Raw genomic sequence first — 114740 nt, forward strand, 5'->3', positions numbered from 1 at the left:
CTGTGGCGGTCTTAGCCCGGAACAGTTTGAAAACCAAAACCTCGCTTAGGGCCGTGTCCACATTACGTGGGTAGGATCAAACTTTTCTGATGACTCTAAAGATTTTCGATAGCACTGGTGAATTTATCCATGTCTTGCGGGTTATGGCGTAGCTTGCGTCCAAGTATGATGTTAGGGCTTCAAACAGAAAATACAGCATATCGTCGTCGCGTACTGACAAGCGCCGCCATAATGCCGGTTTTTCATGTTGTAAGCGACGAGAGGCAGAGCTGAGTATACCAAGGTGTATTGGATAACACAGACTTTTGAAAAGTGTCCTTGTAACAGACCTGCCTCTCAGGCTATATGCACACTTGCTGGCATCGCAGATTACTACCCCCGGCGCGTTGCCGCTTTCATGCTCATCACAAACGCCTTTAGCTCATTGAGCATCGCATCATCATTATCTCCATGCTTCTCAATGATTTTAACGATTGCAGAGCCGGAAATGGCTCCTGCCGCGCCAGCTTTAATCGCGTCCGCCACCTGATCGGGCGTCGAAATACCAAATCCCTGGATCGCCGGTGGGGCCTGCAGCCTCGCCAGCGTTTCTACCAGATGGTGTAGCGGCTTGGCCGCTCCCTGTTCGGTACCCGTGACTCCAGCGCGGGACAGCAGGTAGGTATAGCCATGACCATGCTGGGCTATCTCCCGCAGCAGTTGCTCCTCGGCGTTCGGGGGGCAAATAAAAATGGGCGCAATACGGTGGCGCATCGCGGCCTGACGGAACGGCTCCGACTCTTCGAACGGCACATCCGCCACCAGCACTGAATCTACTCCGACGCGGGCGCATGTGGCATAAAACGTATCAATACCTCGGTTAAAGACCAGATTGGCATACACCAGCAGGCCAATCGGAATAGCGGGGTATTTTTGTCGAACGGCGGCCAGCATCTCAAAGCACAGCGTCGGCGTGACATCTGCGGCAAAGGCTCGCAGCGCGGCGTTCTGAATTGTTGGGCCATCCGCCAGCGGATCCGAAAACGGCATGCCCAGCTCCAGCGCGTCTGCGCCCGCCTCAATCAGAGTATCGATAATCCGCAGCGACTGCGCCGGGTCCGGATCGCCCGTCATCACGAAGGGGATAAAAGCGCCTTCTCCATGGGGTTTCAGTTTGGCAAACATATCATTATAACGTTCCATCAGATTTCTCCTCGCGCGTGCAGAATGTCGTGTACGGTAAAGATATCTTTGTCTCCCCGACCGGAGAGGTTAACCACCAGCAGCTGCTCTTTTTCGGGATGTTCACGCATCATTCTTAGGGCGTGTGCCAGCGCGTGAGAGGATTCCAGGGCCGGAATAATGCCTTCTTCGCGGCTCAGGGTTTTAAAGGCGTCCAGCGCTTCATCATCGGTTACCGAGACATAGTCGGCACGCCCGATGCTGTTCAGGTGCGCATGCTGTGGCCCGACGGAGGGAAAATCCAGACCGGCAGAAATAGAGCAAGACTCTATGATTTGCCCCTCATCGGTCTGCATCATCGGCGATTTCATACCAAAATAGATGCCCGTGCGACCGTGCTTCAGCGGTGCGCCATGTTCGCCGGTTTCAATACCGTGACCTGCGGGTTCCACGCCGATAAGCCCGACGCGCGGTTCGTCAATAAAGTCGGCAAACATGCCAATCGCGTTGGATCCGCCGCCCACACAGGCGATAACCGCATCTGGCAGACGGCCCTCTTTTTGCAGAATCTGTACTCGGGTTTCCTCCCCAATCATGCGCTGGAACTCACGTACGATGGTTGGGAAGGGGTGAGGGCCAGCAGCGGTGCCGAGCATGAAATGCGCCGTTTGGTAACTCCCGGACCAGTCGCGAAGCGCCTCGTTGGAGGCATCTTTCAGGGTCGCGGAACCGCTATGCACCGGGATCACCTCCGCCCCCATCAGCCGCATGCGGAAGACGTTCGGCGACTGGCGCTCAATATCTTTTGCGCCCATGTAAATGCGGCATTTCAGGCCAAGCAGCGCGCTGGCAAGGGCGGATGCCACGCCGTGCTGCCCGGCTCCGGTTTCGGCAATGATTTCGCTCTTACCCATTCGTTTTGCCAGCAGTGCCTGGCCGAGCACCTGATTGGTTTTATGCGCTCCGCCATGCAGCAAGTCTTCACGCTTGAGGTACAGTGTGGTGCGGGTGCCGCGAGTGAGGTTGCGGCAGAGGGTCAGCGCCGTGGGACGTCCGGCATAGTTTTTCAGCAGGTCGGTAAATTCGGCCTGAAATACCGGATCCTGCTGCGCGCTGACGAAAGCCTCTTCAAGCTGAAGCAGGGCGGGTATCAGGATTTGCGGGACGTACATACCGCCGTATTCGCCGAAGCGTGGGTTGAGTAGGGTGCTCATTATTGCTCCTTAATGTCTGCGCAGTGCCTGACAACCGGGGCCCCGGCCTAGACTCTGCACGTGAAGTGAATTCAGTGACTGCGCGGCGCTTGCTGGCCGCGTTTATGCGGTAAGTCTTTCCGCGTATGACAAAAATTTGGGCAAAAAAAAGCCCGCTCATGGCGGGCCGGGTATCGGTGTGCAAATTGCAGACGTGACGATACTGCCCGTTAACGGGAAGTGCGCCACCAGCCATGCAGAGTCATCATTGAGGATGTCATTGTCAGATACCTGTAAAATTAAATTCTTGTACCAGTAAACTAGTTTGGAAGTACCACGTCAAGGCTTCAAGTGAACAAAAGATATTCATCATTGAATACAACTACCCACTCCCCGGAATTTCGTCTGCTGGTGTCGTTGTAGAAGTCTGCCTTATAAATGTTTATTAATCATATGGATACGACGTAGTGACCATGAAAATGGCAAATCAGGAGGCTGCACCAGGAACAAGGGAACGTGCGGCCACAACGCATTTCCAGTCGTACTGTTGTTCAGCCCTTGCCGGCGTAATACACAAACGCTACCTTATTTCCGTCAGGATCGCGTACATAAGCACTATGGAATCCTTGTCCGTATTGCGGTCTGTGATCCGGTACGCCTTCATCCGTGCCTCCCAGGTTAAGCGCGAGCGCATGGAGCTGCTGGATATGTTCAAACGAGCGGGCATTCAGCGCCACCATCGTGCCATTTCCGATTCCGGCACGCTGTCTGTTAAAGGGCCTGCCAATGCACAATCCGGTAGTATGATTATCGCAGAATGTCCCCCAGGACGCGCCCTCTTCATTACGCCCTGCCTGTGGATGCCCAAGTAATTCCATCAATGGATCGTAGAACTTAATGGCTCGCTGTAGATCGTTAGTACCCAGCATGACGTAAGAAAACATACACCCTCCTCATTTTAAGATAACAGGGTTGTGCTTAGGGGTTCTCCGCTTTATGCGCCCAGGCGGGCATCGCCGTCAGGTAGCGTTTTGCCCGCTTGCGCGCCTCTACTTCGCCGACCTTTTGCCAGGAATCAAGGAAACCCGCCAGACCGGAAACGGCCTCATCCCAGGATTTCAGATTGCCGTTGCCATCGCTGCAGTAAGCGCAATATTTATCGCTGGCTCCTTGCGCATCAGGTGCGGACATCGGCATCCCGCAGGCCTGACAAAACCGTTCGTGCTGTGTCATAAAACGCTCCTTCTGTCGTTTGATTGTCTACCAAATATACAGAATGAATGCGTGACGTTTAGCGTGTCAGATCAATAGATTCTGCTGGAACTATCATGAATATTGATCGAACTCATATACCCGATAATTGCCGCTTTGCTAGTCTCGGCGTATCTCTTTGGTCGTCGACAGGATTGTAGCGTTGGAAATCTTTTTTTAACCCACTGAAAAATATCCCTTAAATATTTTCATACATAAACATCCATGGTCCGCTCAGTACGGATCCGGTTTGGTATGGGTTAAAAAAGGTAAGTTATGAAAGTTACATGGACTGTTACGCCCGTGGGGTATCAGCGCATTGCGAAACGCTGTCCTTCATGCAGCGTAAAACGGGAGTTCACGCCTTCGGGGGCATTTCGGGTGAATTCGCAAAAAAAACGGCTGGATGTGTGGAGTATCTATAAATGCACACACTGCGATCACACCTGGAACATCTCGCTGTTTTCGCGCCTGCCGGTCAGTAAAATTGACCGTGAACTTTATCGCCGGCTGATGGCCAATGATGCCGCCACGGTTCAACATTTTGCCTATGACAAAGTGACGCTGAAGCGAAACAACGCCGAGCTGGCGGGGCGGCCTGATTTTCAGGTTCAGGAGCGCTGGCTGGTCAGCATTACCAGCCGCCGGCGGGTCAGCGTAAGCGTCAGGGTTTCCCGTTCTTTTCAGGTCAGCCTGCTGTCGATTTTGAAGAAGCAGCTCATGCTGAGCGCTAGCGAAATCAAAAAACGGATGGAGTCAGGGCAAATACAAGGTCTCACCATCAACATGCTTAAATCACGAAAGTTACAGGCCGCGGAATATAAGTTTCAGCTGTCTATGGAAACGTTGTATACCCGGCGCAGGATCGTGCTGACGCGTCGGTAAAAATCAGCAGCTCACCCCGAGGTAATAAACGCCAGTATGGCAGCCGTTCAACAGCATAACGGATATACCAGGGAAGGGGGAGCTTCTACTGCTCCGGTGCTGAGTTGTGAACCATCACAGAGAGGGCGATAAAACTATCGTGTGACTGGTATTGGCTGCTCGCTGCCAGAATACATATCGACCCAACCCAACCCCAGCGGTAAACCAACCCCCAACCAAATTTCAAATTTGCTAAGCGCCCCACAGGCTTGCTGTTGTACTTGCGATTGTCAGGGCTTTACGACAGGTTAAATATGTGTGAAATTAGTTGCGATATGTAACTAAAGTGATCCACGTAAGTTAACTCTCACGCTAGACGGCGCATATAGGCAGTAGCCCGGAGTCAGGCAGGTCCACTGCGCACTGATCAGGGCATCAACGAAGGGGTTGGATTGCATGAATGAATTTGTCAATGCCGTCAACGGCGTGATTTGGAGCCAGGCGCTCATCTACCTGTGTTTGGGAACCGGCCTGTACTTTTCTCTGCGCAGCCGCTTTTTGCAGCTACGACACCTGAAGGAGATGGTAAGCCTGATATTTCAGGGTAAGGGTAACGACGCCGGGGTGTCGTCCTTCCAGGCGTTGTCCATGACGCTGGCTGGGCGGGTCGGGACTGGCAACATCGCCGGGGTCGCCACCGCGATCACCTTCGGTGGTCCGGGGGCGTTGTTCTGGATGTGGATGGTGGCCTTCCTCGGCGCCAGCTCGGCGTTTGTGGAATCGACATTGGGTCAGGTTTATAAAGAAAAGCTTGATGGCGAATACCGCGGCGGTCCGGCGTTCTATATCGAGAAAGGTCTCGGCATGAAGTGGTACGCCTGGATTTTTGCCATCGTCACCATCTTCTCCTGTGGGGTGCTGCTGCCGGGCGTGCAGGCCAACTCGATCGGTGCCAGTCTGGACATTGCGTTTGGCATCAGCCCGAACGTGACGGCCGCGCTGCTGGCGATGCTGCTGGGGTTCATCATCTTCGGCGGGGTTAAGCGCATTGCCAACTTTGCCGGTACCGTGGTGCCGTTTATGGCGCTGGGTTATATCATCGTCGCCTGCGTGATTGTGGCACTCAATATCGATCAACTGCCGGGCGTTATCCTGCTGGTGTGGAAAAGCGCGTTTGGTCTCGACGCCGGGTTTGGCGCGATCCTCGGGCTGGCGATTATGTGGGGGGTCAAGCGCGGCGTTTACTCCAACGAAGCGGCTCAGGGTACCGGCCCGCATGCGTCTTCTGCCGCGGCGGTCAGTCACCCGGCCAAGCAGGGGCTGGTGCAGGCGTTCTCGGTGTATATCGACACGCTGTTCGTCTGTTCTGCTACCGGCTTCATGTTGCTGATTACCGGGTTGTATAACGTGCAGGGGCCGGACGGTGCCGCACTGTACACCGGGATAGCCGGCATTGCCGCCGGTCCTGGCTATGTGCAAACCGCGATGGAAAGCATGATGCCTGGCTTCGGCAGTTACTTTGTCGCCATTGCGCTGTTCTTCTTCGCCTTCACCACCATCGTTGCCTACTACTACATTGCCGAAACCAATATCGCCTACCTCAACCGCAAGATCCACCGCCCATGGCTGACCTTCGTACTGAAGATCGGTCTGATGGCTTCTGCGGTGTACGGCACGGTGAAGACCGCCGATCTGGCGTGGGGTCTGGGGGATATTGGCGTGGGGCTGATGGCCTGGCTGAACATCGTTGCCATCTTGCTGCTGCGCAATACCGCCTTCAGCTGTCTGAAGGACTACGAAAAGCAGTTGGCCGAAGGGGTTGACCCGGTGTTTCACCCAGAAAAACTCGGTATCAAGCGGGCCGACTATTGGGTAGAAAATCGCGCCGAGGTAAACCGGATCCAAGAGGCCACTGGCAAGATTGACGGCAAAGCGGGGCTTGGCTGACAGCGGCTCCTCGCCGGCGTTGGGCGCTGATGAGGTCGCGTACAAGGTATTCAAACCGGCTGCGGCCGGTTTTTTGTTGACGTAGCCCCCGGCAGGAGGCTACTGGTTTTCTCCGTCAATATAAATCAATCTGATTCAAACGGCAGCGCGGCGACGGAGCACCACGCTTGCCGATTAGCGCGCCATCAGTGCAAATACGCCCCATCCTACATATTCACGGGTATACATCACGTGGCGTTTTGGCCAGGCGGTCAGATGTGCCCGGATTTCATCCACTTCCCGATCGTCAGGATGTTGCTGCAACCAGCGGCGCATGGTCAGCCACTTGGCCGCCTCGTACCTGTCCCAGCCTTCCTGATCCGCCAGTACCATTTCCACAACGTCATAACCAAGTTGGTCAAAGTAGCCGACCAGCTCTGGCAGCGAAAGAAAATCGGCCAGCGAAGTGGCGCCGCACTGTTGGGCCACGTTTTCAGACGGGGGTAACTGGCGCCAGTAGGGTTCCCCGAGAAGCAGTATCCCGCCTGGTTTCAGGCTGCGGTTCAGCAGTTCCAGCGTGCCGGCGACGCCGCCAGCGATCCAGCTGGCACCGACGCAGGCCGCCACGTCGCATTTTTCTTCGGCGACGTAGCCTGCGGCATCGTTATGGATAAAGTTAACCCGATCGCTGACGCCGAGCTGCTGCGCGCGCATTTTTGCCTGTTGGCTGAATAACTGGCTCATGTCGATACCGACACCGGTGATGCCATAATCGCGTGCCCAGGTGCAGAGCATTTCGCCCGAGCCGCTGCCGAGATCGAGAATGCGCCAGCCCGGCTCCATGCGTAACACGCGTCCAAGGGTGGCGTACTTCTCGGGCGTGAACGGATTATGGATGCGGTGTTCGCTTTCGCTAATGGTAAAAATACGTGGGATATCCATAGGTTAATTCCTTTTGTTGCGTTGTTTAATCAGGGTGCTGCTCACGCCAGGGCGAGCCATTTTGTTCCGCCCGGCTGCCGCCAGGGTTGCCACGGCCCTCCGGTATGACGGCGCCGGTTCACTCACGGCTCGGCAGCGGCTGGCCCGGCGATACGGCAGCGCTAGCGCGTCCCTGGCGGGGATGCCGGCGGCTGGCCGGGGATGGGCAGCAGAAAGACGGGGGCTGATAGTCATCATCCTCTCCTTAACGGTTATCCAACTGGGCGCGAACGTTGCTCAGCCCAATGGCGTTGATGCGGTAAGGTTGTCCCTTGACGGACTTGATCAGTTTTTTGGTTTTGAGTTTTTTGAAGACGGCGAGCGTGCAGTCGCTGAGCAGCAGCCCTTCGCGGCTGTAGCATTCAACGGCGGTGACGCGGCCTGAAGCATCGCGGACGTGCGCAATACGTCCACCTTTGGCGAGAACGTGTAAGGTACGTTGTTCCTGACGGGATATGTTCATACTGGAAAACCTGTTAATCATCATGTGCAAAACGTGCAAACACACAGCGGTGTCCGCATTCGATTTCAGCGCATTGATAATCAGTCCGGCCTGATAAGGTCGGTAAGCTGATTATCGGATGATTACATTCTCCAGCATCAAAGCCTCGGTATGAGTTGATAGGTATTTACGGGGTGAATGATAACACCTGATATTGATATGGGTATAGGTTAATCGGAAAAATGTGATCGCGATTGGAGTTCCGCCCGCCTTAGCGCGGTCAGCGGTGCTCGCATTGCGTAGGCGTTGAGGTGGCGGATCGGACGCAGGCCAGCATCTCCAGTGGCCCTCAACAGCGATGCGGGGTAGCGTAACATCGCGCTCCGCTGAGTGGAGCGCGATGGCCGGGCTTATGGCAGGGGTTTCAGCTGTGCCACAAAGTGGCGCAATACCGGTGGTTCATAGGTGAAGGTCAGTCCTTTAAGGCTGGAGGCGCGCGCTTTGACCGCAATCAGCGCATCGGCGATATAGTCCATATGATCGTTGGTGTATACGCGGCGCGGGATGGTCAGACGCAGCAGTTCCATCTGCGACGGCTTTTGCTTGCCGGTTTGTGGATCGCGGCCAAGTAACAGCGAGCCGATTTCCACGCTGCGGATCCCCGCCTCCAGATACAGCTCATTGTTCAGCGCCTGCGCAGGGAACGCTTCCGGCGCAATATGCGGCAGCAGCAATTTTGCGTCGACAAACACCGCGTGGCCGCCGGTCGGATACTGAATCGGGATGCCGCCGGCACGCAGGCGTTCACCGAGGTATTCCACCTGGTTAATGCGGTAGGCGAGGAACTCTTCGTTGGTGCCCTCTTCCAGGCCGATAGCCAGCGCTGCCATATCGCGTCCCGCCAGGCCACCGTAGGTGACAAACCCTTCCATCGGCACGCAGCGGATACGCACCTCGTTAAACAGCTGTTCGTCAGCGCGGAAGCAGCACAAGCCGCCAATGTTGACCATCGCATCTTTCTTTGCCGACATGGTAAGCATATCGCCATACTGGTACATCTCGCGGACGATCTGTTTAACCGATTTATCGGCGTAACCTGGTTCGCGCTGCTTGATAAACCAGGCGTTCTCGCAGAAGCGGGCGGAGTCGATCACCACCGGAATGTTGTTGCGCTGGGCAATCTGATACACCTCGCGCATATTGGCGATGGAAACGGGCTGGCCGCCGGTGCTGTTGCAGGTCACGGTGGTGACGATGGCCACCACGTTTTCCGCGCCGTATTCGGCGATGGTGGCGTTCAACTGGTCGATATCAAAGTTGCCTTTCCAGTCGTCCCAGGAGGTGGTGTCAAAGGCTTTTGGCGTCACCACATTAATGGCCTTGGCACCGTTCATTTCGACGTGGGCCGCGGTGGTGTCAAAATGGAAGTTGGAAATAAACACCGGCTGCGCCGCGTTACGGCGGGCAATCAGGCTCGGGAACAGGATCTGCTCCGCACCGCGCCCCTGATGGGTGGGAATGGTATACGGATAGCCAATCAGCTCTTGCACGGCGTCGCACAAATGATAATAGTTGCGTGAGCCGGCATAAGCTTCATCACCGACCATCATCCCGGACCACTGGCGGTCGCTCATCGCGCCGGTACCGGAATCGGTCAGCAGATCGATATACACATCCTCACTTTTCAGCAGAAACGGGTTGTAACCTGCCTCGGCCAAGGCTTTCACGCGATCGTCGTAGGTGGTCATGCGGATATTTTCGACCATTTTAATGCGGAACGGCTCAGGAATACGCTTCATCTTATATTCTCCAATAGCTTCCCACGCAGCGCAGCGGTTATTTGCCCCTTATCGAAGGCGCAGCAAATAACCACCGAACGCAGCGTTCAGTTAATTTTAATCAGATAGGGAACAGCGCGAAGAATTAGCGAGGGAAGTCGTTAGAGAGGCGTGGATCGAGGTTGTACCAGGAGTACAGACCGCCTACAGCAATGAGCCGATAAAACGATTTATGGTTCATTACAAGATTCTCTGCGTGTGAAAGGGAATCTAAAAAATAGCTAATGCTTAAAATTTATCCTAGAGATGGCTCACAATTTTCACGCTGGGTGTTTATATACATCGGGTAACAGGCATAAAAGGCAATTTGTTATTAAGTATCCCATGACCTGCGCCTGCGTTAATTATCGTTGCCAATTCCCAACGCCGATCGCCCGTAAGCCTTGAGCCCGAATTAACGCAGGGGATTATACGGCCAAAACCGCCGCCAGGCTGACCATGATGTTGTTGGAAAAGCGCCGTTTGGGTGCGCGCGGCAATATTTATGACGATTTTGTTACATCCATTGCATAACCACCCTTTCGCCATTGCCAGCGTGCGCGCAGTGGGCATCATGGAGTGATTTCAGGCAAGGGTATCCGCTAATGATTAAAGTGGCTCTGGTAGACGACCACGTGGTTGTACGTTCTGGGTTTGCCCAACTGTTGGGGCTGGAGCACGATATCACGGTGGCAGGTCAATACGGCTCGGCGGCGCAGGCCTGGCCTGCACTGCTCACCGATGACATCGACGTGGTGGTGCTGGACGTGGCGATGCCGGATGAAAACGGCCTGAGCCTGCTCAAGCGTCTGCGCCAACAGCGGCCGGCGTTTCGCGCCATTATCCTCAGTATTTACGATACCCCGGCGTTCGTGCAAAGCGCCCTCGATAGCGGTGCCAGCGGCTACCTGACCAAACGCTGCGGCCCCGAGGAGCTGGTGCAGGCGGTGCGCTCGGTCGGACTGGGGGGCCATTATCTGTGCGCCGACGCGGTCAAGGCGCTGCGTGGCGGTCAGCAGGATGCCAACGTGCTGGCGGCGCTGACCCCGCGTGAGCGAGAAGTGTTTTATCTGCTGGTCAAGGGCGAAAGCGTCAAGGGAATTGCCTATCAGCTCGAACTTAGCCACAAAACGGTCCACGTCCACCGCGCTAACGTGCTTGGCAAACTGCAGTGCAGCAGCACCATCGAACTGGTGCATTTTGCGTTGCAACACCAGTTGCTGGCGGGGCATTAATGACGCGTCGTTTGCGGCATATGCTGCTGTCGCTGTTCATTCTGTTCGCCTGGGGCACCGGCTGGCTGATGCTGTGGACGCTCAGCTTTTATCTGACCGACAACGGGCAGCAGGCGGCGCTGTTTCTGCCGCAGGGCGTGTATCTGGCGATGCTGATTTTGCTGTCGCGTCGCTTCTGGCCGGCGCTGCTGCTGCCGCCGTTGGGCATGATGATCTGGCTGTATCATGAACAGTTGCTGAGCGCCAGCGTCATGCTGCTCTCGCCGCCGCTGGCTCTGCTGCCGGCGTTTGCGGCGCAGCGTTATTGGCACCGTTTCCCGCTGTATTGGCAACGGCTGTCGCTGCTGCTGATGGCGGTGACGGCAAATGCCCTGTTGCAGACCGCGCTGCTGGCGCCGTGGCTGTCCAGTTCTCTGACGCTATTGGCCTTGGCGTCGTTTACCGGCGGCGTACTGCTGACGCCCTTTGTCTACCTGATGTTTGAGTTTTTACGCCAACAGCACCGCTACCATTTACTCGGTCTGGACACCAGTAACCCGCCGCTGCGCGCGTCGCTGCTGATCTGGTGCAGCCTGTTCTTTATCATCGGCATTGCCACCCAGATGGCGCTGTCGCCGGCGCTGGAACGCCTGTTGTTAATCGTGGTGTTTTTACCCAATGTGATCATGGCGTGGAAGTTCGGCTGGCAGGGCGGGGTGCTCTCCGGCCTGTTGGGCAGTATCACCATCACCGTTGCCCGGCAAATCGGCGTCGGGTTCAGCGATCTGCTGGAGTTGGAGATCTTCCTGGCCACCCAGTCGCTGTTGGGTATCGGCCTGGGGATCGCCATCAGCCGTCAGCAACATCTGGCGCTGAATCTGGATCATTATCGCCACCGGCTGGAAGGGGAGTTGCAGGCGCGCCGGGCGCTGACGGAACAGCTGATCCACACCGAAGAAGACACCCGCAAGCAGCTGGCTCGCGAACTGCATGACGAGATCGGCCAGAACATCACCGCCATTCAGATTCAGTCGCAGCTGATTAAGCGCACCGCCAGCAGCCCGCAATCCATCGACGCCGCCGGCCAAATCAACGAACTGGCACGGCGCATTCATCATTCCACCCGCCAACTGCTGCGCCAACTGCGCCCGCCGGTGCTGGATCAACTCTCCTTTGAGGATGCGCTGCGCCATCTGGTGGGCGAGTTTGCCTTCGCCGAACGCGGCATTCGCTGCCATTTTGACTACCGGCTGCCAGCACCGCCACAAAACGACACGCTGGTGCTTACCCTTTATCGGCTGCTGCAAGAGCTGCTGAATAACGTCAGCAAGCACGCCAACGCCAGTGCGGTGAACATCGTGCTGTGCCAGCAGGAGGCGTTTTTGCATCTGGAGGTGAACGACGACGGCGTTGGCATCAGCACGCAGAACATGCCCGGTTTCGGTATTCAGGGGATGCGTGAACGCGTCCATGCCCTCGGCGGCGAGCTGACGCTGGCGTCGCAGCGCGGCACGCGCGTAATTGTTAACTTGCCCACAGTTTTGCAACAAACCCCGCGTTAACCAGGAAAAAGTCTTAGTCGCGCCAGACTTTGTCTCATCCCTTTTTACCCGCAGTTTCATAGAGTCGTTTTAAACGGAGAGCGCCATGCACGCATTGTCTGCTGAACAGGTTACCCAACGCTATCGGGCGCAGCGACCGCGCTTGCTGCTGTACATGGTGATCGGCTATGCGGCGTTTTATCTGACGCGCAAAAGCGTCAATTACGTGCTGCCGGCGCTGCAACTGGATTTAGGGCTGAGCAAAAGCGACATCGGGCTGCTCGGTTCGCTGTTCTACCTCAGTTACGGCTTGTCAAAGTTCGTCGCCGGGCTCTGGCATGACAGCCACGGGCAGCGGGCGTTTATGGGTATTGGCCTGTTGGCGACCGGGATGCTGAATCTGCTGTTTGCCTTTGGCGATTCACTGCTGATGCTGTTGACCATCTGGACGCTGAACGGTTTCTTCCAGGGATGGGGGTGGCCACCCTGTGCTCGCTTGCTGACTCATTGGTATTCGCGCAATGAGCGCGGCTTCTGGTGGGGGTGCTGGAATACCTCGATCAACATTGGCGGGGCGATCGTCCCGCTGATTTGCGCCTTTGCCGCCCAGTGGTGGGGTTGGCAGGCGGCGATGTTGACGCCGGGGATTGTCAGCGTGCTGTTGGGGCTGTGGCTGATCACCCGGCTGAGCGGTACGCCGCAGGAGGAGGGGCTGCCGCCGGTCGGCGAGTGGCGCAACGATCCGCTTGAACTGCGGCAGGTGGCGGCCAGCCCGCCGATGGCGCTATGGCAGATGCTGCGTAGCACCATGTTACAGAACCCGCTGATCTGGCTGCTCGGCGCGTCCTATGTGCTGGTGTATCTGATCCGCATTGCGCTCAACGACTGGGGCAACATCTGGCTTAGTGAAACCCATGGCGTCAATCTGCTGAGCGCCAACGCCACCGTGATGCTGTTTGAAGTTGGCGGCCTGCTCGGAGCGCTGTTTGCCGGTTGGGGAGCCGATTTGCTGTTCAGCGGCCAGCGCGCGCCGATGATATTGCTGTTCACCTTCGGCCTGATTATTTCCGTGGCCGCGCTGTGGCTGGCGCCGGTGCATCACTATGCGTTGCTGACGATGTGCTTCTTCAGCGTCGGTTTTTTTGTCTTCGGCCCGCAGATGCTGATTGGTCTGGCTGCCGTCGAGTGCGGCCACAAACAGGCGGCGGGCTCGATTACCGGTTTTCTCGGCCTGTTTGCCTACCTGGGGGCGGCGCTGGCCGGGTGGCCACTGTCACTGGTTATCGAACATTACGGTTGGTCGGGCATGTTCAGTCTGCTGTCCGTGGCTGCCGTATTGATGGGGTTGTTATTAATGCCATTGCTGATGGCGGGCGTTACCGCTTCTCGCAGTTATCTAACACACCAAGGATAGAATAATGAAAACTACGCTCCTCTCTACCCTGATTGCCTCCGGTATCGCGCTGGCGGCGTTGACCGGCAGCGCACAGGCCAAAGGCCGACTGGTGGTCTATTGCAGCGCCACCAACGAAATGTGCGAAGTCGAAACCAAAGCGTTCAGCGAAAAGTATCAGGTGAAAACCGCCTTTATCCGTAACGGCTCCGGCAGCACGCTGGCCAAGGTCGACGCCGAAAAGAAAAACCCGCAGGCGGATGTCTGGTACGGCGGTACGCTGGATCCGCAGTCCCAGGCCGGGGAAATGGGGTTGTTGCAACCGTATCAATCACCGCTGCTGCCCCAGATCATGGAGCAGTTCCGCGATCCGGCCAAGGTTAAAGGCAACTACACCTCTGCGGTGTACGTCGGCATTCTCGGCTTTGGCGTCAACACGCAACGCCTGAAGGAAAAGAACCTGCCGGTGCCGCAGTGCTGGCAGGATCTGACCAAGGCCGAATATAAGGGCGAAATCCAGATTGCCGACCCGCAAAGCTCCGGCACCGCCTATACCGCGTTGGCCACCTTTGTGCAGCTGTGGGGCGAAGAGCGGGCGTTTGATTACCTGAAACAGCTCAATGCCAACGTATCGCAATACACCAAGTCCGGCATTGCCCCGGCGCGCAACGCTGCGCGCGGTGAAACGGCAATTGGCATCGGCTTCCTGCATGACTATTCGCTGGAAAAAGAGCAGGGCGCGCCGCTGGAGCTGATCTCGCCGTGCGAAGGCACCGGCTATGAGATTGGCGGCGTAAGCATTCTCAAGGGCGCGCGCAACAGCGAAAACGCCAAACTGTTTGTCGACTGGGTGCTGTCAAAACAGGCGCAGGAGCTGTCCTGGCAAAAAGGCAAGTCTTACCAGATCCTCACCAACACCACGGCAACGACCTCACCCAACTCGCTGAAGCTCGACGGGCTGAAGCTGATCGATTACGACATGGATAAATACGGTTCGACGGACATGCGTAAAGCGTTGATCAACAAATGGGTAAACGACGTGAAGATGGGTAAATAAGCCCACGATCCGGCGTTAGTCGCGCCACCTTTTGCCCGGCTGCGGCCGGGCCTACTCAGAATCGGTACGCTTATGTCACAGACACTTACTCTCCATCCCGCACCACAGCGGGATGCGGTCTTCCTTTGGCTGTTACTCGGCTGGGCGGCGTTTGTTCTGCTGCCGAGCTGGAGCCTGGACTATGGCCTGATGGAGTCCACCGCTGACGAACTGCTGGCTTCGTATGGCTGGTCGCAGCTGAACGTCAGCATCTTATGGTACCTGTTGCCGAGCCTGCTGCTGATCCGCCCGTTCCAGCCGGCGCAACGCGAACGGCGAGCCCGGCATTACCTTGACGCCGGCTGGGCGCTGCTGTGCATGGCGTTTATCGTCATCAGCGCCACCGTTGTCGAGCGTGGCCTCGGCTATGCCGCCATCGTACTGCTGGTGGTTTTGGCCGCCATCATGACGCTGGCGCTGACCCGTCTTGAATGGCTGGGCGGCGACCGCTTTGTTATCGCTTCGCTGATCGCCATCATCGCACTGATCGGCATCTTTATCGTTTGGCCCAGCGTGGCGATTTTCATCCCGATGTTCACCAGTGAAAGCGGCGAGTTTGCACCGTTGGCGTTTCTCAACGTGCTGTCGCAGGCGCATATCGTCCAGGTGATCCTCAACTCGATCATGCTGTCGATTGCGGTTGGCATCGGTTGCACCTTTTTTGGCCTGGTGCTGGCGATTTACACCACCCGCATCGCCAAGCGCAGCGCGATTATCGGCCGTATTTTTTCCATTCTGCCGATTGTCACCCCGCCGTTTGTCGTCGGGCTCGGCGTCACGCTGATGATGGGGCGTTCCGGTTACGTTACCGAGCTGATGGTGAGCTGGTTCGGCCTTGACAACACCAACTGGCTGTATGGCTTTACCGGCATCTGGTTGGCGCAGGTACTGGCGTTTACGCCGATGGCGTTCATGATCCTCGACGGCGCAATAAAGACCATTCATCCGTCGCTGGAGGAGGCGTCGTATACCCTGCGCGCCAGTCGCTGGCAGACCTTTAACGGCGTGTTTGTACAACTGCTGAAACCGGCTCTGGCCAACGCCTTCCTGATCGTGGTGGTGCAATCGCTGGCCGACTTCAGTAATCCGCTGGTGCTGGGCGGCAACTATGACGTACTGGCAACGCAAATCTACTTCTACATCACCGGCTCGCAGCTGGATTATCAGGCAGCCAGCACCCTTGGCGCCTTTCTGCTGCTGTTCTCACTGCTGGTGTTCTGCGTGCAGTACATGTGGATTGGCAAACGATCCTACGTCACCGTGTCTGGCAAATCCTACCGTGGCGACGTGCAGCCGCTGCCGGTAACGCTGGTGTGGAGCGTGATCGCCATTCTTGGCGTCTGGATCGTCTTCAACGCCTTGCTGTACGGCAGTATTTTCTATGGCAGTTTCACGGTGAACTGGGGAGTGGATTACACCCTGACGCTGGATAACTTTATCAAGCTGTTCGGCCAGGGTATGAGCGACGGCGCATGGCCTTCGCTACTCGATACGCTGTTGTATGCCGGCATTGCTGCGCCAATCACCGCGCTGTTCGGACTGCTGATCGCCTGGGTGGTGGTTCGCCAGCAGTTCAGGGGCAAAAAGACCATCGAGTTCAGTACCATGCTGTGCTTCGCCGTTCCGGGCACCGTGGCTGGCGTGTCTTATATCCTGGCGTTCAACAGCGCCCCGGTGTACCTCACCGGCACGGCGGCGATCGTCATTATATCGATGGTAATGCGTAACGTACCGGTTGGCATCCGCGCCGGGATCGCCGGGCTTGGGCAGATCGACAAGTCGCTCGACGAAGCCTCGTTAAGCCTGCGCGCCGGATCGCTGCGCACCATCACGCATATTCTGTTGCCACTGCTGCGCCCGGCCATTTTGTCGGCGCTGATCTACAGCTTTGTCCGCGCCATTACCACCGTTAGCGCCATTGTGTTCCTGGTCACGCCGGACACCCGCGTGGCGACGGCCTATATCCTCAACCGGGTAGAAGACGGCGAATACGGCGTGGCGATTGCCTATGGCTCGATCCTGATTGTGGTGATGCTGGCGATTATTTTCCTCTTTGACTGGCTGATCGGCGAGGCGCGAACCTCCCGTTCAAAAGCCAAACAACAGGCGTAATATTATGACTGAAAAACATTTCGTGGAACTGCGCAACGTCGCCAAGCGCTTTGGCGATAACACGGTTATCGACAATATCAACCTCGCCATCCCGCAAGGGCAAATGGTCACGCTGCTTGGCCCGTCCGGTTGCGGCAAAACTACCGTGCTGCGACTGGTGGCCGGGCTGGAAAAACCCAGCGCCGGGCAAATCATTATCGACGGCGAAGACGTGACGGAGCGTTCTATCCAGCAGCGTGACATCTGCATGGTGTTCCAGTCTTATGCCCTGTTCCCGCATATGTCGCTGGGAGACAACGTCGGCTATGGCCTGAAGATGCTGGGCGTCGCCCGTAGCGAAATCAAAACGCGGGTGAAAGAAGCGCTGGCGATGGTCGATCTGGACGGCTTTGAGGATCGTTACGTGGATCAGATCTCCGGTGGCCAGCAGCAGCGAGTGGCGCTGGCCCGCGCGCTGATCCTGAAACCGAAGGTATTGCTGTTTGACGAACCGCTGAGCAACCTCGACGCCAACCTGCGGCGCAGCATGCGCGAGAAGATCCGGGCGCTGCAAAAGCAGTTCAACATCACCTCGTTGTATGTCACTCACGATCAGAGCGAAGCGTTCGCGGTGTCGGATACCGTGCTGGTGATGAACAAAGGCGAGATTATGCAGATCGGCTCCCCGCAGGCGCTTTATCGCCAGCCGGCATCGCGCTTTATGGCCAGCTTTATGGGCGACGCCAACCTGTTCCCGGCCAATATTAGCCAGGAGTCGGTAGAAATTTATGGTTATCGCCTGCCGCGCCCGGCCCATTTTACGGCACGGGGAGCCGGCAGCGTCGGCGTCAGGCCAGAGGCGATTACCCTCAGCCAGCATGGCGAAGACAGCCAGCGCTGCACCATTCGCCACGTCGCCTATATGGGCCCGCAATATGAGGTGAGCGTTGACTGGCACGGGCAGGAAATTCTGCTGCAGGTTAACGCCACGCGCCTGCAACCGGACGTTGGCGAAAGCTATTACCTCGAAATCCATCCTTATGGCATGTTTATGCTGGTGGATGCCGCGTAGTCTGCGCCCCTTCCTTTGCGGAAGGGGCGTTGGATATCAGCGCTACGCGCCGGATATTCCTATCAGTGCGACGGCAAAACGTCACGGTGACAGCTGCGTCTATCCGCCATCAAAAGAAAAAGAAGTGCCGGACCGGCTGTACATCACCACCGGAGCGGAGGAAAAGCTTGTGGCGGGGGTAAACAAATGCTGTCAGAGGGGATCTGCGTTACCCATGGCGACTACGGTGTTAAAGAAAACCATGCCTATAACATGAGGTTGGATTTTGTGCCTATTGAGGAGCGAAACAGCTCTCATGATGTTTACGGGTGGGCATTTATGGCGTGTTTTAAAGTGACAAATCTCCACGGGGGGGTTATCGCGTTGAAAACTTACCTGAGGAAAAGTCTTTGCCGAATGCAATGTTATTGGTTTTTCTCAGCTAGCTGATGATGTTCTAGAGCCTGGTTACCCAGGCTCTGCATCATAAACAACATGATTAATGCATCTCCCCTCACTGAATCAGCGCCTTATCACCGAGCATGGCCAATGCTGGAATCAGGTGCGCGCTGGCGTTTAAAAATGCGCTTAGCTGCTGCACACTTTCAGGCGGATAAATAACTTCCTGCTCCAATGAGTCACTAATAAATAGCAAGCCATGGCAGAGGCCTTCAATGCCGCCGGCGCTCAGCGCGTTGAGATCGGCGAGATCGATATCGGATAACGCGGACAGCTCGAAGGTGCTAACCAGACGGCAGAATAGGGTGATGGAGGAGGGTAATGTATCTTGATGAGAGTCGTTCATTAAAGAAGTTCCTAAAGGTAAGGTCGACTTCACCACCCCAGGTTCCAAACTCGGGTGGTGGCCCAGACAGGTTTGGAACTCCGGCCCCTTAGCTACCGGCCAACCTTGCGGTTGCCCTGCCTGAGCCACCGAACTGAGTGTGTACGCAGGCACTGAAAAAAGACAAGTATTTTCAGTCATAAAGGGGATCAGGGTTCCAATCCTGAGCGCGGATTTTGCCGCAGCACGGTTACCTTAGCGCACACTATTTCGGTGCCAATAGGCTGCTCGCATTTACAGTAAGTTGTTGTCATTTATGGAATCACGATCCCAACGTTAGTGCATTAATATTAATTTTAAAAATCAATCCATTGCGATATATTCAGACTGTTAACAAAGTCAGGTATTGGGAGAGCATGCCGTTGGATGTAGCGGTGTAAGCTGCAAGAAGGGATATAGGTTGCGCTAGGCTCGGGTATCGCGCTCCAACCGACAACTTTGTCACCAACCTTGGATCGGTCAAACGATCGATCTTTTCCACTGGTATTTTTTGGCGTACCGCATGGATTGTGTCTTTGTAATTTACTGATAAATCATTTGTGCGTAGATAAGTCATAAGGCTTATTTTCCCCTGTGATATGCTTATCTTGTTGAATGTTGTCCTATCTTACCTGTCATGTTAGGGAGCGTTATCGTGAACAAAATGAAAGTATTGGGCGCCGGCTGTGCTTTGCTGGTTTCTGCTTCGGCGCTGGCCGCCGAGCAGGACATTTCCATTCAGGGAAAGCCTTTGCAGGTAGTAACCGCTGATGGGAAAAAACATTCTTTGGCCACGTGTGGTGACTATCTTGCCTTACGAAAAAATAACCAACAGATCACGTCCATTAGTGGTTTGCCCGATCGCGATTATGTTGAAGCCAAGGACTCGTTGGTTCAGTGCAATATTCAGCACTATGTACAACAGCATCAATTCGTGTTGGATCCCCAGGTTGACGTGCCGGGTATTGAGAAAGTGGTCGCGCACTTCCCCGCCAGTGCCGCTTTGGTGGTTTCTGATGACGACGTCAAGGAGTTGAAAGCCAAAGGTGCGGGTAAAACACTGCAGGAATGGACGCCATCTCTGGTGCTGAAGGATGGACGGATGGTGTCGGACAAAGAGCACGTCGTTTACGCTGTCAGCCAATATCAGACATTTAAAAACCCGCAGGGCAAATCGCAGTCATTCATCACATTAGGATCAGCAGTAACTGGTGGAACGCTGGGCACGCTGTCGACCTACCGGATAGATGATGCTAAAGGTAAAATCTGGTCTGTCACACCAGTAACTGAAAATACCACGCTGTGATAATTTAGCCCCCGGCGCCGCGGGCTATGTTAATGATTAGCGAGCACGTAGCAATTGTTCACGGGTGGCATTGTTGCGATCATCACTGATACCGACCCGATGAGATTCAGCGGCTGCTGCTGCCCAGTCACGGCGATTTACCGCATCGTTAAAGCGTGGGAAGCCGTTACGTAATTTCGAGATCCCCATGTTGTACGCCATATCGTGCAACGCCACTTTTGCGCTACGAGGGAAACTGTCAAAGCCGGCATAAAGCCCCTGGAGCGCCGCACGGTCTCGGTTGATGTGCTTTGTGGCCAATGAACCGATCTCATTATCCGTCAACACCATTCCGCTCCCTGACCATTCTACAACCTTTTGACGATGGCTCAGGGACTTATCGTTATACACATCCTTCACCCGCTGAAAATTGCTACGGATTTCCCCTTCTGAGGACCGTACATAGCCAACTATCTCATCACCGTGGCCACGTGTGACACGTCGATTGTGGAACCCCAGTTTGATTGCATCGTCAGCGGTCGACAACAGCGTACCAATCCCGACAGTGACGTTGCCTTCGCTGTCGGCATACATGTTGTGAGACACCCCTTCCCAGCGTGCTGTGTTGTTAAAAATTTCCTCTAGCTCGTCAGAACCGATACCTGGCGCATCGGCAGAGAATGAGCCCACACTGAAACGGCCGGAATACGAGCCGGTACCGGGTTGGTTGCCGCTGTTTCCGCCGCCACCGCCATTACCACCACCGCCTTCACCAGTACTCCCACCGAATTCATTCGGATTATAGTTACGCACGTCACCATACGGAGTATGGCTTACACCCCAACCTGAACCGCTGTTTGGATCACTCATGATATTTCCTTATTTGTTGATGAAAGGGAGTCGTTTTGTCAACCGGAAATCCAGCCTTATCAAAGGACTTGGATACCGAATGGAAATGAGTGTATTCCTATGATGATGATAAAGATTGTCATCACCGCAGTGATACGTACCACACAACAATAGGGTTTGTTTTTTATTGTAATTTATTGATTTATATTTTATTTTTTCATGGAAAGGTACTGCGTATTGTGCACCGGTGAGAGCCAGCGTCCTGATTTTTGTCGCTGGGCTACGGGTTCAAGGCCGTTTCTGAATTTGGCGGTCAAAAAGAGGTGGATCCCGCCACCGATCTGGTACCGGTGTGTGCCAATTGCCATAGCATTATCCACCGTAAAAAGAACAAAACGCTGACCATCGACGAACTAAAGGCAATGATTCAACAGCAAAAATAATCATTATTGCTGCCGATTGCGGGATGTCGCCCTGCGGCGTTGTTTGCCACATCCCCTCTGCGCGGGGTATCGATAGGCAGGCGCTGCCTGGCGGCATAATCGACGGTTTTTCCCCTCCGTTGGGGCGGCGCAGCGTATCGCTCGCTAGCCCAGTTGCCGATCCCACTCATAACTATCCCTTACCGATATTTCCATCACCGCCGGCTTATGTCATTCTTGGCATCCTGTTTAGCAAAAGGACCCTGCGTGATGCCTGATTTTTCTCGTTGCACCTTCACCGAAGGCAGTGTGACGTTGCCGGAAGGTTATAGCGATCGTACCGTCAACGTGCTGTTGGCCGGTGATGATGCTTCCCCCTCGTTGAATATTTCCCGTGATGCGTTGCAGCCGGACGAAACGCTGGCGGACTACATCACGCGCCAGCTCGAGACGTTATCCCACAGCCTGAAGGGCTGGGTGCTGAAGGGGCGTGAGCCGGTGGCTTTGGGTAACTCGCGTCTGCCGGGGGAAAGCGTGCACGCCAGTTATCTGCGCGACGGTAAACGCATTTGGCAGCGTCAGGCGGTGTTTGCGCTGGAGCAGGGGCAGGTACTGGTGTTCACCCTGGCGCAGCCACGCAAGCTGGCACCGCAGGACGAGGCGCTGTTGCAACAGGTATTGGACAGTTATCAGCCGGCTGCCAACGTGCCCGATCGGGCATAAAAGGAATTTGTCATGAGTGAAGCGGCACGCGTCGGTGACGCCATCGGCCATTCCCACGCCTTGGCCGGTATGATTGGCGGCACTATCGTCGGCGGCTTGATTGCGGCGGCGGGAGCGGTGGCTGCCGGTGCGCTGTTTGTCGCCGGGCTGGCCGCGTCCTGCGTTGGCGTTGGCGTGTTGCTGATTGGCGCCAGTCTGGCGGTGGGGTATCTCGCCGGGGAGGCGGCCACTGCGGCCCGCGACGGCATTGCCGATGCCGGGGCCGGCAGTCTGACGCCGAAAGGCACCATACTGACCGGTTCCCCCAATGTGTTCATCAATGGCAAACCGGCGGCGATTGCTACCCTCAGCCAGGTCACCTGTGCGGATGACGGCCCTAGCATGCAGATGGCGCAGGGCTCGGACAAGGTATTCATCAACGACTTCCCGGCCTCGCGCGTTGGCGATAAAACCAACTGCGACGCCACGGTGATGGAAGGTTCGCCCAACGTCACTATTGGCGGTGGCACCGCCACCACTTTACCGATCAAACCCGAAGTGCCTGACTGGTTGTACAAGGTCTCTGACCTGACGCTGCTGTTTGCCGGCCTGGTCGGCGGCGTTGGCGGTGCGGCCAGCAAGCTGGGCGCCATTGGCCGCATGCTCAGCAAAGCGCCGGGCATCAACAAGCTGGGGCGAGTTGCCTGCCGTGCCGGCACGCTGATGACCGCTACCGCGGCTGCCGGTATCATCGCCCGCCCGGTCGACGTGGTCAGCGGCCAGAAGTTTCTCGACGGTGACGATGAGCTGGACTTCGTGCTGCCGTCACGCCTGCCGGTGGCCTGGCAGCGCTACTGGCGCAGCGGCAATCCGGCAGACAGCGTGCTCGGCCGTGGCTGGAGCCTGTTCTGGGAAAGCAGTCTGCAACCCTATCAGGACGGCCTGGTGTGGCGCGCGCCGTCCGGTGATTACGTGTCGTTCCCGATGGTACCGCTTGGCCACAAAACCTATTGCGAAGCCGAAAAATGCTGGTTGATGCACAACTCGGACGGCAGTTGGCAGCTGTTTGACGTCGGTGAACAAAGCTATCACTACCCACGTCTGGACGGCGAACAGCCGAGTCGCCTGAGCATGCTCACCGATGCCATCGGTAACACCACGTCACTGTTTTATAACGACAGCGGCCAACTGAGCGAGCTGGTGGACAGCGCCGGGCAACGCCTGAGCTGCCGCTATCTCACCACCGCCAACGGGCTGGCCCGCCTGAGCGCGGTGTTGTTGCATACGCCAGACGGCGACGTGACGTTGGTCAGCTACGACTACGACCAACAGGGGCAACTGATTGGCGTCACCAATCGCGCCGGCGAAATCACACGGCGCTTTGGCTGGCATGACGGGTTGATGGTCAGCCATCAGGACGCTGCCGGGCTGCTGAACGAATACCGCTGGCAGGAGCTTGATCATTTGCCGCGCGTGGTGGCCTACCGCAACAACGCCGGCGAACAGCTGGACTTCAGTTACGATTTTGCCGGTGGCCGCCGCAGCGCGCTGCGCGACGACGGCAAGCAGGCGGTCTGGCAGTTGGATGACGACGACAACGTGGCGCAGTTCACCGATTTCGACGGGCGTCAGTACGGCTTTATCTACGCGCGCGGCGAGCTGTGCAGCGTGGTGCTGCCGGGCGGCGCGCAACGGCAAAGCGAGTGGGACAGCTACGGCCGCCTACTGAGCGAAACCGATCCGTTGGGGCGCACCACCACCTATCAATATTCACGCAACAGTGGTCGCCTGTTCTCCATCACCTATCCGGATGGCAGCCGCGAATGTCAGCATTGGGACACACAGGGGCGCCTGACCAAAAGCCTCGACGTGCTGGAAAACACCACGTTGTACCACTATCCGGACGATGAGGAGAGCCTGCCGTCGCGCATTACCGATGCGCTGGGCGGCGTGGTGCAACTGGCCTGGAACGGCCAGGGACTGCTGACGCGTTACACCGACTGTTCTGGCAGCGTAACCGCGTATGCCTATGATGCGATGGGGCAACTGACCGCGCGCACCGACGCCGAGGGCAACCTGACGCGATACCGTTGGGACGCCGCCGGTCGCCTGCAAACCCTGCTTCATCCGGACGGCAGCGAAGAGCAGTTTGACTGGAATGCGCAGGGGCAGTTGGCGAGCCACCGGGATCCGCTCGGCAGCGAAACCCGCTGGCGTTATAACTCGCTGGGTCTGCCGGTCAGCATCACCGATCGCATCAACCGTACGCGTCAGTATCACTACAGCCCACGCGGCTGGCTGATGCGGCTGGAAAACGGTAACGGCGGTGACTACCAGTTCAGCTATGACGCTAGCGGGCGCTTGCTGGCAGAACAGCGGCCAGACGGTCTGCATCACAATTACCATTACGACGCCGCCGGACTGCTGCATGAGCGCAGTGAAACCAGCGGGCAAACCCGTTCTGGCGAACTGGCGCAGCGGTATGAGCGCTTTCGTTTCGACGAGGCGGGTCAACTGGTGTGGCGCGGCAACGACAGCGCGGAATGGCAATACCAGTATGACGCTGTCGGCCGCCTGAATGCACTGACGCGCACCCCTACCGCCGCCGGCGTAGCGCTGGGTATCGCCGCCGACAGCGTGCGGCTGCAATACGACGCGGCGGGCAATCTGCTAACCGAACAGGGGATTAACGGCGAACTGCAATATCAGTGGGATGCGCTGGCCAATCTGCAGGCGCTGACGCTGCCGCAGGGCGACCGGTTGCAATGGCTGTATTACGGCTCTGGCCACGCCAGCGCGGTGAAGTACAACCAGCAACTGGTGAGCGAATTTACCCGCGACCGCCTGCACCGGGAAACCGGCCGCACGCAGGGCGCGTTACAGCAACAGCGCCAGTATGACGCATTGGGGCGTCGCCGTTGGCAAAGCAGCGGCTTCCTGCACGGGCAAATCGTCAAGCCGGAAGACGGTGCGCTATGGCGAGTGTTTCACTATACCGGCCGTGGTGAGCTGGAGGGCGTCAGCGATGCCCTGCGTGGCGATATCCATTACGGCTATGACGCCGAAGGGCGGCTGCTGCAACATCGCGAGAAAAATCTCGGCAAGCGGGGTCTGCGGCTGGTGTATGACGCCGCCGACAACCTGCTGGGCGAGAAAAGCCCGCATAGCGAGGTGGAAAGTCATCTGCCGCTGGCGGCGGTCAGCAACAACCGACTGCCGCAGTGGCAGCAATTATTCTACCGTTACGACGCCTGGGGCAACCTTGTCAGCCGCCGCAACGGGCTGTATGAACAACATTACCGCTACGACGCCGATAACCGTCTGATTCATGCCCAGGGGCGCGGGCCGGAAGGCGAATTTGTCGCGCACTACCACTATGATGCGCTCGGTCGCCGTAGTCGCAAACAGGTACAGCTGAAAGGCAAACCGACGGTCAGTACGCGCTTCCTGTGGCAGGGCTACCGGCTGTTGCAAGAACAGCGCGACGACGGCACGCGCCGCACCTGGAGTTACGACCCGGCCAGCCCGTGGACGCCGCTGGCGGCGCTCGAACAGGCCGGCAGTGGCCGCCAGGCGGATATTTACTGGTTGCACACCGATCTCAACAGCGCGCCGCTGGAAGTGACCGACGCCGACGGCCAGTTACGTTGGTCCGGGCAGTACGACACCTTCGGCAAACTAACCGGCCAGACGGTGGCCGGTGCAGCCAAACGCACCGGACCGGTTTACCATCAACCGCTGCGTTATGCCGGGCAGTACCAGGATAACGAAAGCGGATTGCACTATAATTTGTTCCGCTACTATGAGCCGGAAGTGGGGCGTTTCACCACGCAGGATCCGATAGGGCTGGCGGGGGGATTAAACTTATATGCGTATGTACCAAATCCATTAACGTGGATCGATCCGCTTGGGTTGAGTGGTGATAATGTATTTATACATTACACTGATAAAGCTGGCTTCGAAAATATAATGAAGACAGGTGTTCTCGAAGCGAACGCTAAAGGTAAGGTCTATATTACAGATATATTAATGTCTCCGAAGGATGTTATGAGGGATATTCTTATCAATGATCCTAAACACGTAGGGCGAGGAGATTATGCGATTATATTTAAAGCAGACTCTGTTCAAATGGGTAATATAAAATCATCTTCTGCTCTTGAGTATATACACTCGGGTAGAATAAAACTGAATGATGTATTATATTCAGGAACTAACCCATACTCTATAACATCTAAAATGGATTATGAGACGCGTAGGAAATTAACTACAAACCAGATGAATACAAGAGGTAAGTGTGGTGGATGAAGATGAAAAGGTAATAGCTATTTCACAGGGTGAGATCAGTGCGTTAAAGAAACTCATCATGTATGTTAAGTTCTCTTGTGATGATGTCGAATCGTTGCAATATGCAGGAAGCTATGCGATAAATAGCTTTTTTGATAAACTTATTGAAGCTGATTGCTTCGGTGAGCATGAAAAGAAATTTTATAGAAAAAGAAATTTAGATAATGAAAGTGTTATTATGAATAAAATAGAAAAATATCAAGACGAATCTATTAGCAAAATGAGTCAAGACACATTGCAAGAAGTGTTTAGAGAGTGTCTTCATCCATTTAAATCTGAATGAATGATATTATAATATTCGACTTGTAAACAAGAGAGAGTAACTTGAAGGTTACTCCCTCTCATTGTTATCTGATGGTGTTATTAATTTTTATAATCGCCACCTTGCCGGGCATCACGCTGATCGCCAGCGGTTGCCCGGTCAGGCCGCACTGCGTCAACCAGTCCCCCGCCAGATACAGCTCGCCGTTATCCCGTATCCAGTCCACGCCAATATTAGGATCAGCGTCCACTTCAAGTAATAGCCGCTGGATCTCTGCTTCATCAGAGATCAGTGTTATTATCAATCCATCCTGGTATGGTTCTATCTTAAATACAGCCCCCGCCACAAACCCCGCCTTGTTAATATCCCTGCTATCGATAATCAGCTCAGGAATAAACCCGCCCGTGGTTGCCTGAAGAATATGCGTCCCGTTCATACGCTTCCCTCCGCCTGAATAATCAATCTTCCCTGTTCAATATTTACCGTGGCCGGCTGGCCGGTTAAAAACCCCAGTTCTTCCAGCCAATAGCCCTTGATAAGCAGCTGTGGCGCGGGCTTCTTGATACCTCGGTTGGGCGAATAGCCCACGGTGTAGCAGCGTGTTGTCTTGGGTGCTTTATTTACGGTGGTGCCTGACTTAGAATCGCGCTTAGCCATGATAACTACCTCGAATAGTTGTTGTGGTGAGCGGCGTTGGTGTGTTGGTAGCACATCAGCGCCGCGCTACAGATCGCTTATCTCTCTCAGCTCTTCTTCTGGTCAACAGGCCGTATGGCCGACTCAACCCGGTGCTTCACAATCACCGCATCGATCAACTTGATCACGGTTTCCTGTTCTTCCGGTTGGCACTGGGCCAGCGCCTTAAACCGGTTCATTAGCCGCGTGTTGCTAATCGGTGCCTGCTCGTTAGACGAGCCAAGCAACAGATAATCAATCGTGGTGGTGAACAACTCGGCCAGTTGAATGAGCTTGTCCGCCGCAGGGATGTGCATCCCCGCCTCATACTTGTTGTACTGCGAAAGCTGCAACCCAATCAGGGCGGCGACTTCCTTCTGTGTCTTGCGCTGCTGGTTACGTAGCTCTTTAAGCCGTTGACCAAACGCCCGGCGCTGTTCTTCGGTCTGCATAATCTCGTCTATCACGTCAGCCATATACGCAGTGCGCCGCCCGCCACCGGTATCCTGCCTTAACTGCTATGTGTGGCTTACCACGTATAATCCGCATTATGTCGTGCGCCCCCGCAGTGTGCATCGTGGCCCGGCGTGGCGCGCCGCTCGTAAACTCCCGCTGCTGTTGGCACCGGTGCTCACCTGGGCACTGGGGTGTGCCGCCGTCCGTGGCGGGGTGAGGTCGGTGTTGTTGGCCAAGGTCAACGGCCAAGGCGAAGTCGGCCAAAGGCCTCCGCTAAAAGCGTTGATGCCCGCCCAGGCAGGGCACGGTCATGCAAGCCTTGTACACACCTCAACCTCTGGTGCATCAGAGCGCCGCAGAACGTCGCTTGCGGGTTCTATGCCACCTGCGCCCGCAATCCGGCCCCGTCCCCCCGGCGGTGGGGCTGCTGGAGTGCCGTGGCCGGAGCCGGAAGGTCCAGCGTTACGCAGTAACGAAAACAAGAGGTTAACGGGAGTCGGTGGTGCCGTTATATTGCGTGAAGACGAAAAAACGCACGTCGGGGCTGTTGTGTTGCGTGGATGTTAAAAGAGTAACGGGTTATAGCCGGGAAACCAGTAACGGTGCGGGCGGTAGCGTGCCAAAAAGTACGATGACGTCGGGATCGTTCCTATGATCCGATCGGATTGCAGGGCGGGCTGAACCTGTATCAGTACGCGCCGAATCCGTATGGGTGGGTGGATCCGTTGGGGTTAACCCCTGACACATTAATACATTACACTACTGGGGATGGCTTGGCAGGGATATTGGAAAGTGGTGAACTCAGGGCTTTTTCTGGACCTATACATGCTCGTTTCGGGGATGGGCAATATCTGACTGATATTAGACCTGAACAGATCGGTGGCCGAACATTAAAAGATGCAGCTGGCACAGGAAAATTATCATTGGGTCAAGTGGCAAATAACCTCTATGGCGACTCCAGAAAGATTAACAGTATTTCCCATTACGTGGAAATTGATGTGACGGGTCTCGATGTTTCTGAACCAAGGAAAAATCCTTTCAGGATTGCTAATAATGGTAATCTGGATATCTCTAATCGAATAGTTAAGAGCAGGAAAAGTTGTGGAAATTGATAAGAGTTATTACCGAAGTAAATGTGAACTTCCTCAAGGCGAAGGGACGGTTATTACTGAGTTTTATGGTGAAGTAGCGACTCGGCAAATTACCATTTTTAATGGTATTATGTATTCATCTTCTTCGCTAGAGGATTGGGACGAAAATGTTGGTTATCTGTTGTATGATGGTAAAAAAAACGAGCTTGATTTACAGGAATCAGAAGTTATAGATGAGATGCAGTTCGAATATGAATGGGATAAAACTATTTCCGATTCCGTTGTGAATTCTTACATCAGTTATCAAACTGGTGATGCAACCATTCCTATTTCTTCATCTCGTTTGATTATTCATATTGTAAATAACATGGGGAAATGGGGGAAGGGATTTGTTGTTGCTCTATCAAAGCGCTATCCAGTGGTAAAGAAAATGTACCAGGATTGGGTTAATGACGATAAGTCTTTTGCTCTAGGTAATGTTCAGTTCGTTGTTGTAGACGAGGTTGAGAATGTTTTCGTAGCAAATATGCTTGCCCAAAATGGGATTAAAAGAAATTACAAAGACAGTACGCAGTATATTTCCTATGAGCATCTTGAGAAATGTTTGTCACTTGTTGCTGACTTTGCTCTAGAAAAAAGATTAAGTATACAACTGCCTATGATTGGCGCTGGGCTTGGTGGTGGTGATTGGAATGTTATTGAAAAAATTATCAAAAATAAAATAGCAAGAAATAAAATAAAGTGTGATATTTTAAGGTTGTAGTATATGATAATGAATTCAATAGTTATTTTTTAGTATAAGACAGTCACTAACGACTGGCTTATACTTTTATTTTATTCCTATAGGTATTGATAATATCGAGATGTTTATCATTATTCCATGAAGTAATAACCTAATAACACAGATGGAATATATCTATTATTTTACTACAGACGGGGAGTACGCTTCACCTGCCCAAATTTGATAGTATTTCATGAGGTTAGAATTTGTGCGTGCGTGAACTGAATCCGATGCTGTGGATGGCTGTTTTTGGGATTAATAAAGGTAAGTTTTCCGTGATTAATATAAATTATGTTTTTCCAAAAGATATGTCAAGCCCAAGGGTAGATACCATGCTGATAAAGAGTGCGTTAGTCGTGATAATTAATCTGTTTATAATCGGCTGCAGGTAGACCCTGATTTTAAAAGGGAAATGAAAACGAAGTATCCCGGTTTGGTTGAGCATGTGCAACCTAATGCCAAAGGAAAGTTTAGTAAGTATTCTCCACCTGACATGACTTGGCACCATGAAAATAGACCAGGTGGGTTAAGCTTGGTTGACTATAATGACCACCGGTCTTACCACAAAATCTATCACCCTGATGGGTCCGGGGGACGGAAAAAATGGGGTGGTGGTACAGATTGTCGTTAATAGGATGATGATATGAAAACAATTGATGGCTTCAAAGGGTTACTCTCTATTTATAAGGATCTGCCTAAAGCCGGTGGCTTCTTTGTCGATGAAGACTTTACTAATAGATCAGATCACATCGAGACTGCACGTTATTATCTTGCGGAGACGCCTGACGAAGATGATGACATGGAGGATGAGTACAAAACATGGCTCGAATACCCTACATTTAGGGCGATTATTGAGAATAAAATCGACCATAACCCAGCAGTTGGGGAAAAAGAGTTGTTACAAGCGGTCGTTTATTACCTCGAAAACGATGATTTTCAGGACTGAAAATCGAAAAATTTTGTAATCCAATAAAGACTTCTTTGCTGTCTTTCTGACCATGTCGTAGCACCCTGTGTGGATCCTATCCATGCAGGAGAGCACTCCATAAAGATCAGCACGTTAGTGACGTTGTTCCCTCTGCTGATGCCGACATCGGTGCTTGCCGGCACGGTACTCTATACCGATTCCCACCACCCTTCGAGCAACATCGATGCCTCGGTATCTGCGATTTATCTTGACGGCCCGGAACAGCTGCAGAAGCAAATGTTCGGCGAGCTGTCGTCAAACCTGGATGAAGCCGAGCGTCAGGTGTAAGGAAGGCAGTAACTCTAACATCAGCAGCGGCAGTATGACGCACTGAGGCGACGCACGAGCAAACGGTGACCTACAGGGTAAAATACCGGAAACGAAGTGCTTTTTATGGGAAGGGTACCGACTGCTGCAGGAGCAACGGGCGCGTAGGAAGTGACCGACGCCGACGACCAGTTACGTTGGTCCGGGCAGTACGACACCTTCGGCAAACTAACCGGCCAGACGGTGGCCGGTGCAGCCAAACGCACCGGACCGGTTTACCATCAACCGCTGCGTTATGCCGGGCAGTACCAGGATAACGAAAGCGGATTGCACTATAATTTGTTCCGCTACTATGAGCCGGAAGTGGGGCGTTTCACCACGCAAGATCCGATAGGGCTGAAAGGTGGGTTGAATTTATACCAGTACGCTCCTAACCCTCTTATGTGGATAGATCCTTGGGGATGGGCTTTTGGGGGCGTTGACTTTACTGGATCTCCAGATTTATTCCCTGTCAAAGGGAACCAATTAAATATTGTAGAAATAACAATGCAAGGTGCCCGAGGACGAGATTTCACGGAGGAATTTAAACTGGCTGGTATATCAAAAGTAGACGCCACTGGTTATACATGGCACCATTTAAATGATTTCGATCCTGTAAGTGGTAAAACAACCATGCAATTGGTAACAACATCAGCTCACGAAGCTACATTCCCTCATGCGGGTTCAGTTTCTCAATTTGAAAAGCACTTTAATTTACCTTCTCAGTCTTATGGCAGTGCAGATGCTGTTGCTATATCGCATTCGAAAGGTTGGTTAAAGGGCCAAATTCCTAAGGCGCTAAGGTCGGGGTGTTAAAATGAAAAATCCTTGTCAGAATTGTGAGAAGAATATTGATTTGTCAGATATTAAATCTGTAGAGAAAACTTTAGGTTATTCTTTCCCTGAAGCGTTTGTATCACATTACTTATCTTTTAATGGTGGAGTGCCCTCGAGGGCGTGGTGGGCTTGTGATGATGGTTGTGAACCTTTAGAAATAGCCGCTTTTAAACCATTTAAATATCATAAAATGACCAGTGATAATCCTAACTCATTGATCGATGGTTGTTATAATGAAATGATTAGAAAAAATGTAATCCCCTCAAACATAATACCGTTTGGAAATGACTGGGGAGGGAACTTTTTTTGCTTAAATAAAGATGATGATAGTGTTATTTTTTATGCAACAGACTCATTTGACCCGGAAGTATCTATGAGCAAGAATCATGAGGTATTGCAAAAGAAATTAACCTCTTCCTTTGACGAATTTATCAATGGATTAATCGAAGAAGACGATTTAGAGTAAGGTATGTAAGTGTATGGAGGAGGATCCTTGTTGGGTCCTCCTTGGATATATTACAAAAGCATGTCCATTTTATGAAACTGAATAACCACCTGACCAGGCATCACGCTGATCGCCAGCGGTTGCCCGGTAAGGCCGCACTTCGTCAGCCAGTCCCATGAGCCGGAAGTGGGGCGTTTCACCACGCAAGATCCGATCGGATTGCAGGGCGGGCTGAACCTGTATCAGTATGCGCCTAACCCGCTGGGATGGATTGACCCGCTGGGCCTTTCAAGATATCCGGGTGTTGATTTCTCCGGTAGTGACGCCCTATATCCAGATGGCGTCAGCATAGTCAAAATTAAGCTAACAGGGGGACGATATGGAGACTTCAAAGCAGCAAATCAAATCGCTGGTTTTGAGAATGCCTCTTGGAATATTACGGGAAGATCTCACCCAACGGATTATACTTGGCACCATCTTGATGATTATGATCCCAAAACGAATACATCTACGATGCAACTGGTGAAGACGACAGCGCATGAAGAGTCTTTCCCTCACTCAGGGTCTGTTAGTCAGTTTGAGAAGCATCATGGTGTGAAGTACGAAACACCTGAAGCAAAGAAAGTTGCAAAATCATTTACTTGTGAAAAGTAGGAAAAGTGATGAGTAAAGATACACTGAACTTTTATGAAGATGATGAAGGAATGGTGGCACAGGTCGTTCTGGAAGGGTTTGGTTCTAACGAGGTTGACATCATATATCTCGAATCTGATGAGGTAGATCAGCAGTTAGAGGACTCCGTTGATTTTTTACGTGAGCATCAAAATGAGATGAGTAAGTCCGTTACAACGGCAATTAAAGCGTATATCAAGAATATCTATCATTCAGACTCTACAGGTTTGGAATTGATGAAAGTTTATGTATTCCCCGGGGAGCATGAAGAATTTGGATTGCTGTTCAGGTGGGAGGGAGATGTTGAGCATGGCGTGGGTGCTCGCTTGACTGCTCTTAACGTCGTTAAGGTTGGTTCCGCAGAGGTTGCTTTTGTTTAGATAAACTTTTGAGGTTTCCCTACCAGTATATGCGGATTTTTCCGGAGCTTTACGGTTTTGTCATTTTCTCTGAACAGCCTCTGCTGTCCTTTATAAAGGAGAACGGTATAGAGAAGGATTTGCTCGCCTTTATGACAACTAATGATGAGGCTGACAAGTTGACCGAAGCGGGGATCATCGTCCCTATTTTTGACGTGTCTGAAGGCTTGTATGAGGTGTCCTTGCAGTGCTCAACGCTTGCAAAGAACATCTCCAAACTTGGGATGTTCAAGTCAGAGGGGAAATTGAGCATCTGCGGTATGGGATACTTGGCGGATTTTGATGTAGAAGCCTTACGTAACAGAGAGAAAATCCAAGATTTTTCGGTCCCTCAGGGCGTGTTTGAGTTGTTCTGTGCCATTGATGAATCCAATCAGAAAATTTCATTAATTTTGGATTAGCTAAGGTGCTAATGAGCCTGATGAAATTCGAAGCCTTGGTACTGGCATGTTATGAAGAGGACGATGTGCTCACTGTTGCTCTGGGTGATAATGAGCAGTCACCTGAGAGTTATCTAATCATTACTCGGTTGGATGATGAAGATAATGACTCAATTGATGAGGGGATCGGCCTGCAAACATCACAGTCCGCCTATGAAGCATCGGCAGCGATCGAGAAAGTGATTTTGCATTCTGATCGTTTAGATGTGGTTATCACACCTGATTCACACGAGCATTTCGGTTGCTCGAGGCTCGAAGGTGTGTTCTCTGAAACGGTGCGTAATACGCCTGAAAAAATTGCTCTGTTGCGAAAGTATCTTGAAGCAATTTTCAACGGTAGTAAGACGACCCTTGTCTTTTCATGAGATTAAAATTTTCATAATCCAATAAAGACTTCTTTGCTGCCTTTCTGACCATGTCGTAGCACCCTGTGTGGATCCTATCCATGCAGGAGAGCACTCCATAAAGATCAGCACGTTACTGACGTTGTTTCTTCTGCTGATGCCGACATCGGTATTTTCCGGCACGGCACTGCTTACCCTTACGACACGGCTGTCCGTCTGATGCTGCCAGAAGAATGATCACCACCCTCCTTGAGCTACCCACCACTATAAATGAATTGCCTGCTGGCGCAGGCAATCCCAATCTCATTCCCAGACTAGTTCAGCTTCGCCTTGGCGAAGTCGCTGCCGTTGACGTCAACCACGTAGCCACTGAGGTTGTTGCGGGTGGCGTAAAACACCTTGCCGGTGGCCAGCGGTAGCCAGGGCACCTGTTTGGCGAACACCTGTTGTGCCTGCTGGTAGAGTTTGTCGCGTTCGGCAGGCGCCGACACGTTAATTGCCTGCTGGATCAGGCGGTCATAATCCTTATCACACCAACGGGCGACGTTAGCGCCGCTTTCCACGCCGGCACAGCCCAGCAGAGTGGCAAAGTTGTCCGGATCGCCGTTATCAGACATCCAGCCGTACAGCGCGCTTTGCTGCTCACCCTTGCGTAGCCCTGCCAGATACTGACCCCATTCCCAGGTAACGATTTTGGCCTTGACCCCGACCTTTGCCCAGTCGCTCTGGATCATTTCGGCGATGCGGCGCGAGTTCGGGTTGTAAGGGCGCGCGACCGGCATTGACCAGATATCGGTTTCAAAGCCCTTTTCCAGCCCGGCCTGCTTGAGCAGTTCGCGCGCCTTTTGCGGATCGTAGGCGTATTCCGGCAGCTTGCCGTTGTAGCCCAGCATACCCGGCGGCAACAGCGAACTGGCTGGCGTGCCGCTCTCTTTGAACACCGCGGCGACAATCGCCTTTTTGTCCACCGCGTAGCTCAGCGCCTGGCGCACCAGCACGTTGTCGAACGGTTTTTTCTGCGTGTTGAACGCCAGATAGCCGACGTTCAGGCCGTCGATATTGTGCAGTTGCAGGTTCTTGTCGTGCTTGATGGCCTCGAATTGCTCCGGCAGCGGTGCCGGAATAATCTGGCATTCATTGGTTTTCAGCTTGGACAGCCGGGTCTGCGCATCGGGCGTGATGGAAAATATCAGGTGTTTGCTGGCGACTTCGCCCTGCCAATAGTGCGGGTTGGCGATGTAGCGGATCAACGAGTCCTGCTTGTACTGTTGCAGCGCGTAAGGACCGGTGCCGATAGGCCAGTTATCGACGTTCTCCGGCGTGCCTTTCTTCATCATCGCATCGGCATACTCAGCCGACAGGATCGAGGCGAAGTCCATCGCCCAGTCGGCAAGGAAAGCGGCATTAGGCTGGCTGAGGGTAAAGCGCACGTGGTTGTCGTCCAGCGCTTCCACTTTGGTGATCAGCTTGTCCAGTCCCATATCGTTGAAGTAGGCATAATTGCCGCCGGAGACCTGGTGATATGGGTGATTAGCGTCTTTTTGGCGCATCACCGTGAACACCACGTCTTCGGCGTTGAAATCGCGAGTCGGGGTAAAGAATTTATTGCTGTTGAACTTCACCCCCTTGCGCAGGGTGAAGGTATAGGTTTTGCCGTCGGGGCTGATGGTCCAGTCGGTCGCCAGCGAAGGGGCGGGCGTTTTGTCGCTTTCACGCAGCGTCACCAGGCGGTTGTACAAGACCTGCGACGTGGCGATAAACGTCGGGCCGGAGCTGGACAGCTGCGGGTTGAACGATTCCGGTGATGCCACGGTGCAGTACACCAGCGTATCAGAGGCGGCCAGGGCGCTGCCTGCCGACAGGAGGCCGGTTCCGGCCAGCAACAGACTTATGGTTTTATGTTTGAACAGCATATGGATGATAACCCTCTGAATGATGACTGGCGACGCGCCGTCAGCCCAGAGCCGCGAACTCCGCCCGAATTTCCTCCTCCGGCAGATCGATGCCGATGAATACCAGCGTGCTCTGCCGCTGCTCTTCGGGCAGCCATTCACGATCCCAGTCGGCGTTGTACAGCCGCTGAACCCCCTGGAACAGCAACCGGCGCGGGTCGTCTTTGATTGACAATATGCCTTTATAACGTAACAGGTTATCAGCGAATTTTAGCAATAAACCTTCCATCACGTCGGAAATCTGCATCAGTTCCAGCGGCTGCGGGTGGTGGAGCACTATCGAGCGGATATTGTTTTGCGGTTGCGCAATGCGCCGGAACAGCGGCGTCGGCGCGCTGAGGTTCAGTTGGTCGTTCAGCACAAAGCCTTCGATGTCGAACAGCACGTTCAGATCGATATTGCCGTGGGTTACCTTATAAATCGGCGCGCGGGCGTTCATCGACTGCAAGCGCTGGATCAGCGGCTCGTTGTCGCTTGCGAGGTCGGTTTTGGTTAGCAGAATGCGATCGGCGTAGCCCACCTGGGCCTGCGAAATGGTGAACTCACTGAGCTGTCGATCGGCGTGTACCGCGTCCACCAGCGTAATAATGCCGTCCAGCAGAAAGCGCTCGCAAATAATCTCATGTGAGAAGAAGGTCTGGGTTATCGGCCCCGGATCGGCCATGCCGGTGCATTCGATGATCAGGCGGTCGAACGCCAGCTCGCCGTTGTCGACGCCGTCCAGCAGATCGAGCAGCGCATCCGCCAGTTCGTTGGCGCGGCTACAGCAGATGCAGCCATTGCTGAGCGTGGTGATGCGGCTGGCGCGGTCGCCAATCAACGCGTTGTCGATCGGCACTTCGCCGAACTCGTTTTCGATAACGGCAATTTTATGGCCGTGGTTTTCATTGAGGATATGGCGGAGCAGGGTGGTTTTGCCGGCGCCCAAAAAGCCGGTCAGAATGGTGACTGCGATGGGTTTCATTGCGGATCCTTTTAACAACAGCGCATGCCGCCTTTGCCGTCGCCGCCGTAGCGGGCCTGCTGGCGTTCACGGAAGAATTCTTTGTATGTCATCACCGGTTTGTCCGGATGATTGTCCTGCATATGTTGAACATAGGTATCGTAATCCGGCACGCCGACCAGCATCCGCGCCGCTTGCCCAAGATATTTTCCTGCCTGACCAAGATTGCCGAACATTGTTTTTCTCCTGGGAAAGAAAGGTGAAAACGGGCGCCGCATGCAGCGCCCGTGGTTAAGGTTATTATGCAGGCAAATTGCGCTTAATGCTGCGGCGAAACTTTGACCTCGCCCTCAGAGTTGGCGGATGACTGCTCCGGAACCGCTACGTAAGGCGTTTCCTGGTCGCTGCGCTGCGGGTTTTTATGCGCCGCCAGCGCCGTTTTGATGCCATAGAAGATGATGCTGTACACCACCAGCAGGAACATGATGCTCAGCCCGGCATTGGTGTAGTTGTTCACCACGATATGGTTCATGTTGGCAATCTGCTGTGCGCTCAGGTCTGCACCGCCAGCGGCAATCTTCTGCTTATATTCATTGGCGAGGAAGAAGAAGCCTTCCAACTGCGGATTGTCGCTGAACAGTTTCAGGCCGAGCGCATAGGTGGTGCAGATCAGCAGCCACACCGCCGGCAGCACCGTGACCCAAATGTATTGGGTGCGCTTCATCTTGATCAGGACTACGGTACTGAGTACCAGCGCGACGGCGGCCAGCATCTGGTTGGAGATGCCGAACAGCGGCCACAGGCTTTTGACGCCGCCGAGCGGATCGACCACCCCTTGATACAGCAGATAGCCCCACAGCCCGACGCAGCCGGCGGTGCCAATAATGCCGGCCACCAGCGAATCGGTTTTCTTCAGGAACGGCACAAAATTGCCCAGCAGGTCTTGCAGCATAAAGCGGCCGGAACGGGTACCCGCATCCAGTGCGGTCAGAATGAACAGCGCTTCAAAAAGAATGCCGAAGTGATACCAGAAGCCCATATCCGCCGCCGGCATGATCTGGTGGAACACGTGCGCGATACCGACTGCCAGCGTTGGCGCGCCGCCGGCGCGGTTCAGTACCGACGGTTCGCCGATGTCTTTTGCGGTTTGCAGGATCTGTTCCGGGCTGATGACAAAGCCCCAGGAGCTGACGGTGGCGGCAGCGTGAACGGTCACGTCTTTCAGCTGTGCCATGATCATCGGTGCATTATCGCCACCCAACTGGTGCAGGTTTGGCATGGTGATGCCTAACGCCGCCGGAGGGGTATTCATGGCGAAGTACAGGCCAGGTTCGATAATCGACGCCGCGACCAGCGCCATGATTGCCACAAAGGACTCCATCAGCATGGCGCCATAGCCGATGTAGCGCGCATCGGTCTCACAGGCCAGCAGCTTCGGCGTGGTGCCGGAGGCGATCAGCGCGTGGAAGCCGGAAACCGCGCCACAGGCGATGGTGATGAACAGGAACGGGAACAGCGAGCCTTTCCACACCGGCCCGGTGCCGTCGACAAACTGCGTCACCGCCGGCATTTTCAGCTCGGGGTTGAGGATCACGATGCCGATTGCCAGCCCGACGATCACGCCGATTTTCAGGAAGGTCGCCAGATAATCGCGCGGTGCCAGGATCAGCCATACCGGCAGCAGGGCGGATACAAAGGCATAGCCGATCAGCGTATAGGTGATGGTGGTATCTTTAAAGGTCAGAGCCGGTCCCCAGTAAGGGTCATGGGCAATCACGCCGCCAAACCAGATCGACGCCACCAGCAGCACGATGCCGATCACCGAGACTTCACCCACCCGGCCAGGGCGCAGGAAGCGCATATACACGCCCATAAACAGTGCGATTGGCACCGTCGAACAGACGGTAAACACGCCCCACGGGCTTTCCGCCAGCGCTTTCACCACGATCAGCGCCAGCACCGCCAGGATGATGATCATGATCATAAAGCAGCCGAACAACGCGATGGTGCCGGGCACCGGGCCCATTTCCTTTTTGATGATCTCGCCCAGTGACGCGCCGTTGCGGCGTGACGAGATAAACAGCACCATAAAGTCCTGCACCGCGCCGGCCAGCACCACGCCGCCCAGCAGCCACAGGGTGCCCGGCAGGTAGCCGACCTGCGCCGCCAGTACCGGGCCGACCAGCGGGCCGGCGCCGGCGATTGCCGCAAAGTGGTGGCCGAACAGCACGTTTTTGTTGGTGGGCACGTAGTTCAGGCCATCGTTATTGACCACCGCCGGCGTGGCGCGGCTGGCGTCCAGCTTCATCACCTTACTGGCGATGTACAGGCTGTAATAACGATAGGCCACCAGATACACCGCGATAGACGCGACGATGATCCACAGTGCGCTGATGTGTTCGCCGCGGCGCAGCGCCACGACGCCGAGACAGGAGGCACCGAGCACTCCCAGCAGCATCCACGGTAAATGTTTGAGTATTCCCTCTGGTTTCATGAGGTGTCCTTATTCCAATCTGCAAAAAATGTATTAATTAATCCGCTTATTGATTTTCTGGACCGTCAGCGGCCCGTGTGCGGATCTCGACGTGGGTGACCCCAGTGGTAAGGGGCAGGTTTCGGAACAGCTCATCATGGCCTGTGCTGACAAGCGATGGCAGGCGAATTTCAGTAAGCGGTTTGATCGGCAGATTGAGCGGTTGAAAACGTCGGGTGAGCGGTTAGCGCACTGGCCGGGGCACAAGCCCCGGCGAACACGTTAACTGCCGCAGACTTCAAACAGCAGTTGGCGTAACCAGCGATGGCCAGCGGCTCGCCAGGCGTGCTAACACACCCGGCTGGCGTGTACCGCGTCGGGAAAGATGGCAGTGGTAAAGATATGACCGTCGACCTGCAGCTGGTTGTCGGGCAACCGTTCGACCGCATATTCCGTCGCCAGATAGTGGTGGAAATTATTCACGTCGGCGAGACTGCGAAAACCGATCAGATCGTAATAAAACAGCGACGCCATCAATTCGCGGTGTTGCGGAATGGTTTTCAACAGCGGGACGGAAGGAAACGGCAGCGCAAAAAAGAAGCCGCAGGGGTTGAGCAAACCTTGCTGTTTCAGCGCGGCGCCGCATGGCAGCAGTTGGTAATCATCGACGCAAATCAGGTCGCTCGGACAGACGTAATCGCAGGCGATGGCCGCGATATGCTGGCTAATCTGACAATAGGCCTGATAATTTTCGGCCGAAAAGTGCGCGAGTTCGGGCTGCTGGTGAAACACCGGCCATAGCCCATCGTGATAATAGCCTTGATAGTGGTAATGAAACTCGCGGGCGGAAAAAGGAAAGGTAACGAATTGATAACCGTCGCGTTGGTGGTCGTCGATCGGCCGATATTCCGCCTCGGCGAAGGTTTGCACATCGCCATTCCAGCCCAGCCATACCCCTTGGTGCTCGTCGACCCAATCGGTCAGCGAATAGTCATTTGCCGCCGCGACGATATCGTTGGCATCGCAGTGTTTATTCGAAATCAGAACCAGACGAGACATAGTGGTTTCCTTGGTGTGCCTATAACATCCAGGCCATTTCAGTGTCGGTAATCTGCTGTTCAAACTGGCGTAATTCGGCGCTTTTACAGGTGTGCCACAGTGAGCCGAACGCCGGGCCGAACAGCGCCTGCAAATAGGCGTTTTGCCTGAACAGTTCCAGCGCCTGCGGCTGGTTGAGCGGCAGCGGTGCCGCCTGCGGGGTAGCGTGGCCGTCACCGGTGGCGGCCGGCGGTAACGGCGTGGGATTTTCCAGCCCATACAGCATGCCAGCCAGGATGGTGGCAACGGCCAGGTAGGGGTTGGCATCGGCGCCGGCCAGGCGATACTCCACGCGCTGATTGGCGTTGTCGGCGCAGGGCAGGCGCAACGCCACGGTACGATTGTTGTAACCCCACGAGGCGCACAGCGGCACGTGCATGTCGGGGCGAAAACGCCGGAAGGCGTTGATATTGGGGGCGAGGATCGCCATCGACGCCGGCATCAGTGCCAGCATGCCGCCGATAACCTGGCGCATGGAGCTACTGAGCGTATCCGGCTGGCTGGCCAACCAATTGTGTCCCTGGGCATCCTGCAGGCTGATATGGAAGTGCAGGCCGCTGCCGGCGGCCTTCGCGCAGGGTTTGGCCATAAAGCAGGCGTGCTGGTGATGCTTTTCCGCCAGCTGACGCGTCAGGCGTTTCAGCGCCAGGATCTGGTCACAGGCCTCCAGCACTTTACTGCTGTGTTGCAGATTGAGTTCATATTGCCCGGCTGCGGCCTCGGCCACCACGCCGGTCAGCGGTATCGTCTGCAATTTGGCATGATGCGCGATGTCATCGAGCAACGCGCCGTGACACTCTGGCGCATCAACCGAAAAATTCTGCGTCAGGCTGGGTTGCGCCATGCCCGGTAGCTGATGCGGCGCATGCAGATAAAACTCCAGCTCGGCGGCGATCACCGGGTAATAGCCCAACCGATGCAGGCGGTGTAATACACGCTCCAGCACCACCCGCGGTTCAATACGGCAGGGATCGCCGTTGGTTTCGCGCATTGTCAGCTGCAGTTGCGCGATATGCTGCGGATCTCGGGCGCAAGGGCGCAGCGTGCCGGGCACCGGCAGACACAGCCGGTCGGGTTCCCCGGCATGCTGGCCCAAGCCGCTGTCTTCAATCACCTGACCGTTTAAATCCATGGCGTAAATCGACTGTGGGAAATAACAACCATTTTGCAAAGAAAATAATGCGCTGACGGCAATCCGTTTGCCGCGAAATTGGCCATTTAGATCGTTGAGATAAATATCCACCAATTCAGTGTCGGGATAACGTTGCAGATAGTCTTTTATTTCCTGACTGAATTTTTGCTGCGGCGCTGGTGGGGTTGGTGTTAATAATGCATGAAAATCAATGATGTTAGCGTACATAAAACCCCCGGTTATTTAACGCATCAGTCATAGGGGGAATCAGTGGGGAATAATAACCGGCAACGCAAAAGTATAAACGCATGGGTATTTGTCTCATCATGCCATTATGGCGATGAGATAATGTTATCCGGCTATTTTCCTGCCGTCTGTAAAAACGCCATAATGATTGGCAGCGCGGAAATAAAAATAGTGTAAATCTCCCCGCCGTACGGTGCGGGTATATTCGGCAAGGGGAGAGTGTCGCGCCGCCAGGCTTGCTTAATGGCGCAGGCCAAGGCTCGCCAGCGTGGTTTGCCGAATGCCGCTGCGGCTGTTGATGTACAACTGTTCCCGCCCCAGTTCCAGCATCCCCAGCGCCCCGCCGCTGGCGATGGCGAATGCGCAAAAATCGATGTCCAGGCTGTTGCCATGCAGTGCGTCCTGCGGGTCGCCGGGCGTATGGCCGCAGATCAGATAATCGACGCCGGCGATCGGCCGTTGCAGGTTGTTGATATAACGTTCTCGCCCCCAGATGCAGGCCTGCTTCACCGCGTGGTCGCCCGCCTGCAAACGACGGTAGAAGGTGTCGATATCATCGATCTCCGGCGGCACTTCGGCATGCAAAATTGCGTAGCGTCGTCGCCCGGTCTGCAAGGCAATTGTCCACGGCATCGGTTGCATCAACTGCTGACAATAGCGTTGCTGCTGTGGGCTGAGGTGGAAAAACCACTCGCCGCCGTCAATCTGCCACATCAGTTGCAAATCCAGCGCCGGCTGCTGGCGTTGCCTGGCGGCACACCACTCCAGCGCCCGAGCTTCGTGATTGCCGCGTACCGCATAAAACCAGTCCTGCGTCAGTAACTCCAGGCACGACAGACTGTGCTCGCCGCGATCGATCAGATCGCCGACCGCGATCAGGCGGTCATGCTGGCGATCGAATGCCACATGATTGAGCAACGACTGCAACGGCCACAGGCAGCCATGCAGATCGCCAACGGCAAAATCACGGCCGTGGCGATTGACATCAAGGGTGACCATCATGTTTGGCCCTCCTTATGGGAGAACCATAAAGTATAACTCATCGCCGTAAGCACAGAGCGGCTGGCGACGGCAAAGGTCGATTAAAAAGGGGCGCCGCAGCACCCCCGATGTTGCTTACTTCAGAGCAATCCGGATCACGTCATCCGGATCTGTAGCTTCTTTCTCGCGGCTGGCAGCCTGCTTGACGCTGACGTACAGCGTCTGGCCGTCCGGTGACAGCGCCAGGCTGTTCGGGTGGGTTGGCGTTTTGACGGTGCGCAGTACCTGGTAGGTTTTGCCGTCGATCACGCTGACTTCGCCAGCTTCGCGGTGGGTGACATAGACCTCGTTACGCGCCGGGTTAAACAGCACTGCCAGTGAGGTTGGCGCCTCGATTTTGTGCAGGATAGCGCCGTTGTTGGTGTCGACCACCAGCACCTGCGGCTGTTTGGAGTCGGTGATGAACGCACGATGGTTCGCCGGATCCAGGCTGATGTTCAGGAAGAAGTGCTCTTTGGATTGATCCAGTTTGTTGCGCGTCAGGATCTTGTTGGTTTTGGTGTCGATGGTCACCAGCTCGCCGTCGGCGTTGGTCACGTACAGGCGACCAGCGTCGGCGTCCAGCGCCAGGCCGGTGCCATACTTGCCGGTGTTGGCGATGGTGGTGCGCAGCGTCAGATCCTTGCCATCCACTACCCATACCACGCTGGATTCACCCAGACCGGTGATATACAGGGTGTCGGTATTGGCGTCGACCACCAGTTCACGCGGCGCCAGCGGTTTTACGCTGTCGGAACGCTTGCGTGCATCGAGCACCAGACGGCCTTTCACGTTGCCACTGTTGGCGTCGATAGCGGTAACGCTGCTGTTGACGGTGTTGCCGAAATACAGCGTATTGGTTTTGCCGTTGATCGCGGCACCAAACGGTTTGAGGTCGTTATGGATGATCTGGGTCACGTCCAGCGTGGTGGGATCCAGACGGTATACTACGCCGCCCTTATCCAGCTTACGGCTCTGCGAGGTAGCCAGATACAGCGCGTTTTCGCTTTGGCTATAGGCCATTTCATAGGCGCCCTTGCCAATCGGTTTACGCAGCAGTTCCGTGTCGGTCTGTGCTTGCGATGCGCTAGAAAACAGCAGGCTGGTGAGTAGCATCAGTGGGAAAACCGCACGCCCGCCGAAGCGACGACCGGTTGTCATCACAGTGTTCATAACATCTCCATATGGTTAATTGTGTTGTGGCCGCCGGCGGAGGCCGAACGGCGAAAACAGCTCAACATTGAATTAAAAGTACGACGCCGCCGGGCACGTCATGGCGCGCCCGGCTTTATATTTGAGAATAATAATCATTATTTATTGGAAAGGGCAGCTATTTTGCCGCCGATACTGCCCGAGCGCACATTGCGTACCGTACAGGCCTACCGTGCGGGGGCGAACACGGCGCGCAAACAGCCGTCGGTTTTATGCTTGAACATCTGGTAGCCCAGGGGGGCCTCCTCTAGCGAAAAGCGATGCGTCGCCATCAACGCCGGGTTCATTTTCCCTGCGGCAACCAGATCCAGCAGCGTCGGTACATAACGCTGGCCGTGCTGCTGGGCGGTACGAATGGTCAGGCTTTTATTGATCATCAGCCCGACCGGAAACTTGTCCATCACGCCGTAAACGCCAAGAATGGCCACGGTACCGGCCTTGCGGCAACAGTACAGTGCCTGACGCAGCGCGGCGCCGACGTCGGTTTGCAGGTGTAGCAGCTGTTTGGTGCGATCGTAGATCTGGGTCAGCCCTTCGCCTTTGGCTTCCATGCCGACGGCGTCAATACAGCTGTCAGGGCCGCGGCCGCCGGTCAGTTCCAGTAACGCTTCCGGCACATCGACCTGGGTATAATCCAGCGGAATGGCGCCGAAGGCGTTTTGCGCAAACGCCAGCCGCTCCGGGAGGCGATCGATGGCGATCACCTTTTCGGCGCCCATCAGCAACGCGCTTTGCTGCGCCATCAGGCCGACGCCGCCGCAGCCCCACACCGCAACGATATCACCAGGGTGAATATTGCAGAAATCGGCGCCCATATACCCGGTGGGCGCCGCATCGGACAAAAATAGCGCCTGCTCATCGCTGACGCCGTCCGGGATGACGAAACAGTCATTATCGGCAAACGGCACGCGTACGTATTCGGCATGCGAACCGGCATAGCCGCCAAAGGCGTGGCTGTAGGCATAGATACCGGCGGTGGGATAGCCCAGCGCCGGTTCGCCCAGCTCGGGCTGCGGGTGGGTATTGTCGCAGCAGGAATACAGCTGGTGCTGACAGTACCAGCAGGAGCCGCAGACGATGAATGACGGCACCACCACGCGCTGGCCGACTTTTACACGTTTGACCTCACGCCCGATGTCGACAATTTCGCCCATAAATTCGTGGCCAAGAATATCACCGTCTTTCATGCTGGGGATCAGCCCGTCGATCACGTGTAAATCCGAACCGCAGGTGGTAGTCAGCCCAACTTTGACAATCGCGTCTTTAGGGTTGAGTAGCGTGGGGTCGTTCACCGTTTCGACACGCAGGTCATTGACCCCGTTCCAACACAGTGCTCGCATTACGCCTCCTTCTTCGCTCGGTCAGCGCCGACCGGCTGTGGCGAAACCCGCGGGATTTCACCGGTTTCGGCCAGGCTCTTAAAGCGGTGCAGCGCTTTGCTGACGATCTCTTTTGGCACCACGTTTAACCAGTCGGCGATTTTTTTGCCCATTTCACCGCCGGGGGGCTCAAAAATAACCCGCAGGGAAAGTTCGGTGCCTTTCGCGGCGGGAGCTTCGCGGAACAGCAGGCTACCTTCGTTTGGCAGGTCGGCGCCTTGCAAGGATTGCCAATAGATGGCGATGCCGGGTTGCAACTCGGTGATGCGATTTTGCCAATACCATTTTTGGCTCAGCATATCTTCCACCATCCAGCTGGATTCGCGTTCGTTGAGGATATCGACCTTGGCGAAGTGGGACATGATCAGTGGCAAGGTGTGCGGATCGCACCACAGCCGTTGCAGTTCCAGCGCCGGTTTGCCGATGGTGATCCATCGGTTGACTTCAACCGCTTTGCTTTTGTTTTTAACGCCTTCGACGTTCAGTTGAGCGTGTTGCATAACTCTCCTCGTCGTTGACACAGGCCGGGTTAAATACAGTCTGCGGTGTTCGGGATCTTCCTGTGGGTTATTTCCTTATGATTAAAGTTAAGCAAAAACTCAGGATTTTTCCTGCCGTTACGTTTGGCTGGCGGGGGCGAGGCGTGAAAGATAATGCAGAACAAAGAGGGACCGCAGCTGGATTGTGGTGTTAACGTTGTCCCGTTCGAGAAGAATGTTATCGGTAATAAAACAGCCTGTTATTAGCTTAACCAATCCCGAGGTATTTCATCTCAGCTGATTATTTCATGATTTATCAGTAAAATGAGTGCCCCAGCCAGAAATAAAAATATTCCTTGATATATCAATAGGGTAAGGTCTAGCCTGATCCAGGATTGCAACTTTTTTGAAGCGTGCTCCTGTACAAAATCATACGTTTTTTTATCCAACCACTTATTGCGCTGTGTTTTTATTTTTCTGTTGTTCAATATCCAGCGGAACCAAAGCGTTTTCATTGAAAGGCCAACAAAACCGAGGTTATCAGCCAAGACAACATAAGAAGGAACAAGATGGCCGCTACCCACGTAATGATGGTAAAAGGTATTAAACTCATCTCGATGGCGGCGGTAAAGCACATACTGAATCACTGCTAATAGCAGGACGATAAAAACGCATAAGATAACAACAAGTTTCATCATTCCCCCCAAATAAAGTCGGTCAGATAATCTGCAGCATAACCACCGACTGCCGAGCCCGTTGCGCCCCCGATGGCCGCTCCTGCCACGCCACATGCAAGTGCTCCAATGCCAACGCTCACCGACCCCGATACTATTGCACAGGCCCCCATACCGATCGCAGATCCAAAGCGACCGCCGACAATACCAGTAGCCGTACTTGCAGCAAAGTTACCATAGCCCTTCACGGCAATTTTCCCGCATTGCTGCTTTCGGCCGCTAGTGCAGGCGTTATACACTTCGTTAGTGGTATTCAGCCCGGCGAGCCCGATGCCGATCCAACCGCCGGTTTTCATAAATCTGGCTGCTCGGCTGGCACTGTCGAGATAGTTCGAATATCCCTTGATCGCGCCACATGCTGCCGCTATCGCCGCGGCCAGAACGGCAAAAACATGCGGCTCCTCACATATTTTGCATAAACCCCGAGACGGCAAAAAAACGGTAGTCATCCCGCAAAAAGCGGGAAGTCGAGTCACTCTTTTTATGGTTATATGGCGTTGCGGTGAGAATCAATTAAACAACGTATTGACCTGGCCGGTTTTATTAGCGATTACCGCTGCCAGAGTCAGGCCATGTTATCAGGTGGCCATGACGATAAACCGCATATGTTCACCAACATTAAAAGAGCCAGGGTATGAAAAAAACAACCGCAGTGGTGAGTGATAGTTATGTCGTAGTCAGCGTGCGAGAAAAAATTGGCTATGGTTTTGGCGATATGGCCTCGAATCTTTCTTTTGGCTTCGTCTCCCTGTTTTTGCTTTATTTTTACACCAATATTTACGGTATCAGCGCCACCCAGGCCAGTCTGATTTTTGTTATTGCCAGGGTTATCGATGCCTTGTTCAATATTGCCGTTGGGTTCTTTATCGATAAAACGCAAACGCGCTATGGGAAATTAAGACCCTATCTGCTTTTTGGTGCGGTACCGTTAGGTTTATTAACCCTGTTTTGCTTTTACACACCGGATACCGATCATAAGTTCTATTTTGCACTGTGCTCTTACACCCTTTATTGTCTGGCTTATACTGCGGTTAATACGCCGTATTCGGCCATGACCAATATGCTGACCCAGCATGAAGGATCGCGCGCATCGCTGTCGGTGTACCGCTTTGTGTTTGCCATTTTGGGCTATCTGGTGGTGTCGACCTGCGCCGATCTGCTGATTTCGCGTGTTACCGATCAAAAAATGGGGTATGTTTTTGCCGTCAGCTGTTTTGCGCTATTGGCGACCTTTCTGTTCCTTGCCTGCTTTGGCATGACCCGAGAGCGGGTAAAGGTACAATTGCAGTCCCCGACGTTAAAAGAAATGATCAAGGCGGTTTCCGGTAATATGCCGCTGATCAATCTTTCCCTGTTTACCGTATTCTTTTATATCGCCTACACCGTTTGGATGGCGATTGCGGTGTATTTCATCAAGTATATCATTAGTGATGAGTCGTTCACCTCCGAGTTTTTTGCCATTCAGTCCGCCGCCTATATTTTGGGTACGGTGATTTCAGCCAGGTTGATCGCCATGATGGGTAAAAAATACATGACATTATTGGCGCTGACCATTGGGGTTGTCGGCCTGTTTGGTCAATATATTTTTGCTGGTGAAAACATTTATTTAATTATGGCCGGCGTGTGTCTGTTCAGTATTACTCTAGGTATGGGGTTTGTTTCGATGTGGTCAATGATTGCCGATACCGTTGAATATGCGGAATGGAAACATGGCGTCAGAACCGAAGGGGCTATTTACGGATTCTTTAATTTTATTACCAAAATCGCCATGGCGATCGGCGGCGGCTGTGCCGGCATTATGCTCGACTATTTCAATTACAGTGCAGAAAGTATCAGTGAACCTGCGCGTAATGGCATCAATCTGATGATGACCATCTTCCCCGGCCTGATGTTTATTCTCGGTATGGTATTTGTGGTGTTTTATACCTTAGATGAAAAAACCTACCGTGAAATTATTAAAAAAATTGAACTGGCCAAGCAAAACCTCGTGTAACTCAAGGTGATTCTTATGAAAAATGATTTTTCCGCCACGCTTGCTACCATGACTACGGAAGAAAAGGTGGCGCTGTTGACTGGCCAAGGGTTGTGGCGCACGGCGGCGTTGCCGCGACTGGGTATTGAAAGCCTGGTGATGACCGACGGCACCTACGGCGTGCGTTACAGTGCCAGCCAGATCGATGGCGGGGAAAATTGGTGCATTACCGATTTCCTGTCGGTTGTCGGCCAAAACGCAGCAGAAAGTCATCAGGAGGCCGCCGGTGGTTCCGAAGCGCTGTTCAGCTATTCGCGCCCGGCGACCTGCTTCCCCAACGGTTGCAGCCTGGGGTGCAGTTGGGACGTTGATCTGGCTTACCGCATGGGGCAGGCGCTGGCTCACGAATGCCAGGAGATGGGGGTTGGCATTCTGCTCGGGCCGGGCATCAATATTCGCCGCACGCCGTTAGCCGGCCGCGGTTATGAATACTATGCGGAAGATCCGCTGGTGAGCGCTGATATTGCCGCAGGCTTGATCAACGGCTTGCAGGATGAAGGGGTCGGCGCCAGCCTTAAGCACTTTGCCTGCAACAATTCGGAATATCGACGAACCGAAATGGATTCGCAGGTGGGGGAGCGTGCGCTGCGGGAAATCTACCTGGCCGGTTTCAAGCGTGTCATTGAAAAAGCCAATCCCTGGACGCTGATGTCCTCTTATAACCGTCTCAACGGCATTCAGACATCCCAACATCACCAGTTGCTGACCGAGATATTGCGGGACGAATGGCAGTATGACGGCGTGGTGATGTCAGATTGGTACGGTATTAAGCATCGCCCGGCATCGCTGCTGGCCGGCAACGATCTGGCGATGCCGGAAACGCGGCGCGACAAGCGCTCGCTGCTGGCGGCGATTAATGCCGGTGACGTACCGCAAGCCGTGGTCGATCGCTCCTGCCTGCGCATGCTGGCATTGATTGACAAGGTGCAGCGGCATCGCAAACCGGGGTTCAAGGCCGATTTTACTGCGCACCATGCCCTGGCTCAACAGATAGCCCAGGAGTCTGTCGTGCTGTTGAAAAACGAGGCGGATATTTTGCCGCTGACGCTCGACAAGGTGAAGCGCATCGCGATTTTGGGCAAGCCGGCCCATGAACCGGTGATCCAGGGATCCGGTTGCGCGACCACCGTACCCTATATGCTGGATCGGCCGCTGGACGAGATCCTGGACGTTGCCGGCAATGATTTTCACATCGACTATGCCATTGGCGCACCCGATGACGACGCGGACAACGCCGCCGCGCTGGCTCAGGCGGTTGCGGTGGCGCGCCAGTCAGACGTGGCGGTGGTGTTTGCCAGCACCGCCATCGGCGAGGACGGCGAAAACGGTGACCGCAGTAATCTTGATATTATCGCCAGCCATGAGGCGTTGATTCGCGCCGTTGCGGCGGTGCAACCCAATCTGATCGTGGTGCTGGCGAACAGCGACGCGGTGGTAATGCCCTGGCTGAATCACTGCAAGGGCGTGCTGGAAACCTTCTTCGCCGGCCAGGGAATGGGGCGTGCAGTGGCCAATATTCTGTTTGGCCATGCCAACCCATGCGGCAAGCTGACGGTGACGGTACCTAATACGTTGGAGGAGACCCCCGCCTGGCTGCATTATCCGGGCGAAGATTTAAAACATGCTTATGCCGAAGGGATTTATGTGGGTTATCGTTACTATGACAAGCGCAAGATGACGCCGCTGTTCCCGTTCGGGTTTGGCTTGAGCTATACGCGTTTTGCCTATGACAACTTGCGCCTTTCCACGCCAACGCTGAGTGAGGGGGAAACGCTGACTGTGAGCGTGGATATCACCAATATTGGCCAACGTGCCGGCAAGGAAATCGTTCAGCTGTATATCAGCGCGCCGCAACAGGCGTTGCCGCGAGAGCCGAGGGCGTTAGCGGCCTTTGCCAAGGTTGCCCTTGAACCGGGAGAAACGCGCAGCGTGAGCATGAACATTCAGGCGCAGGATTTGGCCTGCTATCATCCTACGCTGCAACGCTGGGTCATGTCGTCAGGGGATTATGGCCTGCATATAGCCAGATCGTCGCGTGACATTGCCTTGCAGGCGGTGGTGAGCCTGCAGGCGGCACCGTGGTATTTACCGTTAAAACCGGATAACTCCTTGCAACAGCTATTGCAGCAACCGGCAGCCTTTCGTCGGGTTACCGCATTGGTGGCGCAAAAAAGCGGTCAACCGGAGGGGGTTGTCGGTGACAGGCTCGCATCGATAGCGCCTGAACTGTTTTGCGGCATGTTCATTGGCCTGACCGAGTTTCTGGCCGTGGACATCAGTATTGACGAGCTCGAGGCGGCGTTGCAAGGCAGCGTCGATTAACTTTTCTGGCCGGCAGGGCAGCCCTGCCGGGAACCGGGGGAGCACATGTTTCCATTCGCAGTAGTCTATCGCGCTGGGCAGAGCGCAGGCAGCCATCGTTCGGGGGGCGTGCATGAAGGGTCAGGGTACGAGCTGATTTCCTTTGATGCCGAAAAATACAATCTGTTTGCTGCCGAGGTGCGCTACTGTGAACCCCATTGGCATAGCGCGCCGGAGCTGATCTGCGTGTTGACCGGCAGTTTCACTCTCAATGTTTGTCAGCGCAGCCATCAGGTGGCCGCCGGCGGCATGGTATATATCAATCCCGATGAGATACATGCGTTGGAGGCCACGGCAGCCAACAGCCGCTTACTGACCATCCAGTTTTCCCCCCGCCTGTTTGATGACGCTAACCCGGCGCCGCATATCGATTACTGCCGTGCGTCCTGGGCCGAGCAACGGCCGCAGGATCGGGCATTGCGGGACGCCGTACTGCTGATTACCCAGCGGCAGATGGCGCAGGCTTCGTCCTTTGCCAAACTGGCTGCGATCTATACGTTATTGAGTGCGCTTGAATATGCCGAGCAGCCCGGCGCGGGCGTGCCGTCCGAGGGATACAGCAAACGCGACGGTCAACTGGTTAAGCAGAGCATGCATTATATTGCGGAGCACTTAACCCGCGAGCTGAATTTGTCGAAGATGGCGGACATGGCGGGTATGAGTTACTTCCATTTCTCCCGCATGTTCAAGAAAGTCAGCGGATACAATTTCAAAGAATATCTGATGATCCTGCGTACCAATAAAGCAAAATCACTGTTAAAAAATACCCAAATCCCGATTACCGAAATCAGCCACCTCTGCGGTTTTAAAGAACATAAGCATTTGAATGCCTGCTTTAACAAATACTGTTCGGTGACCCCCAGCGAGTTTCGTAAAAGAATGCTGGCCGGGCTGAATCAGCCCGACGCGGATTTGGCGGTAATGACCGATTTTCGCTGTTTGCCGCTCAGTGCCCAAGTCATCCAATGGTTGTCTGCACCCGCCTGAATGCCGGCTCATCACATGGCGATGCTGCCGTCCAGTTGCTGGCCGGCAGCCGTTTTTTCCGCCAGATAACGCGCCGGTGGCTTGCCGACGGCTTTCCTGAACATCGTCACAAAACCGCTGGCGCTTTCATAACCGAGATCCAGCGCCACGGTCTGTACGCTTTCGCCCTGCGTCAGGCGTTGCAGCGCCAACATGACGTGCAATTGGCGTCGCCACTGACCAAAACTCATCCCCAGTTGCTGTTGTAGCGTGCGACTCAGCGAACGTTCGCTCATGCCGATGCGCTGCGCCCATTGCCCGATGGTGGATTTATCCGCCGGGTCGGCCAACAGTCGCTCCATCAGTTGCCGAATGCGCACGTCGTGCGACACCGGCAGATGCAGGTTTTCTACCGGCGCGGCCGCCAACTGATCCAGCAGCACCGCAATCAGGCGGCCTTCGCTACCCTGTTGGTCGTACAACGGGTCAAAACGGCTGGCCTGCAGCAAGAGCTCGCGCAGCAACGGTGAAATCGCCAGAGTACAGCAGTTTTCCGGCAGGCCGACGAAGGTCGAGGTATCGACAAACAGACAGTAGCACTCGGTTGATCCGGTGCCCTGCGCATTATGCAAAGTGTTGCTGGGCATCCATAAGGCACACTGCGGTGGTACCAGCCACAGGCCGCTTTCCGCCTCGCAGCGGATCATGCCGCGTGCGGTGTAGATCAGTTGTGCTTTCTGGTGACGATGGGGCTCAACCTCCCAATCCTCGGTAATGCTGGTGCCCTGTACGGCAAAAATGGCGCGTGGCACCTTATCAATATCAAAACGCGGTTTGGTGGCAACGAAACTCATGAGAATAGTTCTCATTTTGGCGTGAATGAAAAATATTATGTCCTGATTGTGCAATGTGGTCTAGTGCGGTCGTCGATAAAGTAAGCGGCATGCCGTCAGTCTGCTATGGAGTCAACGTAATGTCATTAGATACCGCTAGTTTCCCTTGGGTGTGGATGCGCCAACCGGCGGGGCAGCCTCGCGACGTTGCCGGTGAGTTTGCCGAGTTTGACGCATTGCTGGCCAGACAGCAGCCGTTTGTACTGTTGTGCGAATCACCGATGACCGATGAACAACAGCACGATCGCGATCGGCGCACGCAGGTGGCGTTGTGGAAACGCGACCGCCGTGATGCGCTGAAAAAATATGTCAAAGGTATGGTGATGATTGAGCCAGACGCGGAGCGCCGTGCCGCTGCCGAGCCGTTTGCCGACTTTGCCAGCCGATTCTGGGGTTACCCGGTCGAGGTGGTGGCCGATGAAACACAGGCGCGGCAACGGGCGCAAAATCTGTTGAGTCTATAAGGGGGCTGCAATGCATCAGTTGGACGTGATTAACCAATTACTGGCCTGGATCGAGCAGAATCTGGATCAGCCGCTGACGCTGGATGATATCGCTGCCAGGTCAGGCTATTCGAAGTGGCATTTGCAACGGATGTTCAAGCAGCAGACCGGCCACGTGCTGGGAACCTACGCTCGGCGTAGAAGGCTGACCGCCGCCGCGCGCGAGTTGCGCCTGATGTGCACCAGCGTGGCGATCGTCGCCGATAAATATCAGTTTGATTCGCAGCAGACGTTTACTCGTGGTTTTAAAAAGCAGTTTGGTCTGCCGCCTGCGGCCTACCGCCGCTGTACCGACTGGTCGAGCTACGGTATGCAGCCGCCGCTGCGCATCGCCGCCCAGCCGTTGCCGGCGGCCGACTTTGTCGAACTGCCGGCGATGCAGTTGGTCGGGCGCACTCAGCGCCGCACGATGACGCTGCACGAACTGGGGCGCATGAAGAAAGAGCTGCGCCATACCGCCTGGAGCACGCTGTTACAGCCCAATGCACAGCCTCCGTCGGTGGCCTACGGCCTGACCAGTCTGGAGGTCGATGGTCGGCAGCGCGATCGGCAGCGCATGGTGTACACCGCCGCGCTGGTGGATGAGCGAACGGTGGGGGAGGTGGTGCAGATTGAGCCGGGGGAGTATGCCAGTTTCGTTTACCATGGCCAGGCTGAGGAGTTGCAGAACTTTATTGCGCGGATTTACGACACCGCGATGCCGGAACTGGACGTGGTGCGCCGACCAGGGCGTGATATCGAACGGTTTTACCCGGCGCAAAGCGGATTTTACCACCAGGCGACCAGCGCTATCCGTTGCGAATACCTGATCCCCATCCGTCGGCTGTCGGCAGACAAATCGGCGCGCTAAGCGCCGTTTGACAATAAAATTCATCTTCTGTGGTTAGTGCGTTACAAAAAAGTGCGTTCTGCAACCGGGAATGTTTCACACTTTTGCCGAAGTGCACATATAATGCGCATCCGGTCTTTTTGACCTGGATAATACCTATGCCAGTGCGGCCCACACACCAACACGAAGATGAAAATGAGCATTCGCGCGTTATTAACCCTGTTTACGGCACTGGTTGCGTTCAGCCAGGCAGCCTTCGCCGTTGTATACCCACTGCCTGCCAAGGATAGCCGCCTGGTGGGGCAAAATATTCAAATCCAGGTTCCAGCCGACAGCAAGCTGCCGCTGGAAAGCTTTGCCGCTCAGTACCAGATGGGCCTGAGCAATATGCTGGAAGCCAACCCGGGGGTGGATCCATTCCTGCCAACGCCGGGCAGTACCCTGACCATTCCACAGCAGTTGATCCTGCCAGACGCGCCGCGTCAGGGCATCATCATCAACAGTGCCGAAATGCGTCTGTACTACTACCCGAAGGGCAGCAACACCGTGGTGGTTTTGCCAATCGGCATCGGCCAGTTGGGCAAGGACACGCCGCTGAACTGGGTAACCAGCGTACAGCGCAAGAAGGACGGCCCGACCTGGACGCCGACCGCCAAAATGCGTGAAGAATATGCCGCAGACGGCGAAATCCTGCCGGCGGTATTCCCGGCCGGTCCGGACAACCCGATGGGTCTGTACGCGTTGTACGTAGGGCGTCTGTATGCCATTCACGGTACCAATGCCAACTTCGGCATCGGCCTGCGCGTGAGCCACGGCTGTGTGCGTTTGCGTGCCGATGATATCAAATACCTGTTCGACAGCGTGCCGGTCGGCACCCGCGTACAGTTTATCAACGAGCCGGTGAAAGCCTCGGTGGAGCCAGACGGTTCCCGTTATCTGGAAGTGCACAACCCGCTTTCTGCCAATGAAGAAGAGCTGAAGTCGAAAGATCCGGTGCCGGTAACCATCACCCCAGCGGTCGGCAAAGTGCTGATGGATGCGGGTATCAACCAGAGCGAAGTGGATGCGGCAATCAAGGCGCGTTCCGGTATGCCGGTTAAAGTGAACTGATAGCGGTTATTACGCGGTGAAAAGACGCCTGCGGGCGTCTCAGACTGCTGATACAGTCAGATATCAGGGCGAGCGTGCCGTTGGGGTCGTAGCGGCATGAGCCGCCGGAGCGCCCCTAGGTGCGCTTGGCCCTGCTATCTCGGGCCAATAGGCTACGTTGTCATTAACTTTAGACGCCTGCGGGCGTCTTTTTTATGGCTACAGGCTGTCATTATTCTCACATTACATGGTCGTCATGCGGTTGCCTTGGCGCTTTTTTTGCCGCGAAATTTTCCTCCTCCCTGTGCGTCCACGCTTTGCTCGCCTTTCATACCGCCCTTTGAATTGAAAAAATCTTCTCAAAATAACGTGATTGTGAAAATAACATCACATAAACGTAACAAAAGATAAACATACCCTCACTATATTGGCTGCTTTGCTTTTGGGAGGGTATGCCATGCGTAACTGGAACGAACCAAAGAAAAATAAAGCGCACATCGAACTGATCCCGATGATCGACGTGATGATGTTTTTGCTGGTGTTTTTCGTCTTGATCAGCCTGAACGTGATCCCGGCGCTGGGATTGAAGACCCAATTGCCCAGCGCCGGCAGTGCGCAGCAGTTGAAGCCGCAGAAAAAGGCCATCATCACCCTGGGCGCCGACGAGCAGTTGCAGCTCGATGGCCAGCCGGTTGCGCTGGACGCCCTGGTTAGCACGCTAAAGCAACAGCAGCAGGGCGATCAACCTACCACCATTATCGTCAACAGCGATAAGGGCGTTGCGGTGGAACGGCTGGTGGCCGTGATGGACAGCCTGCGCCAGGGCGGTTTCTTCTCTGTCTCTATCGCCACCCGGAAGCTGTGACATGTATCTGCTCTATCGCTCACGTCATCTTTTCAGCTGGTTGCCGGCGCTGATCGTCGCCGGTTGCCTGCTGTTCGCCAGCCAGCAGGCCACGCTGAAGATCCAGCCGCGCTACGACGACACCACCATGGCGCTGGCACTGGTGGAAACGCCGGTGGAACCCCCAATGCCCGAGGCGCCGTCGCAGCCAGAACCGCCGCCGGAGCCGATGGCCGAACCGCTGCTGCCAGCGCCGGAACCGATCGTTGAGGCGACGCCCAAACCGCAGCCCAAACCCAAACCGAAGCCGAAACCTACACCCAGGCCGCAACCGAAACCGGTGAAGGAAAAAACCAGGGCGGTGAACCCGCCACCACCGACAGCCAGCGCAACTCAGGCGTTGTCCAGCAGACCGCAACCGTCAAAACCGGCCGCCGCGCCAGCACGTCCGGCAACGCCGACGGTCAATGCCCAGGCGCTGGAGAATGGCTACCTGCTTGCGCTGCGCCGCGAACTGGAACAGCGCAAGCGCTACCCGACCGGGCGTCAGGCGTCGTTGGAGCGGCCGCAGGGCAATGTGGAAGTCTGGCTGGAGGTGGATCGCAGCGGTCGGGTCGTGGCCTCGGGTATCGCCAGCAAGGCCGGCAGCATGCTGCTCAACCGCGCGGCGGCCAGCAGTCTGCAGAGCATCAGCCAGGTAAAGCCATTCCCCAGTGAGGCTTTTGCCGGGCAAGCAAAAAAACGTTTCACAGCCACGTTTAATTATCGGGCGCCATAAAGCCTGAAATAACCATTGTTCGCTATGGGATGAAAATAATGAAATCGTTCAAACGTTCTGGGATTTACCTGGCGGTGATGTCGGCGCTGTTGCCAGGGGCGCTAATGGCGGAGGAGGGTACCGACGTCGGTACCATCAGCGTTCAGGGGCAGCCGCTGGGCGGGGGCATGATGGTGCAGGATGACAGTGCCAAGGCGCGATCCACCGTGACCAAGGAAGCGCTGGATAAAATGCCGTCCGCCGGCAACGCCATCGATAAATTGAAATACACGCCGGGACTGAACATTAACAGCAACGACGCCAGCGGCCTGAGCGGTGTTGATTACACCATGCGCGGCATGACGTCAGACCAAATCGGCCTGTCGATGGACGGCATTCCGATTAACGACTCCGGCAACTACGCGGTCTACCCGAACCTGCTCGGCGACGCGGAAAACCTGCAGGAAATTTTCGTCACCCAGGGCTCCTCCGAGGTCGACGGTCCGCACATCGGTTCCAGCGGCGGCAATATCGGGCTGGTGACGCGCCGACCGGCCAAGGACTTTGGCGGTTTCGTCAAACAGACGCTCGGCAGCAATAACCTTAGCAAGACCTTCGCCCGTTTGGAAACCGGCGAGTATAACGGTTTCAGCAACTGGATCTCCTATTCGCACACCGAAGCCAAAAAGTGGCGCGGCGAAGGGCGTGAATATTCCGACAAGTTTGAAATGAACTCGCTGTACGAAGACGGCAACGGCAACAGCAGTAACCTGGTGATGAAGTACAACCGGCAGGAAAACGCCAACTACAACACCCTGAGCAAAGCGCAGTTCGAACAGGACGGCCGCTACACCGATTACGCCACTACGCCGGAGTACAACAGCAAAGGACAGTTGAACAAGTACTACAAGATCGACCGCAACCCGTTCGAAAACTTCACCCTGTCGTTTACCCAGAAGCTGCAACTGCGCGACAACCTGTCGTTGACGCTGCAACCGTACTATTACTGGGGCAACGGCGGCAGCTTCACCGGCCAGACCGCCTCGGTACTGTCCAGCACCTCGGACCGCGCCGGACAGTATGACCTGAGCAATCTCGGTTCCAATACCTACTATCGCCCGTCGTGGACACAGACCTGGCGGCCGGGCATTACCACCAAGCTGAAGTGGGATATCAACGAACAGCACAGTCTCGACGTGGGCTACTGGTATGAGCGAGCGCGTCAGTTGCAAACGCAGCCGTTCATCAGCATCAACGGCGACGGCAATCCGGCGCAGATCTGGGGTAAACCGGGCGGCAGCGATCAGGTCCAGGACGCCAACGGCAACACCGTACAGGGGCGCAATCAGTACACCGTGACGCCGGCGCAGAAAGTCTGGCTGCAGGATACCTGGTTCTTCTCGCCGGAATGGACCTTTGTCGGCGGGCTGGCGTACCAGTATGTGGAGCGTAAGGGGGAAAACCGTGGCAGCCTGTACAACGTGCCGGAAAACCGCAAGGCCACTTACCACGAGTTACTGCCGAACTTCAGCGCCAGCTACAGGCTCAACCAGGAAAACCAGCTGTTCTACAACCTGACGCGCAATATGCGCACGCCGCCGAACTACGTGCTGTACAACGTGGGCGATTCGATCAATACCAAACCGGAGCTCAGTTGGAACCACGAGCTGGGCTGGCGTTTCCAGCAGGAGGACATGCTGTTGAGCGCCACGCTGTTCTACCTGCGTTATAGCGATCGGCAGATTTCCACCACCAATGCCGACGGTGATTACGAAATGATGAACATCGGCAACGTGGAGAACAAGGGGCTGGAGTTGGAATGGAGCGGTCAGTTGCCGCATAACTTCAACTATTACGCCTCCTATACCTACACCCAGGCCAAGCAGCAGAACAACATCGTCAGCAACGGCGGCCATGAATTGCCGACCTCTGGCAAGGACGTGCCCAACGTGCCAAGAAATCTGCTCAACCTGACGCTGGGCTACGACGACGGTTTGTACTACGGCAGCGTCAGCAGCAAATATGTCAGCTCGTTCTATGGCGATCTGACCAACGACGAAAAAATCGGTGGGCGCACGGTGGTCGATCTGGCGGCCGGGGTGTATCTGCCGGTGGACAAGAAAATCGTCAAGAGTGCGGCATTGCGTTTTGGCGTCAGCAACCTGTTTGACAAGGAATACCTGACCTCGGTGCGTAGCACCACGTTCAATGCGGCGCCGTATGACGGCGTCAAAGCCAGCACGCCGTATTACAACGTCGGCGAAGAGCGCACCTTTAGCGTGTCGCTGGAAGCCACATTTTAATTGATTGAAGGGGGCGTTATGAATGCCAATCTATTGCACGACATTATCTTTTACGTGATGTACGCCGCGCTGGTGATTGCGCTGGTGATTATTATCGAACGCGCGCTGTATTTTGCCTATACCCAACGGCAGGCGCGTCGGCTGGAACAGGCGCTGACGCCGCAGGTGCGCCGCGCCGACGATCTGCCGCAGGCGTTAATCCAGCGTAACAGCCTGCCGCTGGCGGTGATCCTGCCGGTGCTGGAACAGAAACATCAGGCCGACGATCGTGAAACGCTGGGGGATGTGATCGACGCGCAGTATCTGTTGAGCAAACCGCCGATGAGTCGCGGGCTATGGCTGCTGGAAACCATCGTTACCGCTGCACCGCTGCTCGGGCTGCTCGGCACGGTGATGGGCATCATCGAAACCTTCAAGGCGCTGGCGGCGTCCGGGGTGTCTGAACCGAGTCTGGTGTCGGCCGGCATGGGCACCGCGCTGTACGCCACCGGCCTTGGCATCGCCATCGCGCTGCTGTGTCTGGTGGGCAATAATTACCTGCAAAGCCGTATGGAGCGGATTAACGAGCTGCTGAAGGTGCTGCTGATCCGTGCCGGTACGCCGGCCAGCCGCCCGGAACATGACCAGGCCGACCGTTGGGTTGACAGCGGGGAGCAACGTTATGCCTAATGGCCGTCAACCACGGCGGCCATCAGGCCGCCTATACACGGCATTATGGGGGAGCTGCCTGTTGATGTTGAGCCACGCCGCTGCGGCGCGTTTTGAAATCCCCGGCTATGAACTGGTGTATACCGCACCGGTGGAGACCCGCCTGCATAACGACGATCTGCGCGACACCGCCGAGGTCTGGCAACAGATGTTTGCGGCGGCCAGGCAGCGTATCGACATCGCCCAGTTTTACGTTGCCAATCAGCCCGGCGGGCAGTTGGACGGCGTCTTGGCGCAGTTGAAGGCGGCCGGCGAGCGCGGGGTGAAGATCCGTTTTCTGCTGGAGCAGAAGGGGATCCGCAACTCGACGCCGGCCACGCTGGAACAGCTAAAGGCGATCCCTAACCTTGAGTTGCGCATTATCCCGTATCAGCAGTTGAGCGGTGGCATTCTGCACGCCAAATACCTGCTGGTGGACGGCGAACAGGCGTTTGTCGGCAGCCAGAATTTTGACTGGCGAGCGCTGCAACATATTCAGGAAACCGGCTTGCGCATCAGCGACGGCAAGGTAGTGGGCCAGGTGCAGGCGATTTTTGAGCAGGACTGGCAGGCACAGGCCCGGTTGGTGGCCGGCAAGCCGGTGCCGGCGCTGGCTTATCAGCCGCCGTCAGAGCCGCAGCCCAGCGGCAATTATCTGGTTGCCAGTCCGCGGGCTTACGATCCGCCCGGGGTTATCGATTCGCAAGACGAACTGCCGCGCTTGCTGGCGGCGGCCAAGCGGCAGGTGCGGGTGCAGGTGATGGATTATGCGCCGTTGTCTTATGGCCCGCAACGCAGCCGGCCCTACTACGCGGTGATCGACAACGCGTTGCGCAGTACGGCAGCGCGCGGCGTGCAGATCGAACTGATGGTCGCCAACTGGAACACCGACAAGCCCGATATCGACTACCTGAAAAGCCTGGCGCTATTGCCTAATGTGCAGATCAAGGTGGTGACCATCCCCGAGGCGCAAAGCGGTTTTATCCCGTATGCGCGGGTGATCCACAGCAAAATCATGACCATTGACGGCGAGCGGGCGTGGATCGGCACCAGCAACTGGACCGGCGGCTATCTGGATAATTCACGCAATCTGGAACTGGTGCTGAACAACGCCGCCATGACGCAGCGGGTCGATCGGCTGTTCAGCCAGCTGTGGGACAGCGACTATGCCGCCGCGCTGCGCGTCGACTATGACTACCCACCACCAAAGCCGGGGGGTGATTAACGGTTATGCTGTGAATTATCCATTACCGTTTTTAATCGACACTGTTGTTTTGAAAATGTGAATCCACCGGTTTCTGTCGATTGAACGACAGAAACCGTGTCTTTATCCAATCGTAACAGTTTGGCATTCCAGGGCAGATTTTGACAATCGACATTATCGTGGTAATGCATTTCAATCAGTGCAGAAATAATAGTCTTGTTGAGTCTGCTTTCGGAGGTTGTCGATAAGGTATTGGCAATATGGCCAAAGGTAGTGATTAAGGCTAATGGTGCGAAGATACGTAACAGAAACAGAAGATCTCTGAAGTGAAATGGCGTCGTGTCGGGAAGCTCTTTTTTACCGGTGCGTAGGCGATAAGAAAAACGCGCTAATTTTTCGGGAAAAAAAGAGCTTAAAACTGGTGAAAAAGACATCGGTAACATGATGAAAAACCATTCAACCACTACCATCGACATCAATAAAAAACCGATGAAATAGCCATAGACTACGGGCGTATAGAGGGTGGCGGCAAGATTAACGAATTCAGGGAAGTGCTTTACCTCGACCTGGGTCATTTGATAGAGCGATTGTTTTATCCCCGCGAGCGCGATAAAAAAGGCAACGGAACCGATACCGGCAAATAGCAGCTTGCCGATGACGCGTGCCCAGGCTTTCTTTATCAGCCAGCTTATCTTGCCTTTAATATCGAAGAAGGCCGCACATGATAGCGTGATGGCCAATAGTGAGATAAGTGCCTTTGCCACGGATAGGTTCTGCTGGAAAAACAGAACGACGAAAATAATTGGGACAATCAGTAGAGATAATAGAAAGAATAACTCGGTTGTGGGGGATATGGCATAAAATTTACGCGTATTCACCACCACACGCCAGCCACGGATGATTATTTTCTTCCTTACCATCGGGAAAATGACAAAAATTCTTTTTACCGTTGCGTATATTAGTTTTAATAATAGCAACCCCATTAAGAAATATATCAGTACCGCTGCCGTTTTGGGTGAGATTATTGCGATGGCGATAAACATGACAGCAACAGCAACGCTAATTCTTTGAAGGGTTAGTGAGGTGAGAAATAGGCTTAAACGGTTCATCATCCAGTCCCTTGAAGTTGTCGTCAATGGCTCCCTTGGGAGCTATTTGCATAGCTCCCTCGATAAGTTACTGGTCTTTCTTTTTCTTGCCGAACATCTTCATCAGTGCGCCGACAATCAGGCCCACCGCGATGCCGGCGAGGATCCAATCGATGAAACTCATGTCTTTCCTCCCGCTAGTGGCTTGATTATATGATCATTCAATGCGGAATGCCTGTTCGATCATCGCGCGGCGTTGAGCGGCGGAATAATCAACCAGCGAATTCTTGCTGTTGGACTTGTCGAGGACAATCAGCAGCTCATCCTCGCTCAACGGCAGATCGTTTTGCCAGAACGGCGCGATGGCGTGCTCGGTAATCAGCTGGTGCAGGTACTGTTCCGGGCGCTGGGCGTGTTGCGGGAACAACCGCGCCGCCAGCTGTGTCATGCGCGCGCGCTGCTCGGGCTGCGCGCTGTCCGCCAGCAACGACAGAAACGGCAGCAGCAGTCGGCCACACAGCTGACCATGGTGGTAGTCGCGCAGCGCGCCGATTTCCCCGGCAATACCGTGGATCACCCCCAGTCCCGCCATGCTCAGCGTCAATCCACCCAGATACGAGGCGTGCATGACGGCTTCACGCGCCGCATCGCTACGGTTCAACGCCGGCCAGCCCTCAAGGAACAGACCGATGCCGGTCAATGACATTTCGCGCGACAGGCTGCTGGCTGTTTTGGACAGATAGGCTTCAAACAGGTGGGTGAAAGCATCAATGGCGCAGTAGGCCAGCACCCGATCCGGCGCGCCGGCCAGCAGTTGCGGATCGAGGATCGCCACCTGCGGCACAAAGTTGTTATGGCGCAGCGAGGCTTTCACCTTACTGAACTGGGTATCGGTGATCACGGCGTTTTGCGTCACCTCGCTGCCGGTGCCGGCGGTAGTGGGAATGGCAATCAGCGGCAATGTCGCGCCGCTGAGCGGGCTATCGCCGACCTTTTCCATATAACGCAACGTCGGCAGCGGGTGCTGCACCAGCGCGGAAAACGCCTTGGCGGCGTCCAGCACGCTGCCACCACCGATGGCGACCACCCGAGCGGCTTTGCCACGCCAGCGGGCCACCCAGCCATCGATGTCCTGCGGTGACGCCTCGTGACTGACGATTTCGGTTCCCACCAGCAGCGGCGCCAGTTCGGTGGCCAGTGCGGCATACACTTCGCCGTTGAGGAACGAGCGACAACTGAATAACAGGGTGGGCTGGGCATCTGCCTGGAGCAGCGGCAGCAGATGCCGGATACTGCCGTGGCCAAACCAGGTTTGCCGGTTGGCGATCATCAGGCTGCTGGACATGGGGGCTCCTTGTTGCGGAATTGTTATTTATTCAACATGATAACGTTTCTTGCGTTGCTTTTCGCCCGCTGGAACGCTTTTTGTCTGCATCTGGCTAACTGCGGCGCTTTGCCCGCGCGAGGCTTCTCTCTAGCGCGAATATCATCACAACTTTTCGCCTAATGCTGACAGCTGACGCTCAATAAATGTCGTTAGCCGTTTCAGCACCTGATCTTTATTGATTTCATTGAAGATCTCATGCTGGGCACCGGGGAAAATCGCCGTTTCAAGATGACTGCCTTGCAGGATGTCGATGCCGGTGCGAGTGTCTTCCAGCAGTACCAGCCTGTCGTTTTCGCCGTGCAGCCACAGCGTCGGCAGGTTGCCAAAGCTCGGCCCGGCGTTAATCCTGGCCAGCATAGTTTGCATGGCGCCCAGCGTTGCCCGCTTGAACGGGCCGTGCCACACCAGGGGATCGGCATTATAGGCCGCGCCCACCGCCGGATCGCGCGACAGCGTAGTCGTATCCAGCGGATCGTCGGGCAACGTGTCCAGATCGTACAGATCGGAAATGGCAGTTTTACGGCCGATCAACGGCCCGGAGAGTACCAACGCCTGTACCTTCTCGCCATAGCGTTGTACGTAGCGGCTGGCGATCAGGCCGCCCATAGAATGGCCAATCACCACCAGCGGCAGCGAGGGAAACCGTTGCTGAAAGCGTGTCGCGATCTGATGCAGATCGTCGACCAGCGTGTCAAAGTCCTCAATCAGTACCCGTTCACCCTGTGACAGCCCGTGGCCGAGATGGTCAGGGCCGAACACCCGTGCGCCAATGTCGTGCAGCGTACGTGCCACGTAGTGATAACGCCCCAGATGTTCGCCGTAACCGTGTACCAGCAGCGCCAGAAAACGTGGCTGCGGGTTGCCCCAGTCATGCAGCGCGATGTTGCCGTGGCATCCCTTGATAAAACTGACGTTATGTTCCGACATACTTTCCCCGTTCTGTTGGGGCACGACCGGCGCGCCCGTGGCTTCACAGAGCAATTATAGGCTGAACTGCCGAGCCAGTTGTCGAGAGTGGCACGCTGGAAAGGGGGCAGCCTGAAACGGTTCTGCCGGTCTGATCTACTGCTGCTTGCCGGGATGGGCGATCACGTTGGCCGGCAGGCTGTCACCGAGGGTGATCAGCTCGTCGAGCAACGCCATCAACTGCTGCATCTTTTCTGGCGAAAACGCCGCCTCTATCTCGTTGTAACCCTGCTCAACCTGCGAGCGCGCAACGTCGTACAGCGTCTGGCCCTGCTGAGTCAGCGAAACGTACAGCTTGCGCTGATCGTTGACCGGCTTTAGCCGGAAGATCAGCCCGTCGCGTTCCATGCGCGACAGAATGCCGGTCAGGCTGGGGCGCAGAATGCAGGTTTGCGCCGCCAACTCGTGAAATTCGATCGATCGCTGGTCCGCCAGCACGCGGATAATGCGCCATTGCTGTTCGGTAAGGTTATGGCGTTTCAATATCGGGCGGAAAAACCCCATGGCAGTTTCACGCGCCTGCAACAGGGCGATGGTCAAGGATTCATGCATAGCGATGGCCTGCTGTTAAAAGTGTTGCACCCGCGGACTGCGGCTGTTCGTTAATAACTTAATAGTAGCCAGGTTTATTGTGACGAAGAAAGCAAAAACACCATTTTCGGTGAAAAAAAATGCCGAATTACTGCAATTTACTGAAAAATATCAATAATATTTCAAATATGTAAATTTTTTGTTATCACGATCACAAATCAAATTTCCCGCATTGCACAAACCCTGAACAGCGGATAAAAGTATTCGTTAATATATTAATGAATGGCCGTTATCACGACCGACCACCAAGGAGTCTGCATGAAAGGAACCGTTTTTGCGGTTGCGCTCAATCACCGCAGCCAGCTCGATGCCTGGCATCAGGCGTTTCGCGAACCGCCGTATAAAACCCCGCCGAAAACGCCGGTGTGGTTTATCAAACCGCGCAACACCTTCCTCGCCAATGGCGGCGCCATCCCGTTGCCGCAGGGGGAAGCCGTTTACAGCGGCGCAACGTTGGCGATGGTGATCGGTGACGTGGCGCGTAAGGTGCCGGTGCAACAGGCGGCTGATTACATTGCCGGCTACGCGCTGGCCAACGACGTCAGCCTGGCGGAAGACAGCTTCTATCGCCCGGCGATCAAAGCCAAATGCCGCGACGGCTTTTGCCCGCTGGGGGATATTGGCCCGCTGGCGGCGCTTGATGATGTGCAGATTGTTACCGAAATCAACGGCGTGGAGCAGGACCGCTGGTCTAGCGCCGATTTGCTGCGTTCGCCTGCCGAGCTGCTCGCCGCCATCAGCGAGTTCATCACCTTGCAGCCTGGCGATGCGCTGCTGATCGGCACGCCGCAGCGGCGGGTTGAAATCAGGCCGGGTGACCAGCTAACGCTGCGCGCCGCCGGGCTGCCGCCGCTGACTAACCGTGTGGTGCAAGGAGGAAGCCAATCATGAGACACGCCCGTATTCGCCACCATGGCCAGACGCTGGAAGTAACCGTTGATCCGCAGCTGCGCGTAACGCTGCCGAACGGCCAGGTGCTGGAAGAGACCGAGGTTGAATGGTTGCCGCCGTCGCAGGGCACGGTGTTCGCGCTGGGGCTGAACTACGCCGATCACGCCAGCGAACTGGAGTTCAAGGCGCCGGAAGAACCGCTGGTGTTCCTCAAGGCACCGAACACGCTGATCGGCCACCGTCAGGTGTCGATGCGCCCGGCCGGGGTGGAGTACATGCACTATGAAGCCGAGCTGGTGGCGGTGATCGGCAAAACTGCCCGCAACGTCAGCCGTGAACGGGCGATGGAGTATGTTGCCGGCTACACCCTGTGCAACGACTACGCCATTCGCGACTATCTGGAAAACTACTACCGGCCGAACCTGCGGGTAAAAAGCCGCGACGGATTGACGCCGATTGGCCCGTATATCGTCGATCGGGACGATATTGACGATCCGCACAATTTACCGCTCAGCACCTATATCAACGGCGAGCTGCGCCAGCGCGGTACCACCGCCGACATGATTTTCGACATTCCTTTCCTTATCAGCTACCTGAGCGCATTTATGACGCTGCAACCGGGTGACATGATCGCCACCGGCACGCCAAAGGGGCTGGCCGACGTGCAGCCGGGGGACGAAGTGGTGGTGGAGATAGAAGGCATTGGCCGTTTGGTCAACCACATCATCAGTGAAAGAAATTATCAGGAGAGCCTGCGATGAAAACCATCAACCATTGGATTAACGGCAAGAACGTTGCCAGCAAAGAGTACTTCACCACCAGCAATCCGGCCAACGGCGAGGTGCTGGCGGAGGTTGCTTCCGGTGGACAGGCGGAAATCGAACTGGCGGTGGCCGCCGCCAAACAGGCGTTCCCGAAATGGGCCAATACGCCGATGAAGGAACGTGCGCGCCTGATGCGGCGCCTGGGCGAGCTGATTGACCAGAACGTGCCGCAGATTGCCGAAATGGAAACTGCCGACACCGGTCTGCCGATCCATCAGACCAGGAACGTGCTGATCCCACGAGCTTCGCACAACTTTGAATTCTTTGCCGAAATTTGTCAGCAGATGAATGGTCGCACCTACCCGGTGGACGACAAGATGCTCAACTATACGCTGGTGCAGCCGGTCGGCGTCTGCGCGCTGGTGTCGCCGTGGAACGTGCCCTTTATGACCGCCACCTGGAAAACTGCGCCGTGCCTGGCGCTGGGCAATACCGCGGTGCTGAAGATGTCCGAGCTGTCGCCGCTGAGCGCCGATCGTCTGGGTGAACTGGCGCTGGAAGCCGGTATCCCGGCCGGGGTGTTGAACGTGGTGCAGGGCTACGGCGCCAGCGCCGGCGATGCGCTGGTACGCCATGCCGACGTGCGCGCGGTGTCCTTTACCGGCGGTACCGCCACCGGTCGCCGCATTATGCAAAATGCCGGCCTGAAAAAGTATTCGATGGAACTGGGCGGCAAGTCGCCGGTGCTGGTGTTCGAGGATGCCGACATTGAGCGCGCATTGGACGCCGCGCTGTTCACCATTTTCTCGATCAATGGTGAACGCTGCACCGCCGGGTCGCGCATTTTCATTCAGGAGAGTATTTATCCGCAGTTCGTCAAGCGTTTCGCCGAGCGCGCCAATCGCCTGCGGGTTGGCGATCCGACCGATCCGCACACGCAGGTGGGCGCATTGATCAGCCAGCAGCACTGGGAAAAGGTCTCCGGCTATATCCGTCTGGGCGTGGAAGAGGGGGCCACCCTGCTGGCCGGCGGCGCGGAAAAACCGCAGGGGCTGGAGCACGGCAACTTCCTGCGGCCGACGGTGCTGGCAGACGTCGATAACCGCATGCGCGTGGCGCAGGAGGAGATCTTCGGCCCGGTGGCCTGCCTGCTGCCGTTCAAGAGCGAAGAGGACGGGCTGCGCATGGCCAACGACGTTGAGTACGGTCTGGCGTCCTATATCTGGACCCAGGACGTGAGCAAGGTGATGCGTCTGGCGCGCAGCATCGAAGCCGGCATGGTGTTCGTCAATACCCAGAACGTGCGCGATCTGCGCCAGCCGTTTGGCGGGGTGAAAGCTTCTGGCACCGGGCGCGAAGGCGGCGAGTACAGCTTTGAGGTGTTTGCCGAAATGAAGAACGTCTGTATTTCCATGGGGGATCACCCGATCCCGCGCTGGGGCGTATAACCGAGTGTTTTTATATTAAAAACAAAATACACCCCGGGGTTGTCGGATTGCGGACAGGTGGCGATGCGAAAGATGCGGGGGGAGGAGGAGATATGGGTAAGTTAGCGTTGGCAGCAAAGATTACACACGTCCCATCGATGTACCTGTCCGAACTGCCGGGCAAAAACCACGGTTGCCGCCAGGCGGCGATCGACGGCCATCGGGAAATCAGCGCCCGCTGCCGTGAAATGGGCGTCGACACCATTATCGTGTTCGATACGCACTGGCTGGTGAACAGCGCCTATCACATCAATTGCAGCGCGCATTTTCAGGGCGTTTACACCAGCAACGAACTGCCGCACTTCATTCGCGACATGCGCTATGAATACGACGGCAATCCGCAGCTCGGTCAGCTGATCGCCGACGAAGCCTGCAAGCTCGGGGTACGCGCCAAGGCGCATGATATCCCGAGCCTGAAGCTGGAGTACGGCACGCTGGTGCCGATGCGTTATATGAACGCCGATCGGCACTTCAAGGTGGTGTCGATCTCCGCCTTCTGTACGGTGCATGACTTTGCCGACAGCCGCCGTCTCGGCGAAGCGATCAAAAGCGCGATTGAACAATACGATGGCACCGTAGCGGTGTTGGCCAGCGGCTCGCTGTCGCATCGTTTTATCGACGATCAGCGTGCCGAGCAGGGTATGAACAGCTACACCCGTCAGTTCGATCAGCAAATGGACCAACGGGTGGTGAAACTGTGGGAAGAAGGGCGCTTTCGCGAGTTTTGCGAAATGCTGCCCGAATACGCCGACTACTGCTATGGCGAAGGCAATATGCACGACACCGTGATGTTGTTGGGTCTGCTTGGCTGGGACAACTATGACGGCAAGGTGGAGTTTATCACCCCGCTGTTCGCCAGTTCCGGCACCGGACAGGTCAACGCCGTTTTCCCTCTGCCCGCCGACGCCTGAGGTGCCGCATGCCACATTTTTACGCTGAATGTACCGACAATATTCGCGCAGAGGCTGATTTACCCGCGCTGTTCGCCAAGGTCAACCAGGCGTTGGCCGATACCGGCATTTTCCCGCTGGCCGGGGTGCGCAGCCGCGCCATCTGGCTGGATACCTGGCAGATGGCCGACGGTCGGCATGACTACGCCTTTGTACACATGACGTTGAAAATCGGCCACGGCCGTAGTCAGGACAGCCGACAGCAGGTGGGCGAGATGCTGTTCGCCCTGATCAAACAGCATTTCGCCGCGCTGATGGCCAGCCGCTATCTGGCGCTGTCTTTCACCATTGAAGAACTGGATCCGCTGCTGAATTACAAGCAGAACAACGTACACGCGCTATTTCGTAACGAGTGAGCAAGGGGCCGTAAATGCTGGATAAAGACGTTTTGAGCCATGCCGTACAACGCCTGCATCAGGCGGAACAAAATCGAGAGCAGATCCGCGCGCTGTCGCTGGATCACCCGGAGATGACGCTCGAGGACGCCTATGCCATTCAACGGCAATGGGTGGCGCTGAAGATAGCCGAAGGGCGGCAGTTGAAGGGGCACAAGATTGGCCTGACGTCACGTGCCATGCAGGTCAGTTCGCAAATCAGCGAGCCGGACTACGGCGCGTTGCTGGACGATATGTTCTTTAACGACGGCAGTGACATTCCCCTGGAGCGCTTTATCGTGCCGCGCGTCGAGGTGGAGCTGGCGTTCGTGCTGGCCAAACCGCTGCGCGGGCCGAACTGCACGCTGTTCGACGTCTACAACGCCACCGACTATGTCATCCCGGCGCTGGAGATCATTGATGCGCGCAGTCATAACGTCGATCCGCAAACCCAGCGGCCGCGCAAGGTGTTCGACACCATTTCCGACAACGCGGCCAACGCCGGCGTGGTGTTGGGGGGGCGACCGATCCGACCGGACGCGCTGGATCTGCGCTGGATATCGGCACTGCTGTATCGCAACGGGGTGATCGAGGAGTCCGGCGTGGCGGCGGCGGTGCTCAACCACCCGGCCAACGGCGTAGCCTGGCTGGCGAACAAACTGTTCCCGCATGACGTGGAACTGGAGGCTGGGCAGATCATCCTCGGCGGGTCGTTTACCCGGCCGGTAGCGGCGCGGCGCGGCGATACCTTCCACGTGGATTATGGCCAGATGGGTTGTATCAGCTGCCGCTTTGTCTAACGCCGGCAGTCAACAAGGAGAACATCATGTTAACCAATGCCTTCAAGCTGGCGATGCAGCAAAAACGCCCGCAGATCGGTCTGTGGCTAGGGCTGTGCAGCAGCTACAGCGCGGAACTGCTTGCCGGTGCCGGATTTGACTGGTTGCTGATCGACGGCGAACACGCGCCTAACAACGTGCAGACGGTGCTCGGCCAGTTGCAGGCGGTGGCGCCGTATCCGGTACAGCCGGTGGTGCGTCCGCCGTGGAACGATCCGGTGGTGATCAAGCAACTGCTGGACATTGGCGCCCAAACCCTGCTGATCCCGATGATCCAGAATGCCAAACAGGCGCGGGACGCAGTGCGTGCTACCCGCTACCCGCCGCAGGGCATACGGGGCGTCGGCAGCGCACTGGCGCGTGCGTCGCGCTGGAACCGGGTAGAGAACTACCTGCAGGCCGCCGACGCGCAGATGTGCGTGCTGGTGCAGATCGAAACCCGCGAAGCGGTGAATAATCTGGATGAAATCCTACAGGTGGACGGCGTGGACGGGGTATTTATCGGCCCGGCGGATCTCAGCGCCGATATGGGCTTTGCCGGCAATCCGCAGCATCCGCAGGTGCAGCGCACCATCGACGACGCCATTGCGCGCATTTGCGCCGCCGGCAAAGCACCGGGCATCCTGATGGCACAGCCCGATCTGGCGCAGCACTATTTGGAATCCGGCGCGCTGTTTGTCGCCGTTGGGGTCGATACCACCTTGCTGGCGCGCGCTGCCGAAGCATTGGCCGAACGTTTCAAGCCGGGTAACTCGCCGACGCAACCTTCCGGGGTCTACTGATATGAACCACGTCGATTCGATCGCGCCGGCCAACCCGGCGCAGCAACATAAAGCGTTAACCGCCGCCGAGCAATCGGTGATTAAAAAGTTGTTTCGGCGCCTGATCGTGTTTTTGTTTGTACTCTTTGTTTTCTCGTTCCTCGACCGCATCAACATCGGCTTTGCCGGTCTGACCATGGGCAAGGATCTTGGGCTTAGTTCGACCATGTTCGGCTTGGCGGCCACGCTGTTTTACGTGACCTATGTGATTTTCGGTATCCCCAGCAACATGATGCTGAGCATCGTTGGCGCGCGCCGCTGGATAGCCACCATCATGGTGCTATGGGGCATTGCCTCCACCTGCACGCTGTTCGCCACCGGGCCGACCAGTCTGTACGTGCTGCGCATGATCGTCGGCATCACCGAGGCCGGTTTCCTGCCGGGCATTCTGGTGTACCTCACTTACTGGTTCCCGGCGTTTTATCGCGCCCGCGCCAACGCGTTGTTCATGATCGCCATGCCGGTGACCATGGCGATCGGTTCGCTGGTTTCAGGCTACATCCTGGCGCTGGACGGTGTGCTGGATCTGAAAGGCTGGCAGTGGCTGTTCCTGCTGGAAGGCATCCCGTCGGTGATCCTCGGCGTGGCGGTGTGGTTCTACCTCGACGATACGCCGGCGAAGGCCAAATGGCTGACGGACGAGGAAAAAACCAGCCTGCAGGCGATGATGGCCGCCGATCGGCTGACGCTGGTGCAACCGGAAGGACCAAGCAGCCACCAGGCGTTGCAGCAGCGCAGCCTGTGGCGTGAAATCTTCACGCCGATCGTACTGACGTATACGCTGGCATATTTCTGCCTGACCAATACCCTCAGTGCGATCAATATCTGGACGCCGCAGATCCTGCAAAGCTTTAACCAGAGCAGCAGCAATATCACCATCGGCATTTTGGCGGCGATCCCGCAGATCTGCACCATCGCCGGCATGGTGTGGTGGAGCAAACGATCGGATCGATTGCAGGAGCGCAAGCACCATACCGCATTGCCGTATCTGTTTGCCGCCGCCGGCTGGCTGTTGGCGTCGGCCACCGATCACAGCCTGATCCAGCTGTTTGGCATCATCATGGCGTCGGTGGGGTCGTTTACCGCGATGGCGATCTTCTGGACCACGCCCGATCGGTCGATCAGCCTGGAAGCCCGTGCGATAGGGATCGCAGTGATCAATGCCACCGGCAATATCGGATCGGCGGTCAGCCCATTGTTGATCGGCTGGCTCAAGGATCTTACCGGCAGCTTCAATGCCGGGCTGTATTTCGTGGCGGCGCTGCTGGTGATCGGCGCGCTGTTGGTATGGCGGATCCCGATGAAGGCGTCACGCCCGCGTGCAACGCCATAGTCATCGCTAACCCAGAGGAGTCGACAGGTGCAGAAAAGTACCGGCTTTATCGCCAACATCGATATTTGCAAGGAGTACGATGCGCGCTACGCCGCGGATGAGGTGCATTACGAAACCTTTGCCGGGCTGGCGGCGTTTTTTGGCCGCGATATGCAGGTGCATTGGCACGACAGCTTTTTTCAGGTGCATTTTCTGGAAACCGGCAAAATCGAACTGCAACTGGACGATCAGCATTATTCAGTGCAGGCGCCGCTCTTCATCCTGACGCCACCGTCGGTACCGCACGCCTTTTTCACCGAACCGGACAGCGACGGACACGTGCTGACGGTGCGCCAGGAATTGATATGGCCATTGCTGGAGCGGCTGTATCCCGGCAGCAACCTGGCGCTGGATATGCCCGGCATTTGCCTGTCATTGGCCGGCGTGCCGCAAGAACTAACGGCGCTCAGCCATTACTGGGCGCTGATCCGTCGCGAATTTGCCGGCAACCTGGCCGCTCGCGAGCAAACGCTGGCATTGCTGGCGCAGGCGGTGTTCACGCTGTTGCTGCGCAATACCGATCTGGAGGATTCCGCCGCCACCGGCGTGCGGGGTGAGCTGAAAATATTCCAGCGCTTCAACAAAATGGTGGATGAGCGCTTCCGCGAACACTTGCCGGTGCCGGAATATGCACAGGCGCTGGGGGTGACGGAGTCGCGGCTCAACGATTTGTGTCGTCGATTTGCCAACCGCTCGCCCAAGCGGCTGATTTTTGACCGGATCTTGCGTGAAGCGAAGCGACTGCTGCTGTTCGGCGCCTGCACGGTGCATGAAACCGCTTACGATCTGGGATTCAAGGATCCGGCCTATTTCGCAAGATTTTTCAATCGGTTGGAAGGTTGTTCACCCTCGAGTTACCGTGCGCGTTAAACCCCGGCCGTCGCCTCCCGAGCGGCGGCCATAACGTACCTGTGTCACAGTTTGCCGCTCTGGCGGCCATCCTCAGCGAAAAGTACCGGCGATTGCCGCAAAAGTCTCTTCTCGAAACCGCGTTCGGCAGCTTCAATTAAGCAACCAAATAAAAACATTATTTTAACAATGACCGAGCCAACGGTCTTACACTGCCGATTACGAGGAAGACGCAATGAAACCAGAAGATTTCCGTGCCGATGCCAAGCGCCCGTTTACCGGTGCCGAATACCTGAAAAGCCTGCAAGATGGCCGCGAAATTTACATCTACGGCGAACGGGTAAAGGACGTTACCACGCACCCTGCCTTTCGCAACGCGGCGGCCTCCGTCGGCCAGCTGTATGATGCGCTGCACGCGCCGGCCAGCCACGACCGCCTGTGTTGGGGCACCGACACCGGCAACGGCGGCTATACCCATAAATTCTTCCGCTATGCCCGTAGCCCACAAGAGATGCGCCAACAGCGTGACGCCATTGCCGACTGGTCGCGCCAAAGCTACGGCTGGATGGGGCGCACGCCGGACTACAAAGCCGCCTTTGGCAGCGCATTAGGCGCAAATCCTGAATTTTATGGTCAGTTTGCCGACAATGCACGCCACTGGTACCAGCGTATTCAGGAAACAGGCCTGTACTTCAACCACGCCATCGTCAACCCGCCGATCGATCGTCATAAGCCGGTCAACGAGGTGAAGGACGTGTTCATCAAGGTGGAAAAAGAAACCGACGCCGGCATTGTGGTCAGCGGTGCCAAGGTGGTCGCAACCAACTCGGCGTTGACCCACTACAACTTTATTGGCTTCGGTTCGGCGCAGGTCATGGGCGATAACCCGGACTTCGCGCTGATGTTCGTCGCGCCGATGGATGCTGAAGGCGTCAAACTGATCTCGCGTGCGTCATACGAGCTGGTGGCCGGCGCCACCGGATCGCCGTTCGATTATCCGCTCAGCAGCCGCTTTGATGAAAACGATGCGATCCTGGTGATGGATCATGTGCTGATCCCGTGGGAAAACGTGCTGATCTACCGCGACTTCGATCGTTGCCGCCGCTGGAGCACCGAAGGCGGGTTTGCGCGCCTGTTCCCACTGCAGGCCTGCGTGCGACTGGCAGTGAAGATGGATTTTATCACCGCACTGCTGCAAAAAAGCCTCGGTTGCACCGGGGTGCTGGAGTTCCGTGGCGTACAGGCCGATCTGGGCGAAGTGGTGGCCTGGCGCAACCTGTTCTGGTCGCTGAGCGACGCGATGTGTGCCGAGGCCACCGAATGGAAAAATGGCGCCTATCTGCCGGATTCCGCCGCGCTGCAAACCTATCGCGTGATGGCGCCGATGGCCTACACCAAAGTGAAGCACATCATCGAGAAGAACGTTACCAGCGGGCTGATCTATCTGCCGTCCAGCGTGCGCGACATGGACAATCCGGCGATCGACAAGTATCTGGCGCAGTACGTGCGTGGCTCGAACGGCATGGATCACGTCGAGCGCATCAAGATCCTCAAACTGATGTGGGACGCCATCGGCAGTGAGTTCGGCGGCCGTCACGAACTGTATGAGATCAATTATGCCGGCAGCCAGGACGAGATCCGCCTGCAATGCCTGCGCCACGCGCAAAGCTCCGGCAGCATGGATCAGATGATGCAAATGGTCGATCGCTGCCTGTCCGATTACGACCGGCATGGCTGGACGGTGCCACATCTGCATAACAACGGCGATATCAATCAGTTAGACAACCTGTTGAAATAGTGTGGTCTTGGAGGTGTGTATGTCTCAGGAAAATGAACACCGGCTGCGTTTTCGCGATGCGATGGCCAGCCTGTCGGCGGCGGTGAACATCGTCACCACCGATGGCCCTGCGGGGCGCTGCGGTATTACCGCCACTGCGGTCTGCTCGGTAACGGATAGCCCGCCGACGCTGATGGTGTGCATCAATCGCAACAGCGCGATGAACCCGGTATTTCAGGAGAACGGCAAGCTGTGCGTCAATGTGCTTAACCACCAGCAGGAGCTGATGGCGCGCCACTTTGCCGGCATGACCGGCGTCAGTATGGAAGAGCGCTTCCGCCAGGAAGAGTGGCGCCAGGGGGCGCTTGGCCAGCCGCTGCTGTGCAATACCCTCGCCAGTCTGGAAGGAGAGATCGCGCAGATCCAGAGTATCGGCACCCATCAGGTCTATCTGGTGGAGATCAAACAGATCGTGCTGAGCGACAGCGGCCACGGCCTGATCTACTTCAAGCGCAACTTCCACCCGGTAAAGCATGAAATGGCGGCGCTGGCGTGACAGTCACCCGGCGCGATAGCGCGCCGGGTGATGCGTTACATCCCTTGGTTGGCCACCAGATCGCTGACCAGCCGGTTGACCGGATCGCTCATATTGGTGAACTTACTCAGTTCGGAGCGGGTAACTACCACGAAAACGCCGACATTATGCTGCGGCGACATGGCCATATAGGTGATGAAACCGCCGCCGCCGCCGGTCTTCTGAATAATGCCCGGCAGCCCGTCCTTCGGTGCCATATACACCCAGCCCAATCCCAATGCATCCGCCTGACCCGGCACGTCCATACCTTTCAGCGATACCAGATCGCGGCGTTGGAAGTACATGGTCTGTTCGTTGGCTGCGGTGGCTTTGCGCGGACCAAACGCCTGCGAGGACAGGAATTGCTGCATCCAGCGCTGCATGTCGCGCGGGGTGGAATAGACGCCGCCGCTGCCGGCCGCGGCAGTGGTATCACGGCAGGCGCTCGGTCCGGCGGCGGCCACCATCAGACGTGAGCACTGTTCGGCGCTCGGTGTCAGCGTGGTATCGACCATTCCCAACGGCCCGGTGATTTTTTCTTTCAACAAGGCGTTGTATGACTTGCCCGCCGCTCGTGACAGCGCATCGGCCAGTAAATCATACGCCAGATTGGAATAGGCGGCATGTACCCCCGGCGGCACGGTGATTTTGGCATGTTCCAGCCACTGCCAGCGTTGTGCCTTGGTCGGCCAGACGAACACCGGCGTTTTCGGCGGTTTTTTGCCCGGTTGCTCACGCGGTAAGCCGCTGGTGTGCGTCGCCAGATTCAACAGGGTGATTGGCTGGCGCGCATTGTAGCTCGGCACATAGGCACCGCGTGGCGCGTATTTACGCAGCGGGTCGGTCAGTTTTACCTGGCCTTGTGCCGCCATTTTTACCATCACTTCGCTGGTCATCAGCTTGGTGATGGAGGCGATGCGGATCAGTGAATCCGGGCGTGGGCGCAGATTGTTGCCGGGTTTGGTATCGCCAAAGCTGCGATTAACCACCTGATTGCCATCGATCACCACCAGCGCCATGCCGGTCGCACCGCTATTGTAGAAAATGTGCTCGGCATATTGATCGACGATCTGTGAGGTCAGCTGTGGCGTTGCGGCGTAGCCAGCCAGCGGCGCGCCGCACAAACCCAGTGCCAGCAGGGAAACAGAGAGAATGTTCTTCAACGATCGTTATCCATGTTAAAAGTGCAGCGGGAAGGCGTAAATTGCCACCACAGTGTAATGTGGCGGCGCCTTCGCTGCATGGGGAAAAAGAGCGGGAAGCGTAAATTTTCCCCTATTGTGTCCGGGTAAAGATGGCAATCACTTCATCCAGGTGTGTTTTCATCGCCTTACGTGCCGCCCGAACGTCGCGCGCCTCAATGGCGGCGAGGATCGCCCGGTGTTCCTGCTCGGAACGGTGTGGCATATCCTCCGGGGTATAGTGATGCTGCAACACGCGAAACATGCTGCCATAGCGGTGGCCAAGCAGATGGGCGATGATAAACGCATAAGCCGGGTTGCCGCTGGCCTGCGCGATGCGAATGTGAAACAGCCGATCGCCGGGATGGGTGGCGGAAGCGGCCCGATTATCCCGACAGTTTTGTTCATACGCGGCGCGAATACCCGCCAACTCTTCATCGGTGGCATGGCGAGCCGCCAGCGCAGCGGTTTCGGGTTCGATCAGCAAACGGGTTTGCAGCAGCGAAAATGGCGGCAGCTCGGCGTTAAAATCCAGTTCGATGTTCAGCTCGTCGTCGATGTCGGCCCACTGATTGCGCCCGGCCTGGGTCATCACCGGTTCCTGTGAGGCAATGGCCGGTGACAGTCCCTTGACGATCACTCCATTACCCACCTTCACGTCTACCAAACCAATCACTTCCAGGGCGATCAACGCCTCGCGCACCGAAGCGCGGCTGACCTGTAACTGCTGGGCCAGATCGCGTTCCGACGGCAGGCGACTGCCGGGCGGGAATTCGTTGTTTTCGATCAGGCGTTTCAGCTGGTCGGCTATCTGTCTGTAAATACGTGGGTTTTCCAGTCGGGTAATCGGCATTTTTTACCTTCGGCACGGTAGCGTTAAGTGATTCAGCGCACAAAAACTGCTCAAGCTGCTTGAGTATTCGTTAATCAGGTGTAAAAACTTGGTTAATTGAAATGCTGTTTTACATCGTTTTTATTCACATCTACTTCAAACCATAACGCTTAAAACGTCTTTTGTCATGTGAAAGGTCTGACCTTTAACCGCCCTTAGTGGCCTGACCATTAGACCTTTTGGCCAAGGAGTCGCAATGGATTTAACCGGAAAACGCGTGCTGATCACCGCCGCCGGGCAGGGGATCGGTTTCAGCACCGCCAGGCTGTTTGCCGATGCTGGCGCTGAGGTGATTGCCAGCGATATCAATATCGCGTCGTTACAGGGAATTAGCGGCATTACGCCGTTGCAGCTGGACGTCACCGATGGTGCCGCCATCGCCGCGGCGGCGGAAACCGTCGGTTGTCTGGACGTGCTGTTCAACTGTGCCGGCGTGGTGCATAGCGGGTCGATCCTGGAATGCAGCGAAAGGCAATGGCAGTTCGCGCTCGATCTGAACGTAACCGCGATGTTCCGCATGATCCGCGCCTTTTTGCCCGCCATGCTGACACAGCAGAAAGGTTCGATCATCAACATGTCCTCGGTGGCCTCCAGCGTCAAAGGCGTGCCGAACCGCTTTGCCTACAGCGCTACCAAGGCGGCGGTGATTGGTCTGACGCGCTCGGTGGCGGCGGACTACGTTACCCAGGGCATTCGCTGCAACGCCATCTGTCCGGGCACCGTGGAGTCACCGTCGCTGCGTCAGCGCATTGCCGAACAGGCGCGGGAACAGGGCCGCAGTGAAGAAGAGGTTTACCAGGCATTTGTCGCGCGCCAGCCGATTGGCCGCATCGGTCAGACCGGCGAAATAGCGCAACTGGCGTTGTATCTGGCCTCTGATGCCAGTTCCTACACCACCGGCACCGTGCAGATTATCGACGGCGGCTGGAGCAACTGATTGGCCACGGCGTGCGGGTCGCACGGCAATTTTATCGTTGAGATTGAGGACATTATGAAACTGTTACGTTATGGAGAGGTTGGGCAGGAACGACCGGGCGTGTTGGACCTTCAGGGGCGAATCCGCGATCTTTCACGCCATATCGCCGACGTTGGCGGCACCGCGCTGTTGCCGGACAGCATCGCCGCACTGCAACGGCTGGATATCGACAGCCTGCCGCTGGTGGAAGGGCAGCCGCGTATCGGCGCCTGCGTCGGCGGCATCGGCAAGTTTATCTGCATTGGGCTTAATTATGCCGATCACGCGGCGGAAACCGGTGCGGCCATCCCTGGTGAACCGGTGGTTTTCAACAAGTGGACCAGCGCGGTGGTGGGGCCGAATGACGACGTGGAAATCCCACGCGATTCGCAAAAAACCGACTGGGAAGTGGAGCTGGGGGTGGTGATCGGCAAGGGCGGGCGCTACATCGCCGAACAGGATGCCATGCAGCACGTGGCCGGCTACTGCGTGATTAACGACGTATCCGAACGCGAATTCCAGATTGAACGCGGCGGCACCTGGGACAAGGGCAAGGGCTGCGATACCTTCGGCCCGACCGGACCATGGCTGGTAACCGCCGACGAAATTGCCGATCCGCACCGGCTCAATCTGTGGCTGGAAGTGGACGGCAAGCGTTATCAGGACGGCAATACCAGCACCATGATTTTTACCATTCCGCACATCATCAGCTATCTGAGCCGCTTTATGAGTCTGCAGCCGGGTGATGTGATTTCCACCGGTACCCCACCGGGGGTCGGCATGGGGCAAAAACCACAGCCAATCTATCTCAAGGCCGGCCAGGTGATGCGGCTGGGCATTGAGGGGTTGGGTGAACAACAACAGCAAACGGTTCAGGCGTAGGAGAATTGACCATGACCACCATTACCGCGCTGCGGGTTGAAGATATTCGCTTCCCGACCTCGCTGGGGCTGGATGGCTCCGACGCCATGAACCCGGATCCGGATTACTCGGCGGCCTATGTGATCCTGGAAACCGATCGCGCCGATCTCAGCGGTCACGGTCTGACGTTTACCATTGGCCGTGGCAACGAAATCTGCTGCGCGGCGATCCGTGCGCTGGAGCACCAGATCGTCGGCCAGTCGTTGGCGAGCATCACCGCCGATATGGGGGCGTTCTGGCGTCAGTTTACCAGCGACAGCCAGTTGCGCTGGATTGGACCGGACAAGGGGGCGATCCACCTGGCCACCGGCGCGGTGATCAATGCGCTGTGGGATCTGTGGGCCAAGGCGGAAGGCAAGCCGCTGTGGCAACTGGTGGCAGACATGACGCCAGAAGAGCTGGTGCGCTGCATTGATTTTCGCTACATCACCGATTGCATTACGCCGCAGGAGGCGCTGACGCTGCTGAAAAATCGGGCGGAAGGCCAGGCGCAGCGGCGTGAACAACTGCTGGAACACGGTTATCCCTGCTACACCACGTCGGCCGGTTGGCTGGGCTACCCGGACGACAAGCTGCGCCGGCTATGCCAGCAGGCGGTCGATGCCGGCTTTTCCTACCTCAAGCTGAAGGTGGGGCGCGATCTGGAGGATGACATCCGCCGGGTGCGCATCGCACGCGAGGTGATCGGCCCGGATCGTCAACTGATGATCGACGCCAACCAGGTGTGGGAGGTCGATGAAGCGATCCCGTGGGTGAAGCATCTGGCCTTTGCCAAACCGTGGTTTATCGAAGAGCCCACCAGTCCCGACGACGTGGAAGGACATCGGCGCATTCGCGAGGGGGTGCATCCGGTGAAGGTAGCTACCGGTGAAATGTGCCAGAACCGCATCATGTTCAAGCAGTTCATCATGCGTGGCGCGATCGATGTGGTGCAGATCGATGCCTGCCGGCTCGGTGGGGTTAACGAGGTACTGGCGGTGATGCTGATGGCGGCCAAGTACAACCTGCCGGTATGCCCGCACGCCGGTGGCGTCGGGCTGTGCGAATACGTTCAGCACCTGTCGATGATCGATTTCCTGTGCATTGCCGGCAGCCATGAAGGGCGGGTGATCGAATACGTTGACCACCTGCATCAGCATTTCCTGCACCCGTGCGAGATACGCGGCGCGGCCTATATGCCACCGCGTGCGCCGGGCTATTCGATTGAAATGCGGCCGGAATCGATCGAGCAATACCGCTTTCGCGGTTAGGAGGCGGCATGTTGCGCATCGACGCCCATCAGCATTATTGGCGCTACCAGCCGCAGCACTACCCGTGGATTGACGACGGTATGGCGGTGCTCCAGCAGGATTTCGGCCCGGCGCAGCTGCAACCGCTGTTGCAGCAGCATCGGCTGGACGGCGCGCTGCTGGTGCAGGCACGGCACAGCGAGGCGGAAAATGCCGGATTGCTGGCACAGGCGGCACAGCTCGACGGGGTGTGTGGCGTGGTTGGCTGGCTGGACATCACCGCGCCGGCGCTGGATGAGCGTCTGGCGGCGCGCCACCCGCTGCTGTGCGGCGTGCGGCACCTGGTGCAGGATGAGCCGGATCAGGCGGACTGGCTGGCGCTGCCGGCGGTGCAACGTGGCATGGGTCTGCTCCAGCGGCACGGCTGCGTCTATGACCTGCTGGTGACGCACCGACATTTGGCAGCGGCGGCGGCGTTCGCCGCTCGCCATGACGATCATTGGCTGGTGCTCGATCATCTCGGCAAGCCGGACGTGGCGCGCGGCGCGGCGCATTGGGCCCGGCAGATCGCACCGTTGGCGGCACTGCCGCACGTGGCGTGCAAGCTGTCGGGGCTGATCACCGAAGTGCCCGGCGGTCACTGGCAGGCCGGGCAACTGCTGCCTTTCTTCGAGGCGGCGCTGGAGGCCTTCGGCCCGCAGCGGTTGATGTTCGGTTCCGACTGGCCGGTGTGCCTGTTGGCCGGTGAATATCAGCAGGTTTATCAACTATGTGAGCAGGGGGTGGCTACGCTCAGCCCGTCGCAGCAGGCGGCGATCTGGGGCGGCACGGCCTGCCGGGTTTATGGTTTAACGGGATCTGACGATGAATTTATATCTCAACGATAAAGTAGTGATGGTGACCGGCGGCGGCTCCGGCATCGGCGCGGCGATTTCGCTGACGCTGGCGGAAGAGGGCGCGGTGCCGGTTATTGTCACCAATGTCATGCCGGATGATGAGTTCCTTGCCCAGCTCAAACGTCTGCAACCGCGCAGCAGCGTGACGATCGCCGATCTGTGCAGCGAGGCGGAGTGCCAACGCGCGGTGTCGCAGGCGCTGGAACAGTACGGCCGGCTGGACGGTCTGGTGAACAATGCCGGGGTAAACGACGGCGTTGGGTTGGAGGCCGGTCGCGAGGCGTTTCTCGGATCGCTGGAAAAGAACCTGATGCATTATTACCAACTGGCGCATCTGTGCCAGGCGGCGCTCCGGGCCAGCCACGGCACCATCATCAATATCGCCTCGAAAACCGCGCTCAGCGGCCAGGGCGGTACCAGCGGCTATACCGCCGCCAAGGGGGCGGTGCTGGCGTTGACGCGCGAGTGGGCGGTGTCGCTGCGGGCGGACGGCGTACGGGTCAATGCGGTGGTGCCGGCGGAAGTGATTACCCCGCAGTACCAGCGCTGGATCAACACCTTTGAGCAACCGCAGCAGCAACTGGAAAAAATCACCGCGCGCATTCCGCTGGGGCAGCGCATGACCACGCCGCAGGAGATCGCCAATACCGTGGTGTTTCTGATTTCCAGTCGCAGTTCGCACACCACCGGCCAATGGCTGTCGGTAGACGGCGGCTATCTGCATCTCGATCGGGCCATCACATGAGCGGCGCGGCGACTTCCCGACGGCGCTTTTGCCAGGCGCTTGATCTGGTCGATTCACCGGCGCTGATTGCCGAGTATCAGCGTCATCATCAACGCATCTGGCCGCAGATTGCCGAACACCTGCGCCACCAGGGCATTCTGGAGATGGAGATTTACCGCATCGGCACCCGGCTATTCATGATTGTCGAGGTCAGCGCGGAATTTGATGCCGAACGCTTTGCTGCCGACAGCCGCAATCATCCCGATGTGCAGCGCTGGGAAGCGCTGATGTGGCAATACCAGGTTGCCACGCCCTGGACGCCGCCGGGCGAGAAATGGGTGGCAATGGAACAGATATTTTCATTAGCAAAACAATAATAGCCAATATCATTCGAGTTGCGGCGAAAGGTGGCGCAGCGAATCTCCGGCAAGGCTGCTACAGGGCGCGGCCGGGGTGAACGCGCGCTATTGTCGCGGCGGCCCGGTGTATGAAAGTACTCTACGAGGATAATATCATGCTTGCTGATAAAACCGCTGCGCCTGCGCAAGTGGGGGCCAACGCGCGCGCCAATCTGCGCTGGGCCTTTATTTTGGTCACCAGTCTGTTCTTTATGTGGGGCCTGTCTTATGGCTTGTTGGACGTGTTGAATAAACATTTCCAGGAAACGCTGCACGTCACCAAGGCGCAATCGGGATTATTGCAGGCGGCGTATTTTGGCGCCTATTTCCTGGTGGCGTTGCCTGCCGGCTATTTTATGGATAAACGCGGCTATAAGGCCGGGATTCTGATTGGTCTGTGTCTGTATGCCGTCGGCGCGTTGCTGTTTGTGCCGGCCGCTTCGGCCAACAGCTTTGCGCTGTTCCTGCTGGCGCTGTTTGTGATTGCCTGTGGCCTTGGCTGTCTGGAAACGGCGGCCAACCCGTATGCCACGGTACTGGGCGATGCCAAAGGCGCGGAACGTCGGCTGAACCTGGCACAGTCGTTCAACGGACTGGGGCAGTTTATCGGCCCGATGATCGGCGGCACGTTGTTCTTTTCGGCGACGCAAAGCGCCAGCGGCGGCGATCAAAACATGGTGAAAATGACCTACGTGGCGATTGCGGTACTGGTGCTGGGCATCGCCTTGCTGTTCAGCCGTACCCGGCTGCCTGACATTCGCGAAGAAGAGCCGCTGCCGCATGGCGTGGTGGCGCAGGGGCTCTGGCAGCATGCGCATTTTGTCGGCGGGGTGATTACCCAATTCTTCTATGTGGCAGCGCAGGTCGGCGTCGGGGCGTTCTTTATCAACTATGCCACCGAACACTGGGATGACGTGTCCAACCAGAGCGCGTCCTATCTGCTTTCCATCGCGATGATCTGCTTTATGATTGGCCGTTTCTTCAGCACCTGGTTGATGGGGCGGGTCAAGCCGGCGACGCTGCTGGCCTGCTATTCGTTGATCAATATCCTGCTGTGCGGGGTGGTGATGATGAGCATTGACGGTGTGTCGGTGGTGGCGTTGATCGCGGTATTCTTCTTTATGTCGATCATGTTCCCGACCATTTTCGCCCTCGGGGTGAAGAACATGGGTAAGCATACCAAACGCGCCAGTTCCTTCATGATCATGGCGATCGTCGGCGGTGCCATCATGCCGTATTTTATGGGGGCCATCGCTGACCACTACAGCACCGCCATTTCTTACGTCTTGCCGCTGCTGTGCTTTATCGTGGTGCTGGCCTATGGCATCCGCCAACGCCGATACTGAGGCTTCAGGCCAGGGGCGCGGACTGGGCGTTTTCCGCCAGTTGAATGGTATTGCGACCGTTGCCCTTGGCCTGGTACAGCGCGGCATCCGCGGCACGAATAGCCGACTTCACGTCCAGTTGGTCCAGCGCTGAAATGCCGGCGCTGAGCGTGACGGTGGTAGTGGCCAACTGGTTGAAGCGATGCGGGATCTGCAAGCCCAACACCCGCTGACGTACGCGTTCTGCCAGTTGTGCCGCATAGGCTTCGCTGACGTTGGTCAGCAGTACCAGGAACTCTTCCCCGCCATAGCGCACCACGATATCCCGTGAACGCACCGCGTCGCGGATGGCCGCGGCAACCTGCACCAGCGCTTGATCGCCCATGGTGTGGCCATAGTTGTCGTTGTAGGCCTTGAAGCGATCGATATCCAGCAGTACCACGAAATGACGGCCGGCGGTCGGTGCCAGCAGCTGGTTGAGTTTGTTTTCCAGCCCGCGACGGTTATACAGCCCGGTGAGCGGATCGAGCATGCTGAGATCGCTGAGTTTGTCACGTTCGTCATACAGGTTGGCGACCAGCGCCTGGGTAAAGGCTTCGCTGCGTTTCAACATCAGATGATGGATTGAAAAAGCGATGATGGGCAGCACCGAGGTAAACACGATGCGCACGGTATTATTCATGCCATCCAGCAGCAAAATGGTGATGGCGGAAGGCACCGAATGCAGGCAAAAAGCGACGAAATTATCGGTCAGCGCAATGGCGCTGATAAAAAACATGCTGAATAGGCTAATTAATAAAAAATTTTGGCTATCCGGTACGCAGTAACGGCTTTTTAAATAAATATGCGCCGCCCACAGTACGCCGAGGATAGCGGCGAACACATGCAGTTTCCGCACGTATTGGCGCGGACAAAATACCGTGTATGCCATGGCAGCCAAACAGAATAAGGGGATCCCCATCAGTGGCAAGGTAATGACCGGCGTATTTTTGAAAGGCATCAATAACGTAAATATTGAAGAGGCCGCATTCATCAACAAGAAAAGGAATAACGATAATCGATGCTTGCTGGTCAGCAGTTCCTGATAAGAACGCGCGTTCATACGGAGTTTACTCTTTACCAATCAAATAGTGAGGTTATTGAAAATTCTGGGCAAGTGATAAACATTACTTGCGTGAATATATCCGTTATATCTCACGTCGCATGTTGGCTGGCTGCACGCGCTTATCCCGGCCATTGAACCCTGCTAGCGGCTGGCAGTTGCCGCTTCGCCGTAACTTGAATGACGTTGACTATAGTTTTAACGGGTGATTATTAACGCGCAATCATTCTAAGAATTTTCTTATGTCAAACTATCATTTTTTCACCGTTCTGTCATCCGGGAAAGCGGTTGACGGTTAAATAGGTGCAGGGCGAAAAAAACTGGTATATGATATTGGTTATCATTATCACTTGAAGGGTGGGGTTATCATGATTGCCGCCATGATTACCGCGTGCGGGCTGTGGGGTGTGAGCTGGTGTCTGGGCGACCGGTTGGCCAGCGCCTGGGGCGTACTGTTGCCCTGTGCCTTGTTGCCATTGCTGGCTTTGGTCAACCTGGACATGATGCAATTGCGCAGTCTGATCGTCATTGCCATGCTGGCGACGCTGGTGATGCTGTTCAACAGTCGCTGGCGACACTATCTGCTGTTGCCGTCATGCATGGCATTAGCCGGCGGTCTGGCGGCAATTGGGCTGCATTTGAATATCGACTGAATAGCACCAAACCACGTTTAAACGTGTCGTTTCTTGCGCTTACAGGGAAAGTTGGATGAGGTACTGCCGGAGAGAGCATCGATTGGTGCGAAGAGAGGGACTTGAACCCTCACGTCCGTAAGGACACTAACACCTGAAGCTAGCGCGTCTACCAATTCCGCCACCTTCGCACAGCCGATGTTGTTGCGTCGATTTGATTTATATTGTCACCAGCGTGGTGCGAAGAGAGGGACTTGAACCCTCACGTCCGTAAGAACACTAACACCTGAAGCTAGCGCGTCTACCAATTCCGCCACCTTCGCACAGATGCTGTGCAATATAAATGTCAATCGCGTGGTTATTTGGTGCGAAGAGAGGGACTTGAACCCTCACGTCCGTAAGGACACTAACACCTGAAGCTAGCGCGTCTACCAATTCCGCCACCTTCGCGTACCAGAAACATTACCGTAATAATGTCACCACGGGGGCGAATTCTAGAGATTTTGGCGGGGACGTCAACTGTTATTTCGGTGATTGCGGGCGTTTGCTGGAAAAAGCGTCATCTCGTTGCTTTTGATGCGCTTCGAACAGTGTAATCAGCCAATCGATCAGCACCCGCACGCGAGGAGCAAGGAAGCGGCCGGGGGGATACATAATGTAAATCGGCATCGGTGGCGGTGGCGTCTGTGCCAAAACCTCTACCAGATCGCCGCGCTTCAGCCACGGCGACAGCGAATAGCGCGCCGCCTGTATCAGCCCCAAACCGGCACGGCAGCCGCTGATATAGGCATCTGCCCCGCTGACGCTCAGCCGGCTGGGCAGTTCGCGCAGCTCCAGCTTGCCATGGCGGCAGAATTCCAGCGGATAGTCGCGGTTGGTGGCGAGAGAGAAATAGCCCACCGCATGGTGATGATGCAGATCGTCGATCGACTGCGGTACGCCGTAGTGCTGCAAATAGGCCGGCGAGGCGCAGGTCAGTTGCGGCATTGCGGTGATCTGCCGGGCTATCAGGCTGTCGTCTTCGGTTTCCCAGGCGCGTAACACGCAGTCGACCCCTTCGCGTAGCAAATCGACGTGGCTATCGTTAGCACCGAGCGCCAGGGTGATTTGCGGATAGCGCTGATAAAAATCCCCCAGCGCCGGAATGACGATTTCACGCGCCAGCGAATGCGGCATATCGATACGTACTTTGCCCGACGGCTGCAGCTTCTGCTGGCTAAACAGCGTATCGGCTTCTTCCAGCGCACCCAGCAGTTGAATGCAGCGCTGATAGTACAAGGTGCCCTCGTGGGTGACGTTGACCTGCCGAGTGGTGCGGATCAGCAGCCGCACGCCGAGCCGCTGCTCTAGCCGTTTCAGCGTGTTGCTGACCGTGGCACGCGGCAGTTGCAGGCGCTCGGCCGCGCGGCTGAAGCTACCCAGTTCGACGATTCGCGTGAAGATGCGCATTGCCTGAATCTGATCCATCGGACCGTCCGAGATTGTTAGCGTTTTTTGAACAGTGTTGAGCAATATGCATTATTTATCTTTCCTGCGCCAACAACCACACTCTGTATCGACATTTACCCGATTGATGAGGCAACAACGATGCAACAGCGAAAATTAGGCGCCAAGGGTCCAAGCGTTTCTGCGCAGGGGTTGGGCTGCATGGGGATGAGCGATTTCTATTCCACCGATCAAGATGAAAAAGAAGCTATCGCGACGCTGCATCGTGCGCTGGATCTGGGCGTCACGCTGCTGGATACCGCCGATATGTATGGACCGCATACCAATGAGCAACTGATCGGCAAGGCGATCAAGGGCAAGCGCGAGCAGGTGTTTCTGGCGACCAAATTCGGCATCGTGCGCGATCCGTCCGATCCGCATGCCCGCGGCGTCAGCAGCCAGCCGGCCTATATCCGCCGCTCGGTAGAAGGCAGTCTGCAACGGCTGGGGGTAGAGACTATCGATCTTTACTATCAGCACCGGGTCGATCCGCAGGTGCCGATCGAAGAAGTGATCGGTACGATGGCGGATCTGATTACCGAGGGAAAAATCCGCCATATTGGCCTGAGCGAGGCGTCGGTGGAAACGTTGGAACGCGCCCACCGCGTTCATCCGATTACCGCATTACAGAGCGAATATTCACTGTGGACACGCGACGCCGAGCAGGGGCAACTGGCTGCCTGTGAACGTCTGGGGATTGGTTTTGTGGCCTATAGCCCTCTGGGGCGTGGTTTTCTGACCGGCGCGATTCAACGGCCTGACGATCTGGCTGAGGATGACTTCCGTCGCAGCAATCCGCGTTTTCAAGGGGACAATTTTGCCCGCAATCTGGCGCTGGTGGACAAGGTTGGCGAACTGGCACGCAGCAAGGGGGTCACGCCGTCACAGCTGGCATTGGCCTGGGTGATGGCGCAGGGCGAACATATCGTGCCGATCCCCGGCACCAAACGCCGGCGTTATCTGGAAGAAAACGTCGCCGCAACCTCGATCACCCTGAGCGAACAGGAGCTGGCGGCGATCGAGGCGGTGTTCCCGCTGCAGGCAGTTGCGGGGGCGCGCTATGGCGAAGAAGCCATGACCTACATTAACGGCTGATACAACGTGACGGGCGCCGCCGTTGGCAGCGCTCTGGCCAGGCAAAAAAAATGCCGCGCAGGGCTAACTGGGCGGCATTTTTCCATGGCGGGCGTGGTTATTTCTTTTTCTTCTTCGCATCACGCGGTGGGCGGCCAACGGTGGCCTGATAGACCTTGAAGCGGCCGTTCTGCGCCAGGACCTCATGGCTGCCGAAGGTGGCGTCCAGAATATCCGGGTACGGCAGGAAGGCGTTGGCGACGATGCGTAAGTGACCGCCAATCGGCAGGTGCTTTAACGCGCCGCGGATCAGGGTTTCGGCCGCCGTCAGGCTGGTTGCCAACCCGTCGTGGAATGGCGGGTTGGAGATGATCATGTCAAAACGGCCGCTAATGTCGGAATAGACGTTGCTGACGATCACTTCGCCGTCGATGCCGTTGGCAGCCAGCGTTGCGCGGCTGGATTCTATTGCGGCGGCGTTAACGTCACTCAGCGTCAGCTTCACCTTTGGCGACATTCTGGCCATCACGCTGGCCATCACACCGGCGCCACAGCCGACGTCGAGCACTTTGCCCTTCATGTGTTTGTCCAGCGTCGACAACAGCAGGGAACTGCCGACGTCCAGCCCGTCGCGGCTAAACACCCCTGGCAGGGTTTTTACTTCCAGATCGTGCAACGGGTAGCTGTCCCACCAGTCGTTCAGATCGAAGGTGGTCTGGGCGTCGATCCGGCCATGATACAGACCGCAGCGGCGCGCGCTGTCGATTTTCGCCAGTGTAACGTGGCCTTCGACGGTCTGTTCGGCACTGCGTACGCCGCTGCGGTTTTCACCGACGACAAACACCTCTGCGCCGACCGGCAGCAGTGCCAGCAGATTGCACAGCTGGAATTGCGCTTCCTGTTTGCTCTTTGGCCAGTAGTAAACCAGCGTATCGCATTCGGCAACGAAGGCTGCGTCGACCGTCAGGCCGAATTGCACGTTGTCACCCATCGCACGGTTTAATAACTGCCAATGATGATATTGCTGGGTATGAACGCGTACGTCCACGGCCTCAAATTGCGCCGGCAGCGTATCTTGCAGATCACCGGCGAACAGCACGCGACGTTCGGTAAATTCATCACTGTGGCGCAGCATCACTTCGCTGGCGGGGGTTAATGCAGACATCAGGTTTTGGCTCCTCAAGATTAAGCCGGCGATTATAGAGCGTTGCGGTGATAATTTATACCCGTCTTGTTACAAGCCGCAGGTGCGTTGGCCGCGCGGGTTTGTTAGCATATGGCGCGCAACGCGCATTAACGGTAGCTCCCTACAGGAATCGGTATGGCATCTCAACGCGACTGGCTGTTACAACAACTGGGTATTACGCAGTGGACATTGCGCCGCCCGGGGGTGTTGCAAGGCGAAGTGGCGGTCCATTTGCCGGCGGAAGCTCGACTGGTGGTGGTGGCTTCCCCCCTGCCAGAAGCCGGCGATCCGCTGTTTTGCGACGTGTTGCGCAGCCTGGGGCTGACCCCGGCGCAAGCCTACTGTCTGACGCCGGAACAGGCAGCGATGCTGCCGGACGATAGCGAATGCAACAGTTGGCGGCTGGGCATTACAGAGCCGCTCGTGCTCGCCGGTGCGCAGTTATCCAGCCCGGCGTTGGCCGAGCTTTCTTTAGACGCGAGTGCCAAACGCGCTCTCTGGCAGCAGATTTGTCATTATGAACACCATTTCTTCCCTGACGACGGCCGATCTGGCCAGCGCATTGACGATTGAACAGGCCAGTCATGCCTTTCCCTGGAGCGAAGCCACGCTCGCCAGCAATCAGGGCGAACGCTATCTCAATCTGAAACTGGAAACCGCCGGGCAGATGGCGGGGTTTGCCATCACCCAGCTCGTACTCGACGAAGCGACGCTGTTCAATATCGCCATTGCTCCGCAATGGCAACGCCGGGGCTATGGCCGTGCGCTGCTGGATGCGTTGATCGCGCAGTTGGAAAGCCGCGGCATCCTGACGCTGTGGCTGGAGGTTCGCGCCTCGAATGCCGGTGCAATTGCGCTTTACGATCGCCTAGGCTTCAACGAGGTCACCGTGCGCCGCAACTATTATCCTGGCGTCGGCGGCCGCGAAGACGCCATCGTGATGGCGCTGCCGTTGGGGTAAGCGCCGGCATTGGGCACGTCATTTCCAGACTTCGGTCTGCATTGACCAATTAATCCGGCGCTGCGGCATCCATTGATTGTCACCGGTTGCCAAATCAGCGAAAATAACCGGCTATTATCTTTTTATCACCGCTTTGCCTGGCGCCGCGATCGGCGCGTTCCGATGATGCAGGGCGGACTAACCGTAGAAACGTGAAAAACATGTCTCCTAGTGAATTCGCCCGCGAAGTCTCAAAAAGAAGAACCTTCGCCATCATCTCGCACCCCGATGCCGGTAAAACCACCATTACCGAAAAGGTGCTGCTGTTCGGACAGGCTATCCAGACCGCCGGTACGGTCAAGGGGCGCGGCTCCAGCCAGCACGCCAAATCCGACTGGATGGAAATGGAAAAGCAGCGTGGTATTTCGATCACCACCTCGGTGATGCAGTTCCCGTACCGCGATAGCCTGGTCAACCTGCTGGACACCCCGGGGCACGAGGACTTCTCGGAAGATACCTACCGTACCCTGACCGCGGTGGACTGCTGTCTGATGGTGATCGACGCAGCAAAAGGCGTTGAGGATCGTACCCGCAAGCTGATGGAAGTGACCCGTCTGCGCGATACGCCGATCCTGACCTTTATGAACAAGCTCGACCGTGATATTCGCGACCCAATGGAAGTGATGGACGAGGTCGAACGCGAGCTGAAGATCGCCTGTTCGCCGATCACCTGGCCTATCGGCTGTGGCAAGCTGTTTAAAGGGGTTTACCACCTGTATAAAGACGAAACCTATCTTTATCAGACCGGTAAAGGCCACACCATTCAGGAAGTGCGGATGATCAAAGGGTTGAACAACCCGGATCTGGACGCTGCGGTCGGTGAAGACCTGGCGGCTCAACTGCGCGAAGAACTGGAGCTGGTACAGGGCGCTTCGCACGAGTTCGAGCAGGAGGCGTTCCTGGCCGGTGAACTGACGCCGGTATTCTTTGGTACGGCGCTGGGTAACTTTGGCGTTGACCATATGCTCGACGGTCTGGTGGCCTGGGCGCCAGCGCCGATGCCGCGTAAAACCGACACCCGTGAGGTGGTGGCAGCCGAAGAGAAATTCACCGGTTTCGTGTTTAAAATCCAGGCCAATATGGATCCGAAACACCGTGACCGCGTGGCGTTCATGCGCGTGGTTTCCGGCCGCTACGAGAAAGGCATGAAGTTGCGCCAGGTGCGTACCGGTAAAGACGTGGTGATTTCCGACGCGCTGACCTTTATGGCGGGTGACCGTTCGCACGTTGAAGAAGCCTATCCAGGCGACATCATCGGCCTGCATAACCACGGCACCATTCAAATCGGCGATACCTTCACCCAGGGTGAAGACATGAAGTTTACCGGTATCCCGAACTTTGCACCGGAACTGTTCCGTCGTATTCGCCTGCGCGATCCGCTGAAGCAGAAACAGTTGCTGAAGGGGCTGGTACAGCTGTCTGAGGAAGGCGCAGTGCAGGTATTCCGCCCGATAGCCAACAACGATCTGATCGTGGGCGCGGTCGGCGTACTGCAGTTCGACGTGGTGGTAGCGCGTCTGAAGACCGAATACAACGTGGAAGCGCTGTACGAATCGGTTAACGTCTCCACCGCGCGCTGGGTTGAATGCGCCGACGTGAAGAAGTTCGAAGAATTCAAGCGCAAGAACGAGCAGAACCTGGCGTTGGACGGCGGCGACAACCTGTCGTATATCGCACCTACCATGGTTAACCTCAACCTGACGCAGGAACGTTACCCGGATGTGACCTTCCGCAAGACGCGCGAGCATTAATACCGTCCACGGCCTGGCTCTTGCAATAGCCAGGCCGTTACCTTGCTTTATTAGTTAACCCGCCTCATCAGTTCCCGCGCTTTAGCTGCTTCAGAATCTTCCGCCTTTACCGGCAAACTTCGGCCAATGGTCTATATTTAACAGGGTGTATTTGCCTCGCTTAAAGCGAAAATCACTGGTATTTGTGCGATCGGTAGCGTGTTATTCGGTAGTGTTGCCAATCAGAGACAATTTGAACTGTTAAATATCAGTAAGTTATCGATACTGTCACCGTGGTTAGCCAAAATTGTCGTTTATAAGCGACAGTAATCGGCGTGTTTTTTGAGCGCTTTTAATTATCTTATTGATTTATATAGCGGTTGAAGGATTGGCACGGCGGTTGCAATACTCTTGGCATGAACTACCGATCGAATAGATATCGTGAAGTATTCATGAGTGAGCCACATCATGTCGTGGCGGAAGAATCCGCAGTAGGTTTGGATTCACAACAAAAGGAAGAGATCGATGAAAAAGACCAAGTTTGCACATTCGCTGATGGCTGTCGTGTTGGGTTCCGTTCTGGTTAGTGGTAGTGCTCTGGCTGAAGATACGCTGCTCAATAAAGCAACCAGCGCAGCTGACAGCACTGGCGCCAAAATCGATAGCTCCATGAAAAAAGTCGACGGCTACATGGATGACAGCGCAACAACGGCTAAAGTTAAAAGTGCACTGGTAGACGATGACAGCATCAAAAGCACCGATATTTCCGTGAAAACGGAGCAGGGCGTGGTGACGCTGAGCGGTTTCGTCGGCAGCCAGGCACAGGCCGAGCACGCGGTTGAAGTGGCCGGTAAAGTAGAAGGCGTAAAATCCGTCAGCGACAAGCTGCACGTGAAAGATGAAGATAAACAGTCTGTTAAGTCGTACGCTGGTGATACTGCAACCACCAGCGAACTGAAAGCCAAATTGCTGGCAGACGATATCGTGCCTTCACGCAATGTGAAAGTAGAAACCACCGAAGGCGTGGTTCAGCTATCTGGTGAAGTGAAATCACAGGCGCAGTCCGATCGTGCCGAAAGCATCGCCAAGGCGATTGATGGCGTGAAGAGCGTCAAGAACGATCTGGTGGTCAAACCGTAATCGGCAATACCCGTAACAGCAAGCATCAATTCCCGGGCCACTGCCCGGGAAGTACCACAAAAATAGAATAACCCGCGGCCTGATTTTACGTTGCCTGTTTGGGCAACCGACAGGCTGCGATGCGTTTTTTCACTATGGTAAGGAGAGGCTTATGTTTCGTTGGGGCATTATCTTTTTAGTCATCGCACTGATTGCCGCCGCGCTGGGGTTTGGTACGCTGGCGGGAACCGCAGCCTGGGCGGCTAAAATCGTCTTTGTTGTCGGTATCATCCTGTTCCTGGTGAGCCTGTTTACCGGTCGCCGACGTCCTTAGCCTGCTCTCAAATTGTAACAAAGCTTAAGCCCTTTTCTTGCAGTAGGGAGGCAAGTCATGAACAGCGACATCATTCTCGGACGCTGGAAACAGCTGAAAGGCCAGGTCTGGCAGGCCTGGGCCGAGTTCTCCGGCAGCGATTGTGCATGGCTGGCGGGAAGTAATGACTGCCTGTCTGGTGTACTGCAAGAAGATTACGGAAGAGGGCAAGAAGAGGTATCCTCAGTCAAAACACCACATTGAGGATATCGGGTTGGGATACAGAATACCCATCACGCTCGGCAATATAGAGCCACTGGCGTATAAACCATACCGGCCCGGTAAAATGGCGCTGGTCTGTGAAGGGGGCGGGCAGCGCGGTATTTTCACCGCCGGCGTGCTGGACGAATTCCAGCGGGCCCGCTTTAACCCTTTCGAGCTGATGATCGGCACCTCCGCTGGCGCGCAAAACCTGTCAGCCTTTGTCTGTGGCCAGTTAGGCTACGCGCGTCGGGTCATCACCCGCTACACCACTACGGCAAATTTCTTTAACCCGCTGCGTTTTGTGCGCGGTGGGCATCTGATCGACCTCGACTGGCTGGTGGACATTACCTCGCAGCAATTGCCGCTGGCGATGGACGTTGCCGAAAAGCAGCTGATCGACGGACGGGAATTTCTGATGTGTGCCTGCCGCAGCGATAACTTTGAGCCAACCTATCTGCCGGCGCAGCGTGACAGCTGGTTGCCGGCGATCAAGGCGTCCAGCGCGATCCCCGGTTTTTACCGTCTGGGCGTAGAGCTGGACGGCATCAGCTATCAGGATGGCGGCATCAGCGATGCCATCCCGGTGGAAGAAGCCTATCGGCGCGGCGCCGATACCATCGTGGTGATCCGCACCGTGCCATCGCAAATGTATTACACGCCGCAGTGGATGAAGCGCATGGAGCAGTGGCTGGGTGAAAGCAGCCTGCAACAGATGGTGCGGGTGATGCAGCACCATGAGCAGAGCTACCATCGTATTCAGCAGTTTATTGAAAAGCCGCCGGGTGACTTGCGCATCTTCGAAATATTCCCGCCGAAACCGTTGGCCAGTAATGCGCTGGGCAGCAAGGTTTCGGCGTTGAATCGCGATTATCATCTGGGGCGGCGCTGCGGGCGTTACTTCCTGGCTACGGTCGGCCACTGGCTGCTGGAACAGGAAAAAGCCGACGGCATCGCGGTGAAAACGCCGCTGTCGCGCCGTTTAATTCAGCCGGACAGCGTAGCGATGCCGTCGCCGATTGTCAGCGAGGTGGCGCGTACGCCCGTTGCTGCCAGCGGTACCCAACCGGACGCTCAGCCGCAGATCGTCTTGCCGCACGGCCAGTCGGCCAGCGGTGGAGAGACGCTATGAGCCGCTGTTTTACCGATACCCATTGCCACTTCGACTTCCCGCCGTTTGCCGGCAACGAGGCAGGAAGCCTGCAACGCGCTGCGGCAGCCGGGGTGCAGCGTATTATTGTGCCGACGGTGACCGCCGATCGTTTTGCGCGCGTACTGCAATTGGCCAAGGATTATTCACCGCTGTACGCCGCGCTCGGGCTGCATCCGCTGTATATCGCGCAGCACCACGACCAACAGTTGGAACAGCTGGCGGCGTTGTTGGCTGGCAAACCGGACAAGCTGGTGGCCGTCGGCGAAATCGGCCTCGATCTGTACATGCCAGCGCCGCAGTTCGAGCGGCAGCAGCAGCTACTGACTGCCCAGCTTAAACTGGCAGCACGCTATGATTTGCCGGTGATCCTGCATTCGCGCCGCAGCCACGATCCGCTGGCTGCGCTATTACGCCGAACCGAGGTGCCGCGTTGTGGCGTGGTACACGGGTTTGCCGGCAGTTTGTCGCAGGCGCAGGCGTTTATCCGCCTGGGCTACTCTATTGGTGTCGGCGGTACCATCAGCTATGAGCGGGCGCAAAAGACCCGGGCGGTGATGGCGCAATTGCCGCTGACCTCGCTGTTGCTGGAAACCGACGCGCCGGATATGCCGTTAGCCGGTTACCAGGGGCAGCCCAACCGGCCAGAGCGCGCCGCCGAGGTGTTTGAGGCGCTGTGTCTGCTGCGTTGCGAATCAGCGGATGAAATCGCCGCCCAGCTGCAACATAACGCTGAAACCCTGTTTATGCCAGTGGCTTGAATAGGTCGATCTATCCCCCCACCTGAGTTTCCGTTTCTGTTAACCCCTGCATTTTCGTTAGACGCTGCCCGGCGGCCGAATGCGCGCGCGTTGCGGCCGGCAAATTGCCGGATTTGCCATTGCCTGCGCCGACTGAGGTCAGTGGATCTGCGTGGATCGACGATGCCGTAGAATGGGATCGCGATCCGTATTTGTAGCATTTTTAAGCTTAATGTTAACGATATGTGATTTTGCTCAAATAATTATTTTTACAGCTTTGGTTATATGTTGCTCTATGTTCACGTTGTCATTTTGAGTTTTCGGTATGTGTAGTGATTAATTTATTGAAATATATCTATTTATAACCTTGTCTGTTTTTTGTTGGAAAAAAATGACAACGTCAACATTAAGAGAATTCAAGCTGTTAACAAATATATTGGAGGAATAAATGAGCCAGTTGCCGGAAAAAATGCGCGCGGTCGTTTGCCACGGCCCACAGGATTATCGTTTCGAACAGGTGCCTACGCCGTTGCCGAAGGCACGCGAGCTGGTGATCAAGGTGGAAGGCTGTGGCATCTGTGCCGGCGACTGCAAATGCAAAAACGGCGCGCAGATGTTCTGGGGGGAGAACCCGTGGGTGAAACCACCGGTAGTGCCGGGGCATGAGTTCTATGGGCGTATTGCCGCGTTGGGCGAGGGCGCTGAAGGCAAATATAAGGTCGGTGAACGGGTGATCGCCGAGCAGATCGTACCGTGCTGGGAATGCCGCTACTGCAAGTCCGGCAGCTACTGGATGTGTGAAACGCACAATATTTACGGCTTCCAGAAAGACGTGGCGGAAGGCGGCATGGCGGAGTATATGCGCTTTTCCGAGAATGCCATCGTGCACAAGATCCCGGAAAGCCTGAGCCACGAAGACGCGGTACTGATTGAACCGATGGCCTGCGCCATTCACACCGTGGCGCGCGGCGACATTCAACTGGATGACGTGGTGGTGCTGGCCGGCGCTGGGCCGCTCGGGCTGTGCATGGTGCAGGTGGCGCGCCTGAAAACGCCGAAGAAACTGATCGTCATCGACGCCATCGACGAGCGGCTGGCACTGGCGAAAGCGTTCGGTGCCGACGTGGTGATCAACCCGCTGAAAGAAGACGCCGACGGCATCGTCAAATCGCTGACCGGCGGCTACGGCTGCGACGTGTATATCGAGGCCACCGGCGCGCCGATCGGCGTGATCCAGGGGTTGCAGATGATCCGCAAGCTGGGCCGCTTCGTGGAGTTCAGCGTGTTCGGCAAGGAAACCACCGTCGACTGGTCGATCATCGGTGACCGCAAGGAGCTGGACATTCGCGGCGCGCACCTGGCGCCCTACAGCTATGAAATCGCCATCGATCTGTTCGAGCGCGGGCTGGTGACCTCCAGCGGCGTGGTCACCCACAGCTATTCATTGAACGACTGGGATCAGGCTTTCGCCCTGGCGGATTCGACCGACTCTATCAAGGTGATCCTGGTTCCCTGAGATTCCCGCCGTACCGCTGTTGCAGTAACGACCACCGCCTCGTTCGTAACGGATGGGGCACTGGTCGGCCAAAAGTAAAGACATGCTGTTGCTCTGATAATCACAACAAAACGCTATCCCTACAGGAGAATTGGCTATGTTTTCATTTTTCAAAAAGACCTTACCTTTTATCGTCGCCGGTGGAATGTTGGCGGCCAGCCATGTGGCGCTGGCCAAGCAGATCACTATCGGTATGTCGTTCCAGGAAATGAACAACGACTATTTCGTCACCATGAAACAGGCGCTGGATCAGGCGGCGGCCGATATCGGCGCCAAAGTGTACGTGGCCGATGCGCGTCACGACGTCGCCAAGCAGATCGGCGACGTGGAGGATATGCTGCAGAAGAAGGTGGATATCCTGCTGATCAACCCGACCGATTCGGTGGGGGTGCAGTCGGCGGTGATTTCCGCCCATAAAGCCGGTGCGGTGGTGGTGGCGATTGACGCGCAGGCTGACGGACCTCTGGACTCGTTCGTCGGTTCGGAAAACTACGACGCCGGCTTCCAGGCGGGCGAGTACCTGGCGAAATCACTGGGTGGTAAAGGCAAGGTAGCGATCCTTGACGGTATCCCGGTGGTGCCGATCCTGGAGCGGGTGCGCGGCTTCGAAGCGGCGATGAAGAAATACCCCGACATCAAGATTGTCACCAAACAAAACGGCAAGCAGGAGCGCGATACCGCGCTGACGGTGACTGAAAACATGCTGCAGTCGGCGCCGGATCTGGCGGGCATCTTCAGCGTTAATGACGTTGGCGCGCTCGGCGCCCTGGCGGCGATTGAAAGCAACGGCGCCAAGGTGAAACTGGTCAGCGTTGACGGCCAGCCGGAAGCCATCAAAGAGATCCTCAAACCGAATTCACCGTTTATCGCCACCTCGGCGCAGTTCCCGCGTGACCAGCTGCGTATCGCGCTCGGCATCGCGCTGGCCCGCTACTGGGGCGCCACCGTGCCGAAAACCGTACCGGTCAAGGTGAAGCTGATCGACCGCAGCAATGCGGCCGGCTTTAGCTGGTAACAGCGGCCAGGTTCGCCCCGCTGCGGCGGGGCGTTCGACGCGGAGGGTATTGCGGTGACAGCTTTATTGGAATTGAAGCGGATTAAAAAGAGCTTTCCCGGCGTGAAGGCGCTGGACGGCATCGATCTCGCCATTCAACGCGGCGAGGTGCACGCCCTACTGGGCGAAAACGGCGCCGGTAAATCGACGCTGGTGAAAATCATGTGCGGCATTTATCAGCCGGACGAGGGCGACATTTTTATCGACGGTGAGCAGTGCCGCTTTAGCAACTATCGCCAGGCGATCGAGGCCGGTGTCGGCATTATTTTTCAGGAATTCTCGTTGATTCCCTACATGAGCGCCATCGACAACATCTTTCTCAACCGGGAGATCAGAAATCGTTGGGGCCTGTTGGATCGACGCGCGATGCGGCGCAAGGCCGAAGCTATCTTCAAACGCTTGACGGTGGAAATCGATCTCGACTGTCCGGTGGAGCAGTTGAGCGTGGCGCAGCAACAGTTCGTGGAGATCGCCAAGGCGCTGTCGCTGGAGGCGCGCGTGCTGGTACTGGACGAGCCGACCGCCACGCTGACCCCGGGCGAGGCCGAGCATCTGTTTAGCGTGATGAACGATCTGCGGCTGCTGGGCGTTGGCATGGTGTTTATCTCGCACCACCTGGATGAGATCTTCACCATTTGCGATCGCATCACCGTGCTGCGCGACGGCAGCTATATCGAGACGCTGGCCACCGGCGACACCAACGTGGAAGAGCTGGTACGGCTGATGGTCGGGCGCAAGATCGAAAACGCCTTCCCGCTGAAACAGCACCCGGTGGACACCTCGACGCTGTTGCTGGAGGCGGAGATCCAGCGCGAAAAGCACGGCCCAACGGACCGATTTCGGCTGCATAAGGGCGAGATCCTCGGCTTTGCCGGACTGGTGGGCTCCGGACGCACCGAGACCGTGTCGGCGCTGATCGGCGCCAGTCGCTGCCACCGCAAATGCGTGAGTCTCGGCGGTCGGCCGGCGGCGCTGAATTCGCCGGCGCAGGCGCTGGCGCAGGGCATCGGTCTGCTGCCGGAGAGTCGCAAAACCGAAGGCCTGGTGCTGCCGTTCTCGGTGGCGCAGAACATCACCCTCAACCGGCATCATCGGCGCGGCAAGATCTTCGTCAGCGCCAGCAAGGATCGCGACGTGGTGCAGCGGTTGATCCACGCGGTAGGGGTAAAAACCCCGGGCGCGGATACCGCCGTCAGTACCCTGAGCGGCGGTAACCAGCAGAAAGTGGTGATCGCCCGCTGGCTCAACAACGACTGCAACATCCTGATCTTCGACGAACCGACGCGCGGTATCGACGTGGGCGCCAAGGCCGAGATCTACCAGCTGATGCAGCAACTGACCCTGCAGGGTATCTCCATCATCATGATTTCCTCCGAACTGCCGGAGATCATCGGCGTGTGCGACCGCGTACTGGTGTTTCGCGGCGGCCACATCGTTGCCGAGCTGACCGGCGACGACATCGAATCCAACCACATCATGCTTCACGCTACCGGGAGTGCATTATGATCGGAATTGAACAACCCGCCGTGGCGCGCCGCGCCGCTGCCCCCAGCCTCGGCAAGCGCTGGGATAAACTGCTACACCATCCGGCGGTGTTGCCGTTTATCGGCTTCGTGATCCTGTTTGCGCTGATGAGCGTGCTGAACGACAGCTTCCTCAGCGTCAACAACCTGACCAATGTGGCGCGCCAGGTGTCAATCAACGCCATCATCGCGGTGGGCATGACCTGCGCCATCCTCACCGGCGGTATCGATCTCTCGGTCGGGCCGGTGATGGCGCTGGCCGGCTCCGTCGCCGCCGGGCTGATGCTGGCGGCGATCCCCATCCCGTTGGCGATGGTGGCGGCATTGGCGGTCGGGGCGCTATTCGGTCTGGCCAACGGCGCTTGCATCGCCTATCTGCGCATGCCGCCGATCATCGTCACTCTGGCATCGATGGGGATCGCCCGCGGTCTGGCGCTGCTGTACACCGGCGGCTACCCGATCTCCGGCCTGCCCGACGTCTTCGCCTTCTTCGGCCGCGGCACGGTGCTGGGTATCCAGGTGCCAATTCTGATCATGCTCGGCGTGTACCTGCTGGCCTGGCTGATGCTGAACCAGCTGCCGTTCGGCCGTTACATCTACGCGATGGGCGGCAACGAAGAGGCGGCGCGCCTGAGCGGCATCCGCGTGCCGCGCTACAAGATGCTGGTGTACGTGATAAGCGGTCTGACCGCCGCGCTGGCCGGGCTGGTGCTGACCTCACGCCTGATGAGCGGGCAGCCCAACGCCGGTGAAGGCTTTGAACTGGACGCCATTGCAGCGGTCGTGCTCGGCGGGGCGGCAATCTCCGGCGGGCGTGGCGCCATTGTCGGCACGTTGGTGGGGGCAATGATGCTCGGGGTGCTGAACAACGGCCTCAATCTGATGAGCGTGTCGCCGTATATCCAGAACGTGGTGAAGGGCGGCATCATCCTGGCCGCCATCTATCTCAGTTCCGTGCGGCGCAAGTAGGGGGCGCAATGGGCATTTTTCTTGGCATAGACGTCGGCGGCACGGTGATCAAGGCCGGGTTGTACCGGGCTGACGGTGAAGAACTGGCGATCGCCGAACGCGACGGTGCGACGATCGCCGCCCGGCCAGGTTTCAGCGAACGCAATATGGAGGCGCTGTGGGATGACGTCTGCGCCGCGATCCGCCAGACGCTGCATGCAGCGGCGCTGGATGCCGGTCAGGTGCGCGGCGTCGGCTTTTCGGCGCACGGCAAAGGGCTGTATGCCATTGACCGGTACGGCAAGCCGGTCGGCAACGGCATTCTCTCTTCGGACAACCGCGCGGCGGAAACGGTCGCAGCCTTGCAGCGCGCCGGGGTAGATGCGCAAACCTACCCGCGTAGCCTGCAGCCGCTGTGGCCCAGTCACCCGGCGCTGCTGCTGCGCTGGCTGAAGCAGCATCAACCGGCGCAGTACGCCGCCGTCGATCGCATTTTGATGGCACATGACTATCTGCGCTTTCGCCTGACCGGCGAGGCGGCGGCCGAGGTAACCAATATCTCCGGCAGCAACCTGTTTAACCAGCACAGTGGGGCTTACGATCCGACGCTGATGGCGGCTTTTGGCATTGAAGAGGCGGCGGAAAAGACCGCGCCGGTGATTGGCTCGGCGCAACTGGCCGGGCGAGTGACGGCCGGGGCGGCGGCGCAGTGCGGCCTGCGGGCGGGCACGGCGGTATACGGCGGCCTGTTCGACGTGGTGGGCGCGGCGCTCAGCTCCGGCGTGGCCGACGATCGCACGCTCAGCGCGGTGGCGGGCACCTGGTCGATCGCCACCTGTGTGACCGAGCGACTGATCCCCGCCGACTATCCCTATGCCTGGGGGCGTTACTGCATCGACGGCCGCTATTTTGTGCACGAGGGCAGCCCGACCTCGGCCGGCAATCTGGCCTGGTTCCTGCGCCAGTTTTGCGCCGACGACCGGCAACGCTACGCCCAGTTCAACGCCTGGGTGGCCGAGCGCTGCGAACGGCCCAGCGAGCTGCTGTTCCTGCCCTATCTGTACGGTTCCAACCTTGGCGGCAACACGCCGGGCGGGTTGATCGGCCTGAGCGCCCATCATGAGATGGCAGACGTGGTGCAGGCTATCTATCAGGGCATCGTGTTTTCGCACCTGATCCATCAGCAGCGCATGGTGCGGCTGAACCCGCGCATTGAGCGGGTGCGCATGACCGGTGGGCCGACGCAGTCCGACGTCTGGATGCAGATGTACGCCGACGCAGGCAATCTGCCGCTCGACGTGGTGGCAAGCCGCCAGAGCGGCTGCCGTGCCGCCGCGCTGTGTGCCGCAGTAGGCGCCGGGGAGTATGCCGGCTTCGCCGAAGCGATCGCCGCCGCGCCGCCCAAGCTGCGTTGTTTTTATCCCGCGCCCGCCGCCCATCGGCGTCTGCGCGCCCAGCAGGCGCGCTATCTGGCGGTCGCCCAGGCTTTGAATGAGGTCAATGATGCAAACAACTAACGTCGCCTGTCTGGGATTGTATGAAAAAGCGCTGCCCGCCAATCTGAGCTGGCCGCAGCGGCTGGCGATCGCCGCGGAGCTGGGGTTTGATTTTGTGGAGATGTCGATCGACGAACAGCCGGCGCGCCAGCAGCGTCTGGATTGGGATCGCAGTCAGCGACTGGCGTTTATTCAGGCGCGTCTCGACAGCGGGGTGACGGTACCGAGCCTGTGTCTGTCGGCACACCGGCGCGATCCGTTCGGCAGCGCCGACGTGGCCACCCGTGAACGGGCGCGGGTGCTGTTGATCAAGGCGCTGGATCTGGCGGTGGATCTCGGCATTCGCAACATCCAACTGGCGGGTTACGACGTCTATTACGAACCCGCCGACCGTCACAGCCGTACACGCTTTATCGAGGGCATGCAGTGGGCGGTGGCGCAGGCTGGCAGAGCACAGGTGATGCTGTCGGTGGAAGTGATGGACACGCCGTTTATCAACAGCATCAGCAAATGGCGCGACATTGCGCGCCACGTCAACAGCCCGTGGTTCACGGTGTATCCCGACCTTGGCAACCTCAGCGCCTGGGGCAACGATATCGCCGCCGAGCTGGCATTGGACATTGGCAGTATCACCGCCATCCACCTCAAAGACACGATTGCGGTGGGGCCGGGCAGCGCCGGGCAGTTTCGCGACGTGCCGTTTGGCGAAGGGTGCGTGGATTTCGCCCACGCCTTTTCGGTACTCAATACGCTCGGCTATCGTGGCCCCTACCTGCTGGAGATGTGGGCGCGTGAAGACGGACAGGATAAGCAGCGCATCGCCCAGGCCAAGGCCTGGATTGAACAACAGATGATCAGCGGAGGAATCGCATGCTGAACGAACTCAAGCGGCAGGTACTGGCCGCCAATCTCAGCCTGCCGGAATATGGGCTGGTGACCTTTACCTGGGGCAACGTTTCGGCGATCGATCGCCAACGCGGGCTGGTGGTGATCAAGCCTTCGGGCATCGCCTATCAGGCGATGACGCTGGAGGATCTGGTGGTGGTGGATCTGGACGGCAAGGTGCGGGAAGGGCATTGCAAACCCTCGTCCGATACTGCGACCCATCTGGCGTTATACCGCGCCTTCGGCGATATCGGTGGCGTGGTGCATACCCACAGCCGCAACGCCACCATCTGGGCGCAGGCGGGGCAGCCGATCCCGGCGCTCGGCACCACCCACGCCGACTATTTTTACGGCGATATTCCCTGCACCCGGCCGATGCGCGAGGCGGAGATCGCCGGTGATTACGAGCAGGAAACCGGCAAGGTGATCGTCGAAACTTTCCAACAGAGCGGGCGCGATCCGCAGCAGGTGCCAGGGGTGCTGGTCTATTCCCACGGGCCGTTCACCTGGGGCAAGGACGCGGCGGATGCGGTGCACAACGCGGTGGTGCTGGAGGAGGTCGCCGCGATGGCGATGGCGACGCGCCAACTGGTGCCGGCGATCGCCCCGATGCAGCCGGCGCTGCTGGACAAACATTTCCTGCGCAAGCACGGCAAACACGCTTACTACGGGCAATAACGCCCGTCAGCGATTCAACAGCGAGCCGGTGAAGAACTCTCTGCGCACCGGCAGCTCTCCGCGCGGGCTATTGATTGCGCTAAACAGCAGCTCCGCGGCGATCTCCCCCAGTTTCTGCGTATCGTGATACACCCCGGGAATGTGCAGGCCGTAAGCGCCGGCGCGCGGCGGTTCGTCGATCGAGAAGAACTTCACCTGCTGATAGAGGCCCATTTCGTGGCAGATGGCGATGGCGCCCAGCGTGATGATGCCGTTCAGGCCGATGATGTAATCCGGGCTGTTCTCCGGCTGGGCCAGATAGGTGCGCACCTCGCTTTCCTGCGACATGAAATCGTAGTCGCCGTTGATGATATGTAGTTCGCGGCCACGCCCTTTCAGCGCCGCAACGATGCCGGCGGTACGCGTCAACGTGATCTCCGAGTCGGCGGGGCCGCCGATAATCAGCAGTTTTTTCTCCGGTTGCTCCGCCAGATAGCGGCCGGCGAGGATGCCGATCTCGCGGTTGTCGAGGAACACCCCGCTCAGTTGCTGATCGTAGAGATCGCGATCGAGCAGAATCAGAGGGATGCCGTACACCTCGGCCAGTTCCAGATAGGCGGGACGATAATGCTTGTCATCGCGCACCGCCGATAACAGGATGCCGCGCGCCTTGTAGCCGAACAGCGCCTGAATGGCGCGCATTTCCGCCTCTTCGCTGCCGTCGGTGTCGAACAGCATGATCTGGTAACCCTGCTGGCGCGCGATGCGCGACACGGTCTTGATCAGGCCGGAATAGAACGGGTTATACATACTGCTGGTGACGATGCCGATAATCTGGCTGCTGCTGCTCTTCAGCCCCTGTGCGAAGGCATTGGGCACGTAGTTCAGCTCTTTGGCGATGGCGTGAATGCGTTCACGGGTTTCCGGCTTGACCAGCTCGGGCTTATTGAAGGCGCGGGAAACGGTGATATTGGTCACCCTGGCACGGCGGGCGATGTCCACGATGGTGGCATTGGGATTGGCTTTCGACACCGTCTTTCCTTGCGTTATGCCTCAACAGATCCCTTATTGTAGGGAAAGGGCGGTTGGGGTGCTAGGGGGATGTAGAGGAAGTCCAGGAGTAAAACAAAAGAGCGTTAATAGTATCCATGATTATTAATAGCAACAATATAATTAGATATAACATTTTGCGGCATTACTGACTGGCAAGCTGAATAAGCAGGTTGCCATCGGTAGAATAGGTTACGATCTGCACATGGAACAGCCGCAGTTCGAACGACAGCAGCATGCCCAGCTAAAACTGACGGAACGGTATAATTTGCTGGCGATCCTGCATTCACGCCATAGCCACGAATGGCTGACCGTAATAGGGCGTAGAAGCGAGATGTTTGAGGCGCTGTGTCAATTGTGTCCCAGTCAACTGATGATATCGCCGTCCAACTGCATTACAACGCTAATGCCATGTTTATGTCATTGGCTTGAATATTTTTCATTTATTCCCTTTATAAATTCGAACCACTAATGACATTTTCTAGTTATAGTTCAGTAAAGGCTGGTGTGGGTTTTACTTTTCCTGAATATGATATTTATAGCTTGGTATGGCAATAGGCTATGTAATAAATTTATCTACGGCGGGTTTTAAAATCGATTGCGAAAGATCAAGCCAACTATAACATAGATGCTTTTGGGTTGGCGGTTTAAATGCCGTGGCATATTGATTTCGTACCTTATAGGAGGATGTATGTTTTCTGAAAAAGACAAGAATAAATTATTTATAGCTATGGCGGCGAAATTGGCCAAGGATAGAAAAGAGAGAAAGTTGAAATTGAATTACACAGAGGCAACTGCCTACATTGTCCATGAAACTACGGAGTATGTTAGAGATGGGCATGGCTTATCTGACGCAAAGATATTTGGTGCGACGTTGTTGAAGGTTGAGGATGTAATGGATGGAGTCGCTGAAACGTTGAAACAGATTTTTGTTGAGGCGACATTTAATGATGGTACACGTTCTTTTACTATTCATAAGCCAATAAGGTGAGGAGGGTATATGTTACCAGGCGAAGTAATTTACGCTAAAGGCGATATACAATTAAATAAAGGTTGTGATGTGATTAGCTTGAGGTTTATTTCTGACCATGATAGGCCAATAACGTTAGGCGCTTTCTTGGATATTGCTGCAGCCCATCCTACACTTAGAATAGACAGGTTTCATGGCCGATTAGACCTACCATCGGGGCTTGGGCTTCGTCTTGAGCCGGGTGATATTAAATTTAACAATGTGATTAAAAATAAAAAAAATTAAAATGGATAAGAGAGAATAGATATGGAAAATATTTCCCGTAAAGAGTATGCAGAATTATATGGCCCTACGGCAGGCGATAAAGTCCGTTTGGGTGACACCGAGTTATTGATTGAAATAGAAAAGGATCTCACCGTTTATGGCAATGAGACTTCATTCAATTTTCTAGGCAGTGCGGCAAACTGTACTCACAGTAACAAGAACTATGATCTTGTTATAATCAATGTTGTTATTGTTGACTGGAGCGGAATATATAAGGCTGATATTGGTATCAAGGATGGAAAGATAGCAAGAATCGGTAAATCTGGTGACCCTAACATTCAATTAGGCGTAGATATAGAAATTTCATCCACTACTGATATTATTGACGGTAAAAATCTGATAATCACAGCAGGGGCCATTGATACTAATGCGGTGTTTAGTGACTATGAGAAAATCTTAAAGTCCTTTAATGCCGGCATCACTACGCTGATTGGTGGTGGTCAGGGCACCACGGACGGAACCCGCATGACGGGGGTTTCTTGCGGTGACTATAATATTAGTAAGATGCTAAAAATACTCGATGATGTTCCTGTCAATGTTGGACTGTTGGCCAAGGGATATCCTAGCGGCATGGAGGATGCCATTAAAGCGGGCTGCATGGGAATTAAACTTGCACCGGAGTGGGGATTACAAAATGATGCTATCTCCGCGAGTTTTTCAGCGGCGGATAAGTATGATGTCCAGGTGGTTGCCAGTGGCACACCCACCAATGAAAGAGGATCTGTGGAAGACTTTATCGCTAGTTTAGGTAAAAATAACATTTGTATTAATGATATTGGCGGAACTGAGGGTGGGTTCGCGCCAGATAATCTTAACATGTTAACATGTACCAATTGTTTTTCTTCTGCAACCACATCCGCATTGTTTTATTCGAAAAATGTATTGGATAGTTCGCTTGATTTACTTTTGCATGGCAAGAACTTATTACCTTCTGATTCGACGCATCTGGCCATCGCCGAAAGTATTACCAGAGCAGAAACGGTAGTGGGGCAAGAACTATTGCTGGATAGAGGATGCATCCCTATTGTGACCTCAAGTTCATTACGAGATGATAGTGACCTGTTAATTCGGCATATTTGGCAATTAGCAGACAAATGCAAGAAAACAATAGGGCGTGATACGGCCGGTTTAGCAGATAATGCCAGGGTAAAAAGATATTTGGCAAAATATACGATTAACCCAGCGAAAGTTTATGGCTTATCTGCTGCTATTGGTTCTATCGAGGTAGGTAAGATTGCTGATTTGGTTTTATGGCAACCAGCATTCTTCGGCGTAGCGCCTTTTATGCTAATAAAAAGTGGCATAGCCTGTACCCTGAACGAGCAAAATAGACCGGACAACTATGATCTGAATACGGTGTTTAGGCATAGCTTCGGTAATCTTCCTGGGTTTAATAAAAATAAAATTATATTTGCTTCAAGAGAGAGTATTGAACAGGGAGTAATGGGTAATTATGATCTGGCAAGCCAAATATTTCCTGTCAGTGGTGCGCGTCAGATAGCTACAGCGGATATATACCAAGCAAGTAATCCAAAAATAGAGGTTGATCCAGAAACGTATGTTGTAAGGGCGGATGGTATTGCTCTGCACGCTGAAGCTGCTTCACAGGTCCCTTTGAGCCGGTTTTATAATATGTTTTGATGTGGGAGAGATGAGGAGATAAAGATGAATGCGATAAAGAAATACAAGAGGAGCTTGGTTAGCGACCATAATGCGTTATGGCGGGCTATTCTGGATAGATACAGTGATGGAGATTATACGTTAGATAATCCGCTTATTGTCAATAATCCTTTTAAAAACTCACCGCTTACGGCTGTAATTCTGTTTTCCAGTGGTTGCGCGTTTGCCACTTCAGCTGTTATAAGGATTGAGGGACAAAGCGGAGATAAAGATTTAACACACGAGTTTAATGATGGTAGCCAGCATAACTATCATTTTATTCCCGTGGCGGGATTATATCCTGGCATTGATAATAACGTCGAATTGACGCTAACCTATAGCGATGGTTCCGTTGTGGTAAAATCGTTCACCATCAGAACCCCGGAATTACCAAAGGATATAAAATTATTGCCGAATATCCATCCTGGTAAATCTGAACCTATTGCTATGGCGGAAGGTTTCACCTTTTTGTCACCGATAAATTCTTATATCATGGCCGTTGATCATAACGCCACTATTCGCTGGTATTTATCCGGTGATGATTATTTTCTTCCAGGTAATTTCCCACGTGATTTGGCCTTCACTAATTTTATTAGATTGAAAAATGGTAATTTCCTAGTGAATTTCTGGAAGAAATGCCTTTATGAAATTACTATCCTAGGACGCTGTGTGAAATTCACCGATCTGACGAAGATGCGGTATGGATTACATCATGATATGTATGAAATGGAAAGCGGTGACCTGCTCGTGTGTATTGAAGACCATTTTAGCAACATTATGGAGGATCACATTGGTATCTTTGATTATCAGCATTCTAACACGTTAAAAAAATATGCCGATTTTAAAGAGGTTCTTCCAACCAAAAGAGTGTATCAACCTAATATTGATTCTGTTTTAGGTGGCAAGAAAGATTGGTTGCATATTAATAGGGCCGTTTACCATCAAGAGAAAGATTTCTTTGTTATATCAGCCAGGCATCAAAATGCCATTATAGCCAGCAAGGAAATTAGTAAGCATAAATATGGCAAGATGGATATGGAGTTGCAGTGGATATTGGGATCTCATTATGGTTGGGAACCAGAGTTAAAAAAATATTTATTGAGGCCTATTGATAGCTTTGGTAATGAAATTACGGATAATGATTTTTTAGATAAGGAGTTTTGGCCTTGGGGGCAACACTCGATAAACTTTATAGATACAAACAACAGCGAAACCAGCAAAGACCCGGATGAAGTTGATATCATCCTATTCAATAACGGAAACTATAGGAGTTTTGATAAGCGCAAGCAGATAAGGTCGGATAATAATTATTCGGAGGGTGTTCATTATAGAATAAATACGAAACACATGACCGTGAAGATAATCTGGCGTTTTGGCAAGGAACTGGGTAGCCAGCGTTATTGCTCATTTGTATGTAATATTCAAGAGTTGAAGGATAGCTACCTTATCAACTATGGTGGAATTCATTTAAATGAATACGGTGAAAATATTGGGCTTCTATTAGGGGATCCGCCAATGCAGCGAGGGGAAAAGGTTTACCCCAAAACATATATTTGTGAGGTGAACAAATCAAGCAAAGAGATAGTGTTTGATTTTGAACTGGATATTGGCGAGTCAGAAGCGTTAGGGTATTATAATTTTAAGAGTCTACGATTACCAATGTACCCAAATAAATCAACTATTAGAGCTGCTTTATAATTAGTGTTAAATTAATATCTAATGTTATTTTTTATTTGCATGTTAATAGGTAATAAAATAACCCTAGGCATTTTTGCATATAAATGCCTGGGGCTATTATTAAAAAATTAATTCATGGTGTTATAAACTGAGTTACAGGTCACGGAAAAAGATCGTGATATTGACTAGTGTGGCTAAGAGTTAAAGTTTAATAATTCATGGAGGATATGCAATGAGAAGAATTAAAGCTTTTAGTGTATTAATAATGGGATTGTTTTTAGCAAGCGGTTCGGTATTATCAGCCGACATCACTATTTATCACACTAACGACTTACACGCTAATGTACTTCCTTTTAAAGCCCCCTATGTCAGTAAAGATAAAAAAGTCGGGGGGTTCGCCAATATCGCCAGCATTGTCAAACAGGCCAAAGCCAAAGATGATGGCGTCTTCTTGTTTGATGCCGGAGATTTTTTTACCGGGCCGTATATCAGCACGCTAACGCAGGGGGAAGCCATCATTGATATAATGAATCAAATGTCGTTTGATGCCGTGTCCATCGGTAATCATGAGTTTGATCATGGCGTACCCAATATGATTGAGCAGTTGAGCAAAGCCACTTTTCCGGTGCTATTAGGTAATCTGTTTTATGAGAACAGTGATAAACCGGTGTGGGATAAACCATGGGTTATTTTGGAAAAAGCCGGCATCAAGGTTGGCGTGATTGGCCTGCATGGCAAATTCGCTTTCTACGATACGGTAAATAAGAATATGCGCGCTGGCGTAGAGATGCGCGACGAAGTGGAATACCTCAATAAGTATCTTGGGCAGATTCGCGACAAGGTGGACGTTACCGTATTATTAATCCATGAAGGCGTACCGGCGCGGCAATCCAGTTTTGGTTCGGCAGACGTAACCCGGTTGTTAAGCAAGGATATTGAACTGGCAAAGCAGGTGCAGGGATTGGACGTTCTTATTACCGGGCATGCGCACGTTGGCACGCCGGAACCGATCAAAGTCAATAATACCTTGATTGTTTCCACCGATGCCTATGGTATCGATCTGGGCAAATTGGTGTTGAATATTGACGATAAAACTAAAAAGATCGCTGGCTATCAAGGCAAGTTGATCAATATTTACGATGGTGACGTGGAGCCTGACCCGGCAACGGCGGCGAAGGTCGCGCTATGGACGGATAAGCTAAAGCAGATCACCCAGCAGAAAATCGGCAGCGCCAGCGCAGAGTTGACGCGCTCTTATGGAGAGTCTTCCGCCGCTGGCAATATGGTTGGCGATGCCTTTTTGGCCGCGGAACCACGGGCGCAGCTTGCCTTTGTCAACAGCGGCGGTTTGAGAAGTGAGCTTGCTCAAGGGGAAATCAAGTTGGGTGATATCATCACCATGTTCCCTTTCCCGGACGATTTAAGCTATATGGAAATCAACGGCAAACAGCTACGTTGGCTAATGAATCATGCGGCAAATCTGACCAATGGCATTCTGCAGGTCTCGAAAGGTATCGAGATGGAATACGATAGCCGCAAGCCGCTCAATCAGCGCATCGTCTCGCTAACGGTGCAGGGGCAGCCGCTCAAAGATGACGCCTGGTATCCGATTGTGGTGAATTCTTTCCTGGCGACCGGGGGAGATGGATTCAGCGCCTTTACCGAAGGGCGGAATATCAGGACGCTTCCCGGCAGCGGTGCGACAGCCGCGGTGGTGGACTATATCAAGTCGCAACCGGAGATCGTCCCCGATGAACACAAGCGCATCAAGGACCAGGCGCTGTAGCCAATCAGGGCTGGCGAGTTGACGTTATGCGGAAGGATTAAACCGTGATGAATGTCACGTAATGATGTTTTCTATTGCGTCTGGTTGTATATTTTTGTGATATGAATCGGTGCGGGTATCGTCCCGCTCCGTATAATCACACCCCGAAAACATTCATAAGCAACCCTGTGTTCCTCTTTGGCAGGGATGCATTACTTTATTCGCAACAGGGATACTTTACATGCAACTCATCATGAGCCTGGTCGGCATGGCGGCGCTGATCGCGATTGCGGTACTGCTCTCCAGCAACCGTCGCGCGATTAATCTGCGCACCGTTGCCTGGGCATTTGTTCTTCAGATAGCCATCGGCGCGCTGGTGCTGTATGTGCCGGTGGGGCGCGCGGTGCTCGGCGGCATGTCGGCCGGCGTGGCTAACGTGATCGCCTATGGCAATCAGGGCATTTCCTTTATTTTTGGCGGGCTGGTTTCCGACAAGATGTTCGAGGTGTTCGGCGGCGGCGGCTTTGTCTTCGCCCTGCGGGTATTGCCGGTGATCGTGTTCTTCTCCTCGCTGATTGCGGTGCTGTATTATCTGGGCATCATGCAACTGGTGATCCGCGTGCTCGGCGGCGGCCTGCAAAAACTGCTCGGCACCTCGCGCACCGAATCGCTGTCGGCAACCGCCAATATCTTTGTTGGCCAGACCGAAGCGCCGCTGGTGGTGCGTCCGTATATTGCCACCATGACCCAGTCTGAACTGTTTACCGTCATGTGTGGCGGCCTGGCCTCGGTGGCCGGTTCGGTGCTGGCAGGGTATGCGCAGATGGGCGTACCGCTGGAATACCTGATTGCCGCTTCGTTTATGGCTGCGCCAGGTGGCTTGCTGTTCGCCAAGCTGATGGTGCCGGAAACCGAGAAAACCCACGATAAAGACGATGCGATGAAGCTGATCGCTGAAGACGACCGTCCGGCCAACGTCATTGACGCGGCAGCGTCCGGTGCGGCGTCCGGTATGCAGTTGGCGTTGAACGTCGGTGCCATGCTGCTGGCGTTTATTGCGCTGATCGCCTTGCTGAACGGTATCCTTGGCGGTATCGGCGGCTGGTTCGACTATCCGCAACTGTCGCTGGAGCTGATTCTTGGCTGGATCTTCTCACCGATTGCTTTCCTGATCGGCGTGCCGTGGCATGAGGCGATGACCGCCGGTTCGTTTATCGGCCAGAAGATTATCGTCAACGAATTTGTGGCTTACATGAACTTCGGCGCCTATCTGCGCCCGGACGACGTGGTGGCTGCCGAAGGCTTGCAGGTGCTTTCTGCCCATACCAAAGCGATCATCTCGTTTGCGCTGTGCGGTTTTGCCAACCTGTCCTCGGTGGCGATCCTGTTGGGTGGTCTGGGCAGCATGGCGCCGAATCGTCGCCACGATATAGCGCGCTTTGGTCTGAAAGCGGTGGCGGCCGGTACGCTGTCTAACCTGATGAGCGCCACCATCGCCGGGTTCTTCCTGGCGCTTTAAGCTAAACTCTGTTACGGGCGTCCGGTTGGGCGCCCGTTATCCCGGCACGAATCCTTAGCGAATTTGTGAACGATATCGCGTTCTTTTGTGATGTTCTTCACATATAATTCCGGCCTGTTACAGTGTTATTTCATAGAATGTGAATCCGAACACGATTTTCCCCCAGGGAGCGTGTTCAAATAGCTATTACATCTGCGGTGAGAAGGATCTCAGTTGCCGCGAGGGGAATCATTGCCCCGCGCTATCTTCATGGAACCAAGTCCGCTCGCCAACGGCAAGATACTCAGTTGGAGAGTTTTATGACCGAATTAACCGCCGCAGCGCAACGTGCGCTGAATTTAATGGATTTAACCACGCTGAACGATGATGACACCGACGAGAAAGTGATCGCGCTGTGTCGTCAGGCCAACAGCCCGGCCGGCCATACCGCCGCCATATGCATCTATCCGCGCTTTATCCCGATTGCCCGCAAAACGCTGCGCGAACAAGGCACGCCGGACATTCGCATCGCCACCGTTACCAACTTCCCGCATGGCAATGACGACATCGACATTGCGCTGGCGGAAACCCGCGCGGCCATTGCCTATGGCGCCGATGAGGTTGACGTGGTGTTCCCGTACCGTGCGCTGATGGCCGGCAATGCCCAGGTCGGGTTTGATCTGGTCAAGCAGTGCAAGCAGGCCTGCGAGCAGGCAAAGGTGCTGTTGAAGGTGATTATTGAAACCGGCGAGCTGAAAGACGCCGGGCTGATCCGTCAGGCCAGCGAAATTGCCATCAACGCCGGAGCCGATTTTATTAAAACCTCGACCGGCAAAGTCCCGGTCAACGCCACGCTGGAAAGTGCCGAGCTGATGATGTCGGTGATCCGCGACATGGGCGTCGGCGCACGGGTCGGTTTCAAACCGGCCGGCGGGGTGCGCACCGCGCAAGACGCGCTGCATTATCTGCAACTTGCCGAGCGTATCATGGGCAAAGACTGGGCTGATGCGCGCCATTTCCGCTTCGGCGCCTCCAGCCTGCTGGCGAGCCTGCTGACGACGCTGGGCCATGACGGCCAGGTTTCCGCTGGCAGCTACTGATGACATTTTCCACCGTGGCAGGACTGCGGTGGTTGTGATGACCCTACACTCACGCAGGGGGATGCTGTGTTCCTGGCTCAAGAGATAATACGTAAAAAACGCGATGGACAACCGTTGAGCGAAGAGGAAATTCGTTTCTTCATCAATGGCGTTCGTGACAACGCGGTGTCTGAAGGGCAAATCGCCGCGTTGGCGATGACCATCTATTTCCACGACATGAGCATGGCGGAGCGCGTTGCGCTGACCATGGCGATGCGCG

Annotated in this window: 111 protein-coding genes, 3 tRNA genes, 3 pseudogenes and 1 other annotated feature (1 of these 118 running past the window's edge); of the genes and pseudogenes, 78 read left to right on the plus strand and 39 right to left on the minus strand. The window is 55.8% G+C overall.

Going from position 1 to position 114740, the window contains the following annotated elements:
• Positions 1 to 372 precede the first annotated feature (372 nt).
• The 4 genes from trpA to ACCC84_RS12515 all read right to left on the minus strand — a co-directional run bounded on the left by trpA (position 373) and on the right by ACCC84_RS12515 (position 3587).
• Positions 373 to 1182 (minus strand): tryptophan synthase subunit alpha, encoded by an 810-nt coding sequence (gene trpA, locus ACCC84_RS12500; RefSeq protein WP_004955779.1) that lies wholly within the window; start codon positions 1180 to 1182, stop codon positions 373 to 375.
• Positions 1182 to 2375: a tryptophan synthase subunit beta gene (gene trpB, locus ACCC84_RS12505; RefSeq protein WP_004955778.1), complete on the minus strand. Its 1194-nt coding sequence runs from the start codon at positions 2373 to 2375 to the stop codon at positions 1182 to 1184. The genes trpA and trpB overlap by 1 nt, the downstream gene beginning before the upstream one ends.
• 142 nt (positions 2376 to 2517) lie before the next feature.
• Positions 2518 to 2611: a sequence feature (Trp leader region), on the minus strand.
• A 294-nt stretch (positions 2612 to 2905) separates the two neighbouring features.
• A complete protein-coding gene (locus ACCC84_RS12510; protein WP_371901961.1) occupies positions 2906 to 3298 on the minus strand; it encodes a VOC family protein in 393 nt (130 codons plus the stop codon).
• A 34-nt stretch (positions 3299 to 3332) separates the two neighbouring features.
• A complete protein-coding gene (locus tag ACCC84_RS12515) occupies positions 3333 to 3587 on the minus strand; it encodes a zinc ribbon domain-containing protein (protein WP_198773218.1) in 255 nt (84 codons plus the stop codon).
• A 294-nt stretch (positions 3588 to 3881) separates the two neighbouring features.
• On the opposite strand from ACCC84_RS12515, the gene ACCC84_RS12520 reads away from it, so the two are divergent.
• Both ACCC84_RS12520 and ACCC84_RS12525 read left to right on the plus strand, forming a co-directional pair.
• Positions 3882 to 4490 (plus strand): DUF1062 domain-containing protein, encoded by a 609-nt coding sequence (locus ACCC84_RS12520; protein WP_371901962.1) that lies wholly within the window; start codon positions 3882 to 3884, stop codon positions 4488 to 4490.
• A gap of 435 nt (positions 4491 to 4925) precedes the next feature.
• Positions 4926 to 6416, plus strand: coding sequence for an alanine/glycine:cation symporter family protein (locus ACCC84_RS12525; RefSeq protein WP_273870532.1), 1491 nt, complete (start codon positions 4926 to 4928; stop codon positions 6414 to 6416).
• Positions 6417 to 6590: 174 nt separating this feature from the next.
• Here the strand turns inward: ACCC84_RS12525 and ACCC84_RS12530 are convergent, their stop codons facing one another.
• From ACCC84_RS12530 to tnaC, 4 genes are all read right to left on the minus strand, one after another.
• The gene (locus tag ACCC84_RS12530) at positions 6591 to 7337 is read right to left on the minus strand and encodes an SAM-dependent methyltransferase (RefSeq protein WP_004955773.1); all 747 of its coding nucleotides are present in this window, start codon (positions 7335 to 7337) and stop codon (positions 6591 to 6593) included.
• A gap of 244 nt (positions 7338 to 7581) precedes the next feature.
• Positions 7582 to 7839 (minus strand): YjhX family toxin, encoded by a 258-nt coding sequence (locus tag ACCC84_RS12535; protein WP_004955772.1) that lies wholly within the window; start codon positions 7837 to 7839, stop codon positions 7582 to 7584.
• Between the two features lie 389 nt (positions 7840 to 8228).
• Complete coding sequence (gene tnaA, locus ACCC84_RS12540) at positions 8229 to 9617, minus strand: tryptophanase (protein WP_004955771.1); 1389 nt, start codon at positions 9615 to 9617, stop codon at positions 8229 to 8231.
• A 124-nt stretch (positions 9618 to 9741) separates the two neighbouring features.
• Entirely contained in the window at positions 9742 to 9837 is a 96-nt protein-coding gene (tnaC, locus tag ACCC84_RS12545; RefSeq protein ID WP_071586633.1) for a tryptophanase leader peptide, read from the minus strand.
• A 403-nt stretch (positions 9838 to 10240) separates the two neighbouring features.
• On the opposite strand from tnaC, the gene ACCC84_RS12550 reads away from it, so the two are divergent.
• The 6 genes from ACCC84_RS12550 (at position 10241) to fbpC (ending at position 18042) form a co-directional block, all read left to right on the plus strand.
• The gene (locus tag ACCC84_RS12550; RefSeq protein WP_004955770.1) at positions 10241 to 10870 is read left to right on the plus strand and encodes a response regulator transcription factor; all 630 of its coding nucleotides are present in this window, start codon (positions 10241 to 10243) and stop codon (positions 10868 to 10870) included.
• Positions 10870 to 12411, plus strand: coding sequence for an MASE1 domain-containing sensor histidine kinase (locus tag ACCC84_RS12555; protein ID WP_004955768.1), 1542 nt, complete (start codon positions 10870 to 10872; stop codon positions 12409 to 12411). The genes ACCC84_RS12550 and ACCC84_RS12555 overlap by 1 nt, the downstream gene beginning before the upstream one ends.
• An 85-nt stretch (positions 12412 to 12496) precedes the next feature.
• Positions 12497 to 13804, plus strand: a complete 1308-nt coding sequence (gene uhpC, locus ACCC84_RS12560) for an MFS transporter family glucose-6-phosphate receptor UhpC (protein WP_004955766.1) — start codon at positions 12497 to 12499, stop codon at positions 13802 to 13804.
• 4 nt (positions 13805 to 13808) lie between these two features.
• Positions 13809 to 14840 (plus strand): ABC transporter substrate-binding protein, encoded by a 1032-nt coding sequence (locus tag ACCC84_RS12565; protein ID WP_004955764.1) that lies wholly within the window; start codon positions 13809 to 13811, stop codon positions 14838 to 14840.
• A 72-nt stretch (positions 14841 to 14912) separates the two neighbouring features.
• Positions 14913 to 16991, plus strand: coding sequence for an ABC transporter permease (locus ACCC84_RS12570; protein WP_004955762.1), 2079 nt, complete (start codon positions 14913 to 14915; stop codon positions 16989 to 16991).
• Between the two features lie 4 nt (positions 16992 to 16995).
• Positions 16996 to 18042: a ferric ABC transporter ATP-binding protein gene (gene fbpC, locus ACCC84_RS12575; RefSeq protein WP_198773223.1), complete on the plus strand. Its 1047-nt coding sequence runs from the start codon at positions 16996 to 16998 to the stop codon at positions 18040 to 18042.
• 493 nt (positions 18043 to 18535) lie between these two features.
• On the opposite strand, the gene ACCC84_RS12580 is transcribed toward fbpC, so the two are convergent.
• The gene (locus ACCC84_RS12580; protein ID WP_273870515.1) at positions 18536 to 18826 is read right to left on the minus strand and encodes a hypothetical protein; all 291 of its coding nucleotides are present in this window, start codon (positions 18824 to 18826) and stop codon (positions 18536 to 18538) included.
• Between the two features lie 682 nt (positions 18827 to 19508).
• Between ACCC84_RS12580 and ACCC84_RS12585 the strand changes: the two genes are divergently transcribed.
• Positions 19509 to 20150, plus strand: a complete 642-nt coding sequence (locus tag ACCC84_RS12585; RefSeq protein WP_233092312.1) for a hypothetical protein — start codon at positions 19509 to 19511, stop codon at positions 20148 to 20150.
• A gap of 36 nt (positions 20151 to 20186) precedes the next feature.
• On the opposite strand, the gene ACCC84_RS12590 is transcribed toward ACCC84_RS12585, so the two are convergent.
• Positions 20187 to 20999 carry a lysozyme family protein gene (locus tag ACCC84_RS12590; protein WP_371901963.1) on the minus strand — a complete coding sequence of 271 codons (813 nt, stop codon included), beginning with the start codon at positions 20997 to 20999 and terminating at the stop codon, positions 20187 to 20189.
• A gap of 248 nt (positions 21000 to 21247) precedes the next feature.
• Here ACCC84_RS12590 and ACCC84_RS12595 point away from each other — a divergent pair, with 248 nt between their 5' ends.
• The 4 genes from ACCC84_RS12595 to ACCC84_RS12610 all read left to right on the plus strand — a co-directional run bounded on the left by ACCC84_RS12595 (position 21248) and on the right by ACCC84_RS12610 (position 26729).
• Positions 21248 to 21421: a hypothetical protein gene (locus ACCC84_RS12595; protein ID WP_198773227.1), complete on the plus strand. Its 174-nt coding sequence runs from the start codon at positions 21248 to 21250 to the stop codon at positions 21419 to 21421.
• 249 nt (positions 21422 to 21670) lie between these two features.
• The gene (locus ACCC84_RS12600) at positions 21671 to 22123 is read left to right on the plus strand and encodes a DcrB-related protein (protein WP_371901964.1); all 453 of its coding nucleotides are present in this window, start codon (positions 21671 to 21673) and stop codon (positions 22121 to 22123) included.
• A 12-nt stretch (positions 22124 to 22135) separates the two neighbouring features.
• Positions 22136 to 26407, plus strand: coding sequence for an RHS repeat-associated core domain-containing protein (locus tag ACCC84_RS12605; protein ID WP_371901965.1), 4272 nt, complete (start codon positions 22136 to 22138; stop codon positions 26405 to 26407).
• Positions 26400 to 26729 carry a hypothetical protein gene (locus ACCC84_RS12610; protein ID WP_102991108.1) on the plus strand — a complete coding sequence of 110 codons (330 nt, stop codon included), beginning with the start codon at positions 26400 to 26402 and terminating at the stop codon, positions 26727 to 26729. The genes ACCC84_RS12605 and ACCC84_RS12610 overlap by 8 nt, the downstream gene beginning before the upstream one ends.
• Before the next feature lie 64 nt (positions 26730 to 26793).
• Here the strand turns inward: ACCC84_RS12610 and ACCC84_RS12615 are convergent, their stop codons facing one another.
• The 3 genes from ACCC84_RS12615 to ACCC84_RS12625 all read right to left on the minus strand — a co-directional run bounded on the left by ACCC84_RS12615 (position 26794) and on the right by ACCC84_RS12625 (position 27859).
• Positions 26794 to 27144 (minus strand): SymE family type I addiction module toxin, encoded by a 351-nt coding sequence (locus ACCC84_RS12615; RefSeq protein ID WP_004955753.1) that lies wholly within the window; start codon positions 27142 to 27144, stop codon positions 26794 to 26796.
• Complete coding sequence (locus ACCC84_RS12620) at positions 27141 to 27365, minus strand: SymE family type I addiction module toxin (protein ID WP_004955751.1); 225 nt, start codon at positions 27363 to 27365, stop codon at positions 27141 to 27143. Before ACCC84_RS12620 ends, ACCC84_RS12615 begins: the two co-directional genes overlap by 4 nt.
• Positions 27366 to 27451: 86 nt before the next feature.
• Positions 27452 to 27859 (minus strand): helix-turn-helix domain-containing protein, encoded by a 408-nt coding sequence (locus tag ACCC84_RS12625; RefSeq protein ID WP_198773229.1) that lies wholly within the window; start codon positions 27857 to 27859, stop codon positions 27452 to 27454.
• 633 nt (positions 27860 to 28492) lie between these two features.
• On the opposite strand from ACCC84_RS12625, the pseudogene ACCC84_RS12630 reads away from it, so the two are divergent.
• The 7 genes and pseudogenes from ACCC84_RS12630 to ACCC84_RS12660 all read left to right on the plus strand — a co-directional run.
• Positions 28493 to 28951 (plus strand): annotated as a pseudogene (locus ACCC84_RS12630) (HYD1 signature containing ADP-ribosyltransferase family protein); the annotation flags it as partial.
• The gene (locus ACCC84_RS12635) at positions 28941 to 29693 is read left to right on the plus strand and encodes a macro domain-containing protein (RefSeq protein WP_273870496.1); all 753 of its coding nucleotides are present in this window, start codon (positions 28941 to 28943) and stop codon (positions 29691 to 29693) included. The pseudogene ACCC84_RS12630 and the gene ACCC84_RS12635, both read left to right, overlap by 11 nt.
• Before the next feature lie 511 nt (positions 29694 to 30204).
• Positions 30205 to 30342, plus strand: coding sequence for an HNH endonuclease (locus tag ACCC84_RS12640; RefSeq protein ID WP_227745740.1), 138 nt, complete (start codon positions 30205 to 30207; stop codon positions 30340 to 30342).
• A gap of 12 nt (positions 30343 to 30354) precedes the next feature.
• On the plus strand, positions 30355 to 30657 hold the full coding sequence (locus ACCC84_RS12645; RefSeq protein WP_371901966.1) for a DUF7716 domain-containing protein: 303 nt from the start codon (positions 30355 to 30357) through the stop codon (positions 30655 to 30657).
• Positions 30658 to 30756: 99 nt separating this feature from the next.
• Positions 30757 to 30960 (plus strand): annotated as a pseudogene (locus ACCC84_RS12650) (DUF1525 domain-containing protein); the annotation flags it as partial.
• Positions 30961 to 31137: 177 nt separating this feature from the next.
• Positions 31138 to 31800, plus strand: a pseudogene (locus ACCC84_RS12655) (RHS repeat-associated core domain-containing protein); the annotation flags it as partial.
• A 1-nt stretch (position 31801) separates the two neighbouring features.
• Entirely contained in the window at positions 31802 to 32287 is a 486-nt protein-coding gene (locus ACCC84_RS12660) for an SMI1/KNR4 family protein (RefSeq protein ID WP_371901967.1), read from the plus strand.
• 50 nt (positions 32288 to 32337) lie between these two features.
• Here ACCC84_RS12660 and ACCC84_RS12665 read toward each other — a convergent pair whose 3' ends face one another.
• Positions 32338 to 32469, minus strand: a complete 132-nt coding sequence (locus ACCC84_RS12665) for a SymE family type I addiction module toxin (protein ID WP_004955733.1) — start codon at positions 32467 to 32469, stop codon at positions 32338 to 32340.
• On the opposite strand from ACCC84_RS12665, the gene ACCC84_RS12670 reads away from it, so the two are divergent.
• From ACCC84_RS12670 to ACCC84_RS12685, 4 genes are all read left to right on the plus strand, one after another.
• Entirely contained in the window at positions 32453 to 32920 is a 468-nt protein-coding gene (locus ACCC84_RS12670) for an HNH endonuclease (RefSeq protein ID WP_371901968.1), read from the plus strand. The two genes, ACCC84_RS12665 and ACCC84_RS12670, sit on opposite strands and share 17 nt — an antisense overlap.
• Before the next feature lie 8 nt (positions 32921 to 32928).
• Positions 32929 to 33318, plus strand: a complete 390-nt coding sequence (locus ACCC84_RS12675) for a hypothetical protein (protein WP_004955730.1) — start codon at positions 32929 to 32931, stop codon at positions 33316 to 33318.
• Between the two features lie 131 nt (positions 33319 to 33449).
• Positions 33450 to 33758, plus strand: a complete 309-nt coding sequence (locus ACCC84_RS12680; RefSeq protein WP_127913639.1) for a hypothetical protein — start codon at positions 33450 to 33452, stop codon at positions 33756 to 33758.
• A gap of 20 nt (positions 33759 to 33778) precedes the next feature.
• Positions 33779 to 34162: an Imm10 family immunity protein gene (locus ACCC84_RS12685; protein WP_088499862.1), complete on the plus strand. Its 384-nt coding sequence runs from the start codon at positions 33779 to 33781 to the stop codon at positions 34160 to 34162.
• Between the two features lie 293 nt (positions 34163 to 34455).
• Here the strand turns inward: ACCC84_RS12685 and ACCC84_RS12690 are convergent, their stop codons facing one another.
• The 11 genes from ACCC84_RS12690 to ACCC84_RS12740 form a co-directional block, all read right to left on the minus strand.
• Complete coding sequence (locus ACCC84_RS12690) at positions 34456 to 36054, minus strand: ABC transporter substrate-binding protein (protein ID WP_004955723.1); 1599 nt, start codon at positions 36052 to 36054, stop codon at positions 34456 to 34458.
• Between the two features lie 40 nt (positions 36055 to 36094).
• Entirely contained in the window at positions 36095 to 37057 is a 963-nt protein-coding gene (gene yjiA / locus ACCC84_RS12695) for a GTPase (RefSeq protein ID WP_371901969.1), read from the minus strand.
• Between the two features lie 11 nt (positions 37058 to 37068).
• The gene (locus ACCC84_RS12700; protein ID WP_004955716.1) at positions 37069 to 37272 is read right to left on the minus strand and encodes a YbdD/YjiX family protein; all 204 of its coding nucleotides are present in this window, start codon (positions 37270 to 37272) and stop codon (positions 37069 to 37071) included.
• A gap of 83 nt (positions 37273 to 37355) precedes the next feature.
• Positions 37356 to 39530 carry a carbon starvation CstA family protein gene (locus tag ACCC84_RS12705; protein WP_004955714.1) on the minus strand — a complete coding sequence of 725 codons (2175 nt, stop codon included), beginning with the start codon at positions 39528 to 39530 and terminating at the stop codon, positions 37356 to 37358.
• A 327-nt stretch (positions 39531 to 39857) separates the two neighbouring features.
• The gene (locus ACCC84_RS12710; protein ID WP_371901970.1) at positions 39858 to 40568 is read right to left on the minus strand and encodes a trehalose-6-phosphate synthase; all 711 of its coding nucleotides are present in this window, start codon (positions 40566 to 40568) and stop codon (positions 39858 to 39860) included.
• Between the two features lie 19 nt (positions 40569 to 40587).
• Complete coding sequence (locus tag ACCC84_RS12715; protein ID WP_371901971.1) at positions 40588 to 41967, minus strand: glutamine synthetase family protein; 1380 nt, start codon at positions 41965 to 41967, stop codon at positions 40588 to 40590.
• Between the two features lie 258 nt (positions 41968 to 42225).
• Positions 42226 to 42987, minus strand: coding sequence for a metallophosphoesterase (locus tag ACCC84_RS12720; RefSeq protein ID WP_371901972.1), 762 nt, complete (start codon positions 42985 to 42987; stop codon positions 42226 to 42228).
• A gap of 114 nt (positions 42988 to 43101) precedes the next feature.
• Positions 43102 to 44178 carry a 7-bladed beta-propeller protein YncE gene (gene yncE, locus ACCC84_RS12725; protein ID WP_004955701.1) on the minus strand — a complete coding sequence of 359 codons (1077 nt, stop codon included), beginning with the start codon at positions 44176 to 44178 and terminating at the stop codon, positions 43102 to 43104.
• Positions 44179 to 44384: 206 nt separating this feature from the next.
• On the minus strand, positions 44385 to 45557 hold the full coding sequence (locus ACCC84_RS12730) for a zinc-dependent alcohol dehydrogenase (RefSeq protein WP_004955698.1): 1173 nt from the start codon (positions 45555 to 45557) through the stop codon (positions 44385 to 44387).
• On the minus strand, positions 45557 to 46096 hold the full coding sequence (locus ACCC84_RS12735; RefSeq protein ID WP_004955692.1) for an SRPBCC family protein: 540 nt from the start codon (positions 46094 to 46096) through the stop codon (positions 45557 to 45559). Before ACCC84_RS12735 ends, ACCC84_RS12730 begins: the two co-directional genes overlap by 1 nt.
• A 272-nt stretch (positions 46097 to 46368) precedes the next feature.
• The gene (locus ACCC84_RS12740; protein ID WP_310648678.1) at positions 46369 to 46773 is read right to left on the minus strand and encodes a hypothetical protein; all 405 of its coding nucleotides are present in this window, start codon (positions 46771 to 46773) and stop codon (positions 46369 to 46371) included.
• A gap of 670 nt (positions 46774 to 47443) precedes the next feature.
• Here ACCC84_RS12740 and ACCC84_RS12745 point away from each other — a divergent pair.
• Genes ACCC84_RS12745 through ACCC84_RS12755 form a run of 3 tightly spaced genes read left to right on the plus strand, consistent with a single transcriptional unit; the run spans position 47444 to position 52189 of the window.
• A complete protein-coding gene (locus ACCC84_RS12745; protein WP_371901973.1) occupies positions 47444 to 48802 on the plus strand; it encodes an MFS transporter in 1359 nt (452 codons plus the stop codon).
• A 15-nt stretch (positions 48803 to 48817) separates the two neighbouring features.
• Positions 48818 to 51163: a beta-glucosidase family protein gene (locus tag ACCC84_RS12750; protein ID WP_371901974.1), complete on the plus strand. Its 2346-nt coding sequence runs from the start codon at positions 48818 to 48820 to the stop codon at positions 51161 to 51163.
• A 45-nt stretch (positions 51164 to 51208) separates the two neighbouring features.
• Positions 51209 to 52189 (plus strand): AraC family transcriptional regulator, encoded by a 981-nt coding sequence (locus ACCC84_RS12755; RefSeq protein ID WP_004955681.1) that lies wholly within the window; start codon positions 51209 to 51211, stop codon positions 52187 to 52189.
• 11 nt (positions 52190 to 52200) lie between these two features.
• Here ACCC84_RS12755 and ACCC84_RS12760 read toward each other — a convergent pair whose 3' ends face one another.
• The gene (locus tag ACCC84_RS12760) at positions 52201 to 53022 is read right to left on the minus strand and encodes an AraC family transcriptional regulator (protein WP_198773240.1); all 822 of its coding nucleotides are present in this window, start codon (positions 53020 to 53022) and stop codon (positions 52201 to 52203) included.
• A gap of 119 nt (positions 53023 to 53141) precedes the next feature.
• Here ACCC84_RS12760 and ACCC84_RS12765 point away from each other — a divergent pair, with 119 nt between their 5' ends.
• The 8 genes from ACCC84_RS12765 (at position 53142) to ACCC84_RS12800 (ending at position 61298) form a co-directional block, all read left to right on the plus strand.
• Positions 53142 to 53525, plus strand: a complete 384-nt coding sequence (locus ACCC84_RS12765; protein WP_371901975.1) for a hypothetical protein — start codon at positions 53142 to 53144, stop codon at positions 53523 to 53525.
• Between the two features lie 10 nt (positions 53526 to 53535).
• On the plus strand, positions 53536 to 54414 hold the full coding sequence (locus tag ACCC84_RS12770) for a helix-turn-helix domain-containing protein (RefSeq protein ID WP_371901976.1): 879 nt from the start codon (positions 53536 to 53538) through the stop codon (positions 54412 to 54414).
• A gap of 168 nt (positions 54415 to 54582) precedes the next feature.
• Positions 54583 to 55503, plus strand: coding sequence for a L,D-transpeptidase family protein (locus ACCC84_RS12775; protein WP_004955671.1), 921 nt, complete (start codon positions 54583 to 54585; stop codon positions 55501 to 55503).
• 436 nt (positions 55504 to 55939) lie between these two features.
• Positions 55940 to 56347 (plus strand): ExbD/TolR family protein, encoded by a 408-nt coding sequence (locus ACCC84_RS12780; RefSeq protein WP_004955669.1) that lies wholly within the window; start codon positions 55940 to 55942, stop codon positions 56345 to 56347.
• A gap of 1 nt (position 56348) precedes the next feature.
• The gene (locus ACCC84_RS12785) at positions 56349 to 57104 is read left to right on the plus strand and encodes an energy transducer TonB family protein (RefSeq protein WP_198773241.1); all 756 of its coding nucleotides are present in this window, start codon (positions 56349 to 56351) and stop codon (positions 57102 to 57104) included.
• Positions 57105 to 57142: 38 nt separating this feature from the next.
• Positions 57143 to 59386 carry a TonB-dependent receptor family protein gene (locus ACCC84_RS12790; RefSeq protein ID WP_039991218.1) on the plus strand — a complete coding sequence of 748 codons (2244 nt, stop codon included), beginning with the start codon at positions 57143 to 57145 and terminating at the stop codon, positions 59384 to 59386.
• Positions 59387 to 59404: 18 nt separating this feature from the next.
• Positions 59405 to 60055 carry a MotA/TolQ/ExbB proton channel family protein gene (locus ACCC84_RS12795; protein WP_371901977.1) on the plus strand — a complete coding sequence of 217 codons (651 nt, stop codon included), beginning with the start codon at positions 59405 to 59407 and terminating at the stop codon, positions 60053 to 60055.
• Positions 60048 to 61298 (plus strand): phospholipase D-like domain-containing protein, encoded by a 1251-nt coding sequence (locus ACCC84_RS12800; RefSeq protein ID WP_039991215.1) that lies wholly within the window; start codon positions 60048 to 60050, stop codon positions 61296 to 61298. The genes ACCC84_RS12795 and ACCC84_RS12800 overlap by 8 nt, the downstream gene beginning before the upstream one ends.
• On the opposite strand, the gene ACCC84_RS12805 is transcribed toward ACCC84_RS12800, so the two are convergent.
• The 4 genes from ACCC84_RS12805 to hpaR form a co-directional block, all read right to left on the minus strand.
• Positions 61295 to 62389, minus strand: a complete 1095-nt coding sequence (locus tag ACCC84_RS12805; RefSeq protein ID WP_371901978.1) for a hypothetical protein — start codon at positions 62387 to 62389, stop codon at positions 61295 to 61297. The two genes, ACCC84_RS12800 and ACCC84_RS12805, sit on opposite strands and share 4 nt — an antisense overlap.
• A 193-nt stretch (positions 62390 to 62582) precedes the next feature.
• The gene (locus ACCC84_RS12810; RefSeq protein WP_198773243.1) at positions 62583 to 63710 is read right to left on the minus strand and encodes an iron-containing alcohol dehydrogenase; all 1128 of its coding nucleotides are present in this window, start codon (positions 63708 to 63710) and stop codon (positions 62583 to 62585) included.
• 144 nt (positions 63711 to 63854) lie between these two features.
• Positions 63855 to 64679 carry an alpha/beta hydrolase gene (locus ACCC84_RS12815; protein WP_004955651.1) on the minus strand — a complete coding sequence of 275 codons (825 nt, stop codon included), beginning with the start codon at positions 64677 to 64679 and terminating at the stop codon, positions 63855 to 63857.
• Between the two features lie 135 nt (positions 64680 to 64814).
• The gene (hpaR, locus tag ACCC84_RS12820; protein ID WP_004955647.1) at positions 64815 to 65270 is read right to left on the minus strand and encodes a homoprotocatechuate degradation operon regulator HpaR; all 456 of its coding nucleotides are present in this window, start codon (positions 65268 to 65270) and stop codon (positions 64815 to 64817) included.
• A 297-nt stretch (positions 65271 to 65567) separates the two neighbouring features.
• Here hpaR and ACCC84_RS12825 point away from each other — a divergent pair, with 297 nt between their 5' ends.
• From ACCC84_RS12825 to hpaC, 11 genes are all read left to right on the plus strand, one after another.
• Entirely contained in the window at positions 65568 to 66200 is a 633-nt protein-coding gene (locus tag ACCC84_RS12825) for a fumarylacetoacetate hydrolase family protein (RefSeq protein ID WP_039991213.1), read from the plus strand.
• The gene (locus ACCC84_RS12830) at positions 66197 to 66961 is read left to right on the plus strand and encodes a fumarylacetoacetate hydrolase family protein (protein WP_004955643.1); all 765 of its coding nucleotides are present in this window, start codon (positions 66197 to 66199) and stop codon (positions 66959 to 66961) included. Before ACCC84_RS12825 ends, ACCC84_RS12830 begins: the two co-directional genes overlap by 4 nt.
• On the plus strand, positions 66958 to 68412 hold the full coding sequence (gene hpaE, locus ACCC84_RS12835) for a 5-carboxymethyl-2-hydroxymuconate semialdehyde dehydrogenase (RefSeq protein WP_198773244.1): 1455 nt from the start codon (positions 66958 to 66960) through the stop codon (positions 68410 to 68412). Before ACCC84_RS12830 ends, hpaE begins: the two co-directional genes overlap by 4 nt.
• Positions 68413 to 68504: 92 nt before the next feature.
• Entirely contained in the window at positions 68505 to 69362 is an 858-nt protein-coding gene (gene hpaD, locus ACCC84_RS12840; RefSeq protein ID WP_004955638.1) for a 3,4-dihydroxyphenylacetate 2,3-dioxygenase, read from the plus strand.
• 8 nt (positions 69363 to 69370) lie between these two features.
• Positions 69371 to 69757: a 5-carboxymethyl-2-hydroxymuconate Delta-isomerase gene (locus ACCC84_RS12845; RefSeq protein ID WP_198773245.1), complete on the plus strand. Its 387-nt coding sequence runs from the start codon at positions 69371 to 69373 to the stop codon at positions 69755 to 69757.
• Between the two features lie 14 nt (positions 69758 to 69771).
• Positions 69772 to 70575, plus strand: a complete 804-nt coding sequence (gene hpaH, locus ACCC84_RS12850; protein ID WP_004955635.1) for a 2-oxo-hept-4-ene-1,7-dioate hydratase — start codon at positions 69772 to 69774, stop codon at positions 70573 to 70575.
• 26 nt (positions 70576 to 70601) lie between these two features.
• Positions 70602 to 71396, plus strand: coding sequence for a 4-hydroxy-2-oxoheptanedioate aldolase (hpaI, locus tag ACCC84_RS12855; protein WP_004955633.1), 795 nt, complete (start codon positions 70602 to 70604; stop codon positions 71394 to 71396).
• 1 nt (position 71397) lies between these two features.
• Positions 71398 to 72768 (plus strand): 4-hydroxyphenylacetate permease, encoded by a 1371-nt coding sequence (gene hpaX / locus ACCC84_RS12860; protein WP_004955631.1) that lies wholly within the window; start codon positions 71398 to 71400, stop codon positions 72766 to 72768.
• A gap of 27 nt (positions 72769 to 72795) precedes the next feature.
• Positions 72796 to 73677, plus strand: coding sequence for a 4-hydroxyphenylacetate catabolism regulatory protein HpaA (hpaA, locus tag ACCC84_RS12865; protein ID WP_004955628.1), 882 nt, complete (start codon positions 72796 to 72798; stop codon positions 73675 to 73677).
• Between the two features lie 214 nt (positions 73678 to 73891).
• Positions 73892 to 75454, plus strand: a complete 1563-nt coding sequence (hpaB, locus tag ACCC84_RS12870) for a 4-hydroxyphenylacetate 3-monooxygenase, oxygenase component (protein WP_004955626.1) — start codon at positions 73892 to 73894, stop codon at positions 75452 to 75454.
• 19 nt (positions 75455 to 75473) lie between these two features.
• Positions 75474 to 75989, plus strand: a complete 516-nt coding sequence (gene hpaC / locus ACCC84_RS12875) for a 4-hydroxyphenylacetate 3-monooxygenase, reductase component (protein ID WP_039992433.1) — start codon at positions 75474 to 75476, stop codon at positions 75987 to 75989.
• A gap of 35 nt (positions 75990 to 76024) precedes the next feature.
• On the opposite strand, the gene ampH is transcribed toward hpaC, so the two are convergent.
• Together ampH and ACCC84_RS12885 are read right to left on the minus strand one after the other, a co-directional pair.
• Positions 76025 to 77170, minus strand: a complete 1146-nt coding sequence (ampH, locus tag ACCC84_RS12880; RefSeq protein WP_004955621.1) for a D-alanyl-D-alanine-carboxypeptidase/endopeptidase AmpH — start codon at positions 77168 to 77170, stop codon at positions 76025 to 76027.
• Positions 77171 to 77282: 112 nt separating this feature from the next.
• Positions 77283 to 78041: a FadR/GntR family transcriptional regulator gene (locus ACCC84_RS12885; RefSeq protein WP_004955617.1), complete on the minus strand. Its 759-nt coding sequence runs from the start codon at positions 78039 to 78041 to the stop codon at positions 77283 to 77285.
• A 235-nt stretch (positions 78042 to 78276) separates the two neighbouring features.
• Between ACCC84_RS12885 and ACCC84_RS12890 the strand changes: the two genes are divergently transcribed.
• From ACCC84_RS12890 to fucP, 7 genes are all read left to right on the plus strand, one after another.
• Entirely contained in the window at positions 78277 to 79017 is a 741-nt protein-coding gene (locus ACCC84_RS12890) for an SDR family oxidoreductase (RefSeq protein WP_004955612.1), read from the plus strand.
• 54 nt (positions 79018 to 79071) lie between these two features.
• Positions 79072 to 79917, plus strand: a complete 846-nt coding sequence (locus tag ACCC84_RS12895; RefSeq protein ID WP_039992432.1) for a fumarylacetoacetate hydrolase family protein — start codon at positions 79072 to 79074, stop codon at positions 79915 to 79917.
• Between the two features lie 11 nt (positions 79918 to 79928).
• Complete coding sequence (locus tag ACCC84_RS12900) at positions 79929 to 81206, plus strand: L-fuconate dehydratase (RefSeq protein ID WP_198773249.1); 1278 nt, start codon at positions 79929 to 79931, stop codon at positions 81204 to 81206.
• An 8-nt stretch (positions 81207 to 81214) separates the two neighbouring features.
• Positions 81215 to 82072: an amidohydrolase family protein gene (locus ACCC84_RS12905; RefSeq protein WP_371901979.1), complete on the plus strand. Its 858-nt coding sequence runs from the start codon at positions 81215 to 81217 to the stop codon at positions 82070 to 82072.
• A complete protein-coding gene (locus ACCC84_RS12910) occupies positions 82050 to 82826 on the plus strand; it encodes an L-fucose dehydrogenase (protein WP_039991211.1) in 777 nt (258 codons plus the stop codon). The genes ACCC84_RS12905 and ACCC84_RS12910 overlap by 23 nt, the downstream gene beginning before the upstream one ends.
• On the plus strand, positions 82823 to 83182 hold the full coding sequence (locus tag ACCC84_RS12915) for an L-rhamnose mutarotase (protein ID WP_004955603.1): 360 nt from the start codon (positions 82823 to 82825) through the stop codon (positions 83180 to 83182). The genes ACCC84_RS12910 and ACCC84_RS12915 overlap by 4 nt, the downstream gene beginning before the upstream one ends.
• Positions 83183 to 83319: 137 nt before the next feature.
• Positions 83320 to 84549, plus strand: coding sequence for an L-fucose:H+ symporter permease (fucP, locus tag ACCC84_RS12920; RefSeq protein ID WP_039991209.1), 1230 nt, complete (start codon positions 83320 to 83322; stop codon positions 84547 to 84549).
• 4 nt (positions 84550 to 84553) lie between these two features.
• Here the strand turns inward: fucP and ACCC84_RS12925 are convergent, their stop codons facing one another.
• The gene (locus ACCC84_RS12925; protein WP_004955598.1) at positions 84554 to 85630 is read right to left on the minus strand and encodes a GGDEF domain-containing protein; all 1077 of its coding nucleotides are present in this window, start codon (positions 85628 to 85630) and stop codon (positions 84554 to 84556) included.
• A gap of 368 nt (positions 85631 to 85998) precedes the next feature.
• Between ACCC84_RS12925 and ACCC84_RS12930 the strand changes: the two genes are divergently transcribed.
• Positions 85999 to 86283: a DUF1435 family protein gene (locus ACCC84_RS12930; RefSeq protein WP_004955594.1), complete on the plus strand. Its 285-nt coding sequence runs from the start codon at positions 85999 to 86001 to the stop codon at positions 86281 to 86283.
• Positions 86284 to 86366: 83 nt separating this feature from the next.
• On the opposite strand, the gene ACCC84_RS12935 is transcribed toward ACCC84_RS12930, so the two are convergent.
• From ACCC84_RS12935 to ACCC84_RS12950, 4 genes are all read right to left on the minus strand, one after another.
• Positions 86367 to 86453: transfer RNA gene (locus tag ACCC84_RS12935), tRNA-Leu, on the minus strand.
• A gap of 45 nt (positions 86454 to 86498) precedes the next feature.
• Positions 86499 to 86585 (minus strand) — tRNA-Leu (locus tag ACCC84_RS12940).
• Positions 86586 to 86625: 40 nt separating this feature from the next.
• Positions 86626 to 86712, minus strand: a tRNA-Leu gene (locus tag ACCC84_RS12945).
• A gap of 72 nt (positions 86713 to 86784) precedes the next feature.
• A complete protein-coding gene (locus ACCC84_RS12950) occupies positions 86785 to 87729 on the minus strand; it encodes a LysR family transcriptional regulator (protein WP_004955591.1) in 945 nt (314 codons plus the stop codon).
• A gap of 120 nt (positions 87730 to 87849) precedes the next feature.
• Here ACCC84_RS12950 and ACCC84_RS12955 point away from each other — a divergent pair, with 120 nt between their 5' ends.
• Positions 87850 to 88842 carry an aldo/keto reductase gene (locus tag ACCC84_RS12955; RefSeq protein WP_371901980.1) on the plus strand — a complete coding sequence of 331 codons (993 nt, stop codon included), beginning with the start codon at positions 87850 to 87852 and terminating at the stop codon, positions 88840 to 88842.
• A gap of 97 nt (positions 88843 to 88939) precedes the next feature.
• On the opposite strand, the gene rsmC is transcribed toward ACCC84_RS12955, so the two are convergent.
• Entirely contained in the window at positions 88940 to 89986 is a 1047-nt protein-coding gene (gene rsmC / locus ACCC84_RS12960; protein ID WP_039991206.1) for a 16S rRNA (guanine(1207)-N(2))-methyltransferase RsmC, read from the minus strand.
• A gap of 156 nt (positions 89987 to 90142) precedes the next feature.
• Between rsmC and ACCC84_RS12965 the strand changes: the two genes are divergently transcribed.
• The 15 genes from ACCC84_RS12965 (at position 90143) to araD (ending at position 104459) form a co-directional block, all read left to right on the plus strand.
• Positions 90143 to 90580, plus strand: a complete 438-nt coding sequence (locus ACCC84_RS12965) for a DNA polymerase III subunit psi (RefSeq protein WP_004955584.1) — start codon at positions 90143 to 90145, stop codon at positions 90578 to 90580.
• Positions 90525 to 90968, plus strand: coding sequence for a ribosomal protein S18-alanine N-acetyltransferase (gene rimI / locus ACCC84_RS12970; protein WP_039991204.1), 444 nt, complete (start codon positions 90525 to 90527; stop codon positions 90966 to 90968). The genes ACCC84_RS12965 and rimI overlap by 56 nt, the downstream gene beginning before the upstream one ends.
• Before the next feature lie 200 nt (positions 90969 to 91168).
• Positions 91169 to 92758: a peptide chain release factor 3 gene (gene prfC, locus ACCC84_RS12975; RefSeq protein WP_004955577.1), complete on the plus strand. Its 1590-nt coding sequence runs from the start codon at positions 91169 to 91171 to the stop codon at positions 92756 to 92758.
• Between the two features lie 504 nt (positions 92759 to 93262).
• Positions 93263 to 93877 carry a molecular chaperone OsmY gene (osmY, locus tag ACCC84_RS12980; RefSeq protein WP_004955574.1) on the plus strand — a complete coding sequence of 205 codons (615 nt, stop codon included), beginning with the start codon at positions 93263 to 93265 and terminating at the stop codon, positions 93875 to 93877.
• Between the two features lie 151 nt (positions 93878 to 94028).
• Positions 94029 to 94190 (plus strand): DUF1328 domain-containing protein, encoded by a 162-nt coding sequence (locus ACCC84_RS12985; RefSeq protein WP_004955572.1) that lies wholly within the window; start codon positions 94029 to 94031, stop codon positions 94188 to 94190.
• A gap of 57 nt (positions 94191 to 94247) precedes the next feature.
• Positions 94248 to 94433 carry a CsbD family protein gene (locus ACCC84_RS12990; protein WP_039991202.1) on the plus strand — a complete coding sequence of 62 codons (186 nt, stop codon included), beginning with the start codon at positions 94248 to 94250 and terminating at the stop codon, positions 94431 to 94433.
• A 10-nt stretch (positions 94434 to 94443) separates the two neighbouring features.
• Positions 94444 to 95562: a patatin-like phospholipase family protein gene (locus ACCC84_RS12995; RefSeq protein ID WP_039991200.1), complete on the plus strand. Its 1119-nt coding sequence runs from the start codon at positions 94444 to 94446 to the stop codon at positions 95560 to 95562.
• Positions 95559 to 96341 carry a metal-dependent hydrolase gene (locus tag ACCC84_RS13000; RefSeq protein ID WP_004955569.1) on the plus strand — a complete coding sequence of 261 codons (783 nt, stop codon included), beginning with the start codon at positions 95559 to 95561 and terminating at the stop codon, positions 96339 to 96341. The genes ACCC84_RS12995 and ACCC84_RS13000 overlap by 4 nt, the downstream gene beginning before the upstream one ends.
• A gap of 427 nt (positions 96342 to 96768) precedes the next feature.
• Complete coding sequence (locus tag ACCC84_RS13005; RefSeq protein ID WP_371901981.1) at positions 96769 to 97836, plus strand: alcohol dehydrogenase catalytic domain-containing protein; 1068 nt, start codon at positions 96769 to 96771, stop codon at positions 97834 to 97836.
• Between the two features lie 136 nt (positions 97837 to 97972).
• On the plus strand, positions 97973 to 98890 hold the full coding sequence (locus tag ACCC84_RS13010) for an ABC transporter substrate-binding protein (protein ID WP_004955564.1): 918 nt from the start codon (positions 97973 to 97975) through the stop codon (positions 98888 to 98890).
• Positions 98891 to 98944: 54 nt separating this feature from the next.
• Positions 98945 to 100435, plus strand: a complete 1491-nt coding sequence (locus ACCC84_RS13015) for a sugar ABC transporter ATP-binding protein (protein ID WP_004955562.1) — start codon at positions 98945 to 98947, stop codon at positions 100433 to 100435.
• A complete protein-coding gene (locus tag ACCC84_RS13020; protein WP_004955559.1) occupies positions 100432 to 101421 on the plus strand; it encodes an ABC transporter permease in 990 nt (329 codons plus the stop codon). Before ACCC84_RS13015 ends, ACCC84_RS13020 begins: the two co-directional genes overlap by 4 nt.
• Positions 101422 to 101429: 8 nt before the next feature.
• A complete protein-coding gene (locus ACCC84_RS13025; RefSeq protein WP_004955556.1) occupies positions 101430 to 102917 on the plus strand; it encodes an FGGY-family carbohydrate kinase in 1488 nt (495 codons plus the stop codon).
• A complete protein-coding gene (locus ACCC84_RS13030; protein WP_371902001.1) occupies positions 102904 to 103773 on the plus strand; it encodes an L-ribulose-5-phosphate 3-epimerase in 870 nt (289 codons plus the stop codon). Before ACCC84_RS13025 ends, ACCC84_RS13030 begins: the two co-directional genes overlap by 14 nt.
• Positions 103767 to 104459: an L-ribulose-5-phosphate 4-epimerase gene (gene araD / locus ACCC84_RS13035; RefSeq protein WP_371901982.1), complete on the plus strand. Its 693-nt coding sequence runs from the start codon at positions 103767 to 103769 to the stop codon at positions 104457 to 104459. The genes ACCC84_RS13030 and araD overlap by 7 nt, the downstream gene beginning before the upstream one ends.
• A 6-nt stretch (positions 104460 to 104465) precedes the next feature.
• On the opposite strand, the gene ACCC84_RS13040 is transcribed toward araD, so the two are convergent.
• Complete coding sequence (locus tag ACCC84_RS13040; RefSeq protein ID WP_371901983.1) at positions 104466 to 105470, minus strand: LacI family DNA-binding transcriptional regulator; 1005 nt, start codon at positions 105468 to 105470, stop codon at positions 104466 to 104468.
• A gap of 709 nt (positions 105471 to 106179) precedes the next feature.
• Here ACCC84_RS13040 and ureA point away from each other — a divergent pair.
• The 8 genes from ureA to deoA all read left to right on the plus strand — a co-directional run.
• A complete protein-coding gene (ureA, locus tag ACCC84_RS13045) occupies positions 106180 to 106479 on the plus strand; it encodes an urease subunit gamma (protein ID WP_273872063.1) in 300 nt (99 codons plus the stop codon).
• A 9-nt stretch (positions 106480 to 106488) separates the two neighbouring features.
• A complete protein-coding gene (locus ACCC84_RS13050; protein WP_371901984.1) occupies positions 106489 to 106743 on the plus strand; it encodes an urease subunit beta in 255 nt (84 codons plus the stop codon).
• A gap of 21 nt (positions 106744 to 106764) precedes the next feature.
• On the plus strand, positions 106765 to 108423 hold the full coding sequence (locus ACCC84_RS13055; protein ID WP_371901985.1) for an urease subunit alpha: 1659 nt from the start codon (positions 106765 to 106767) through the stop codon (positions 108421 to 108423).
• A gap of 24 nt (positions 108424 to 108447) precedes the next feature.
• Positions 108448 to 110139 (plus strand): aryl-sulfate sulfotransferase, encoded by a 1692-nt coding sequence (locus ACCC84_RS13060; protein ID WP_371901986.1) that lies wholly within the window; start codon positions 108448 to 108450, stop codon positions 110137 to 110139.
• A 244-nt stretch (positions 110140 to 110383) separates the two neighbouring features.
• Entirely contained in the window at positions 110384 to 111904 is a 1521-nt protein-coding gene (locus tag ACCC84_RS13065) for a bifunctional metallophosphatase/5'-nucleotidase (RefSeq protein WP_004955542.1), read from the plus strand.
• A 220-nt stretch (positions 111905 to 112124) separates the two neighbouring features.
• Positions 112125 to 113402, plus strand: a complete 1278-nt coding sequence (locus ACCC84_RS13070) for a NupC/NupG family nucleoside CNT transporter (RefSeq protein ID WP_233092303.1) — start codon at positions 112125 to 112127, stop codon at positions 113400 to 113402.
• Positions 113403 to 113701: 299 nt separating this feature from the next.
• On the plus strand, positions 113702 to 114481 hold the full coding sequence (gene deoC / locus ACCC84_RS13075) for a deoxyribose-phosphate aldolase (protein WP_198773253.1): 780 nt from the start codon (positions 113702 to 113704) through the stop codon (positions 114479 to 114481).
• A gap of 66 nt (positions 114482 to 114547) precedes the next feature.
• Positions 114548 to 114740: the 5' portion of a thymidine phosphorylase gene (deoA, locus tag ACCC84_RS13080; RefSeq protein WP_004955536.1), read on the plus strand. It continues 1130 nt past the right edge of the window; the window shows 193 of its 1323 coding nt (coding positions 1-193); its start codon is at positions 114548 to 114550; its stop codon lies beyond the right edge, outside the window.

This window comes from Serratia odorifera, from assembly GCF_041448735.1.
GTDB classification, from domain to species: domain Bacteria; phylum Pseudomonadota; class Gammaproteobacteria; order Enterobacterales; family Enterobacteriaceae; genus Serratia_F; species Serratia_F odorifera.

Coding starts and splice junctions, on each gene's coding strand:
- trpA (WP_004955779.1), bottom strand. CDS start 1,182: ATGGAACGTTATAATGATATGTTTGCCAAACTGAAACCCCATGGAGAA.
- trpB (WP_004955778.1), bottom strand. CDS start 2,375: ATGAGCACCCTACTCAACCCACGCTTCGGCGAATACGGCGGTATGTAC.
- ACCC84_RS12510 (WP_371901961.1), bottom strand. CDS start 3,298: ATGTTTTCTTACGTCATGCTGGGTACTAACGATCTACAGCGAGCCATT.
- ACCC84_RS12515 (WP_198773218.1), bottom strand. CDS start 3,587: ATGACACAGCACGAACGGTTTTGTCAGGCCTGCGGGATGCCGATGTCC.
- ACCC84_RS12520 (WP_371901962.1), top strand. CDS start 3,882: ATGAAAGTTACATGGACTGTTACGCCCGTGGGGTATCAGCGCATTGCG.
- ACCC84_RS12525 (WP_273870532.1), top strand. CDS start 4,926: ATGAATGAATTTGTCAATGCCGTCAACGGCGTGATTTGGAGCCAGGCG.
- ACCC84_RS12530 (WP_004955773.1), bottom strand. CDS start 7,337: ATGGATATCCCACGTATTTTTACCATTAGCGAAAGCGAACACCGCATC.
- ACCC84_RS12535 (WP_004955772.1), bottom strand. CDS start 7,839: ATGAACATATCCCGTCAGGAACAACGTACCTTACACGTTCTCGCCAAA.
- tnaA (WP_004955771.1), bottom strand. CDS start 9,617: ATGAAGCGTATTCCTGAGCCGTTCCGCATTAAAATGGTCGAAAATATC.
- tnaC (WP_071586633.1), bottom strand. CDS start 9,837: ATGAACCATAAATCGTTTTATCGGCTCATTGCTGTAGGCGGTCTGTAC.
- ACCC84_RS12550 (WP_004955770.1), top strand. CDS start 10,241: ATGATTAAAGTGGCTCTGGTAGACGACCACGTGGTTGTACGTTCTGGG.
- ACCC84_RS12555 (WP_004955768.1), top strand. CDS start 10,870: ATGACGCGTCGTTTGCGGCATATGCTGCTGTCGCTGTTCATTCTGTTC.
- uhpC (WP_004955766.1), top strand. CDS start 12,497: ATGCACGCATTGTCTGCTGAACAGGTTACCCAACGCTATCGGGCGCAG.
- ACCC84_RS12565 (WP_004955764.1), top strand. CDS start 13,809: ATGAAAACTACGCTCCTCTCTACCCTGATTGCCTCCGGTATCGCGCTG.
- ACCC84_RS12570 (WP_004955762.1), top strand. CDS start 14,913: ATGTCACAGACACTTACTCTCCATCCCGCACCACAGCGGGATGCGGTC.
- fbpC (WP_198773223.1), top strand. CDS start 16,996: ATGACTGAAAAACATTTCGTGGAACTGCGCAACGTCGCCAAGCGCTTT.
- ACCC84_RS12580 (WP_273870515.1), bottom strand. CDS start 18,826: ATGAACGACTCTCATCAAGATACATTACCCTCCTCCATCACCCTATTC.
- ACCC84_RS12585 (WP_233092312.1), top strand. CDS start 19,509: ATGAAAGTATTGGGCGCCGGCTGTGCTTTGCTGGTTTCTGCTTCGGCG.
- ACCC84_RS12590 (WP_371901963.1), bottom strand. CDS start 20,999: ATGAGTGATCCAAACAGCGGTTCAGGTTGGGGTGTAAGCCATACTCCG.
- ACCC84_RS12600 (WP_371901964.1), top strand. CDS start 21,671: ATGCCTGATTTTTCTCGTTGCACCTTCACCGAAGGCAGTGTGACGTTG.
- ACCC84_RS12605 (WP_371901965.1), top strand. CDS start 22,136: ATGAGTGAAGCGGCACGCGTCGGTGACGCCATCGGCCATTCCCACGCC.
- ACCC84_RS12615 (WP_004955753.1), bottom strand. CDS start 27,144: ATGAACGGGACGCATATTCTTCAGGCAACCACGGGCGGGTTTATTCCT.
- ACCC84_RS12620 (WP_004955751.1), bottom strand. CDS start 27,365: ATGGCTAAGCGCGATTCTAAGTCAGGCACCACCGTAAATAAAGCACCC.
- ACCC84_RS12625 (WP_198773229.1), bottom strand. CDS start 27,859: ATGGCTGACGTGATAGACGAGATTATGCAGACCGAAGAACAGCGCCGG.
- ACCC84_RS12640 (WP_227745740.1), top strand. CDS start 30,205: ATGACTTGGCACCATGAAAATAGACCAGGTGGGTTAAGCTTGGTTGAC.
- ACCC84_RS12645 (WP_371901966.1), top strand. CDS start 30,355: ATGAAAACAATTGATGGCTTCAAAGGGTTACTCTCTATTTATAAGGAT.
- ACCC84_RS12660 (WP_371901967.1), top strand. CDS start 31,802: ATGAAAAATCCTTGTCAGAATTGTGAGAAGAATATTGATTTGTCAGAT.
- ACCC84_RS12675 (WP_004955730.1), top strand. CDS start 32,929: ATGAGTAAAGATACACTGAACTTTTATGAAGATGATGAAGGAATGGTG.
- ACCC84_RS12680 (WP_127913639.1), top strand. CDS start 33,450: ATGACAACTAATGATGAGGCTGACAAGTTGACCGAAGCGGGGATCATC.
- ACCC84_RS12685 (WP_088499862.1), top strand. CDS start 33,779: ATGAAATTCGAAGCCTTGGTACTGGCATGTTATGAAGAGGACGATGTG.
- ACCC84_RS12690 (WP_004955723.1), bottom strand. CDS start 36,054: ATGCTGTTCAAACATAAAACCATAAGTCTGTTGCTGGCCGGAACCGGC.
- yjiA (WP_371901969.1), bottom strand. CDS start 37,057: ATGAAACCCATCGCAGTCACCATTCTGACCGGCTTTTTGGGCGCCGGC.
- ACCC84_RS12700 (WP_004955716.1), bottom strand. CDS start 37,272: ATGTTCGGCAATCTTGGTCAGGCAGGAAAATATCTTGGGCAAGCGGCG.
- ACCC84_RS12705 (WP_004955714.1), bottom strand. CDS start 39,530: ATGAAACCAGAGGGAATACTCAAACATTTACCGTGGATGCTGCTGGGA.
- ACCC84_RS12710 (WP_371901970.1), bottom strand. CDS start 40,568: ATGTCTCGTCTGGTTCTGATTTCGAATAAACACTGCGATGCCAACGAT.
- ACCC84_RS12715 (WP_371901971.1), bottom strand. CDS start 41,967: ATGTACGCTAACATCATTGATTTTCATGCATTATTAACACCAACCCCA.
- ACCC84_RS12720 (WP_371901972.1), bottom strand. CDS start 42,987: ATGATGGTCACCCTTGATGTCAATCGCCACGGCCGTGATTTTGCCGTT.
- yncE (WP_004955701.1), bottom strand. CDS start 44,178: ATGAACACTGTGATGACAACCGGTCGTCGCTTCGGCGGGCGTGCGGTT.
- ACCC84_RS12730 (WP_004955698.1), bottom strand. CDS start 45,557: ATGCGAGCACTGTGTTGGAACGGGGTCAATGACCTGCGTGTCGAAACG.
- ACCC84_RS12735 (WP_004955692.1), bottom strand. CDS start 46,096: ATGCAACACGCTCAACTGAACGTCGAAGGCGTTAAAAACAAAAGCAAA.
- ACCC84_RS12740 (WP_310648678.1), bottom strand. CDS start 46,773: ATGATGAAACTTGTTGTTATCTTATGCGTTTTTATCGTCCTGCTATTA.
- ACCC84_RS12745 (WP_371901973.1), top strand. CDS start 47,444: ATGAAAAAAACAACCGCAGTGGTGAGTGATAGTTATGTCGTAGTCAGC.
- ACCC84_RS12750 (WP_371901974.1), top strand. CDS start 48,818: ATGAAAAATGATTTTTCCGCCACGCTTGCTACCATGACTACGGAAGAA.
- ACCC84_RS12755 (WP_004955681.1), top strand. CDS start 51,209: ATGTTTCCATTCGCAGTAGTCTATCGCGCTGGGCAGAGCGCAGGCAGC.
- ACCC84_RS12760 (WP_198773240.1), bottom strand. CDS start 53,022: ATGAGTTTCGTTGCCACCAAACCGCGTTTTGATATTGATAAGGTGCCA.
- ACCC84_RS12765 (WP_371901975.1), top strand. CDS start 53,142: ATGTCATTAGATACCGCTAGTTTCCCTTGGGTGTGGATGCGCCAACCG.
- ACCC84_RS12770 (WP_371901976.1), top strand. CDS start 53,536: ATGCATCAGTTGGACGTGATTAACCAATTACTGGCCTGGATCGAGCAG.
- ACCC84_RS12775 (WP_004955671.1), top strand. CDS start 54,583: ATGAAAATGAGCATTCGCGCGTTATTAACCCTGTTTACGGCACTGGTT.
- ACCC84_RS12780 (WP_004955669.1), top strand. CDS start 55,940: ATGCGTAACTGGAACGAACCAAAGAAAAATAAAGCGCACATCGAACTG.
- ACCC84_RS12785 (WP_198773241.1), top strand. CDS start 56,349: ATGTATCTGCTCTATCGCTCACGTCATCTTTTCAGCTGGTTGCCGGCG.
- ACCC84_RS12790 (WP_039991218.1), top strand. CDS start 57,143: ATGAAATCGTTCAAACGTTCTGGGATTTACCTGGCGGTGATGTCGGCG.
- ACCC84_RS12795 (WP_371901977.1), top strand. CDS start 59,405: ATGAATGCCAATCTATTGCACGACATTATCTTTTACGTGATGTACGCC.
- ACCC84_RS12800 (WP_039991215.1), top strand. CDS start 60,048: ATGCCTAATGGCCGTCAACCACGGCGGCCATCAGGCCGCCTATACACG.
- ACCC84_RS12805 (WP_371901978.1), bottom strand. CDS start 62,389: ATGATGAACCGTTTAAGCCTATTTCTCACCTCACTAACCCTTCAAAGA.
- ACCC84_RS12810 (WP_198773243.1), bottom strand. CDS start 63,710: ATGTCCAGCAGCCTGATGATCGCCAACCGGCAAACCTGGTTTGGCCAC.
- ACCC84_RS12815 (WP_004955651.1), bottom strand. CDS start 64,679: ATGTCGGAACATAACGTCAGTTTTATCAAGGGATGCCACGGCAACATC.
- hpaR (WP_004955647.1), bottom strand. CDS start 65,270: ATGCATGAATCCTTGACCATCGCCCTGTTGCAGGCGCGTGAAACTGCC.
- ACCC84_RS12825 (WP_039991213.1), top strand. CDS start 65,568: ATGAAAGGAACCGTTTTTGCGGTTGCGCTCAATCACCGCAGCCAGCTC.
- ACCC84_RS12830 (WP_004955643.1), top strand. CDS start 66,197: ATGAGACACGCCCGTATTCGCCACCATGGCCAGACGCTGGAAGTAACC.
- hpaE (WP_198773244.1), top strand. CDS start 66,958: ATGAAAACCATCAACCATTGGATTAACGGCAAGAACGTTGCCAGCAAA.
- hpaD (WP_004955638.1), top strand. CDS start 68,505: ATGGGTAAGTTAGCGTTGGCAGCAAAGATTACACACGTCCCATCGATG.
- ACCC84_RS12845 (WP_198773245.1), top strand. CDS start 69,371: ATGCCACATTTTTACGCTGAATGTACCGACAATATTCGCGCAGAGGCT.
- hpaH (WP_004955635.1), top strand. CDS start 69,772: ATGCTGGATAAAGACGTTTTGAGCCATGCCGTACAACGCCTGCATCAG.
- hpaI (WP_004955633.1), top strand. CDS start 70,602: ATGTTAACCAATGCCTTCAAGCTGGCGATGCAGCAAAAACGCCCGCAG.
- hpaX (WP_004955631.1), top strand. CDS start 71,398: ATGAACCACGTCGATTCGATCGCGCCGGCCAACCCGGCGCAGCAACAT.
- hpaB (WP_004955626.1), top strand. CDS start 73,892: ATGAAACCAGAAGATTTCCGTGCCGATGCCAAGCGCCCGTTTACCGGT.
- hpaC (WP_039992433.1), top strand. CDS start 75,474: ATGTCTCAGGAAAATGAACACCGGCTGCGTTTTCGCGATGCGATGGCC.
- ACCC84_RS12885 (WP_004955617.1), bottom strand. CDS start 78,041: ATGCCGATTACCCGACTGGAAAACCCACGTATTTACAGACAGATAGCC.
- ACCC84_RS12890 (WP_004955612.1), top strand. CDS start 78,277: ATGGATTTAACCGGAAAACGCGTGCTGATCACCGCCGCCGGGCAGGGG.
- ACCC84_RS12895 (WP_039992432.1), top strand. CDS start 79,072: ATGAAACTGTTACGTTATGGAGAGGTTGGGCAGGAACGACCGGGCGTG.
- ACCC84_RS12900 (WP_198773249.1), top strand. CDS start 79,929: ATGACCACCATTACCGCGCTGCGGGTTGAAGATATTCGCTTCCCGACC.
- ACCC84_RS12905 (WP_371901979.1), top strand. CDS start 81,215: ATGTTGCGCATCGACGCCCATCAGCATTATTGGCGCTACCAGCCGCAG.
- ACCC84_RS12910 (WP_039991211.1), top strand. CDS start 82,050: ATGAATTTATATCTCAACGATAAAGTAGTGATGGTGACCGGCGGCGGC.
- ACCC84_RS12915 (WP_004955603.1), top strand. CDS start 82,823: ATGAGCGGCGCGGCGACTTCCCGACGGCGCTTTTGCCAGGCGCTTGAT.
- fucP (WP_039991209.1), top strand. CDS start 83,320: ATGCTTGCTGATAAAACCGCTGCGCCTGCGCAAGTGGGGGCCAACGCG.
- ACCC84_RS12925 (WP_004955598.1), bottom strand. CDS start 85,630: ATGAACGCGCGTTCTTATCAGGAACTGCTGACCAGCAAGCATCGATTA.
- ACCC84_RS12930 (WP_004955594.1), top strand. CDS start 85,999: ATGATTGCCGCCATGATTACCGCGTGCGGGCTGTGGGGTGTGAGCTGG.
- ACCC84_RS12950 (WP_004955591.1), bottom strand. CDS start 87,729: ATGGATCAGATTCAGGCAATGCGCATCTTCACGCGAATCGTCGAACTG.
- ACCC84_RS12955 (WP_371901980.1), top strand. CDS start 87,850: ATGCAACAGCGAAAATTAGGCGCCAAGGGTCCAAGCGTTTCTGCGCAG.
- rsmC (WP_039991206.1), bottom strand. CDS start 89,986: ATGTCTGCATTAACCCCCGCCAGCGAAGTGATGCTGCGCCACAGTGAT.
- ACCC84_RS12965 (WP_004955584.1), top strand. CDS start 90,143: ATGGCATCTCAACGCGACTGGCTGTTACAACAACTGGGTATTACGCAG.
- rimI (WP_039991204.1), top strand. CDS start 90,525: ATGAACACCATTTCTTCCCTGACGACGGCCGATCTGGCCAGCGCATTG.
- prfC (WP_004955577.1), top strand. CDS start 91,169: ATGTCTCCTAGTGAATTCGCCCGCGAAGTCTCAAAAAGAAGAACCTTC.
- osmY (WP_004955574.1), top strand. CDS start 93,263: ATGAAAAAGACCAAGTTTGCACATTCGCTGATGGCTGTCGTGTTGGGT.
- ACCC84_RS12985 (WP_004955572.1), top strand. CDS start 94,029: ATGTTTCGTTGGGGCATTATCTTTTTAGTCATCGCACTGATTGCCGCC.
- ACCC84_RS12990 (WP_039991202.1), top strand. CDS start 94,248: ATGAACAGCGACATCATTCTCGGACGCTGGAAACAGCTGAAAGGCCAG.
- ACCC84_RS13000 (WP_004955569.1), top strand. CDS start 95,559: ATGAGCCGCTGTTTTACCGATACCCATTGCCACTTCGACTTCCCGCCG.
- ACCC84_RS13005 (WP_371901981.1), top strand. CDS start 96,769: ATGAGCCAGTTGCCGGAAAAAATGCGCGCGGTCGTTTGCCACGGCCCA.
- ACCC84_RS13010 (WP_004955564.1), top strand. CDS start 97,973: ATGTTTTCATTTTTCAAAAAGACCTTACCTTTTATCGTCGCCGGTGGA.
- ACCC84_RS13020 (WP_004955559.1), top strand. CDS start 100,432: ATGATCGGAATTGAACAACCCGCCGTGGCGCGCCGCGCCGCTGCCCCC.
- ACCC84_RS13025 (WP_004955556.1), top strand. CDS start 101,430: ATGGGCATTTTTCTTGGCATAGACGTCGGCGGCACGGTGATCAAGGCC.
- ACCC84_RS13030 (WP_371902001.1), top strand. CDS start 102,904: ATGCAAACAACTAACGTCGCCTGTCTGGGATTGTATGAAAAAGCGCTG.
- araD (WP_371901982.1), top strand. CDS start 103,767: ATGCTGAACGAACTCAAGCGGCAGGTACTGGCCGCCAATCTCAGCCTG.
- ureA (WP_273872063.1), top strand. CDS start 106,180: ATGTTTTCTGAAAAAGACAAGAATAAATTATTTATAGCTATGGCGGCG.
- ACCC84_RS13050 (WP_371901984.1), top strand. CDS start 106,489: ATGTTACCAGGCGAAGTAATTTACGCTAAAGGCGATATACAATTAAAT.
- ACCC84_RS13055 (WP_371901985.1), top strand. CDS start 106,765: ATGGAAAATATTTCCCGTAAAGAGTATGCAGAATTATATGGCCCTACG.
- ACCC84_RS13060 (WP_371901986.1), top strand. CDS start 108,448: ATGAATGCGATAAAGAAATACAAGAGGAGCTTGGTTAGCGACCATAAT.
- ACCC84_RS13065 (WP_004955542.1), top strand. CDS start 110,384: ATGGGATTGTTTTTAGCAAGCGGTTCGGTATTATCAGCCGACATCACT.
- ACCC84_RS13070 (WP_233092303.1), top strand. CDS start 112,125: ATGCAACTCATCATGAGCCTGGTCGGCATGGCGGCGCTGATCGCGATT.
- deoC (WP_198773253.1), top strand. CDS start 113,702: ATGACCGAATTAACCGCCGCAGCGCAACGTGCGCTGAATTTAATGGAT.